This window comes from Streptomyces sp. ISL-66 (assembly GCF_018614135.1).
In the GTDB taxonomy this organism is placed as follows: domain Bacteria; phylum Actinomycetota; class Actinomycetes; order Streptomycetales; family Streptomycetaceae; genus Streptomyces.
In genome coordinates this window covers 1-112891 of the sequence record NZ_JAGGOW010000032.1, presented here as the reverse complement: position 1 = coordinate 112891, position 112891 = coordinate 1, and the positions used below count along the sequence as shown (strand labels likewise).

The window sequence follows — 112891 nt, the reverse complement described above, 5'->3', positions numbered from 1 at the left end:
GGGCATCACCATCGCGAAGTGGAAGCCGGGGTCGGTCACCTGCGCGAACCCGGGCGGGATCTCGCTCCCGGAACCGCCGGGCGTCGTGCCCTGCCCCTGGCTCGCGTTGGTGCCGGTACCCGCGCCGCCACCGGCACTCGGAGTCGGGCTCGGCGAGCTCGCGCCGCCGCTGCCCGCAGACTCACCGGTCTTCGGCGAAGGCGAGGGCGAGGGCGAGGGCGAGGCGGCGGGGGACGGCGAGGAACCGGCGGCGGGGCTCGAGGCGGTGGAGCCCTTGCCGTCGCGCGTCGCACCGCCCTCGTCGTCACCGTTGAAGGCATAGGCGACGAGCGAGCCGATGACCGCGAGCACGAGGACCACGCCGGCTATCGCGAGGGCGATGGTGCGGCGCGGCATGACGTCGGTGAGCGGCGCGGCGACGGGCGCGGGACGCGGGGCCGGGCGTTCGGCGGCCGTCACGGCCGTGGTCGCGCCGGCGGCGCCGGCCGTGGCCGCCGCCTTGCGGGCCGACTTCAGCGCGGCGCGGGTGCGCTCGCGCTGCTCGCGGTCCCTGCGCTCGCGTTCCTTCTTCTCCGCCTTCTCGGCAGCCTTCGCCGCCTTCTCGGCAGTGACCTTCTCCGCGGCCTCCTGGGCCTCGGCGAGCGATATCTGCCGGGTTTCCTCGGGGCTCGGACCCGCTACGGCGGCCGGCTGCTCGGGGGCATCGATCACGGCCGTGAGCATGGCCCGTGCGCGGTCGTCGTCGAGCCGGTGGGCCGGGTCCTTGACGAGGAGCCCGTAGATGACCTCGGTCAGCGGACCGGCGTTCTTGGGCGGGTCGACCGGCTCGGTCATCACGGCGGTGAGGGTGGCGAGCGCCGATCCCTTGTCGTACGGGGGGACGCCCTCGACCGCCGCGTACAGCAGGCCGCCGAGCGACCACATGTCCGCCGGCGGACCGGGGCGCTGGCCGCGGGCGCGCTCGGGGGAGATGTACGAGGGGGCGCCGACGAGCATGCCGGTGGAGGTGACGGACGGGTCACCCTCGACCTGGGCGATGCCGAAGTCGGTCAGGACCACACGGCCGTTGCCGTGGTCGGCGAGGAGCACGTTGGAGGGCTTCACGTCCCGGTGCAGGATGCCCTGGCGGTGCGCGGCGCGGAGCACGTCGAGCACGGCGAGGCCCACTTCGGCGGCGCGGCGCGGAGTGAGGGGGCCGTTCTCCCGTATGAACTCGGCGAGCGAGGGGCCCTCGATGAGCTCCATGACGATCCACGGCCGGCCGTCTTCGTCGACGACGTCGTAGACGGTCACCGCCCCGCCGCTGCGGATCCGCGCGATGGCCTTGGCCTCGCGCAGGGTGCGCGTGATGAGGCGGCGCTTCTCGTCGTCGTCGACCCCGGTGCCGAAGCGGAGTTCCTTGACGGCGACCGTCCGGCCGAGGGTCTCGTCCACGGCGCGCCAGACGGTGCCCATACCGCCCTTGCCGAGGACGTCGCCGAGCCGGTAGCGGCCCGCGAGCAACCGCCCCTCGTCGTGGGGGTCCTCCTCCGCCTTGGCCGCGGCCGCCTTGACGGCTGCCGCCACCTCATCGGCCTTGCTCACCGCGACGGGCTTCACCGCAGGAGCCTTCGCGTCCGCGGGCTCCGCACCCTCGGGCTCACCCGGCCCAGCGACCTCCACCGCGGCGGGCTTGCCCAGATCCGCCTTCGCGGCAGCGGGCTTCGCAGGCTCGGACTTCGCGGCCGCGGACTTCGCGGCCGCGGACTTCGCGGCCGCAGGCTTCGCGGCCGCAGGCTTCGCGGCCGACTTCGGCTTCGCGGCCGCGGGCTCAGCCGCCGCCGCAGGCTTCGCGTCCTCCGGCTCCGCCGCCACCGCGGGCTTCGCGGCCGCGGGCTTCGCGGCCGCGGGCTTCGCGGCCGACTTCGGCTTCACGTCCTCGGGCTCAGCCGCCGCCGCGGGCTTCGCGTCCTCCGGCTCCGCCGCCACCGCTGGCTTCGGGTCCTCAGACTCAACCGCGGTAGCCGGCTCCGGCTCTGCGGGCTTCGGCTTTTCGAGCTTCGGCTTCTCGGATTTCGGCTTCTCGGACTTCGCGTCCGCGTGATCGGCCGCCGGAGACACCGGCGTTCCCGTCCCGACAGACGGATCCGGCGACTCGGTGTGCTCCGGCTTCGACATGCGTCCCCTCTGCGATCGTGCCGCTCGCTCCGGTTCCCCCGGCAGCCGCCGGGGTGCCCGGTAACCCGCCCCGGCAGAACCCTCATTGTCCCTTACTCCGCAACGGACGGGAGCCCCGGGTCCGTGGTTCCCCCCTCCGCATTGCGGAGTTACAACGGGACGATGTCCGGCGCGCCCAGCCGCGCGGCGTCCGCCGTCTGGTCATCCGGCTGGCGCTGCGATTCCCGCTCGGCCTGCACCCGCTTCTCGTAGTGTTCCACTTCCTTCTCGATCTGCTGTTCGTCCCAGCCCAGAACCGGAGCCATCAGCTCCGCGCATTCCCGGGCCGATCTCGTCCCCCGGTCGAAGGTCTCGATCGAGATCCGCGTCCGCCGCGTCAGCACGTCGTCGAGGTGGCGCGCCCCCTCGTGCGAGGCCGCGTAGACCACTTCGGCACGGAGGTAGTCGTCGGCGCCCGTCAGCGGCTCCCCCAGCGACGGGTCCGCCGCGATCAGCGTCAGCAGCTCCTCCGTCATCGACCCGTACCGGTTCAACAGGTGTTCCACCCGCACCACGTGAAGCCCCGTCCGCCCCGCGATCCGCGCCCGCCCGTTCCACAGCGCCCGGTACCCCTCGGCCCCCATCAGCGGCACGTCCTCCGTGACGCATTCCGCGACCCTCTGGTCCAGGCCGTGCACCGCCTCGTCCACCGCGTCCTTGGCCATCACCCGGTACGTCGTGTACTTGCCGCCGGCGACCACCACCAGCCCCGGCACCGGGTGCGCCACCGTGTGCTCGCGCGAGAGCTTGCTCGTCGCGTCCGACTCCCCGGCCAGCAGCGGCCGCAGGCCGGCGTAGACCCCTTGGACGTCGTCCCTGGTGAGCGGCACCGCGAGCACCGAGTTCACGTGCTCCAGCAGGTAGTCGATGTCCGCGCTGGACGCCGCCGGGTGCGCCTTGTCCAGGTCCCAGTCGGTGTCCGTGGTGCCCACGATCCAGTGCCGGCCCCACGGGATGACGAACAGCACCGACTTCTCGGTCCGCAGGATCAGTCCCGTCGTCGAGTGGATCCGGTCCTTGGGGACCACCAGGTGGATGCCCTTGGACGCCCGTACGTGGAACTGCCCGCGCTCCCCGATCAGCGCCTGGGTGTCGTCCGTCCACACCCCCGTCGCGTTCACGATCTGCTTCGCGCGGATCTCGTACTCGCCTCCGCCCTCCACGTCCCGCACCCGCGCGCCGACCACCCGCTCGCCCTCCCGGAGGAAGCCGACGACCCTCGCCCGGTTGGCGCACTGCGCCCCGTACGCCGCGGCCGTTCGGACCAAGGTCGCCACGTACCGCGCGTCGTCCATCTGGGCGTCGTAGTACTGCAGGGCGCCCACCAGTGCGTCCTTGCGCAGCGCCGGTGCGATCCGCAGGGCGCGCCGGCGCGAGAGGTGGCGGTGCGTCGGCAGTCCGCGCCCGTGGCCGCTGGAGAGCGACATCGCGTCGTACAGCGCGACCCCGGAGCCCGCGTACCAGCGCTCCCATCCCTTGTGCTGCAACGGGTAGAGGAAGGGCACCGGCTTCACGAGGTGCGGGGCGAGGCGCCCCAGCAGCAGGCCGCGCTCCTTCAGCGCCTCCCGCACGAGGGCGAAGTCGAGCATCTCCAAGTATCTGAGCCCGCCGTGGATGAGCTTGCTGGAGCGACTTGACGTGCCGGAGGCCCAGTCCCGCGCCTCCACCAGCCCGGTCGCCAGGCCCCTGGTCACGGCGTCGAGGGCGGTGCCGGCCCCCACCACGCCCGCCCCGACCACCAGCACGTCCAGCTCCCGCTCGGCCATCGCGGCGAGCGCCTCGGCCCGCTGGACCGGACCCAGCGCCGCCGCCCCCGCTCCGGCTCCGGCTCCCGCTCCCATGCCTGTCCCTGTCGTCCTCACAGCCGCCTGCCTCCCGTTGGGGCGGGTCACCCCGCCCGATGGGGTCATCCCACTCGTTGTGGGTGATCCCGCTCACATCGCCCGTTCATGATTCTGACCGCCCGCACCCACCTCAGCCACCGCCTGTGGATAACACGACGGCGACCACAAACCCCGAATACGACATATCTGTCATATATACGCCTAGTCTGACATTGCGCCAGCTCTCCTCCTCCACAGGACTTGCGCGCTCCGCCCCCTCATGCATGTCAGGGAAGGGAAGGGACGGCACCCCCATGCCCGCAGATCTCGCCGTCATCGGACTCGGCCATCTCGGTCTCCCGCTCGCCCAGGCAGCAGTGGCCGCCGGGATCGAGACGGTCGGCTACGACAGCGGTCCGGCCACGGACTCCACCCTCACCGCCGCCGAGATCCGCCGCATGTCGGCGGCCGGCTTCCGGATCACCACCAACCCCGCCGAACTCGGCCGGGTCCGCACCGCCGTCATCTGCGCCCCCACCCAGCTCGGCGCGGACCGCGCACTCGACCTGTCCGCGGTCGGCGAGGCGGGCCGCACGCTCGCCGCCCGGCTGCGCCCCCACACCACCGTCATCCTCGAATCGGCCGCCCATCCCGGCGTCACCGAGGAGTACCTGCGCCCGATCCTCGAATCGGGCTCCGGGCTGCGCGCCGGCCGGGACTTCCATCTGGCCTACTCCCCGAGCCGCCTCGACCCGGGCAACCGCACGCACGGCATCCCCAACACGCCCCGGGTCATCGGCGGCCTCACCCCCGCCTGCACCGAGTCCGCGCACGCCTTCTACGCCCGCCTCACCGACAAGGTGGTGCGGGCCCGCGGCCTGCGCGAGGCCGAGACCGTGCAGCTCCTCGAAACCAACTACCGGCACGTCAACATCGCCCTCATGAACGAGATGGCCGTCCTCTGCCACGACCTGGGCGTGGACCTGTGGGACGTCATCCGCTGCGCCGAGACCAAGCCGTACGGCTTCCAGGCCTTCCGCCCCGGCCCCGGGGTCGGCGGTCACGGCGTCCCCCTCGACCCCAACTACCTCCCCCACACCACCCGCACCCCGGGCCACCCGCTGCGCATGGTCGGCCTGGCGCAGGAAATCAACAACCGGATGCCGCAGTACGTCATCCAGCGCAGCGCGGCCCTGCTGAACGAGCACGGCAAGTCCGCCCGCGGGGCCCGGGTCCTGCTGCTCGGGGTCACCTACAAGCAGGACCTCGCCGACCAGGAGGGCTCCCCCGCCCGCGAGATCGCCAGCCGGCTCCTCGACCTCGGGGCGCTGGTCAGCTACCACGACCCCTACATCAGCGGATGGCGCGTCCGGGACCAGCCCGTCCCCCGCGCCGAATCCCTGTACGAGGCCGCCGCCAACGCCGATCTGACGATCCTGCTCCAGCACCACCGCACCTACGACCTCCAAGGACTGGCGGTCAAAGCGCAGCTGCTGCTCGACACCCGCGGCGCGAGTCCGGCGGGCGCGGCGCACCGGCTGTAGCCCGCCCACGGGACCGCCCACGGTCCGCCGAAATCCCCTCAACGGATGTCACGGGCTGCTGCTAGCCTGCGTCGACTTATCTCGCGCATACGTCCCACGAACAGACGTGTGGTTCCCCGTGCGCTCCATCCCTTGGGGGGGATTTCTTCATGAGCCAGCAGTTCCAGCCGCCCGCGCCCCAGTCCGCCGCGCCCCAGTCCGCCGCGCCCGCGGCCGGCGCCGCGGCACCGGCCGGCTTCCCGGCCCAGTCCGGAGCGGACTTCCTGCTCCCGGCCCCGGTCCAGGCGCGCGCGGGCAACGTGGGCCTCGGCATCGCCGCCGCGCTCGTCGCCGCCCTGGCCGTGGCCGCGGCGTACGGCGGGATCATGAACGCCATCGACCGCGAGTTCGGCTACGCGGCGGTCGGCGTCGGCGCCCTCGTCGGCTTCGTCGCGGGCAAGCTCGGCGGCCGCAACCCGGTCCTTCCGATCGTCGCCGCGGTCCTCTCGGTCGCCGCCGTCTTCCTCGGCGAGCTGTTCATGTACGCGCTCGTGATGGCCGACATGGCCGAGATCAGCGTGGGCGACGTGCTGAGCAAGGTCGGCGTCTCCGGCCTGGTCGACATCTGGAAGGAAGAAGCGAACTTCAAGACCGTCATCTTCCTGGGCCTCGGCGCGTTCACCGGATACGGCTCCGCCAAGAAGATCGGCGACTGAGGCAGCCCCTCTCGCCTCCGCCCCGGGCAGCCGCACCCGGACCCTCCGGGGCCGGCCTGCCCCCGGGCCGGCCTGTCCGCGGCGGTCCGCACGGCGGTGACCAGCGCCCGCATGCGGTCGAGGCGCGCCGGGCTCCCGGCGACCGCGGCCTGCGCCGCAAGCAGAGTCACCCCACCGCGCCGCCGCGGCCGGGCCCGAGGAGCGAGATGATCACCGAAACCACCGTCGACGGCGTCCGGACGCTCCTCGCCCACCAGCCGGGTCCGGGCCCGGTCACCGCCGGGCTGCTCTTCCGCGTCGGCCGCGCCGACGAGACCCTCGCCACCAGCGGCATCACCCACCTCGTCGAACACCTCGCCCTGCACCGCCACGTGCCGCCCGGCGACCCGCACCACGACGGCGCCACCGCCCCCGCGCACACCGGTTTCCAGGTGACCGGGACCCCCGCCGAGGTGGTCGCGTACCTCAACGGCGTCTGCGCCTCCCTGCGCGACCTGCCCGTGGAACGGCTGGAGACCGAGAAGGAGATCCTCCGCACCGAGCCGCCGGCCGCAGCCGCGGTCCGGCCCGCCTCTCCACCCTGTGGCGCTACGGATCCCGCTCCTACGGCCTCGCCGAATACGCCGAAGCCGGACTCGCCCAGCTCACCGGGCAGCAGGTCCGCGACTGGGCCCGGACCCGGTTCACCACCGGCAACGCCGTCCTGTGCATCACCGGCGGCGCCGTCCCCGACGGCCTCGACCTCGCCCTTCCTCCGGGCACCCGGCATCCCGCGCCCGAGCCCACAGCCGCCCTGCCCGCCCTCCCCGCCTTCTTCCGGGGCGAGGACGGCAGCGTCGTCCTGACCTCCGTACTGCCCCGCTCCACCGGGGCGAGCCTGTTCGCCGAGGTGCTGGGCAAGGAGCTCTACCGCGAACTGCGCCACAAGAGCGGGTACTCGTACACGGCCACCGCCGAGTACGTCCCGCGCGACGCCGCCTCCGCGACCCTCGTCGCCCACGCCGACGCGCTGCCCGAGAAGCAGGAGGCGATGGCCGGCGCATTCGTCGGCGCCCTCGCGAAGCTGCGGGCCGGCCGGATCGACCCGTCCGACCTGGAATCCGTACGGGCCCGCGCGCTCGCCCGCCTCGACGCCCCCGGGCTCGCCGCCGACCGGCTCCCCGGGCACGCCGTGGACCTGCTGCTGGGTCACCGGAGCCCCACCGTCGCCGAGGAGCGGGCCGAGATCGAGGCGGTCAGCGTCGAATCCCTGCGCGAGGTCGCGCACGCCGTGTGGGCCGGCGCCCTGCTCCAGCTCCCCGGCCGGAGCGCGGACCGGGCGTCGGAGCTCACGGCGGAGCTCACGACGGACCTCGCGTCAGAGCTCGCGGCAGCGCCCACAGGATCCGCGGAGACCGCCACCGGGCGGCGCCACCCGGCCCTGGCCGACCCCGGCACGGTCCTGGTCGTGGGCGACGAAGCCGTCAGCCTGGTCACGGAGCACCGACGGATCACCGTCCGCTACGCCGCGTGCTCCCTGGTCCAGGCCTATCCGGACGGCGCCCGCCACCTGGTGGGCCACGACGGCTTCACGCTCACCATCGAGCCGGCCCTGTACGGGATCGGCCCGGCCGACTTGGCCCCGCTCGACGCGGCCGTCCCGCCCTCCGTGGTGATCACCGTGCCGTCGCGCGAACCGTCCCGGATCCCGCGGCCGCCCCGCCCCACCCCGGCCCGGGCCCCCCGGGCCCCGGCCACCGAACCCGACCTCTGGTTCACCGTCCTGCTGTGGGCGCTCGGCGCCCCCGGCCTGCTCATCGGCGCAGCGGCGCTCGCCCTCGGCTACGTCATGGGCGACGAGCACGGGCAGATCGCCCATGACAACGCGTGGTTCCTGTTCAGACTGCTGCTCGTCGCGGGCGTCTTCGTCATCCCGTGGGGCATCTGCTTGAACCGTCGGTCGAAGAGCAAGAACTGACCGGCGCGACCCGGCCACGGCCCCGACCCCGGCCGGACATGCCGGAGGGCCGGCGCCCCGTGCGGGGCGCCGGCCCTGCGGCATGCGTACGCGAGTGCGGTCAGCGGTGGTGCTGGGAGTCCGCGACCGTGACCTCGACCCGCTGGAACTCCTTGAGCTCGCTGTAGCCGGTGGTGGCCATCGAGCGGCGCAGCGCGCCGAAGAGGTTCATCGATCCGTCCGGGCTGTGCGACGGGCCGGTGAGGATCTCCTCGGTGGTGCCGACCGTGCCGAGGTCGACCTTCTTGCCGCGCGGCACGTCCTCGTGGACGGCCTCCATGCCCCAGTGGTTGCCCTTGCCGGGCGCGTCCTCGGCACGGGCCAGCGGGGAGCCGATCATCACGGCGTCGGCGCCGCAGGCGACGGCCTTCGGGATGTCACCGGACCAGCCCACGCCGCCGTCGGCGATGACGTGCACGTAGCGGCCGCCGGACTCGTCCATGTAGTCGCGGCGGGCCGCGGCCACGTCCGCGACGGCGGTGGCCATCGGGACCTGGATGCCGAGCACGTTGCGCGTGGTGTGCGCGGCGCCGCCGCCGAAGCCGACCAGGACACCGGCGGCGCCGGTGCGCATCAGGTGCAGGGCCGCGGTGTAGGTGGCGCAGCCGCCCACGATGACCGGGACGTCGAGCTCGTAGATGAACTGCTTGAGGTTCAGCGGCTCGGCGGCGCCGGAGACGTGCTCCGCCGAGACCGTGGTGCCGCGGATCACGAAGATGTCCACGCCCGCGTCGACGACGACCTTGGAGAACTCGGCCGTGCGCTGCGGGGAGAGCGCGGCGGCGGTGACGACACCGGAGTCGCGCACCTCCTTGATCCGCTGACGGATCAGGTCCGCCTGGATCGGGGCCGCGTAGATCTCCTGGAGCCGGCGGGTCGCGGAGGCCTCGTCGAGCTCGGCGATCTCGTCGAGCAGCGGCTGCGGGTCCTCGTACCGGGTCCACAGGCCTTCGAGGTTCAGCACGCCGAGGCCGCCGAGCTCGCCCATGCGGATGGCGGTCTGCGGGGAGACGACCGAGTCCATGGGAGCAGCCAGGAACGGGAGCTCGAAGCGGTAGGCGTCGATCTGCCAGGCGATCGAGACCTCCTTCGGGTCCCGGGTGCGGCGGCTGGGGACGATGGCGATGTCATCGAACGCGTACGCCCTACGGCCGCGCTTGCCGCGCCCGATCTCGATCTCAGTCACGTGTGGTGGCCTTTCCTCTGGGTCTGCCCGTCCAGTATCCCCGAACCGCGGGGACATGCGTTCCGGTGACCGCTGTACGGACGCGCGCGCCGGGCCGGGCCGGCCCGCGGCGGGCACGTCGAAGGGGCGGACCCGGCCGGGTCCGCCCCTTCGACGCTGCTCGTTCAGCCCTTGCGGGAGTAGTTCGGAGCCTCGACCGTCATCTGGATGTCGTGCGGGTGGCTCTCCTTGAGCCCCGCCGACGTGATGCGGACGAAGCGGCCGCGGTCCTGGAGCTCCGGCACCGTGCGGCCGCCGACGTAGAACATCGACTGCCGCAGGCCCCCGACGAGCTGGTGCACGACCGCGGAGAGCGGGCCGCGGTAGGGGACCTGGCCCTCGATGCCCTCGGGGATGAGCTTGTCGTCGCCGCCCACGCCCTCCTGGAAGTAGCGGTCCTTGGAGAAGGACTTGCGGTCGCCGCGGGACTGCATCGCGCCGAGCGAGCCCATGCCGCGGTACGACTTGAACTGCTTGCCGTTGATGAAGAGCAGCTCGCCCGGGGACTCCTCGCAGCCCGCGAGCAGCGAGCCGAGCATCACCGTGTCGGCGCCCGCGACCAGGGCCTTCGCGATGTCGCCGGAGTACTGCAGGCCGCCGTCGCCGATGACCGGGACGCCGGCCGCCTTGGCCGCGAGCGAGGCCTCGTAGATGGCTGTGACCTGCGGGACGCCGATGCCGGCGACGACTCGGGTGGTGCAGATGGAGCCGGGGCCGACGCCGACCTTGATGCCGTCGCAGCCGGCGTCGATGAGCGCCTGGGCGCCGTCGCGGGTGGCGACGTTGCCGCCGATGACGTCGACCGTCGAGTTCGACTTGATCTTGGAGACCATGTCGCCGACGAGGCGGGAGTGGCCGTGGGCGGTGTCGACGACGATGAAGTCGGCGCCCGCCTCGATCAGGGCCTGGGCGCGCTCGTACGCGTCGCCCGCGACGCCGACGGCCGCGCCGACGAGGAGCCGGCCGCCCTTGTCCTTGGCGGCGTTGGGGTACTGCTCGGCCTTGACGAAGTCCTTGACCGTGATGAGGCCCTTGAGGATGCCGGACTCGTCGACGAGCGGCAGCTTCTCGATCTTGTGGCGGCGCAGCAGCTCCATGGCGTCCACGCCGGTGATGCCGACCTTGCCCGTGACCAGCGGCATCGGGGTCATGACCTCGCGCACCTGGCGGCTGCGGTCCGACTCGAAGGCCATGTCGCGGTTGGTGACGATGCCGAGGAGCTTGCCGGCCGGGTCGGTGACGGGGACGCCGGAGATGCGGAACTTCGCGCAGAGTTCGTCGGCCTCGCGCAGGGTCGCGTCCGGGTGCACCGTGATCGGGTCGGTGACCATGCCGGACTCGGAGCGCTTGACCAGGTCGACCTGGTTGGCCTGGTCGACGATGGAGAGGTTGCGGTGCAGAACGCCGACGCCGCCCTGGCGGGCCATCGCGATGGCCATGCGGGCCTCGGTGACCTTGTCCATGGCGGCGGAGAGCAGCGGCACGTTCACGCGGACGTTGCGGGAGATGAGGGAGGAAGTGTCGATCGCGTCCGGGGACATGTCCGACACGCCGGGCAGCAGCAGCACGTCGTCGTAAGTGAGGCCGAGTGTGGCGAATTTGTCGGGCACTCCGTCGGCGTTCACAGTCATGACACCTTCCCAAATGGTCTTGCTCAGCGCGGATGTCCATGCTAACGGGATCCCGACGCGTCTCATTCCACGACCAAGGTCAAGCCCAAGTTTCGTCGGTTCCTACGAGGACAGACCCGGCGAACCGGGACGGAACATCCCCGGCCGATTCACCCACTCCGGCCTACTGCTCGGCGAGCGCGCGGAGCCGGCTGAGCGCCCGGTGCTGTGCCACGCGTACCGCTCCGGGGGACATTCCGAGCATCTGCCCGGTCTCCTCGGCGGTCAGCCCGACGGCGACGCGCAGTACGAGGAGCTCGCGCTGGTTCTCCGGAAGGTTGGCCAGCAGCTTCTTGGCCCAGGCCGCGTCACTGCTGAGGAGCGCGCGCTCCTCCGGACCCAGCGAGTCGTCGGGCCGCTCGGGCATCTCGTCGGAGGGCACGGCCGTGCTGCCCGGGTGCCGCATGGCGGCCCGCTGCAGGTCGGCGACCTTGTGCGCGGCGATGGCGAAGACGAAGGCCTCGAAGGGGCGCCCGGTGTCGCGGTAGCGCGGCAGGGCCATCAGGACGGCGACGCAGACTTCCTGCGCCAGGTCCTCGACGAAGTGACGGGCATCACCGGGCAGTCGCGAGAGCCGGGTGCGGCAGTAGCGGATGGCGAGGGGGTGCACGAAGGCCAGCAGGTCGTGCGTGGCCTGCTCGTCGCCCTCGACCGCGCGGCGCACGAGCGTGCTGGCGGTCCCGTCACCGCCGCCCCGGGCGGCGCCGGCGGGGCGGGTGGGTCCTGTGGCCGCGGGGGACCCCTGGGCCTCGTCGTCGCGCATCAATCCATGGTGCCTTGGCGCCGGAGTGTTCGCGGCACCGCGGTCCGTGTTGTGCGTCGAAGCGTTATGAGGGGTGGGTGCACCGGAACTCATGCTCTGGCCCTCCCCTCCCGCTCGGCCGAATCGTTGCCGCGGCGTCATCTCCAAGGATGCGCCACACCCTCAAGCATGCGGCATCGCGCACGAAGCGACACGTCCCCCGGATTGTGCCCCGCCAATCCCCCGGTTCGCACCGAGGTTCGACGAAGCGGCCGACGCGGTGTCGGCGGCCCGGCCGCGGCGCCGCCGGCCGGTGAGGGCCGGCGGTCGTGCGGTCGTGCGGTCAGCGGACCAGGCCCCAGCGGAAGCCGAGCGCAACGGCGTGCGCCCGGTCCGAGGCTCCCAGCTTCTTGAACAGACGGCGGGCGTGCGTCTTGACCGTGTCCTCGGAGAGGAAGAGCTCGCGCCCGATCTCCGCGTTGGACCGGCCGTGGCTCATGCCCTCCAGCACCTGGATCTCGCGCGCGGTGAGCGTGGGCGCGGCGCCCATCTCGGCCGAGCGGAGCCGGCGCGGGGCCAGCCTCCAGGTCGGGTCGGCCAGGGCCTGGGTCACCGTGGCCCGCAGTTCGGCGCGCGAGGCGTCCTTGTGCAGATAGCCCCGGGCACCGGCGGCGACCGCGAGGGCCACGCCGTCCAGATCCTCGGCGACCGTCAGCATGATGATGCGGGCGCCGGGGTCGGCCGAGAGCAGTCGGCGAACCGTCTCCACACCGCCGAGCCCGGGCATCCGCACGTCCATCAGAATCAGATCGGAACGGTCGGCACCCCAGCGGCGGAGGACTTCCTCGCCGTTGGCAGCCGTCGTCACACGCTCGACGCCGGGCACGGTGGCAACCGCGCGACGGAGCGCCTCTCGGGCAAGCGGGGAGTCGTCGCAGACGAGGACGGATGTCATGACCGCCCTCCGCAGCTGCTGATGCGCGTCACCTTGAGCCTCCAGGCTGGTACGTATCGTCACCTGTGCGGTCGATGCTCCCGGACACCTGTCCGAGAACTTATTGGTTCAACCGCCTTCGCACTCTCAACGATGGTCACTCGAAAGAGTTACGGGTCGGACGGACACCTTCGGCACTCTACGTGAGGAAGCGAACACAACGCGGGCACCACTCACGGCGTGTCCTCCATCTGGCGTTATGCCCTATTTGGCGGCTTTCCTTCCGTTTGGCGCATGTCTGAGGCTAGATTCCCAATGAGTCATATTTACATCTACTACGACAGTAGGTGTGGAGACATGGACCGTATCCGCCTCAGTACCGGCACCAAGAGGACTACCAATGGCAGATTTCTCCCGCCTCCCCGGACCGAACGCCGACCTCTGGGACTGGCAGCTGCTGGCTGCCTGCCGCGGGGTCGACAGCTCCCTCTTCTTCCACCCGGAAGGCGAGCGGGGCGCGGCCAGGAGCGCGCGCGAGGCCTCGGCTAAAGAGGTCTGCATGCGCTGCCCGGTGCGCGCGGAATGCGCCGCGCACGCCCTCGCCGTCCGCGAGCCCTACGGGGTGTGGGGCGGCCTCACCGAAGACGAACGCGAAGAACTGATGGGCCGCGCCCGCCATCGCCTGATCCCCGCCGCGACCGTGATCGGACCGGTCGCTCCGCACTGAGCAAGGGCGAGGGGAAACGTCCGAAGGAACGTTTCCCCTCGCCATCCCGGCGCCCACGGGGGCGCCGTCACCGGACGGGCCGCCACCCGAGTGGCCGTACCGCCGTACGGTTCTTTCGCGTGGCGGCCGATCCGGCCACCCGCCCGGCCCCGCGCGACGCCGCCGGCTTCGCGCGCCGCGGCCCGACGCGCCGTCGCCTACCTCCACGCGCCGCGGCCCAACGCGCCGCGGCTTATCTCCGCGCGACGCGGCCCAACGCGCCATGACTCAACGCTGCGCCGCGCGCTCCAGCTCGGTCAGGGTCGCCGCGACCGCCGGGACCCGGGCCAGGTCGGGCAGGGTCAGCGCCACGACCTCCCGCTCGACGGCCGGTTCCACGATGAGGGTGCTCACGCCCTTGGCCCGTACGGACTCCACCGCGAGCTCCGGCAGCACCGCGACCCCGAGCCCGGCCCCGACCAGGCCGACCACGGCCGGGTAGTCGTCGGTGGCGAAGTCGATGCGCGGGGTGAAGCCGACGCCCTCGCACACCTCGACCAGATGGCGGCGGCAGCGCGGGCAGCCCGCGATCCACGGCTCGTCCGCCAGCTCCGCCATGCCCACCCGCCCGGCGCCGGCCAGCCGGTGCCCGTCGGGGACCAGTCCGACGAGCCGGTCGGTCAGCAGCGGCCGGACCACGAGGTCCTCCCACTCGCCCGCCGATCCGGCGGCGCCGCCGTAGCGGAAGGCCAGCGCCAGATCGCAGTCACCCTCGCGCAGCATCTCCACCGACCGCGGCGGCTCGGCCTCGACCAGCGAGATCCGGGTGCCCGGGTGCGCGGCGCGCATCGCCGCCAGCGCGGTGGGGACCAGCGTGGAGCTCCCGCTCGGGAAGGAGACGAGCCGGACCCGGCCCGCGCGCAGCCCGGCGATGGCCGCGACCTCCTCCTCGGCGGCGGTCAGCCCGGCGAGGATCCCGGCGGCGTGCCGGACCAGCGCCCCACCCGCCTGCGTGAGCCGCATCTCGCGGCCGGTGCGGATCAGCAGCGGGGTGCCGGCGGACTGTTCCAGCGCCTTCATCTGCTGGGAGACGGCCGGCTGGGTGCACCCGAGCTCGCGGGCGGCGGCGGAGAAGGATCCGGTTCCGGCGACAGCGCGCAGAACTCGGAGATGACGTGCCTCGATCACCCCTCGAGCATAAGGCCTACTTTGACGACCTCGCGAATAATCCTGAGTCACTTTGAGGCCATTCGGTTAGCGTGACCGCATGCATCTGATCTCCGTGAACCTCGGCCGCGCGACGGCCGTCGATTACACCGACGGGGAGGGCGGGCTGACCGGCCACGGCAAGCTGCCCGCCCCCGGTCCCGTACGGGTCTTCGCGCCGGGCCCCAAGGGGCTCGCGGCGAGCGGGCTCGACGGCGACGACGTCTGCGACCGGCGCCATCACGGCGGCTACCACCAGGCCGTGTACGCGTACGCCCGCGAGGACCTCGACTGGTGGGCGCGCGAGCTGAATCGCGAGCTGCCCGGCGGGGCCTTCGCCGAGAACTTCACCACCTCCGGCCTGGACGTGAACGGCGCGCTGCTCGGCGAGCGCTGGCGGATCGGACCGGACCTGGTCGTGGAAGTGGCCTCGGCCCGCATCCCGTGCCGGACCTTCCAGGGCGCGCTCGGCGAGAAGGCCTGGGTCAAGCGGTTCACCCGGGAGGCCCGGCCGGGCGCGTACCTGCGGGTGATCGAGGAGGGGTCCGTCTCCCCCGGCGACACCATCGAGGTGGTGCACCGCCCGGACCACGAGGTGACGGTGCGGTTCTGGTTCCGCGCCGTCACCACCGAGCGGGAGCTGCTGCCGCGCACCCTGGCCGCGGGGGACGCCCTGGAGCCGAAGGCGCGGGACAAGGCGCTGGCCTACACGCAGCAGGAACAGGAGCGGGAGCGGGCACGGAAGCCGGAGCCGGAGCGGGAGCCCGTGCGGTAACTGGAGCAGCCCGCCAAGTGGCGGCGACCGCAAGGAAGCTGACGCGAAGGCCGGTCCGGGGCCCTATCCGGAACCTGGTACGGGCGGCGGCCGCCCGGGCGGCTAGGTTGCGCGTATGACGACTGCGTTGATTACGGGATCCACGGCGGGCATCGGCGCCGCCTTCGCCCGGCGGCTCGCCGCCCAGGGGCACAACCTCGTCCTGGTGGCCCGGGACACCAAGCGGCTGGGCGAGCAGGCCACCGAACTGCACGACCGGCACGGCATCGAAGCCGAGGTGCTGGCCGCGGACCTCTCCACCGAGGAGGGCATCACGTCGGTCGAAAAACGCCTTGGCGACCGCACGCACCCGGTGGACCTGCTGGTCAACAACGCCGGTTTCGGCAACAAGGGCCGCTACCTCGAGGTCTCCATGGCCGACGAGCTGACGATGCTGAAGGTCCACATCGAGGCCGTACTGCGGCTCACCTCGGCTGCGACCGAGTCGATGCGCTCGCGCGGGCGGGGCGGCGTGATCAACGTGGCCTCGGTGGCCGCCTTCCTGCCGCGCGGCACCTACGGGGCGAGCAAGGCCTGGGTCGTGCAGTTCACGCAGGGCGCGGCCAAGGACCTGACCGGCTCGGGCGTACGGCTGATGGCGCTGTGCCCGGGCTTCGTGCGCACCGAGTTCCACCAGCGCGCCGGCATGGGCACGGACAACATTCCCGGCTGGATGTGGCTGGACGCCGACAAGCTGGTGTCCGCGGCCCTGGCCGACCTGGCGCGGGGCAAGACGGTGTCGATCCCGGACCCCCGGTACAAGGCGCTGATGGGTGTCGTGAAGCTGACCCCGCGCGGGTTGCTGGGCGGGGTCTCCTCGCGCACGGGGCGCAAGTACGGACCGCAGTAGCCGGCAGGCAAACGCGGCATATGGGTGAAATCTCCCTAGACTGGATGTGTCCCATCCAGCGCGGGAGGCGACGCGATGACATTCGTACAAGTGATCGATTACGAGACCACGCGGTTCGACGAGATGAACGCGCTCATCGACCGCTGGGCGGAGCAGGCGAGCGGCCGGCGCACGGTCACCCACACGCTCATCGGCAGGGACCGCGACTCCAAGACCCACTACGTCGACCTCGTCGAGTTCCCGTCCTACGAAGAGGCCATGAAGAACTCTCAGCTCCCGGAAACGGACCGGATGTTCCAGGAGATGGTGGCCCTGTGCGAGGGCATGCCCACGTTCATGAACCTCGACGTGGTCCGCGACGAGTACCTCAACAAGCTCGTCGCGACCCGGTTGTTGGACGAGATCGCGGCCAGGGGCAACTTCGACGCCATCGACGAGTGCGTCGCGGCCGACTACGTCACCCACGACATCATGCAGAGCGGGGACAGGGGCAACGGCCGCGAGGGCCTGCGCATGACCATGGGCATGTGGCGGGCCGCCTTCGACTTCACCTTCGACATGACGCGCCAGATCGCCGAGGGGGACTGCGTCACCACGCTCTGGGACTGGAAGGGCACCCACAAGGGCGAGTTCATGGGGGTCGCGCCGACCGGCAGGGAAGTCTCCATGTCGGGCTGTACGACCTGCCGCATCGAGAACGGCCAGATCGCGGAAGACTGGTGGTACTACGACGCACCGGGCCTGATGCGACAGATGGGCATGACGCCCGGATAGCCGCAGTAGGGAAAGCAGCCGCAGAGGCAGCCGGGAAAACAGACGGGAAAGCCCCGGTCACCACCGCTTGGCAGCGGTGACCGGGGCTTTGCCGCGACTACTGACGAGGTCAGTGGCTGTGGCCGTGACCGTGGCCGTGACCGGCGTCGCCCTCGTCGTCGGCCGGCTTCTCGACGACCAGGGTCTCGGTCGTGAGCAGCAGGGAGGCGATGGAAGCGGCGTTCTCCAGCGCGGAGCGGGTGACCTTGACCGGGTCGATGACGCCGGCCTTGACCAGGTCGCCGTACTCGCCGGTGGCGGCGTTGAAGCCCTGGCCCTTGTCGAGCTCGGCGACCTTCGAGGTGATGACGTAGCCCTCGAGGCCGGCGTTCTCGGCGATCCAGCGCAGCGGCTCGACGGCGGCGCGGCGCACGACCGCGACACCGGTGGCCTCGTCGCCGGTCAGGCCGAGGTTGCCCTCGAGGACCTTGACGGCGTGGACGAGCGCGGAGCCACCGCCGGAGACGATGCCCTCCTCGACCGCGGCGCGGGTCGCCGAGATGGCGTCCTCGAGGCGGTGCTTCTTCTCCTTGAGCTCCACCTCGGTGGCGGCGCCGACCTTGATGACGCAGACGCCGCCGGCGAGCTTCGCCAGGCGCTCCTGCAGCTTCTCGCGGTCCCAGTCCGAGTCGGTCGACTCGATCTCGGCCTTGATCTGGTTGACGCGGCCGAGGACCTCTTCGGAGCTGCCGCCACCGTCGACGATGGTGGTGCTGTCCTTGGAGATCGTGACGCGGCGGGCGGAGCCCAGTACGTCCAGACCGGCCTGGTCGATCTTGAGGCCGACCTCCTCGGCGATGACGGTGGCACCGGTGAGGGTGGCCATGTCCTGCAGCATCGCCTTGCGGCGGTCACCGAAGCCGGGAGCCTTGACGGCGACGGCGTTGAAGGTGCCACGGATCTTGTTGACGACGAGGGTGGAGAGCGCCTCGCCCTCGACGTCCTCGGCGATGATCAGCAGCGGCTTCGAGGCGCCGGCCTGGATGACCTTCTCGAGCAGCGGCAGGAGGTCCTGGATGGAGGAGATCTTGCCCTGGTTGATCAGGATGTACGGGTCATCGAGGATGGCCTCCATACGCTCCTGGTCGGAGACCATGTACGGGGACAGGTAGCCCTTGTCGAAGGCCATGCCCTCGGTGAACTCGAGCTCCAGGCCGAAGGCGTTGGACTCCTCGACGGTGATGACACCGTCCTTGCCGACCTTGTCCATCGCCTCGGCGATGAGGTCACCGACCTGCTGGTCCTGCGCGGAGAGCGCGGCCACGGCGGCGATGTCGGACTTGTCCTCGATCGGGCGGGCGGTCGCGAGGAGCTCCTCGGACACGGCCTTGACCGCGGCGTCGATGCCCTTCTTCAGGGCGGCCGGGGAAGCACCCGCGGCGACGTTGCGCAGACCCTCGCGGACCAGCGCCTGGGCCAGCACGGTGGCGGTGGTGGTGCCGTCACCCGCAACATCGTTGGTCTTGGTCGCCACCTCCTTCACGAGCTGCGCGCCAAGGTTCTCGTACGGGTCGTCCAGCTCGACCTCGCGAGCGATGGTGACACCGTCGTTCGTGATGGTCGGAGCACCGAACTTCTTGTCGATGACGACGTTGCGGCCCTTGGGGCCGATCGTCACCTTGACCGTGTCGGCAAGCTTGTTGACGCCGCGCTCGAGGGCGCGACGAGCGTCCTCGTCAAACTTAAGAATCTTCGGCATGGGAGCGGTTCAGCCCTCTCGTTGCGATCCCCGGCCGCTCACCGCGACCGCCTAGAACGAACTACGCCCCTCGCCGCCCGGCATCAGCAGGGGTGACCAGGGGCGTAGCTCAAAGCAAAACTGAAGAAGTGACTACTTCTCGACGATCGCGAGCACGTCGCGGGCCGAGAGGACGAGGTATTCCTCGCCGTTGTACTTCACTTCGGTGCCGCCGTACTTGCTGTACAGCACGACGTCGCCAACGGTGACGTCCAGCGGAAGTCGCTGGCCGTCCTCGAAGCGGCCCGGGCCTACCGCGAGGACGACGCCCTCCTGGGGCTTCTCCTTCGCGGTGTCCGGGATGACCAGGCCAGAGGCCGTGGTCTGCTCGGCGTCGAGCGGCTGGACCACAATGCGGTCCTCAAGCGGCTTGATGGCAACCTTGGAGCTGGTGGTCGTCACGATCCGACCTCCCCCTTCGGAGATCCGGGGTCAACTGTCTGAGGTGGCGACCAGGTCGATCCGTCGTCGCGGGTGCCGGATCTGCCTGTCGCTGTGTTGGCACTCACCAGGGGCGAGTGCCAGACGCGAGACTATTCCGGGGATTAGCACTCGGTCAAGCGGAGTGCCAATACGCGCCGCGGTTTTTCCCCGTCCGGGCCGGTCCGGGGCGCCCGAAACCCCGCCCGGGGACCGTCCAGAACCACCCGGAACCGCAAGCCGAACCTGGCCGGGGTCTTCACCGGCCCTTCCGTTCGAGGGCTTCGACAGGAACCATGACCGGAACCACGGCGTGGAGATGAACGTCGTAGACGATATGAAGATAAAGCGGCTCATTGCCGAGCAGATCGGGCCCGAGGCCCCTGCGAGCCCGAGCTCAGCGGGCGCCATCGACGACGGCGGCGTCCCGTGCGCGGATTGAAGCCCCTGACGACCGCGGGCGCGCGCCGCCGCACGGAAGCGCTGCTGCTCGTCCTCGTCGTCGGCGTCACGGTGGCCGGACACATCAGCGCGAGCCTCGCGATGAGCGACGCGCTGCCGCCCGGCCTCACCGGCTTCGTGATCAGCATGTCGCTGCTCGCGCTGGTGGGGCATCTGGCCGTACGCCGGTTCGCGGCGTACGCGGATCCGCTGATCTTCCCGCTCGCCCTGCTGCTGACCGGGATGGGCCTGGTGCTCCTGCACCGCCTCGACCAGGGGTACATCGACCGGTTCAAGGGCGCGGTGGCGAACGCTCCCGGCCAGCTGATGTGGTCGGTGGTCGGCGTCGCGGCCTGCATCGCGGTGCTGGGGATCCTGCGCGACCACCGGCTGTTGCAGCGGTTCATCTACATCACGATGGTCCTCGCGCTGGTGGCGCTGATCGCCCCCGCCTTCTTCGGCGCGGACACCTACGGGGCGAAGCGCTGGATCATCATCGGCGGGCTCTCGGTACAGCCGGGCGAGTTCGTGAAGATCATGATCGCGGTCTTCTTCGCGGGCTACCTGGTCGTCCACCGGGACTCGCTGGCCCTGTCGGGCCGCAAGTTCATGGGCATGCGGCTGCCGCCGATGCGGCAGCTCGGACCGATCGTCACCGTGTGGATCGTCTCGCTGCTCGTCCTGGTCTTCGAGCGCGACCTCGGGACCTCGCTGATCTTCTTCGGTGTCTTCGTGGTGATGCTCTACGTGGCCACCGAGCGCACCAGCTGGATCGTCTGCGGCCTGGTCCTGGCCTCGGCGGGCGCCTTCGTCGTGGGTTCGACCGAACCGCACGTCAAGGGCCGCGTGGCCGCCTGGCTGGACCCGCTGTCGTACTACTGGAAGGAGCGGCCGCCGGGCGTCGTCTCGGACCAGTCCGCGCAGGCCCTGTTCAGCTTCGGCACGGGCGGCGTCTCGGGCACCGGGCTCGGGATGGGCCACCCGGAGCTCATCGGGTTCGCGGGCCGCAGCGACTTCATCCTGACGACGGTGGGCGAGGAGCTCGGCCTGGCCGGCGTCATGGCCGTCCTGGTCCTGTACGCGCTCCTCGTGCAGCGGGGGCTGCGGATGGCCCTGGGCGCCCGGGACCCGTTCGGCAAGCTGCTGGCGGTGGGCCTGTCCTCGGCGCTGGCCCTCCAGGTCTTCGTGGTGGCCGGCGGCGTCACGGGCCTCATCCCCCTGACGGGCAAGGCCCTGCCCTTCCTCGCGGCGGGCGGCTCTTCGCTGCTGGCCAACTGGATCATGATCGCCCTGCTCCTGCGCATCTCCGACAGCGCGGAACGCCAGCGCGAGGCGGACAGCCTGGGACCGGTGGAAACGACGATCACGCCCGCGGTGGTGCGCCAGTAGTGCGGTGGCGCGCCAGTAGTGCCGTGGCGGGGATGCTTCGCCGGGCCGTGCCGGGCGTCGCGACCCGGTGAACCCTCGCGGTCGCAGCCCTCAGAGGTAGTCCTCCAGCCGCCCGATGCGGTACCCCTGCTCCTGTATCCGCCGGAGCATCCGCGTGGTCATCTCGATCTCCGTCGAGCCCTTGAGCTCGGCGGGGCCGCGGAAGTGGGCCAGGACGATGTCACCCGGTTTGAGGGCGGAGCCCTCGGCGTACTGGAAGTTGTTGATCTGCATCGACACGCGCCACAGGAGGAGCTGGGTTATCCCGCACTCGTTCGCGGCCCTGAGGGTGTCGTCGTTGTAGTTGCCGAACGGGGGCCGAAAGCGCGTCGGCTTCGCGCCGAAGCGCTTCTCCAGGCGTTCCTGCTGGCCGCATATTTCCTTCTTCTGCGCCGCGAAGGGCAGGGTCCGCAGGTTCGGGTGCGTCAGCGTGTGGTTGTTTATCGTGCTGCGGGAACCGTTGTCGCGGAGCTTCTCGAAGTGCCCGTAGTCCGCCGAGGCGACGCTGTCCGTCAGGAACATGCTGATCGGCAGCTTCAGGTCGGCGGCCATCTTCAGGAACTCGGGGTCCTTCTCCGCGCCGTCGTCGAACGTCAGGAAGACGACCTTGTCGTCCGCCGGGACGGGTATTCGGTCGATGACCTGGACCCTGCCCGGCTTCGCCGACGGGATCTGGGGTTTGGCCCGGGGCTTGGGCGCGTACTGGAGGGGGGCGGTCAGCCCCCACTTCTTGTACGCCTCGTCCCCCGCCGCCCCCGGCCCGGCCCCGGACGGGCCGGATGGCGACGAGGAGGCGGAGGCCGAAGGCGACGGGGACGGCGTGGTCTGCGTCGCCTTGCGGCCGAGCCGCTCCGTGGGATCCGCGCCGTCCCCGCACCCCGTCAGGGACAGCGCGAGCGCGCCGGCCGCCAGCGTTCCGGCTACCAACCGGCGCGTGTGCTTCACAGATAGTCCTCCAGGCGTGCCACGGCGTACCCCTTGGCCGTGACGGTCTTCATGACATGACGGATCATGTCAGTCATGCTCCCCTTCCAGTCCTCCTTGCCCCGGAAGTGGGTGAGGATGATGTCGCCGGGGTGGAGGTCCTTGTCCCATTCCCTCCAGTCCATCCGGTTCGGGAAGGCCTCCTCGTTCCACAGCGGAACGGCCTTGATCCCGCAGGACTTGGCCGCGCGCAGCGTGTCCTCGTTGTAGTTCCCGTACGGCGGACGGAACAGCGTCGGCCGCTTGCCGAACTGCTTCTGGATCGTGTCCTGCTGACCGCAGATCTCCTGCCGCTGCTTCTCGTACGAGAGCGCTGGCATGTAGCGGTGGTTGAGCGTGTGGTTGTTCAGGGTGACGCCCGCGGCCTGCATCGCCTTGAAGTACGGGTAGTTGTCCCGCACCAGGTAGTCGCTCAGGAACGCGGTGTACGGGAGCTTGAGTTCCTGCATCATCTTCAGGAACTCGGGGTCCTTCTCGGCGCCGTCGTCGATCGTCAGGAAGACGACCTTCTCCTCCGTGGGGACGGTGGTGAAGACCGGCGGCAGGTTCTCCTGGTCCTCCACCTCGAAGCCGTCGCGGGTGGTGATCTCCGGCTTCTTCTTGGGGGCCGCCGGGGCCGTGAGCGGCGGTTTGGCCAGGCCCCACTTCTTCGCGGCGACCGCCCGCGCCTGTTGGGCGGCCTTCAGCTTCTCGGCGTGGTTGCCGAGTGCGCCGGCCGCTCCGGCCTCGGCTCCGGCGGCCGCCTTCGCCTTCGCGGCCTTGTCCGGCTTCCCGGGCTCCGCGGATCCGCACCCGGTCGCCAGTCCGGCGACCAGCAGTGCGGCCATGGCGGCCATCCCCAACCGGCCTCGCGTTGCTGCCGCGATCCGGTGACCCTGTTGCGTCTTATGTTCCTTTTGTCGGACTAGCTGCATAGTTGGGCATCTTTACACCCGCCCCACCCGCGCCGGGGCCGACACCGCGAGGGGAATTCGACCTTCCTCCGAGTGGCCCACCGTGGCCGACAATGGACCCGTGACCCCCGAAGACTTCGCCGCGCTCCTCACCCCCGAGGGCAGCGCCCTCCTCGACTCGCTCCGGGACTACGACCCCGCCCAGGAGATCGCCGTCGCCACCCGGCTGCGCCGCGAGCACCCCGCCGCGCTGGTGTCCGCCGCCCTCGGGCAGGCCCGGCTGCGGCAGCGCGCGGTGGCGAAGTTCGGGGCGCAGGACGCCCACCGGATGTACTTCACGCCCGGCGGGGGCGAGATGGCCACCCGCGCGTCGGTGGCCTCGTACCGCGCCGAGCGGCTCGCCGCCCTGGGCGTACGCAGCCTCGCGGACCTGTGCTGCGGCATCGGCGGCGACGCCCTGGCCCTGGCCCGGATCGGCATCCGCGTGCTGGCGGTGGACCACGACCCGCTGACCGTCGCCGTCGCGCGCGCCAACGCGCGGGCGCTGGGGCTCGCGGACCTGATCGAGGTCCGGGAGGCGGACGTCACGGAGGTCGACACCGCGGGCTACGACGCCGTCTTCATCGACCCGGCCCGCCGGGGCGGCAAGGGGGTGGGGGCCGCGCGGAGCGCGTCGGTGAGGGGTGGCGGCCGGGCGACGGGTGGGCGCGTCTTCGACCCGGAGTCCTACTCCCCGCCGCTGTCGTGGGCCGTGGCCACCGCCCGCTCCGCGAAGTTCGCCGCCATCAAGATCGCGCCGGGGATCCCGCACGAGGCGGTCCCCGCCGAGGCCGAGGCCGAGTGGATCTCCGACCACGGGGACGTGAAGGAGGCCGTCCTGTGGTTCGGGACCGCCCCGGGCGAGATCCGGGCGACCCTGCTGCCCGGCCCGCGCGCGCTGGCGACCGCCGACCCGCTGCCCGATCCGCAGGCCGGTCCCGTCGGCCGCTACCTCTACGAGCCCGACGGCGCCGTGATCCGGGCCCATCTCGTCGCCGAGGTCGCGGAGCGGCTGGGCGGCCGGCTGATCGACCCGACCATCGCGTACATCACCGCCGACGAGCTGCGCGAGACCCCGTACGCGACCTCGTACGAGATCACGGACGTGCTGCCCTTCGGACTGAAGAAGCTCAAGGCGCTGCTGCGCGAGCGCGGCGTCGGGATCCTGACGGTGAAGAAGCGCGGCTCCGCGATCGAGCCCGAGGAGCTGCGCCGGAAGGTGAAGCCGCAGGGCCCGAACTCCGCGACCGTGTTCCTGACCCGGGTCGCGGGAGCCCCCTCGATGCTGATCGGCTCGCCGACGACCGGGCCCTGACGCTCCGGGGAAGACGCCGGGGGCCGTCCCGGGCGGGCCGGTGGAATTGGCGGGCTCAGGACGACACGGGCCCGGAGGACGCGGTCTCGGCGGACGCGGGCCCGGCGGACCGCGACCCGCCACCGAAGGCGCGTAGCGCCCAGCGGTAGTGCGCGCCCGCCTTGCCGGCGCCCAGCAGGCCGGTGATCCAGAGGATCATGCCGAGGCCCATCGTGTACGCGACCTCGCCGTAGGTGTCGTCCCCGGGCACGGCCGACGCCGCCGATCCGAGTGTCACCCAGAGCCCCAGTCCGCACAGGACGAACGAGGCGAGCAGCCAGGTCAGGCTGAGCCCCGGAGCGCGCACCGCGGAGTCGGCGGCCGGGTCCCGCCCCAGCTCCGCCCACGCGCACAGCAGTCGGCGTACCTGCCGGTCCCGCTTGGCGCCCCAGGCGAGCCAGAATCCGGCCGGGATCAGCACGCCTACGCCGAGCGCCGCGAAGATGAGGCCGAAGAGGTACGAGAACGGGTCGTGCGCCTCGAAGGCCATCAGGGCCATGCCGACGAAGGACCAGCCGAGGGCGAAGACCGCCGCCACGGCCCAGAGCAGCAGCAGCCGCCCGATGCCCAGGCTGCGGCGCCCGAGCTCGCTCAGGAACCGGGCGCGGTCGGCCCGTACGGTGCTCTCGTCGAGCCAGGCGCGCAGGTGCGCGGGAGGGGGCGGCGGGGGCAGTTCACGGCGGGGCATGCGCATGACCATATCCGCCCCGCCGCGCGGACCCCGCGGATCCCGCCCGTCCCCCGGCGCGAAGGCTCAGCTTCCGCCGGCCTCGACCGTCTCCACCGATTCGAACCGCCAGCGGTGGACCGCCCGTGTGATCAAGTCGGCAGCGGGCTCGGGGAGTTCGGGCAACTCGGCCGCGATCCCCTCGGAGGTCTCCCACCAGGTGATCACGAGCACCCGGTCGTGCGGGGCCCGGAACACCTCGCGGCGCACCGGATCTTGGGCGAGCACCTGGGAACGGGCCCACTCCAGCAGCTCGTTGTCCCGCCCGGGGACGGACCGGGCCTCCCACATCAGCGCGACGGTGCTCACGAGTACAGGTTGTCCTTGCTCAGCTCGTGCACGTGGTCATGGTCGTGGCCGTGCCCGTGCCCGTGGTCATGCCCGTGGCCGTGGCCGTCGTCGTGCGTGTGCCCGTCGCCCCCGGACCGGCCCGGAACGTGCGGCTGCGTCACCGGCAGCGAGGAGTCCGCGGGCAGGTCCCAGTCCGAGGCCGCCCTGTTCCGCTTGACCATCTCCGCGCCCAGCGCCGCCACCATCGCGCCGTTGTCCGTGCACAGCCCCGGCCGCGGCACCCGCAGGACGATCCCCGCGGCGTCGCAGCGCTCCTGCGCGAGCGCGCGCAGCCGGGAGTTGGCCGCGACACCGCCGCCGATCATCAGGTGGTCGACGCCCTCGTCCTTGCACGCGCGGACGGCCTTGCGCGTCAGCACGTCCACCACGGCTTCCTGGAAGGACGCCGCCACATCGCGCACCGGCACCTCCTCGCCCGCCTTCCGCTTCGCCTCGATCCAGCGGGCGACGGCCGTTTTGAGCCCGGAGAAGGAGAAGTCGTACGCGGCGTCGCGCGGCCCGGTCAGCCCGCGCGGGAAGTTGATCGCCTTCGGGTCCCCCTCGCGCGCGAGCCGGTCGATGACCGGACCGCCGGGGAAGCCCAGTTGCAGCACGCGCGCGATCTTGTCGAAGGCCTCGCCCGCCGCGTCGTCGATGGTCGCCCCGAGCGGCCGCACGTCGGAGGTGATGTCGGGAGCCAGCAGCAGCGAGGAGTGCCCGCCGGAGACCAGCAGCGCCATCGTCGGCTCGGGCAGCGGCCCGTGCTCCAGCTGGTCGACGCAGATGTGCGAGGCCAGGTGGTTCACCCCGTACAGCGGCTTGCCCAGCGCGTACGCGTACGCCTTCGCGGCGGAGACGCCCACCAGCAGCGCCCCCGCGAGTCCGGGACCCGCGGTGACGGCGATGCCGTCGAGGTCGCGGGCGCTGACCCCGGCCTCCTTCAGCGCGCGCTCGATGGTGGGGACCATCGCCTCCAGGTGCGCCCGGGAGGCCACCTCGGGCACGACGCCGCCGAAGCGGGCGTGTTCGTCGACGCTGGAGGCGATGGCGTCGGCCAGGAGGGTGGTGCCCCGGACGACGCCGACGCCGGTCTCGTCGCAGGAGGTCTCGATGCCGAGGACGAGCGGTTCGTCAGCCATGGGTCGTCTCACCTTGTACGGGTCCGTCTACGGGTACGGAGTGTGCGGGGTCGGAAAGGCGCATCACGAGCGCGTCGACGTTGCCGGGCTGGTAGTAGCCGCGGCGGAAGCCGATCGGCTCGAAGCCGAAGCGTGCGTACAGCTTCTGGGCCCGGGTGTTGTCGACCCGGACCTCCAGCAGCACCTCGGCGCATTCGAAGTCGGTGGCGGCGCGCAGCAGGTCGGTCAGCAGCCGGGCACCGAGTCCGGTGCCCCACTGGTCGGGGGCGGCGGCGATGGTCTGTACGTCGCCCAGGTCGCCGGCGGCGGCCAGCCCGGCGTAGCCGACCAGGCGGCCCTGCGGGGTCTCGGCGACGACGTAGTGGCGGGTGGCGCCGGGGCCGCGCGCGTGGGCCAGCTCCGACCAGAACATCCCCGCGGACCAGGCGTCCTCGGGGAACAGCTCGTGCTCCAGTTCCAGCACGGGCTCGATGTCCCACCAGCGCATCTCGCGCAGGACCGCCGTCACTGCGGGGTGACCACCTTGTAGTTCTTGGGCACCTGCGCGTCGGGCCGGCGCAGGTAGAGCGGGGCCGGAGGCACGCCCGGGGCGTTCTCGAAGGCGGCCCCGGCCGCGAGCCGCTCCGCCGCCAGGGCGGCCAGCGCACCGGCGCTCTGGTGCTCGGGGTCCCGCGCGTCGGTGAAGACCTCCGGGTAGAGCCGGGCGCCCTGCCCGACGGCGGGCAGGCCGGCGACGCGATCGGCGATGTCGGCCGGCCGGTCCACGGCGGGCTCGCCGACCCGGGTGCGCGGGTCCTCGTACCGGGCCCAGTAGACCTCCTTGCGCCGCGCGTCGGTGGCGACGGTGAAGGGGCCCTCGATCCCGGCGGCGCCGGCCGCGTAGGCCAGGCCGTCCAGGGTGCACAGTCCGTACACGGGCACGCCGAGGACGGAGGCGAAGGTCGAGGCGGTGACGAGGCCGACCCGCAGCCCGGTGTAGGGGCCGGGGCCCACTCCGACGACGAGGCCGGTGACGGCTTCGAGCTTGACCCCCGCCTCTGCGAGGACCTTGTCCACGGAGGGCAGCAGGAGCTCCCCGTGTCGGCGGGCGTCGACCTGGTTCGACTCGGCGAGGACGGACTCGCCGTCGTGCAGGGCGACGGTGACGGCGGGCGTGGCGGTATCTACAGCGAGCAAGAGCACGCGAACAGCCTACGACTCCGGGGCCCCGGGCCCTTGCGGCCGGTCTGCGGGCACCCCGGCTGCTACCTTCGACCCAGGTGTCACCGATCACGGCACCCCCACGTCGGCGACACGGCGGCAACACGGCGCCAGGGCCCTCGAAGACCATGCGGAGAGGTGGAGCAAGGTGGCACGCAGCAGCTCGGGAATCGTGGCCGGGCTCACCGCCGCGGCCCTCGCGGTCATCGGCTTCCTCGGCTACCAGGCCTCCGCCAGCGCCCCCGCGCACCCGCCGAAGGCGGCCGCGCAGGCACCCGCCCCCGCCCCGGCCGACCCCGGCACCGCCAAGGCCGACCCGGGCAAGCCCGTGGCCGTACCGGCCGGTTCCGGCACCGGGGTGCGCGTCGTGTACTCGGTCGGCGCGAAGCGCGTGTGGCTGGTGGGCGCGGCCGACCAGGAGCCGAAGTCCTTCGCGGTGATGCCGAGCACGGTGCACCCGGCGCCCGGCAGCTACACGGTCGGCTCCCGCTCGGGCACGGTGACCGGCTCGGACGGGGTGCCGATCGAGCACGTGGTCCGCTTCGCCACCGCGGAGGGGATCGCGATCGGCTTCAGCGCCCGCGTGGACAACACGGTGCCGGCGCCCGACACGACCAAGAAGACCGGCGGCATCCGCATGACGCGCGCGGACGGCGACGCGATGTGGGCCTTCGCCACCATCAGCTCGAAGGTCGTCGTCGTTCCCTGACGTTCCCGGACCCGGACCCGGACCCGGACCTGGATCCTGACCGGATCCGATGCACGATCCGGTCCGGGATCCGACACGCTGATTTCACTCGTACGAGGGACACGCGAGGACCGGAGACGGCCCTCGCCGGGGACGGCCCCCGCCGGGGCTTTCCACGCGGGGCGGCTTCCGCTCGGGACGCTTCCCCTCGGGCCACTTCCTCAGGCCGCTTCGGACTCCGGAGCGGCCCCTTCGCCGTCCCGGCCTTCTTCGCCGGCTTCGGCGGCTTCGGCGGCCGCCTCGTCCGGAGCCCCTTCCCCTTCCACGGCATCCGCCCCGGGGTCCGGTCGCCGCGCGCGTTCGCGCGAGGGGGGCGTGGACACCGCGCTGGCCGCCGCTCCCGCGGCGAGCAGCGCCCCCATGGACACGGCGGACGGGCGGGGGGTGCGCGCTCCCGGTGCCACTGCTCCTGCTGCCGACATGGCTGCCTCCTGGCCGGGGCCGGCCCGTACTTAGGCACGCCTAACCAGCCCTCGGTACCATGTGACCACGCGCCCTGCCGCGCGCGCAATATCTTGCCGACGAGTTGTCGGCACGTTTACTCCGAGCGGACTCCCGCGAGGGCCCGCAGGCCGGCCCCGCCGCCGGCCCCGCCGGACCAGCGCGCGCCGACCCCGCGGAGCACGACCTCCCGTACGTCGTCCAGGACTTCCTCGTGCCCGACCGCCCGCCGGATCACCACGTGCAGCCGGTCGTCGGACAGCTCCTCGACCTTGCCGTCGCCCCACTCCACGACGACCACGGACTCGGGCAGCGAGACGTCGAGGTCCAGGTCCTCCATCTCGTCCAGCCCGCCGCCCAGGCGGTACGCGTCCACGTGCACCAGCGCCGGACCGCCGGTCAGCGACGGGTGGACCCGGGCGATCACAAAGGTCGGCGAGGTCACGGCCCCGCGGACGCCGAGCCCCTCGCCGAGACCGCGGGTCAGGGTGGTCTTGCCGGCGCCGAGCTCCCCGGTCAGCAGGACGAGGTCGCCGGGGCGCAGCAGTCCGGCGATCCTGCGGCCGAGGTCCTGCATGGCATCGGGCGAGCCGATGGTGACGTGCGCTTCGGTTCCCGCGTCAGGAGCCGGTGCCTGTGCCCGACCCGGTGCCTGCGCCTGTGCCTCTGCCTGTGCCTGTGCCTGGCTGCGCGATGCTTCCCGCGCTACTTCTTCCATGCTCGCCAACGTTAGCCGGTACGGACACCACGCCCGTGCGCGCCAGCAGCTCGGTCAGCAGCCGGGTCACGGTGTCCGGGTGCTCCAGCATCATCAGGTGCCCCGCGGACTCCAGGACGACGAGCTCGGCGGAGGGCAGCGCGTCCTTGATGGCCTGGCTGTGACCGGGCGGGGTGACCATGTCGCGGTCCCCGGCGATGACGGTGACGGGGATGTCCGCGAATCGCTGGAGCACGGCCGTCTTGTCGTGCGTCTGGAAGGCCGGGTAGAACTCGGCGACCACGTCGATGGGCGTGCCCTCGATGAGCCGCTCGGCGAAGCGGGCGACGCCCGGGTCCACGTCGGGCGAGGCGAAGGAGTACATCTTGACCATGCTCGCGAACAGGTCCGCGGTGGCCCGGCGACCCTTCTCCACCAGCTCCACCTGGGAGCCGAGCGCCCTGAGCACTCCGGGCAGCAGCCGGCGCACCGCCCCGAAGCCGACGGAGGGCAGCCCGTACGTCACCTCGTGCAGGCGGCCGCTGGAGGTGCCGACCAGGACCACCCCGGCGACCCGGTCCCGGACGAGCTCGGGGAACTGGTCCGCCAGTCCCATGACGGTCATGCCGCCCATCGAGTGACCGACCAGGATCAGCGGGCCCTCGGGCGCGGCCGCGTCGATGACGGCCCGCAGGTCGCGGCCGAGCTGCTCGAAGGTCACCGGCTCGCCCTGCGCCTGGGCGAGGCCGCGCCCGCTGCGGCCGTGGCTGCGCTGGTCCCAGTACACGGCCCGGACCAGGCCCCGCAGGGCGGCGCGCTGGAAGTGCCAGGAGTCCTGCGCGAGGCAGTAGCCGTGGCAGAACACCACGGTCGGCGGGGCGGGGGCCTTGCGGCGCAGCCGGCGCCGCTTGCCCTCCTCGGGCAGCTCGTCGACCTCGTAGTGGAGCGAGGTGCCGTCCTCGGCCCGCGCGGTGCCCGAAGTGCCGCGCAGGGAGCCGTAGTCCCCGGTCGCGTCGAGGGCGAGGCGGGCCCGCACGCGCATGCCGCGCCCGACGGTGATCCGTTCGACCGCGACGCCGGCCGCGGCGCCCGCGGCCATCACGCCGATGGCCGCTCCGGCCCAGCCGGCCTTGCGCCAGTTCTCGCTCACGCCGCCGCCCTCACTCAGCCGTCGCGGTACGGCCGTTGCGGTATACGCGGGGGACCCGCGTCCCGATACGGGTGACGATCTCATACGCGATGGTCTGTGCCGCTCGGGCCCAGTCCTCGGCGGAGGGCTCGCCGCGCTCGGGGTCGCCGAAGATGACGACCTCGTCGCCGGGGCGGACCGGGTCCTCGGGGCCGATGTCCACGACGAACTGGTCCATGGCGACGCGGCCGACGGCGTGGCGGATCCTGCCGCCGAGGAGCACCGGGCCGCGGCCGGAGGCGTGCCGCGGGATCCCGTCGGCGTAGCCCGCCGGGATCAGCGCGAGCCGGGTCTCCCGCTCGGTCACGTAGTGGTGCCCGTAGCTGACGCCGTGCCCGGCGGGGACCTCCTTGACCAGGGCCACGGAGGCCTTCAGGGCCATGGCGGGGCGCAGCCCGAGCTGGGCGGGGGTGCCGAGTTCGGGGGCGGGCGACACGCCGTAGACGGCGAGTCCGCAGCGGACGAGGTCGAAGTGGCTCTCCGGCAGCGTGAGGGTCGCGGGTGAGTTGGCGATGTGCCGGACCTCGGGCTCGAGGCCCTCCTTCTCGGCGTGCGCGAGCATGTCGCGGAAGGCGGCCAGCTGCGGCGCGATGGAGGGGTGGCCGGGTTCGTCGGCGCAGGCGAAGTGGGACCAGAGCCCGGTGACGCGGACGGTCCCCTCGGCCTGGGCGGCCACGGCCGCGCCGACGAGCTCGGCCCAGTCGGCGGGCTGGCAGCCGCCCCGGCCGAGCCCGGTGTCGGCCTTGAGCTGGACGCGGGCGGTCCGCCCGGCGGCGCGCGCCGCCTCCCGCACCTCGTCCAGGGCCCACATCGCGCTGACGGACACGTCCACGTCGGCCTCGACGGCCTGCTGCCAGGGCCCGCCGGGGGTCCACAGCCAGCACAGGATCCGGCCGCCGACGCCGGCGGCGCGCAGCGCGAGCGCCTCGTCCGGCGTGGCGGTCCCGAGCCAGGTCGCGCCGGCCTCCCGGGCGGCCTCGGCGCAGGCCACGGCTCCGTGCCCGTAGGCGTTCGCCTTGACGACGGCCATCAGCTCGGACCGGGGCGCCAGCTCGCGCAGTGCGCGCACGTTCTCCCGTACGGCGTCAAGATCGATCTCGGCGTACACGCGGGTGGCTGTCTCATTCATCCCCCCCAGTCTCGCAGAACCCCCACCCGCCGCTGGTGAGCCCACTCCCGGACCCGTGCGGCCGCTCCCCCGGGACTCCGCCCCGGGACCGCGCGTCCCGGTCCCCGTCAGCCCGACCTGACGTCCCGCCAGGCCGAGGGCAGGGCCCGCGCCACCCCGTGCGCCAGCGCGGGAGCACCGGCGGACGCCCGCCGCCCCGCCAGCCCGTGCAGGTACGCCGCCACCGATCCGGCGTCGACCGCCGACAGGCCCGCCGCCAGCAGCGATCCGCCCAGCCCCGACAGCACGTCCCCGCTCCCGGCGGTCGCCAGCCAGGCCGTGCCCGTCGGGTTGACCCGTACGGTCTCCCCCGAGGGGGAGGACACCACCGTCGTCGAGCCCTTCAGCAGCACCGTCGCCCCGTACCGCGCCGCCAGCCGCCGCGCCGCCGCCAGCCGCCCCGCCTCCACCTCTTCGCGCGGGACCCCGAGCAGCGCCGCCGCCTCCCCCGCGTGCGGGGTCAGCAGGGTCGGCGCCGTCCGTGCCCGCAGCGCCCCGGGGTCCAGGCCGCGCAGGCCGTCCGCGTCCACCAGTACCGGCACCGGCTGCGCGAGGGGCTTCGCCAGGACCTCCGCGCCGCCCTCGTCGCCGAGCCCCGGGCCGACCACCCACGCCTGGACCCGGCCGGGCCCGATCAGCGTCTCCGGGTAGCGCGCCAGCACGGCCTCCGCGACCGCCGCCGGTCCCACGTACCGCACCGCGCCCGCACCTCCGCGCAGGGCCCCCGCCACCGCGAGCACCGCCGCACCCGGATAGCGCGCCGACCCGGCGACGATCCCGACCACGCCCCGCCGGTACTTGTCGCTCGTCTCCGTCGGCTCCGGCAGCAGCCGCGCCACGTCCGCGTGCTGCAAGGCCTCCGCCTCCGGCGGCCCGGGGAACTCCAGCCCGATGTCCACCAGGTGCACCACGCCGGCCCGCGAGGCCCCCGGGGCGATGAGCAGTCCCGGCTTGTACGCCCCGAAGGTCACGGTGACGTCGGCCCGTACGGCCGTCCCCGCCGCCACCTCCCCGGTGTCCGCGTCCACCCCGCTCGGCAGGTCCACCGCGACCACCACCGCGCCCGCCGGGATCCGCTCCACGAGCGCCGCCGCGGCCGGCCGCAGCCCGCCCCGGCCGCCGATCCCGACGAGCCCGTCCACGACGAGATCCGCCCCCGGGGGCACCGCCGGGTCGAGGCGGCCGCCGGCGGCCAGCAGCGCGGCCAGCCCGCCCGGGTGCACCCGGGAGGGATCCACCGGCACCGCCGTCACCCCGGCACCGCGCCGGGCCAGGCGCGCGCCGGCGTACAGCGCGTCGCCGCCGTTGTCCCCGGAGCCGACCAGGAGCACGACCCGCGCCCCGTACACCCGGGGCAGCAGCCGGGCGCAGACGGCGGCCAGTCCGGCCGCCGCCCGTCGCATCAGGGCGCCTTCGGGCAGCCGCGCCATCAGCTCCCGCTCGGCGGCCCGTACGGTCTCCACGCTGTAAGCAGTTCGCATGGGACCACCCTGCCCGCTATCCCTCGGCGATCACCACCGCGGAGGCGACACCGGCGTCGTGGCTGAGCGAGAGGTGCCAGGACCGGACGCCCAGCTCCGCAGCCCGCGCCTGGACCGTCCCGGCCACCCGCAGCCGCGGCTGCCCGCTCTCCTCCACGTACACCTCGGCGTCGGTCCACAGCAGTCCGCCGGGCGCGCCGAGCGCCTTGGCGAGCGCCTCCTTGGCGGCGAACCGGGCGGCGAGCGAGGCCGTCCCGCGCCGCTCACCGCCCGGCAGGGTCAACTCGGCGTCGACGAACAGTCGTTGCGCCAGGGCCGGCGTCCGCTCCAGCGCGGCGCCGAACCGCTCGATCTCGGCAACGTCAATCCCCACACCGATAATCACAACTACAGACTCGCTTCGCTCACTTCACCGTCACCGACCGTGCCCCATTGTCGGCGACCCGCTCCGTTCGCCGCGCTCACTCCACGGTCACCGACTTGGCGAGGTTACGCGGCTGGTCCACCTCGTTGCCCCGGGCCGTCGCCAGCTCGCACGCGAAGACCTGCAGCGGCACGGTCGCCACCAGCGGCTGGAGCAGCGTCGGGGTGGCCGGGATGCGGATGAGGTGGTCGGCGTAGGGGACCACCGCCTCGTCGCCCTCCTCGGCGATCACGATGGTCCGCGCCCCGCGCGCCCGGATCTCCTGGATGTTCGACACGATCTTGTCGTGCAGCACCGAGCGCCCGCGCGGCGACGGTACGACGACCACCACCGGCAGATCCTTCTCGATCAGCGCGATCGGCCCGTGCTTGAGCTCGCCCGCCGCGAAGCCCTCAGCGTGCATGTACGCCAGCTCCTTGAGCTTCAGCGCGCCCTCCAGCGCCACCGGGTAGCCGACGTGCCGCCCCAGGAACAGCACCGTGTTCTTGTCGGCCAGGGAGCGCGCGAGCTCCCGTACCGGCTCCATCGTCTCCAGTACGGTGTCCACCGCCGCGGCGATGTCCGACAGCTCCCGGATGACCGCCCGGATCTCGTCGCCCCACTTCGTGCCCCGGACCTGCCCGAGGTACAGGGCGACCAGGTAGCAGGCCACCAGCTGGGTCAGGAACGCCTTGGTCGAGGCGACGGCCACCTCGGGTCCCGCGTGCGTGTAGAGCACGGCGTCCGACTCGCGCGGGATCGTCGATCCGTTCGTATTGCAGATGGCCAGCACCTTGGCGCCCTGCTCGCGCGCGTGGCGCAGCGCCATGAGGGTGTCCATGGTCTCGCCGGACTGCGAGATCGCGATCACCAGCGTCCGCTGGTCCAGGATCGGGTCCCGGTAGCGGAACTCGCTGGCCAGCTCCGTCTCGCACGGGATGCGGGTCCAGTGCTCGATGGCCAGCTTCGCGATCATGCCCGCGTGGTACGCCGTACCGCACGCCACGATCACGACCTTGTCGACCTCGCGCAGCACCGAGTCGGGGATGCGCACCTCGTCGAGGGTCAGCAGGCCGCTCGCGTCGATCCTGCCCAGGAGGGTGTCGGCGACGGCCTTCGGCTGCTCGGCGATCTCCTTGAGCATGAAGTAGTCGTAGCCCCCCTTCTCGGCGGCCGAGGCGTCCCAGTCCACGTGGTACGCCCGTACGGTCGCGGGCGAACCGTCGAAGTTGGTCACCGTGACACCGTCGCGGCGGAGCTCGACGACCTGGTCCTGCCCCAGCTCGATCGCGGACCGGGTGTGGGCGATGAAGGCGGCCACGTCCGAGGCGAGGAAGTTCTCGTCCTCCCCGACGCCCACCACCAGCGGCGAATTGCGGCGCGCGCCGACCACCACGTCCGGGTCGTCGGCGTGGACCGCCACCAGCGTGAAGGCGCCCTCCAGCAGCCGGCACACCTGCCGCATCGCCTCCGAGAGGTCACCGGTGGAGGAGAACCGCTCCGCCAGCAGGTGCGCCACGACCTCGGTGTCCGTCTCGGACTCCAGCCGGTGCCCGCGCTCGGCGAGCTCGGCGCGCAGCGCGGCGAAGTTCTCGATGATGCCGTTGTGCACGACGGCCACGCGCCCCGCGTTGTCGAGGTGCGGGTGGGCGTTGACGTCGGTGGGCCCGCCATGGGTGGCCCACCGGGTGTGTCCGATCCCCGTGGAACCGGCGGGGAGGGGGTGCCCGACCAGTTCCTTCTCCAGATTGACCAGCTTGCCGGCCTTCTTGACGGCGGTGAGTCCCCCGTCGGCGAGCACGGCGACACCCGCCGAGTCGTAGCCGCGGTACTCCAGCCGCTTGAGTCCGGCAATGACCACATCGAGCGCCGACTGCGCTCCCACGTAACCCACGATTCCGCACATAAGCCGCAGGGTACGCCGTAGTTGGCTTCCTGCCCGGTACCTGAACAAGACGAAAAACCCGCCCCGGCGCATGTGCCGGGGCGGGTTCGACGCGTGTTCGAGCGGAGCGTCAGGCGAGCTTCTTCACCTGCGCCGCGACGACGGCCGTCGGCTGCTCGGCGGTGCCGGCGAGGCTCAGGGCCGAGAAGGTGGCGAGGGTGTTGCCCTTGCGCACGACCACGAGCTGCGTCGAGATCGACTCGCCGTCCAGGTCGGCGTCGATGGTGTAGGCGAGCGCCTCGTCCCCCGCGGTGACCGGGGCCCCGGGGCTGACCTTCGTGATCTTGCCGGACTCGCCCGCCTGGCTGGCCGTGTAGCCACCAGCGCACGCCGTGCCGGCGCTCTTCAGCCCGGCGAAGGCCTCGGCGGCGCCCTTGCCGTCGTACGACTGCAGGGTGACGGCGGTGGCGGTCGCGCCGAGGGCGTCCATGCCGGCCTTCAGCTTCTCCTCCGCGCTCGCGCCCGCCGCCGGCTCCTTGCCCTTCGCGACGGCCTTGACCCGCGCGGTGCCGGTGGAGGTGCCCAGCGCGGACATGGACTGCGCCTTCACCAGCGGGAGGCACGCGGGCTTGTCGCTGGTGGACCCGTCGCCGGCCTTGGCCTCCTCCGGCGTGGCGGCCTTGAGGACGTGGTCGGGCAGGTCCGCCTGGACCAGGAGCAGGCCGCCGAGCTCGGCGTCCGTCTTGCCCTTGGCCGCCGGGGCCGCGGCGGAAGCCGGGGCGGACGCCTTGGTGTCATCCTTCGCGTCCGACGTGTCGGAGCCGCACGCGGTGGCGAGCAGCGCCAGCGACAGGGCCGAGGCGGACAGGACGGTACGGCGGACGAGAGCGGTGCGCATGATGCGGTTCCCCCACGGAATACGACTACGGGACATGGGCAGCGGGCCGCGGCGCCCCGAAGGGGACGCCGTCACGAGCTGCGGTGATCAACACCGTACGGGAACGCACGTCCGGCGTCCCCCTCAATTCGCGCGCCCCGCGCATCGTGACGGCGATGAGACCCCAGAGCCCTCCGATCGAGACCGCACCCGGTACGACCCGTACGACCCGTACGTCCCGGGCCATGGGGTCCGCCCCCACGTGACCGACCACACCACCCACAACGGCCCGCTAGCCCCGACAATGGCCCTGTGATCACTTCGCCGCCACGAAGCACGCCGGACAGCGCAATGGAGCGCCCCGACGGATCGGAGCACCCCGCGCACCCCGCGAACGCCCCGCACCCCACACGCCGCCGGGGCCACGAGGCCTCCCCCTACGTAGACCTCACCCGCGCCGAGTGGAGCGCCCTGCGCGAGCGGACCCCGCTCCCGCTGACGGCCGACGAGGTCGAGCGGCTGCGCGGGCTCGGCGACGTCATCGACCTCGACGAGGTCCGGGACGTCTACCTGCCGCTCTCCCGGCTGCTGAACCTGTACGTCGGCGCCACCAGCAACCTCCGCGGCACCCTGAACACCTTCCTCGGCGACGCCGGCAACGGCCACGGCGCCCAGCAGGGCACCCCCTTCGTCATAGGGGTCGCCGGCTCGGTCGCGGTCGGCAAGTCCACCGTGGCCCGCCTCCTCCAGGCCCTGCTGGCCCGCTGGCCGGAGCACCCGCGCGTGGAACTGGTCACCACCGACGGCTTCCTCTACCCGATGAAGGAGCTCCAGCGGCGCGGGCTGACCGCCCGCAAGGGCTTCCCCGAGTCGTACGACCGCCGCGCGCTGACCCGCTTCGTCGCCGATATCAAGGCCGGCAAGGACGAGGTCACGGCCCCCGTCTACTCCCACCTGATCTACGACATCGTGCCCGGCGAGCAGCTCGTCGTGCGCCGCCCGGACATCCTGATCGTCGAGGGGCTCAACGTCCTCCAGCCGGCCCTGCCCGGCAAGGACGGCCGCACCCGGGTGGGCCTCGCCGACTACTTCGACTTCAGCGTGTACGTGGACGCCCGCCCCGAGGACATCGAGCGCTGGTACCTCAACCGCTTCCGCAAGCTGCGCGAGACGGCGTTCCAGAACCCCTTCTCCTACTTCCGCAAGTACACCCAGGTCTCCGAGGAGGAGGCGCTGGAGTACGCGCAGACGATGTGGCGGACGATCAACAAGCCCAACCTCCTGGAGAACGTGGCCCCCACCCGCGGCCGCGCCACCCTCGTCGTCCGCAAGGGCCCCGACCACAAGGTGCAAAAGCTCAGCCTCCGCAAGCTCTAGTGCCGCAACCGGGAAGGCCACGGCACCAGCACCAGGACCACGAGTAGGACTACTGTGCGGCCATGCTGCACGTACGGATGATCATCCCGGCCGACCGGACGGACGCCGTGGTCCGCATCGTCGAGGAGACGGTCGGCACCACCCACCTGGTGGTGCTGCCCGGCGCGGCCCGCATCCCCCCGGGCGACATCGTCACGTGTGACGTGGCGCGCGAGGCGGGCGACGAGCTCCTCCACGCGCTCCGGGAGCTCGGCATCGACCGGGACGGCTCGATCGCGGTCGGCGCCATCGACCTCTCCCTGTCGGTGCGCGCCGAGCGGGCCGAGGAGGAGGCACCCGGAGAGGGCGCCGACGCCGTCCTGTGGGAGCAGCTGAGCGGGGCGACCCACGAGGAGTCCACGCTCACCATCACCTACAGCGCCTTCATGATCATCGCTACGATGATCGCGGCCTGCGGCGTGGTCCTCGACAACGCCGTCCTGATCGTGGGCGCGATGGCCGTGGGCCCGGAGTTCGGCCCGCTCGCGGGCGTGTGCACCGGCCTGGTGCAGCGGGCCCCCCGGCTGGCCGCGCGGTCCCTGCTCGCCCTGATCGTCGGCTTCGCGGCCGCGATGGCCGCCACCACCGTCTTCAGCCTGGTGATGGACGCCCTCGACCTGTTCGACCAGGGGATGCTGGACGATCCGCGCCCGAGCACCAGCTTCATCTGGCAGCCGGACCCGTTCTCCTTCGTCGTGGCGCTGCTCGCCGGCGCGGCCGGAGTGCTCTCCCTGACCTCGGCGAAGTCCGGTGCGCTGGTCGGCGTCGCGATCTCGGTGACCACGGTCCCGGCCGCCGCCAACGCCGCCGTGGCCCTGAGCTACGGGGACCTCGCGCAGATGTGGGGTTCGGCGGAGCAGCTGCTCCTGAACCTGTTCGGGATCGTGCTGGCCGGCGTACTGACCCTGCTCGCTCAAAAGCTCCTCTGGCGCACCCAGCGCGGCCGCTGGAACCGCAGGCCGGCGCCGCCCAAGGCCTGAAGCCCGGGAGGCTCCGGGTAAGCGGACGGCCCCGCCGTACGAAGCTTCGAGACTTCGTACGGCGGGGCCGTCCGCCAGGTCCGCGGGTTCTAGCCCAGCGCGGACTTCACCACGTCCGCCAGGCGCCCCGCGACCGCGCGGGCCTGCTCGATGTCGGCGGCTTCCACCATCACCCGAACGAGCGGCTCCGTGCCCGAGGAACGCAGCAGTACGCGCCCGGTCGTGCCCAGCTCCCGCTCCGCGTCGGCGACGGCGGCGGCCAGCTCGGCCGAGGTCGTGACGCGGGACTTGTCCACGTCGGGGACGTTGACCAGGACCTGCGGCAGCCGGTCCATGACGCCGGCCAGCTCCGCGAGCGACTTGCCGGTGGCCGCGAGGCGCGCGCCCAGCATCAGGCCGGTCAGGGTGCCGTCGCCGGTGGTGGCGTGGTCGAGGATGATCACGTGGCCGGACTGCTCGCCGCCCAGCGCGTACCCGTGCTCCTTCATCGACTCCAGGACGTACCGGTCGCCGACCCCGGTCTGCACGACGTGGATGCCCTCGGACTCCATGGCCAGCTTGAAGCCCAGGTTGGACATCACGGTGGCGACCACGGTGTCCTCGCGCAGGTGCCCGGACTCGCGCATGGCCAGGGCCAGCACCGCGAGGATCTGGTCGCCGTCGATCTCTTCCCCGTTCGCGTCCACCGCGAGGCAGCGGTCCGCGTCCCCGTCGTGCGCGATGCCGAGGTCGGCCCCGTGCTCGACGACGGCCTGCTTGAGCAGGCCGAGGTGGGTGGAGCCGCAGCCGTCGTTGATGTTCAGGCCGTCGGGCTCGGCGCCGATGGTGATGATCTCCGCGCCGGCCCGGGCGAAGGCCTCGGGCGAGACGAAGGCGGCCGCGCCGTGCGCCTCGTCCAGGACGACCTTGAGGCCGTCGAGGCGGTTGGGCAGGACACCCATGAGGTGGGCGACGTACTTGTCGAAGCCCTGGTCGTAGTCGGAGACGCGGCCGACGCCGGCACCCGTCGGCCGTGCCCAGGGCGCGCCCGTGCGGTGGTCCTCGTAGACCGACTCGATCCGGTCCTCCAGCTCGTCGGCGAGCTTGTGGCCGCCGCGCGCGAAGAACTTGATCCCGTTGTCCGGCATCGCGTTGTGGCTGGCCGAGAGCATGACACCGAGGTCGGCGCCCAGCGCACCGGTGAGATACGCCACCGCCGGGGTGGGCAGCACACCGACGCGCAGGACGTCCACGCCCGCGCTCGCGAGGCCCGCGACGACTGCGGCCTCCAGGAATTCGCCCGAGGCCCGGGGGTCCCGGCCGACGACGGCGGTGGCCCGATGGCCCGCAAAGGTCCCGGCCTCGGCCAGTACGTGTGCGGCCGCCACGGAGAGGCCGAGCGCGAGCTCGGCCGTCAGATCCGCGTTGGCGACGCCCCGTACGCCGTCCGTCCCGAAGAGTCGTCCCACTGTTGTCCTCCCGAGTTCGCACTTCGCTGTGAGCAGCTGTGCCGATTATTTGCCGCTTTTGGCGGGAAACGAACCGCCCCGGCAGCACACAGAGTGCTGCCGGGGCGGTGTCGTGCTGAACAGCTGGCGCAGATTAACGCTTGCTGTACTGCGGAGCCTTACGGGCCTTCTTGAGACCGGCCTTCTTGCGCTCGACCGCACGGTCGTCGCGGGAGAGGAAGCCGGCCTTCTTCAGCGCCGGGCGGTTGTTGTCCACGTCCGCCTCGTTCAGCGCACGGGCCACGCCGAGGCGCAGGGCGCCGGCCTGGCCGGACACGCCGCCACCCGAGATGCGGGCGATGACGTCGTAGCGGTTGTCGAGCTCGAGCAGCTTGAACGGCTCGTTGACTTCCTGCTGGTGCACCTTGTTGGGGAAGTAGTCCTCAAGGGTGCGACCGTTGATCTTCCACTTGCCGGTGCCCGGAACGATCCGGACGCGGGCGATGGCGTTCTTGCGACGGCCCAGGCCGGCGGCCGGCTGGGGGTCGCCGAAGCGACCGGCAAGGGACTCGGAGGTGTAGTCGCCCTCGACTACGGCCTCGGACTCGGTGGTGTACTCCTCGACGTTGCCCTCGAACTCTTCGACGGGGGTCGTCTCGGCGGTGGTCTCGGCCACGATGCTCCTCAGAATTTTCTACGTCTTAGGGGGTGGCCGGAACTACTGCGCGACCTGGGTGATCTCGAACGGCACCGGCTGCTGGGCAGCGTGGGGGTGCGTGTCGCCCGAGTAGACCTTCAGCTTCGAGAGCATCTGACGGCCCAGGGTGTTCTTGGGGAGCATGCCCTTGATGGCCTTCTCGACGGCCTTCTCCGGGTTGTTCGCGAGGAGGTCGTCGTAACGCACCGAGCGGAGACCACCCGGGTAACCAGAGTGGCGGTACGCCATCTTCTGGGTCGCCTTGTTGCCGGACAGGTGAACCTTGTCGGCGTTGACGATGATGACGTGGTCGCCCATGTCCATGTGGGGGGCGTAAGTCGGCTTGTGCTTGCCGCGCAGGAGGGCAGCGGCCTGGGTCGCCAGACGGCCGAGGACAACGTCCTGGGCGTCGATGACGAGCCACTGGCGCGAGATGTCGCCGGGCTTGGGGCTGAACGTACGCACGCGTATGCCTTCGCTTCTTCAGTGGTGGGTCATCCCCGGGGGGTGAGCCCGAAGGGACGGGTCCTGACATGGGTCACCACGGACGATCACGACAGCCCTGGTTCACATCGGGGACGCAACCCGTGTGTACCGCTGGTCATCGGCCCGGTGGACCGGCGTAAGGCCAATTCACGTGAGAATGAGCAAGCCAATACGCATAACGAACCAGCAGGATACCCGTGAAGACCTGGAAGGGTCAAAACGCGGTCCGCGAAGCCGTCTCTACCGGCTTCGCGGTGCACTCCGGATCGGTCCTGGGTGGGGACCCCGCAGTTCGTACGACTTCCAGCGTAACCCGGATCGGCCGCAGCGAACGCCGCGCGAGCAGTCCGGCGAGCGAGCACAGGGTCACCATGTCCCGGAACGCCCGCCTCTTGTGCTCGAACTCCGAGGGCCACGGGATGCCCGCCGCCTGGGGCACCAGGGCCAGCCAGAACCAGGGCGAGCGCGGCATCGAACCCGCCCGCACCCCCGAAGCCAGCAGCAGCGGGAGCACCACCAGCAGGTAGTGGTCGAAGGACGGCCGCGAGACCAGGAATGCGGCGAGCATCACCATGCAGGCCGTCTCCACCAGCCGCAGCTCGCCCCCGTCGCCGTCCAGGGCGACCGGACGGCGCCAGCGCCGCCACACCGCCCACAGCCCGCACCCGGCCCCCGCGAAGGACAGCAGCACCGCCAGCGGCTCCGGCACCCCCAGCCTCGGCAGCGCCGCGATCGGCGAGGCGTCCCACGGCAGCGCGTAGGAGTCCTGGCCCTGCAGCAGGAACGGCAGCGTCTTGGTGAAGAACAGCATCGGGTGCGGCATCATCAGCGCCCCCGCCAGCGACAGCCCGACCGGCACGCCCACCGCCACGGCCAGCCCCCGCCACTGGCGCGCCAGCACGAAGAGCAGCCCGATCGGCACCAGCATCGGCTTGCACGCGATGGCCAGGCCCACCACCAGCCCGGCGGCCCCCCAGGACCGCCGGTGCGCCAGCAGCAGCGCCACCGGCAGGGCGGCGACCGAGATCGCGGTCCAGTTCCCGATCAGCACGAGGTTGACGTACGGCTTGTAGGCCAGCGCGAACAGCCCGAAACCGCCGACCGCCAGCCGCGAGCGCACCGGCACCGAGAACAGCCGCAGCGCCGCCCACCAGCCCAGGCCCACCAGCCCGGTCATCCCCAGCGGCAGCACGCAGCGCAGCAGGGGCGTCGGCAGCAGCGCCTCGGGAATGGCCATGATCACGGCACTGGGCAGGTAGAGGAACCGCTTGTCCTCGTACGGGGACACCCCCGCGAGCAGGGCGTCCGCCGCCTTGACGACGAAGGCGTTGTCGGAGCCCCAGTTCACCCGCAGGCTCGCCGAAACCGCCACGGACAGCAGGATCACCAGTGCCACGGCCCGCCAGGACCGGGGTGCGGGCCGCAACAGCCACTCCACCCCGCGGTCCCAGGAGGACGGGCTGTCCCACTTCATGACCCAGACACTAGGCCGCAGCCCCACAACCAGTCCCCTCGACCAAGCCGGGGGGCGGTCTCCCCCTAGCGCTTGCGCTCGACCCTACGTTCGTCCCAGACGGGCTCCGTAGTCTCCCGCACGACACCGTCCGAACCGAAGACCAGATAACGGTCAAATGTGCGGGCGAACCACCGGTCGTGGGTGACGCACAACACAGTGCCGTCGTACGCCTCCAGCCCGTCCTGCAGGGCCTCCGCGGACTCCAGGTCCAGGTTGTCCGTCGGCTCGTCCAGGAGCAGCGCCGTCGTTCCCGCCAGCTCCAGCAGCAGGATCTGGAACCGCGCCTGCTGGCCTCCCGAGAGCTTCTCGAACGGCTGGTCCGCCTGCCGCTCCAGCTCGTAGCGGCGCAGGGCGCCCATCGCCGCGCCGAGCGGCTTCGCCGCCTCCGTCCACAGGATGTCGACGAGCGTGCGGCCGAACAGCTCGGGGTGGGCGTGGGTCTGCGCGAAGTGGCCGGGGACCACCCGGGCGCCGAGCTTCCACGTACCCGTGTGCTTGACGTCCTCGCCCGCCATCAGGCGCAGGAAGTGCGATTTGCCGGAACCGTTCGAGCCGAGGACCGCGACCCGCTCCCCGTAGAAGACCTCCAGCGAGAACGGCTTCATCAGCCCGGTCAGCTCGAGGTTCTCGACGGTGAGCGCGCGCACGCCCGTACGCCCGCCCTTGAGCCGCATCCGGATGTCCTGCTCGCGCGGCGGCTCCGGCGGCGGCCCGGCCTCCTCGAACTTCTGGAAGCGGGTCTGCATCGCCCGGTAGCGCGAGGCCATGTCGGGGCTGCTCGCCGCTTGGTTCCGCAGCCGCAGCACCAGGGCCCGCAGCCGGGCGTGCTCCTCGTCCCAGCGCCGCTTGAGCTCCTCGAAGCGCGCGAAGCGCTCCTTGCGGGCGTCGTGGTACGTGGCGAAGCCGGCTCCGTGCACCCACACGTCCGTGCCCATGGGGCCCGGCTCCAGGCTGATGATCTTCTGGGCGGCCTGGGTCAGCAGCTCCCGGTCGTGCGAGATGAACAGCACCGTCTTGCGGGTGGCCTTCAGCTGCTCCTCCAGCCACCGCTTGCCGGGGACGTCGAGGTAGTTGTCCGGCTCATCGAGCAGCAGCACCTCGTCCGGCCCGCGCAGCAGCGCCTCCAGGACCAGCCGCTTCTGCTCACCGCCCGACAGCGTGCGCACCTCGCGGAACTGCGCCGAGTCGTACGGGATCCCCAGCGCGGCCATGGTGCAGACGTCCCAGAGCGTCTCCGCCTCGTAGCCCTGTACGTCGGCCCAGTCGCTGAGCGCCTGCGCGTACGCCATCTGGGCGGCCTCGTCGTCCACCGTCAGGATCAGCTGCTCGGCCCGGTCCACCGCCTCGGCGGCCTCCCGGATCCGCGGCTGGGCCACCGAGACCAGCAGGTCCCGTACGGTCGTCTCGTCGCGGACCGAGCCCACGAACTGCGACATCACTCCGAGGCCCCCGGAGACGGTGACCCCGCCGCCGTGCGGCTGGAGGTCACCGGAGATCAGCTTCAGCAGGGTCGTCTTGCCGGCCCCGTTCGCCCCCACGAGGGCGACGACCGACCCCTCCCCCACCCGGAAGGAGACGTCGGGGAGCAGAACCCGCCCGTCGGGAAGGTAGTACTCCAGGTGGCTGGCTTCGAGATGTCCCATGCGGGCATTCAACAGCCCCGCACGGGACACACCCAAACGGATTGCCCGTGTCAGGCGACCCGGCGCTTTCGAGCCATGATCCACAGAGCACCGCCGAGCCCGACCGCCACAGCCCCGGCACCGCCGACGGCGAGTGCGCTCGTACCGGTGCGGGCGAGCCCGCCGCCGCTGCCGCCCCGGGCGACGACGCCCGGGGTCGCGGTCGCCGTCACGGTCACCGTCGCGCTCGCGGACGGCGTCGGCGGGGCCGGCGTACCGGCGGCGGAGGACGACGGGGTCGCCGGGGGCTCGCCCTTGCCCGAAGGGGTCACGGACGGCCCCGGGGTCACGGTCCCGCCGCTCCCGGAGCCGGTCACCTTGAGGACGAGCTTGGCGGAGTTGTTCGCCGGGGTGTCGTCGAACGTCCCGAGCCGCATGTGGTGCGGCAGCGGTCGCGTGCTCCACTTCACCTCACCGACGAGCTCGCCCTTGGCCACGCCCTCGTCGATCTTCACCTTCAGCTTGCCCCGGCCGCCCGTGTTCGCCGGGACCTGCCAGCCCGAGGGGCCGCCGCAGGCGTACCAGACCAGGCCCTTCCCGCCGCCCTCGGACGTCTCGTCGTGGGCGGTGCACCCGTCGGCCATCGTCACGCCCTTGGGCAGCAGGACCTCGACGGTCGCGACCGTGCTGAAGTCCCAGGGCTCCGTGATCGTCGCCGGGCCGTCGTTGCGCCAGCCGAATTCCAGCGGGACCGTACTGCCCGGGGCGCCCTCGCCCGTGGCGCCCGTGACGCTGAAGTCCGCGCGGTTGCCCACCGCGGAGACCGTGTCCTCGCCGTGCTCGCCCGCCGCGGCGCTGAAGGCGTCGGTCCGGGTGACGGTGAGCTCGGGGCCGCTTCCGGGCGTGTACTTCGCTTCCTTGTGCAGCTTCTCGCGGATCGCGGGGGTGTCGGGGAACGCGGACGCCGCGAAGAAGTCGACGAAGGCCGTCGGCAGCGTGGTCAGCGTCAGCTTCTTGTCGAACGCGTACGAGGCACCCGCCTCGAAGTTCCCCTTGAACGAGCAGATCGTGTACTTGGCGAAGTAGCCCGCCCCGCCGTCGACGTACTCGCAGTTGGAGAACTTCTCGTCGTACGCGAGACCCGGTCCCTGCTTGAGCACCACGAGCGCGCCGTCGGCCGCCCGCCCGCTCGCGTTGGTGAAACCGAACTGCAGGCTCTGCTTCTCCCCGGCCTTCGTCTGCTTCTTGATGTCCTTGTGGCCGTGGAACCCGAAGTCGTTCTCACGCGGGAGAGGGGCGTCGGCCTGGGCCGGCACCGCCATTCCAATGAGGACCAGGGCCCCCGCCCCCAGCACACCGGCGGTACGGCGCACAGCGGCACCGACATCGAACTTCTTCACAGACCATCCCTGCCGTCGATCCCCGAGGGAGGGCCTCAGGCCCTCCCTCACACAGACCGACGAACGGCGCCATGGTTGCGGCCCTCATGATCACGAAACGGCAACGCGGCCGGTCAGCAGCAGCCCGCTCCGGGGAGGGTGCGAAGGTTGCGCGCCTCCTTGCTGCGCGCGGCGAGGAGCTCGTCGGCCGGGTAGCCGACCTCCTCCAGCGTCAGCCCGTGCGGCTTGACCACGTGCACCGAGGAATCCCGTACGGCGGCCCCGAGCACCTTCCCGGGCCAGTCGGTCGGCCGGTGGCCGTCTCCGACGTGCAGCAGGGCGCCCACGAGCGAGCGGACCATGTTGTGGCAGAAGGCGTCGGCCCGGACGGTGGCGGTGACGATCCCGTCCTCGCCCCGCTCCCAGGAGAGCTGCTGGAGCGTACGGATCGTCGTGGCCCCTTCGCGCTTCTTGCAGTACGCGGCGAAGTCGTGCTCCCCGACCAGCGCGGCGGCGGCCTCGTTCATGGCGTCCACGTCGAGGGGCCACTGGTGCCACAGCACGTGGCCGCGGCGCAGCGGGTCCACCCCGGCCTGGTGGTCGCCGACGCGGTAGGCGTAGCGGCGCCAGATCGCCGAGAACCGCGCGTTGAAGCCGGCCGGGGCCTCGGCGGCCTTCCACACCCGTACGTCGTGCGGCAGCCGGCCGGCGAGCCGGCGCAGCAGCTTGTCCTGGTGCTCGGCCCACACCTCGTCGCGCACGTCGAACTGCGCGACCTGCCCGCGCGCGTGCACGCCCGCGTCGGTGCGCCCGGCCACGGTCAGCTCGACCGGGTCCGGAAGCCTCATGACGGTCCGCAGGGCCGACTCCAGCTCGCCCTGGACGGTCCGCAGCACCCGCTGCTTCGCCCAGCCGGAGAAGTCCTTGCCGTCGTAGCTCAGGTCCAGCCTGACCCGGACGTGTCCGGGCTCCACCTCGTCACTCACGTGACAGATCCTTTCAGACATGCCGAAATGCAGAACGGGCCCGCCCCCGGAAGGGGCGGGCCCGTTCAGAGCCGATCAAGCGGGCTCGATCCCGAAGCGGGACCGGGCCTCCGGTACGTCCCCGCCGCGGCGGGGAAGCCGGATCACGCTTCCTTGGTCTCCTCGGCGGCGGGAGCTTCAGCGGCCTCCGCTTCCTTGACCGCGCGCTTGGTGGCGGCCTCGGCCTCACCAGTGGCCTGCTGGGCGACCGTAAGGGCCTCGACCAGCTCGATCACGGCCATCGGGGCGTTGTCGCCACGACGGTTGCCGATCTTGGTGATGCGCGTGTAACCACCGGGGCGGTTCTCGTAGCGCGGGGCGATCTCGGTGAACAGCGTGTGCACGATGCTCTTGTCCGTGATCGTCTGCAGCACCAGGCGACGGTTGTGGATGTCGCCCTTCTTGGCCTTGGTCACCAGACGCTCGGCGTAGGGACGCAGGCGGCGGGCCTTGGCCTCGGTGGTGGTGATGCGGCCGTGCTCGAAGAGCGCCTTCGCGAGGTTCGCGAGGAGGTGCTTCTCGTGCGCGGCGCTGCCGCCCAGACGGGCACCCTTTGCGGGACGCGGCATGGTCATACTCCTTCACATCTGCACCGGCCGTGTCAGGTACCGGTGTCAGTTCCCCCGGAGCGGACGCCCCGGGAAAGTTCAGTCGCGCTGGTGGCGCTTAGTACTGCTCGGTCTCGACGAAACCGGCGTCCGCGTCGTCGTCGGCGCCGAAGGCGTCGGCGGCGGCGGTCGGGTCGAATCCGGGCGGGCTGTCCTTGAGGGCCAGGCCCATGCCGGCCAGCTTCGCCTTGACCTCGTCGATCGACTTCGCACCGAAGTTGCGGATGTCGAGCAGGTCGGCCTCGGAGCGGGCGACGAGCTCACCCACGGAGTGGATGCCCTCGCGCTTGAGGCAGTTGTACGAGCGGACCGTGAGCTCGAGCTCCTCGATCGGCAGCGCCAGATCGGCGGCCAGGGCCGCGTCGGTCGGGGACGGGCCCATGTCGATGCCCTCGGCGTCGATGTTGAGCTCGCGCGCCAGGCCGAACAGCTCGACCAGGGTCTTGCCGGCGGACGCCATGGCGTCGCGCGGGCGCATGGCCTGCTTGGTCTCGACGTCGACGATCAGCTTGTCGAAGTCGGTGCGCTGCTCGACTCGGGTCGCCTCGACCTTGTAGGTGACCTTGAGGACCGGGCTGTAGATGGAGTCGATCGGAATGCGACCGATCTCCTGGCCGACCTGCTTGTTCTGGACGGCGGAGACGTAGCCGCGACCGCGCTCGACGGTCAGCTCCATCTCCAGCTTGCCCTTGCCGTTGAGCGTGGCGAGGACCAGGTCCGGGTTGTGCACCTCGACACCGGCCGGGGGCGCGATGTCGGCAGCGGTGACCAGGCCGGGACCCTGCTTGCGCAGGTACATCACGACCGGCTCGTCGTGCTCCGAGGAGACGACCAGCTGCTTGATGTTGAGGATGATGTCGGTGACGTCTTCCTTGACACCCGGCACGGTGGTGAACTCGTGCAGGACGCCGTCCACGCGGATGCTGGTGACAGCGGCACCCGGGATCGAGGACAGCAGGGTGCGGCGCAGGGAGTTGCCGAGGGTGTAACCGAAGCCCGGCTCGAGGGGCTCGATCACGAACCGCGAGCGGTATTCGTCGACGACCTCTTCGGTCAGCGACGGACGCTGAGCGATAAGCATGTGTGTTCCTTCATTCGTGGACGCCCACTATTTGACGCCCGACGGGTGCGGCACGGGGCCGCGGACTACAAGGGTACGGGCGGTACGTCCCCCGCGAGGAGTTCGTACCGCCCGGACACTCAAAAACGCACAGGTGCGAAGCCTGAGCGCGACGCGTCAGACGCGGCGGCGCTTCGGCGGACGGCAGCCGTTGTGCGGGGTGGGGGTGACGTCCTGGATCGAGCCGACCTCGAGGCCGGTGGCCTGGAGGGAGCGGATCGCGGTCTCACGGCCGGAGCCGGGACCCTTGACGAAGACGTCGACCTTGCGCATGCCGTGCTCCTGCGCGCGACGGGCGGCCGACTCGGCGGCCATCTGCGCGGCGAAGGGGGTGGACTTGCGCGAGCCCTTGAAGCCGACGTGGCCGGCGGAGGCCCAGGAGATCACGTTGCCCGCGGGGTCCGTGATCGAAACGATGGTGTTGTTGAACGTGCTCTTGATGTGGGCGTGCCCATGAGCGACGTTCTTCTTTTCCTTGCGGCGCACCTTCTTGGCAGCGCCCTGACGACCCTTGGGGGGCATCTAAATCTCCTACGGGAGGTGGTCGGTCCTACAGCGCAAGACCGCTGAACAGGACTACTTCTTGCCCGGCTTCTTCTTACCGGCGATCGCGCGACGCGGACCCTTGCGGGTACGGGCGTTCGTGCTGGTGCGCTGACCGTGCACGGGCAGGCCGCGACGGTGACGGACACCCTGGTAGCACTGGATCTCGACCTTGCGACGGATGTCGGCCTGGATCTCGCGGCGGAGGTCACCCTCGGTGCGGAGGTTGGCGTCCACGTACTCGCGGATCTTGACGAGGTCCTCTTCGGCCAGGTCACGAACGCGGGTGTCGGGGTTCACACCGGTGGCCGCAAGGATTTCCTTGGACCGGGTGCGACCGACACCGAAGACGTAGGTAAGTGCGATCTCCACACGCTTTTCGCGCGGGATGTCAACACCGGAAACGCGTGCCATTCAATGGCTCCTGTGTGTTCGGGGGTCTTCCGCAGAACCGAACCCCGGCCGCCGACCACACCTGATGGGTGGTGGTACGTCCGGGTCCCCGGCCCCCGCCGGAGGTGCCGCCGGTCCTGGTCAGGACTGGGCGGGTTCTGCGTATGTACGTTTTCTTACGTCGCGCGAAGAACTGCGTGAGTGCAGGTCGGTCGGCGTGCGTCAGCCCTGGCGCTGCTTGTGGCGCAGGTTGTCGCAGATGACCATGACCCGACCGTGACGGCGGATCACCTTGCACTTGTCGCAGATCTTCTTGACGCTCGGCTTGACCTTCATGTTGGTGAGGTTCTCCGGGTCAGTGCCACCACCCGTGCCAGGACAGGACGTCCGGACCGGAGTGAAGACAAGATCTACTTGTATCGGTAGACGATCCGGCCACGCGTCAGGTCGTACGGAGACAACTCCACGACAACCCGGTCATCAGGGAGGATGCGGATGTAGTGCATGCGCATCTTGCCGCTGATGTGCGCGAGGACTTTGTGACCGTTCTGGAGTTCCACCTTGAACATCGCGTTCGGGAGGGACTCGATCACGGTGCCCTCGATTTCGATGGCACCTTGCTTCTTGGCCACGCTTCGCCTTTCGAATCGGCTACCTTGATCAGCTCCCCCGCCTTCGCATGAGGACATGCGGGTGCAAAGGAGCCGACGAGTCAGTCTACGTCAGGGCCCACCGAAAGACGAATCCGGAAAGTGTGCCCTACAGGGTAGATCATCAATCATTGCCCCGCCCGCGCCGCCGCGAGTGGCGCTGGGCGCCCCTGGGCGTGGCGCGGAGCGGGTCCGGCTCAGCCCAACGGGTCCGGCGCGGTCGTGATGCCGTACTCCGCCAGCTTGGCCTTACCGCAGTCCGGGGAGGTCAGCACGATCGGACCCTCCTCCGTCAGGGCGATGGAGTGCTCCCAGTGCGAGGACCAGGTGCCGTCCGTCGTGATGACCGTCCAGTCGTCCGCCAGGACCTCCGTCTGGGCCGTGCCCAGGGAGACCATCGGCTCGATCGCCAGGCAGACGCCCGGGGCCAGCTTGATCCCCTTGCCCCGCTTGCGGGAGACGTAGTTCAGCAGGTGGGGGTCCATGTGCATCTCGGAACCGATGCCGTGGCCGCCGTAGTCCTCGATGATCCCGAACTTGCCGAGGCTGTGCTCACCCGTGGTCGGACGCGGCTGGCGCTTGATGTACGTCTCGATCGCCTTGGAGATGTCCACGAGGCGGTTGCCGAGCTTCATGGCGGCGATACCCGCCCACATGGACTCCTCGGTCACCCGGGAGAGCTCCAGGAGCTCAGGCGCGTGCCCGGTGCCCACGAAGGCGGTGTACGCGGCGTCGCCGTGCCAGCCGTCCACGATCGCGCCGGCGTCGATCGAGATGATGTCGCCGTCCCGCAGGACCGTCTTGTCGTCGGGGATGCCGTGGACGACGACCTCGTTGACCGAGGTGCAGATGGTCGCGGGGAAGCCTCCGTAGCCGAGGAAGTTCGACTTGGCGCCGGCGTCGGCGATGACCTTGCGGGCCACCATGTCCAGGTCCCGCGTCGTGGCGCCCGGCACGGCCGCCTCACGGGTCGCCGCGTGGATCGCGGCGACGACCAGCCCCGCCTCGCGCATCTTCGCGATCTGCTCGGGGGTCTTGATCTGGACCATGGGGATTGCCTTCCGCCTTCGGTTCGGGGTCGCGTCAACAGTACGGCCGCGGCGTCCTGGGGACACCGCGGCCGTGGCTGCACTACTGGGGAACTACTTCTTGAGGGCGTCCATCGCGCGCTGCGTGACGTCCTTGACCTCACCCAGGGCCGGGATCGTCGACACGAGGCCCTGGGCCTTGTAGTAGTCGATGATCGGCTCGGTCTGGGTGTGGTAGACCTCCAGCCGGTTGCGGACCGCGTCCTCGGACTGGTCCTCGCGCACGTACAGCTCGCCGCCGCAGACGTCGCAGACGCCCTCGACCTTCGGCGGGGCGTACGCGACGTGGAAGACGTGCGCGCCGTCGTTGCGGCACGTACGGCGGCCGGCCAGACGCTTGACGACCTCGTCCTCCTCGACCTCCAGGTCGAGGACGGCGTCGAGGTTCATGCCCTCGGCCTTCAGCATCACGTCGAGGGCCTCGGCCTGGGAGACGTTGCGCGGGAAGCCGTCGAGCAGGAAGCCGCCGGCGGCGTCCGCCTGCTCCATGCGGTCCTTGGCCATGCCGATGGTGACCTCGTCCGGGACGAGGTCGCCGGCGTCCATGAACGCCTTCGCGCGGCGGCCGAGCTCGGTGCCCTGGCTGATGTTGGCCCGGAACAGGTCGCCCGTGGAGATGTGCGGGATGGACAGGGTCTTGGCGAGGACTGCGGCCTGCGTTCCCTTGCCCGCACCGGGCGGTCCGACGAGGACGATTCGCATCAGCGGAGGAACCCTTCGTAATTACGCTGCTGGAGCTGGCTCTCGATCTGCTTCACGGTTTCCAGACCCACACCCACGATGATCAGGATGCTCGTCCCGCCGAACGGGAAGTTCTGGTTCGCCCCGAAGCCCGCCAACGCCATCGTCGGCACAAGAGCGATGAGACCCAGGTACAGCGACCCCGGCCAGGTGATCCGGTTGAGTACGTAGCTGAGGTACTCGGCGGTGGGTCGACCGGCGCGGATGCCCGGGATGAACCCACCATACTTCTTCATGTTGTCTGCAACTTCCTCGGGGTTGAACGAGATCGCCACGTAGAAGAACGCGAAGAAAACGATCAGGAGGAAGTAGACGGCGATGTAGTAGGGGTGGTCGCCCTTGACGAAGTGCTTCTGGATCCACGTCGCCCAGCCGGCGGTGGAACCGCTGAACTGGACGATCAGCGCCGGGATGTACAGCAGCGACGAGGCGAAGATGACCGGGATGACACCGGCCTGGTTCACCTTGAGCGGGATGTACGTCGAGGTGCCGCCGTAGGCACGACGCCCGATCATGCGCTTCGCGTACTGGACGGGGATCCGTCGCTGCGCCTGTTCGACGAAGACCACCAGGGCCACCATCGCGAGGCCGACCAGGATCACCACGCCGAACTCGACCCAGCCGTCCGCGATCTTGCCCTGGAGCTTGATCTGCCAGAGGGAGCCGACGAAGCCCGCGGCGATCGAGATGAACATCAGGATCGACATACCGTTGCCGATGCCACGGTCGGTGATGAGCTCACCGAGCCACATGACGAGGCAGGTACCCGCGGTCATGGTGAGCACCATGACGACGGTGGTGAAGATCGACCGGTCCGGGACGATCTGGTCTTTGACCTGGCAGCCCTGGAAGAGGGCGCCGCTGCGGGCGGTGGCGACGAGGCCGGTACCCTGCAGGATCGCGAGCGCGACCGTCAGATAGCGCGTGTACTGAGTGATCTTCGACGTGCCGGACTGACCCTCTTTTTTGAGGTTCTCCAGCTTCGGGATGACCACGGTCAGCAGCTGCAGAATGATGCTCGCCGTGATGTAGGGCATGATGCCGAGCGCGAAGATCGTGATCTGCAGCAGCGCACCGCCGCTGAACATGTTGACGAGACCGAAGAGGCTGTTGCTGCTGCCCATCGAGTCAACACAGATCTGAACGTTCTTGTAGCTCACGCCGGGTACCGGAATGTGGGACCCGAGCCGATACAGCACGATGATGCCGAGCGTGAAGAGCAGCTTCTTGCGCAGGTCGGGCGTCTTGAACGCCCGGGCGAACGCGGTGAGCACGGTGCCTCCTGCGACCCCCGCGCTACTGCGTCAGAGGTGACGGTCTGAGGGATCGACGAATAAAGACAAGCAAAGGTGCAGGCCACCATACCGGCGACTTGGCCCCCCGTGGAACGACCAACCGGGGATGCCCCATATGTGAGGCACCCCCGGTCGGGTTTCTAGCTATTTGTCACTGAGTTCGTCTTAGACGAGCTCGGTCACGGTGCCACCAGCGGCGGCGATCTTCTCCTTGGCGGAGCCGGAAACGGCGTCAACCGAAACCTGCAGCGCCACGGAGATCTCGCCCTGGCCCAGGACCTTGACGAGGCTGTTCTTGCGAACCGCGCCCTTGGCGACCAGGTCGGCCACCGTGACTTCTCCACCCTCGGGGTAGAGAGCGCCGAGCTTGTCCAGGTTCACGACCTGGAACTCGGTGCGGAACGGGTTCTTGAAGCCCTTGAGCTTCGGCAGGCGCATGTGGAGGGGCATCTGCCCACCCTCGAAGCGCACGGGGATCTGGTAACGGGCCTTCTGACCCTTGGTACCACGACCTGCCGTCTTACCCTTCGATGCCTCACCACGACCGACACGGGTCTTCGCGGTCTTGGCACCGGGGGCCGGACGGAGGTTGTGGGCCTTCAGCGGGCTGTTTTCAGCCATGTTAGTCAACCTCCTCAACCGTCACGAGGTGGCGGACGGTGTGAACCATTCCGCGGAACTCGGGGCGGTCCTCCTTGACGACGACGTCGTTCAGGCGCTTGAGCCCGAGCGAACGCAGCGTGTCACGGTGGTTCTGCTTGCTGCCGATGTACGACTTGATCTGCGTGACCTTGAGGCGAGCCATTACGCACCCGCCCCGGCACGTGCACGCAGCAGAGCCGCGGGAGCGACGTCCTCGAGGGGCAGACCACGGCGAGCCGCGATCTCCTCGGGACGCTGCAGGCCCTTGAGGGCCGCCACGGTCGCGTGCACGATGTTGATCGCGTTGGAAGAGCCGAGCGACTTCGACAGGATGTCGTGAACGCCGGCGCACTCCAGAACGGCGCGCACCGGGCCACCGGCGATGACGCCGGTACCGGGGGAAGCCGGCTTCAGCAGCACGACGCCCGCAGCACGCTCGCCCGTGATCGGGTGAGGAATGGTGCCCTGGATACGCGGGACCTTGAAGAAGCTCTTCTTGGCTTCCTCGACGCCCTTGGCGATGGCCGCGGGAACTTCCTTGGCCTTGCCGTAACCGACACCTACGGTGCCGTCACCGTCGCCCACCACGACCAGCGCGGTGAAGCTGAAGCGGCGACCACCCTTGACTACCTTGGCGACGCGGTTGATCGCGACAACGCGCTCAACGTAAGCGGTCTTCTCGGCGGCAGGGCCACCGTCGCGACCCTTCCGGTCCCGCCGCTCGCCGCCACCGGCACCGCTTCCGCGGCGCTGGGGTCCAGCCATTGGATTACCTCTCTCTGTTACGTCCGTGAGTCCCGGAACCGGGGCTTAGAACTTCAGCCCGGCTTCGCGGGCGGCGTCAGCCAGAGCGGCAATGCGCCCGGCGTATCGGTTGCCACCGCGGTCGAACACGACGGTCTCGACACCCGCGGCCTTGGCACGCTCGGCGACGAGTGCGCCGACGGCCTGGGCGTGGGCGCTCTTGTCGCCTTCCACACCGCGGATCGAAACGTCCAGGGTCGACGCGGACGCCAGGGTGTGACCCTGGAGGTCGTCGATGACCTGAGCAACGATGTTGCGGTTGGAACGCGTCACGACGAGGCGCGGACGCTCCGCCGTACCCGACACGTTCTTGCGGATGCGGATGTGGCGGCGAGCCTTGGCGGCACGCTTGTACGCGTCGCCCTTGGCGATCTTCACACCGTATGCCATGGCTACTTACCAGCCTTTCCGACCTTGCGGCGGATGACTTCGCCGGCGTACTTGACACCCTTGGCCTTGTACGGGTCGGGCTTCCGCAGCTTGCGGATGTTGGCGGCGACCTCGCCGACCTTCTGCTTGTCGATGCCCTCGACCGAGAACTTGGTGGGCGACTCGACCTTGAAGGAGATGCCCTCGGGCGCCTCGATCAGGATCGGGTGGCTGTAACCAAGCTGGAACTCCAGGTTGGAGCCCTTCGCGGCGACGCGGTAACCGACACCGCTGATCTCGAGCGCCTTGACGTAACCCGTGGTCACGCCGGTGATCATGTTCGCCACCAGCGTGCGGGACAGGCCGTGCAGGGCCTTGTTCTGACGCTCGTCGTTGGGGCGAACGACGTTCAGAACGCCGTCCTCACCCTTGACGATCTCGATGGGCGCCTTGACGGTGAGCGCGAGGGAACCCTTGGGGCCCTTCACCGCGACCGCCTGGCCATCGATGGTGACGTCCACACCGGCGGGAACCTGGATGGGGAGCTTGCCGATTCGCGACATTGCTTTTCCTCCGTTCCCGACTACCAGACGTAGGCGAGGACTTCCCCACCTACGCCCTTCTTGCCTGCCTGCTGGCCGGTGAGCAGACCGTGGGACGTGGAGATGATCGCCACGCCCAGGCCGCCAAGCACCTTCGGCAGGTTGGTGGACTTCGCGTACACGCGCAGACCGGGCTTCGAGATCCGCTTGATGCCCGCAATGGAGCGCTCGCGGTTCGGCCCGAACTTCAGCTCGAGGACGAGGTTCTTGCCGACCTCGGCATCCTCGACCTTCCAGCCGGTGATGAAACCCTCCTGCTTGAGGATCTCTGCGATGTGCGACTTGATCTTGCTGTGCGGCATCACCACGGTGTCGTGGTACGCCGAGTTAGCGTTACGCAGACGCGTGAGCATGTCTGCGATCGGGTCAGTCATGGTCATGAAGTGGCCTTCGGCCTCTCTCGCCGGGGTTTCCTGTATGCGCCATCCCTCTCCCCACTCAGTGGCGGGACGGGTGCGGTGCGGGGACCTACGGCGTAGTAAGTCGTTATGGGCGGCGGACGCCCAACCACACAAGCCTAAGGCATGCGCGGCCGGGCATCCGCCGACCAGATGCTTACCGAGAGTGCCTGGTACCGCTCAAGTCCTTGCGGACGAGAGGGAATTACCAGGAGCTCTTGGTCACGCCCGGCAGCTCGCCACGGTGAGCCATCTCACGAAGGCAGACGCGGCACAGGCCGAACTTGCGGTACACGGAGTGGGGGCGACCGCAGCGCTGGCAGCGGGTGTACGCACGCACACCGAACTTGGGCTTGCGGGCAGCCTTCGCGATGAGAGCCTTCTTCGCCATCTCGCTTACGCCTCCTTGAAGGGGAAGCCGAGGTGACGAAGGAGGGCGCGGCCCTCATCGTCGTTGGTCGCCGTGGTGACCACGGTGATGTCCATACCCCGGGTACGGTCGATCTTGTCCTGGTCGATCTCGTGGAACATGACCTGCTCCGTGAGACCGAAGGTGTAGTTGCCACGGCCGTCGAACTGCTTCGGCGACAGACCGCGGAAGTCACGGATACGCGGCAGCGCGAGCGACAGCGTACGGTCCAGGAACTCCCACATGCGGTCACCACGGAGGGTGACGTGGCAGCCGATCGGCTGACCCTCGCGCAGCTTGAACTGCGCGATGGACTTGCGGGCCTTCGTGACGGCCGGCTTCTGACCGGTGATCGTCGTCAGGTCCTTGATGGCGCCGTCGATCAGCTTGGAGTCGCGGGCGGCGTCGCCCACACCCATGTTGACCACGATCTTCACGAGGCCGGGGATCTGCATGACGTTCTCGTAGGAGAACTCTTCACGCAGCTTGCCCGCGATGTCCTCGCGGTACTTCGTCTTGAGTCGCGGAGTGGTAGCCATCAGATGTCCTCACCCGTCCGCTTGGCAACGCGGATCTTGTTGCCCTCGTCATCGAAGCGGAAACCGACGCGGGTAACGACCTTCTGGCCGTCCTTCTCCACAACCAGCTGAACGTTGCTGACGTGGATCGGCGCCTCGGTGATCACGATGCCACCGGTCTGCGAACCACCAGCGGTCTGACCGGCCTTGGTGTGCTTCTTGACCCGGTTGACACCCTCGACGAGGACACGGTTCTCAGTAGGGATGGCCAGAATGACCTTGCCCTGCTTGCCCTTGTCCTTACCGGTGATGACCTGAACCAGGTCGCCCTTCTTGATCTTCATGCTTACAGCACCTCCGGCGCGAGCGAGATGATCTTCATGAACTTCTTCTCGCGCAGCTCACGGCCCACCGGGCCGAAGATACGGGTGCCGCGAGGGTCGCCGTCGTTCTTCAGAATGACGGCGGCGTTCTCGTCGAAGCGGATGTACGAGCCGTCCTGGCGGCGGCGTTCCTTCACGGTGCGAACGATGACCGCCTTGACGACGTCACCCTTCTTCACGTTGCCACCGGGGATCGCGTCCTTGACGGTGGCAACGATGACGTCACCGATGCCCGCGTAGCGGCGACCGGAGCCACCGAGAACACGGATGCAAAGGATCTCCTTGGCACCAGTGTTGTCGGCGACACGCAGTCGCGACTCCTGCTGGATCACGTCTATCTCCTGTTTGTCTGCCGGTTCCCGGCGGGGGCTTCACTCCGAAGAGCTACCGCCCCCACCGAGCCTGGCGGAACGAACCTGAGGGGCCCCTGGGCTGGTGCCCAGGGCCTCAGATACTTACTTGGCCTTCTCGAGGATCTCGACGATGCGCCAGCGCTTGCTCGCCGACAGCGGACGCGTCTCCATGATGATGACGCGGTCGCCGACGCCGGCAGCGTTCTGCTCGTCGTGAGCCTTGAGCTTGTTCGTACGGCGGATGACCTTGCCGTACAGGGCGTGCTTCACGCGGTCCTCGACAGCGACGACGACGGTCTTGTCCATCTTGTCGCTGACGACGAGGCCCTCACGGGTCTTGCGGAAGCCGCGGTCAGTCGTCTCAGTCACATTCTTCTCGCTCATCAGGCGCTCTCCACCGTCTCGATACCGAGCTCACGCTCGTGCATCAGGGTGTAGATGCGAGCGATGTCCTTACGGACGGACCTGAGCCGGCCGTTGTTCTCCAGCTGACCCGTGGCCGCCTGGAAGCGCAGCTTGAACAGCTCTTCCTTGGCCTCGCGCAGCTTGCCAACGAGCTCCTCGTTACCGAGCTCACGCAGCTCGGACGCCTTGGTTCCCGTCGCCATCACGACTCACCTGCCTCGCGCCGAACAATCCGGCACTTCATCGGAAGCTTGTGAGCAGCGCGGGTGAGCGCCTCACGAGCAATCTTCTCGTTCGGGTAGGACAGCTCGAACATGACCCGGCCCGGGTGCACGTTCGCGATCCACCACTCGGGAGAACCCTTACCGGAACCCATGCGGGTCTCGGCAGGCTTCTTCGTCAGGGGACGGTCCGGGTAGATGTTGATCCAGACCTTGCCGCCACGCTTGATGTGGCGGGTCATCGCGATACGAGCCGCCTCGATCTGGCGGTTCGTCACGTAGGCCGGGGTAAGCGCCTGGATGCCGTACTCGCCGAACGAGACCTCAGTACCGCCCTTGGCCATACCGCGGCGCTTCGGGTGGTGCTGCTTGCGGTGCTTGACCCTACGAGGGATCAGCATGTCGGTCAGGCCTCCGTTCCGGTGCTCTCGGCCGGAGCGGCGGCGGGAGCGTCGGCCTTGGGGGCCTCGACACCAGCAGCCTGCTGCGGCTTGCGGCCACCACGGCCGCCGCGCTCGCCACCACGGCCACCACGGCCGGCGGGACGGTCGCTAGCGCCTGCGGCACCACGGGCCGGGCGGTTACCCGCACGGGCCGCGGCGTTCTCGGCGCGAACCTCGGCGATGTTCTTGACGTCGCCCTTGTAGATCCAGACCTTCACACCGATACGGCCGAAGGTGGTCTTGGCCTCGAAGAAGCCGTAGTCCACGTTCGCGCGCAGCGTGTGCAGCGGCACACGACCCTCGCGGTAGAACTCGGAGCGGGACATCTCGGCGCCGCCGAGACGGCCGCCACACTGGATCTTGATGCCCTTGGCGCCGGCCTTCATCGTGCCCTGCATGCTCTTACGCATGGCGCGACGGAAGGAGACGCGGGAGGAGAGCTGCTCGGCAACGGCCTGGGCAACCAGCTGAGCGTCAAGCTCGGGGTTCTTGACCTCGAGGATGTTCAGCTGGACCTGCTTGCCCGTGAGCTTCTCGAGGTCGCCGCGGATGCGGTCGGCCTCGGCGCCACGGCGGCCGATGACGATGCCCGGACGAGCGGTGTGGATGTCCACACGCACGCGGTCACGGGTGCGCTCGATCTCAACCTTCGAGATGCCGGCGCGCTCCATGCCGGACGTCATCATCCGACGGATGGCGACGTCTTCCTTGACGTAGTCCTTGTACAGCTTGTCGGCGTACCAACGCGACTTGAAGTCGGTGGTGATGCCGAGCCGGAACCCGTGCGGGTTTACCTTCTGGCCCATTACCGGGAACCTTCCTTGCTGCTGACGACCACGGTGATGTGGCTGGTCCGCTTGCGGATCCGGTAGGCACGGCCCTGTGCACGCGGACGGAACCGCTTCAGGGTCGGGCCCTCGTCCACGAACGCCTCGCTGATGACCAGCGTGGAGGCGTCCGGGTGGTTGTAGTTGTGTGCGGCATTGGCAATGGCGCTGTCGAGCACCTTGCCAACCGGCACGCTCGCGGCCTGCGGGGCGAAACGCAGGACCGCCTGAGCCTCCGTGGCATCCATGCCACGGATAAGGTCCACCACTCGGCGGGCCTTCATGGGCGTGACGCGGATGTACCGCGCCTGGGCCCTGGCTTCCATGGTTGTCCCTTCGGTGTAAGTCATAGTCGTAACCACCCCGCCTTTAGCGGCGCTTCGACTTCCGGTCGTCCTTGACGTGGCCGCGGAAGGTGCGAGTCGGCGAGAACTCGCCGAGCTTGTGGCCGACCATCGACTCGGTGACGAACACCGGGACGTGGATCTTGCCGTTGTGCACCGCGATGGTGTGACCCAGCATGGCCGGGATGATCATCGAGCGACGGGACCAGGTCTTGATGACGTTCTTGGTACCGGCTTCGTTCTGTACGTCCACCTTCTTGATGAGGTGTCCGTCGACGAAGGGTCCCTTCTTGAGACTGCGCGGCATCTAAACCCGCTCCTAGCGCTTCTTGTTCGTCTTGCGGCGGCGGACGATGTACTTGCTCGAAGCCTTCTTCGGCGAGCGAGTACGACCCTCCTTCTGACCCCACGGGGAGACCGGGTGGCGACCACCACTGGTCTTACCCTCACCACCACCGTGCGGGTGGTCGACCGGGTTCATCGCGACACCGCGGACGGAGGGGCGAACGCCCTTCCAGCGCATGCGGCCGGCCTTGCCCCAGTTGATGTTCGACTGCTCGGCGTTGCCGACCTCACCGACGGTGGCGCGGCAGCGCGCGTCGACGAGACGGATCTCACCGGACGGCATACGAAGGTGGGCCATGGTGCCCTCCTTCGCCAGCAGCTGCACGGAGGCACCAGCGGAGCGGGCGAACTTCGCGCCACCACCGGGACGGAGCTCGATCGCGTGGATCGTGGTACCGACCGGGATGTTGCGGAGCGCCAGGTTGTTACCGGGCTTGATGTCGGCCGTGGGGCCGTTCTCAATCCGGTCGCCCTGCTTCAGGTTCTTCGGCGCGATGATGTAGCGCTTCTCGCCGTCGGCGTAGTGCAGGAGCGCGATGCGCGCAGTGCGGTTGGGGTCGTACTCGATGTGCGCGACCTTGGCCGGCACGCCGTCCTTGTCGTGACGACGGAAGTCGATCACGCGGTAGGCGCGCTTGTGTCCACCACCCTGGTGGCGAACAGTGATCCGACCGGTGTTGTTACGGCCGCCCTTGCTGTGCAGCGGGCGAACCAGCGACTTCTCCGGCGTGGACCGCGTGATCTCGACAAAGTCGGCGACGCTGGAGCCACGACGGCCCGGGGTCGTCGGCTTGTACTTGCGGATACCCATTTCTCAGTCCTCGTCCGATTCCGGACGACTAGACCTCCGTTAGGAGGCCTGGCCGCCGAAGATGTCGATTCGGTCGCCCTCAGCGAGGGTCACGATGGCGCGCTTGGTGTCAGCGCGCTTGCCGAAACCGGTCTTGGTGCGCTTGCGCTTACCCTGACGGTTGATCGTGTTGACCCCGGTGACCTTGACCGAGAAGACCGCTTCCACAGCCTGCTTGATCTGGGTCTTGTTCGAGCCGGGCGCGACGATGAACGTGTACTTGTTCTCGTCCAGCAGCGCGTAGCTCTTCTCCGAGACGACCGGCTTGATCAGCAGGTCGCGCGGGTCAGTGAAGGTCTTGCTGGTAACGGTCGCGTCAGACATCACGCGTCGCTCCCTTCGGTCTCATCGTTCCGGCCAGAAGGCGCGCCAGACACGAAGGACTCGAAAGCGGCCTGAGTGAAGACCACGTCGTCAGAGACGATCACGTCGTACGTGTTCAGCTGGCCCGGCTCCAGGATGTGCACCTGGGGCAGGTTGCGGGCGGACAGCCACGCGGCCTCGTCGGCGCGGTCGACGACCAGGAGCAGGTTCTTGCGCTCCGAGATCTTGCCGAACAGCGTCTTGGCGGCCTTCGTGGAGGCGGCACCCTCGACCACACCGGTGACGATGTGGATGCGGGAGTGACGCGCGCGGTCCGAGAGGGCACCGCGCAGAGCGGCGGCCTTCATCTTCTTCGGCGTCCGCTGGGAGTAGTCACGCGGCTGCGGGCCGTGGACGACGCCACCGCCGACGAACTGCGGAGCGCGGGTCGAACCCTGGCGCGCGCGGCCGGTGCCCTTCTGGCGGTACGGCTTGCGGCCACCACCACGGACTTCGCCACGACGCTTGGTCTTGTGCGTGCCCTGACGGGCAGCAGCCAGCTGTGCGACAACGACCTGGTGGATCAGCGGAATGCTGGTCTTCGCGTCGAAGATCTCCGAGGGGAGCTCGACGGTACCGGCCTTGTCGCCTGCCGGCGAAAGGATGTCAATGGTGCTCATTACCTCAAGCCCCCTTGGCCGCGGTACGGACCAGGACGAGGCCGCCGTTCGGACCGGGGACCGCGCCCTTGATGAGGAGCAGACCCTTCTCCGCGTCAACCGCGTGGATGGTCAGGTTCTGGGTGGTGACGCGCTCGTTACCCATACGACCGGCCATGCGCATGCCCTTGAAGACACGCCCAGGGGTGGCGCAGCCACCGATCGAACCGGGGGAGCGGTGCTTGCGCTGCACGCCGTGGCCGGCGCCGAGGCCCTTGAAGTTGTGACGCTTCATGACACCGGCGAAGCCCTTGCCCTTGCTGTTGCCCGTGACGTCAACCTTGACGCCGGACTCGAACACGGCAGCGGTGATCTCCTGGCCGAGCGTGTACTCGCTGGCGTCAGAGGTGCGGAGCTCCACCAGGTGGCGGCGCGGGGTTACATCGGCCTTGGCGAAGTGACCCTTGAGGGGCTTGTTCACCTTGCGCGGGTCAATCTCGCCGAAGGCGATCTGGACCGACTCGTAGCCATCGATGTCGTTCTTGCGGACCTGGGTTACGACGCAGGGCCCGGCCTTGACAACGGTCACCGGGACGACACGGTTGTTCTCGTCCCAGACCTGGGTCATGCCGAGCTTCTCGCCCAGGACGCCCTTGATCTGCTTTGCCATCTTCTCGACGCCTCTCAGAGCTTGATCTCGATGTCAACGCCGGCCGGAAGGTCCAGGCGCATCAGCGAGTCAACGGTCTTGGGCGTCGGGTCGAGGATGTCGATCAGGCGCTTGTGCGTGCGCATCTCGAAGTGCTCGCGCGAGTCCTTGTACTTGTGCGGCGACTTGATGACGCAGTACACGTTCTTCTCAGTGGGCAGCGGCACCGGGCCCGCGACCGACGCACCAGTGCGCGTCACCGTCTCGACGATCTTCTTCGCCGACGAATCGATGACCTCGTGGTCGTAGGCCTTGAGCCGGATGCGGATCTTCTGTCCCGCCATGGCTACTCCGTAGTCCTGTCTGTCGTGGAAACGCTCTGGCTCTCGGCCGGCTGCGGATCGCTCCGCCGCTTTCCTCCGACCCACGCGGTCGGGCGTGTCGCACTCCCTCTACAGAAAATTCCCATACGGAAATTCCCTCGTCCAAGGGGGTGCGGTCCCAAGACCGCTGATCGGGGGCAAACACCCACCGAGTGCCTGGAAGGCACCGTGCTGACGCTTCCCAGAAGATTCCCGTACGTCCGCCCCATTGCTGCCCCGAAAGGCAGATAAGGCGACGAGTACTGTGGGACTCGCTTCCGGTCCTCCCGGCGGGAGGCGCGCAGCATCGGCACTCAGCCGAGCAACTTGAGTAGTCTGCCATACGAGGCACGTACCTGGCCAATCGGGCCGAAGAGAATACCCCGCCACGCTGAGTGGTCAAACTGCGCCGCGCGACGACCCTCCGGGAGCCGTGCGCGGCGCTTCCTCAAGATCGCGAGAGCGTGCCGCACCCCTCCGGCCCGGCGGTTTCCAGGGTCTTGCTGCGGTCGTACGGGTCCACCGGCGTGCCGGAGGGTGTGGGCCCGGCGGGCGCGTCGTCGTCGAACTGCGGATGCAGGAAACCGTCGGCGGCGTCACAGGCGCTGTTGCCGATGTTGCTGTGGTTCTCCTCGATCCACAGCGTGCCGGCGGTCGCTTCCCACCTGCGCGGATCGGCGATCGAGAAGGTGATCTCGCGCCGCAGGACGGTCCGCTCGACCTGTTCGGCTCCCGCCTTCGCCTTCACGAACGGGTAGACGAAGGTGTAGTCGGTCTTCACGTTGGCCTTCCCCGCGCGGTCCCCGGCCTCCACCCACATCCGGCCCCGTACCTTGACCACCTCGCCCACCGGGGTCAGCTCCGCGGGGTCGTACCGGCTGAAGTGGTCGAGCGGGTCGTTCTCCGCGGAAGGCCGCTCGAGCGCCGCCTCCAGGTTCGTCTTGTACTCCCCGAGCTTCGGGTCGAGCAGGGCCAGCGCCGCCCCGGGCCGCTCCCCGCGCAGGGTGGCCGGGTCCAGGTTGGCCGCGACCAGGAAGTGCTTGGCCTTCTCCAGCGCGTCGGCGACCTTCTCCTTGCTCATGCCCCCGACGGCCTCGGCCGGCGGGATCTCGATCCCGGCCGCCCCGTCGGCCCACCGCAGGGCCGGAGAGCCCTTGAAGGGCTCCTTGAGCGTGGGCAGGTCCGGATCCACCGGGGAGGGCGCGGCGCTCGGCCGGGCCGACTCGGCGGGCAGCGGCTCCCCGGCCCTGTCGTCCCGCGCGGCCTTGCCGGTGACCCGGTCGATGACCAGCTCGGGCCGGATCGCGATGAGCGCGAGCCCGGCGACGAAGGCGATGGCCAGGGCCGCCTTCAGCCGCCGCTTGCCCCTCCCCCGCCCCTCCTGCCGGGCGGGACCGGTGCGCCAGCCCTCGGGCTCCCCCGGCCGCCGCCCCTTCCTGCCCGACCGGGCGCGCTGCTCCTCCTCGCGCCGGAGCCGTTCGGTCACCATCCGCGCCCGCGCGGACGGCTCCTTGGGCGCCTCCCCGGTGCCCGCCGCGGCCTGCTCGACGAAGCGCGCCCACTCCTCGTCGGATACGGACGGCCGGCCGTTGTCCCCGCTCTCCGCGTTCTCCGCGTGCTGTGCGTTCTCTGCCATGCCCCACCCCCTGGATGTGCCGGCGGGGGCCTCCCGGACCATGTCCAGGAGACCCCCGCCGGTGGAACTTCGGATCACTTGGCGAAGTAGCCGGTGATGTCCGCGATCAGGTCGACGCTGCCGTCGTTGTTGTAGAAGCTGACCTTCCCGTCCACGACCGGGACGACCACGAGGTTCGGGATCGTCTGGCCGGGGCTGAAGTTCAGGTTGGACGCGCTGGAGCGGGTGGTGCCGCTCGGGTACACGGCCACGTAGCTGTTGCCCGTCGGGTTGGTCGCCGTCACGTTCAGGATGACCGCGGTCACCCCGGTCGCCGGGATCCCGTTGGCGCCCGCCACCTGGAGGGTCACCACGCCCTGCGCACCGACCTTGGCCTGGCGCACGCCCAGGCCCGCACGGGTGTCCATCAGGCGCTTCGGACCGAAGCTGACGTGGGTGGCGCCCGTGTCGGCGGAGGTGAAGTAGCCGGTGATGTCGGCGATCAGATCGACCGTGCCGTCGTTGTTGTAGAAGCTGACCTTCCCGTCCACCACGGGCACGACCACCAGGTTCGGGATCGTCTTGCCCGGGGTGAAGTTGAGGTTCGAGGCGCTGGAGCGGGTCGTGCCGCTCGGGTAGACCGCCACGTAGCTGTTGCCCGTCGGGTTGGTCGCCGTCACGTTCAGGATGACCGCGGTCACCCCGCTCGCCGGGATCCCGTTGGCGCCCGCCACCTGGAGGGTCACCACGCCCTGCGGACCCACCTTGGCCTGGCGCACGCCCAGGCCCGCACGGGTGTCCATCAGGCGCTTCGGACCGAAGCTGACGTGCGTGGAGCCCGCGTCTGCCGAGGTGAAGTAGCCGGTGATGTCGGCGATCAGATCGACCGTGCCGTCGTTGTTGTAGAAGCTGACCTTCCCGTCCACCACGGGCACGACCACCAGGTTCGGGATGGTCAGACCGGGGGTGACGTTCAGGTTCGAGGCGCTGGAGCGGGCCGTGCCGCTCGGGTAGACCGAGACGAAGCTGTTGCCCGTCGGGTTGGTCGCCGTCACGTTCAGGATCACGGCGGTGACGCCCGCGCCGGGGATCCCGTTGGCGCCCGCCACCGGCAGGGTCACCACCTTCTGCGGACCCACCTTGGCCTGCGGCACGCCCAGGCCGATCCGGGTGTCCATCAGCCGCTTCGGGGCGACCGGGACGAACTTGGCGTCGTGCGAGACCGGGACCGTCGCCACCACGGTGACCGGGAGGCTCGTGGAAACCTTGCCGTTCGCGGTGGTCGCCTGGACCTGGACCTTGTGCGTGCCGTTGGAGAGTCCCGTGGACGCCGTACGGCCCGCGCCCGAGGTGCTCACGGCGGACACGCCGTCCACCAGGAGGTCGAACTTGGATATCCGGCCGCTGTCCGTGCTGGTGCTCCAGTCGACGGACAGGGCACCGGTCGACTTGTAGCTGCCGTTCGGCTCGGCCGCCGTGCCGTTCACCGTGGCGATCTTGAGCCGCGCAGCGGGGCCGGAGGTCCGGATCGAGTCCAGCTGCGGGTAGAACGAGTCGCCCGGGCACTCGGTGTTGTAGCCGTCGCGGTGGCCCGAGACCGTCTTGAACGTGTAGGCCGTGCCCGCCTTGAACGAGGTGTGGAAGTAGTTGGTCTGGTCGACGCCGGCCACCAACTGGGTCGTGCCGTTCATGTCGCCGTCGTACTGGCCGAGCTTGTACGCGGCGATCTGGGAGACCGCCTCGCGCGCGGCGTCCGAGACCCCGGAGGCCGTGTAGTCACCGAGTACGGCGACACTCGTCGACTCGGAGTTCCAGCCGTAGGTGTGCGCGCCCATGACCGGCTGGTCGATGCCGCCCTGGCGGCCTTCGAAGATCGTGCCGCACTTGTCGACCAGGAAGTTGTAGCCGAGGTCCCGCCACTTGTTGGTCTCCACGTGGAACTTGTGGATGGCCCGGACGATGGCCTCGGACTGCGAGCAGTCGTACGCGGCCGCGTCGGCGGTGTGGTGGACGAAGACGGCCTTGATCTTGGAGCCCGGGAGGTAGATCGGGCCCTCGCTGTTCATGGACTCGTCGGCGTTCCATTCGGCCCGGGTGACCACCTTGGGCTGCGGGGCCGTGGAGGCCGGGCCCGGAGTCGCCGTCGTGGTGGCGAAGGCGGCCGGGTCGGCGTTGAGCCGGCCCTTCTTCTTGGCGGAGCCGGCCGTGCCCGGGTCCACCAGCTTCAGCTCCAGTCCGGCGGGGAGCTCACCGCCCTTGACGCGCACCTCGGCGCCGTTCGACGGGCCGACCCAGACGGGCTCGGTGGCACCGTGCTCACCGGGGCGCTTGCCGTCGAGCCCGGGCCGCACCGGGTCCAGGGCGATCCAGCGGGACCACTTCCCGGTCTCCGCGCTGCGGGAGCGGGCCTCGATGGTGCCCGTCACCTTCGCCGCGGGATCCGTCCAGGAGACGCCCAGGAGACCGAAGAGATCGGTGCCCTGCTGGCTGACCACGGCCTCGCCCTTGCCCTTGGGCTTCACGGCGAGCGTGTACGTCTCGCCGTCGACGGGACCGGTCTGCTCGGCATCGGCACTGAACGCCTTCGCCTCCCCCGGCCCCTTGCCCCCTGCGGAACCTTCGGTTCCGTCCGCCATTCCCTGGAAGCCGAGCACCGCGGCGACCCCGAGCGCGGTAGCCAAAGCGGTACCCCGCACACGACCCAATCTCAAATTGATTCCCGCCCCAAAGCGTATTCAAGCCACAACATCTGATCGGCCGGATGGTACTCACAGCGGCTCGTCACAGGAACGGCGGGGTCCCCGGAATCGATCCGGGGACCCCGCCGTCGTCATGGTCGGTCAGGGCCTACGAGGGGCCCTTGCGCCCGCACACGGCCGGCCAGTCCTTGTACGGGATGCCGCCGCACCACAGCTTGCCGTCGTCGCGATTGGGCTTCCAAAACTGGATGTTGACCTCGGCGCACTTCTTGTACGGGGAGTAGCGCGGGCACTTCCCGTCGGGCTTGTTGACGGTGTGCGCCCGCCAGGCGTCGACGCCCATCTCGTTGCTGTCGGCGCTCGGCATGTAGCGGTTGACCGACCAGGACGCGCCCATCGTGGCGAACAGCGCGAGCGCGCACACCATGCCGGCGGCGAGCTGCTGGACCGCGCGCCGCGGCACGACGCGGGCCCGGGCGCCCTCACCGCTCGGCCGCAGGGACCGCTCGGCCCAGCCGGAACCCCGGTTGACGAGCGACATCAGACCCAGGACCGCCAGGATCATCAGGCAGTACATGACGATCCAGGTGGTCCGCGGGTAGAGCTGCACGGCCTTGTCGTGCGCCATGTGCGAGGCGAACCAGAAGCGGGCCAGCCAGGCACCGGCGAGCGTGGCCGCGGCGGTGCGGACCATGACGTCGCGCAGCCCGAGGCCGACGCCGAGGCCCACGCCGAACAGCAGCAGCAGCGCGAAGCCGGTCTGGCCGGCCATCTCGCCCGACACCGGCCAGTTCTCGTAAGTCAGCGCACCCGAACGGTCGGAGGCCCACCCCAGGACGTACGCCGGGTCCACGTAGACGGACAGGTAGGCGTAGCGGTCCGGGGTCTGGGAACCGAGGCGGACCATCTGGTAGAGCAGCGGAGCCCCGACGACGCCGGCCGTCACCAGGAGGGATCCGACGTACACGGCGGCCCGCTTGCGGGCCTCCTTGCCCTTGCGCCAGGGGAAGAGGAACAGCGCGAGCAGGCCCGCACCGGGCGCGGCCCAGACGTACCAGCCGGAGTACCAGAGGAACAGCACGCCGAAGACGAGGCCGAAGCCGGCGCCGCGCAGCAGCAGCGACTTCACCGAACGCGCGCCGGACCGGGCCATCTCGCGCAGGCAGTAGCCGAGCAGCGGGAGCAGCACGAGCATGACGACGTGGCTGTACGGGCGGATCGGATCGAGGAAGAGGATCGACGCCGGAACGGCGATCAGCAGCGCCCAGAAGGGCCGCAGCAGCAGCCGCCAGGCCGCGTAGGCCATCGGGCCGACCAGGGCGCTGAAGAAGATCTGCAGGTCGTGCAGGGCGTAGCCGGATCCGCCGAGTCCGCCGTAGCGGACCTTCGCCCAGAGGGCCATCAGCGCCGGGAAGCCGGGCGGGTAGATGCCCGACATGCCCTCGCCGTGCAGGAAGGAGTTGGCCATGTCCACCAGGACGCTCGGGTCGCCCTCCTGGCCGCCGAGCGGCGAGGGCGTGCCGCGCAGGGCGACGACGATGCCGCCCGCGACCACGCCGGTGGCCAGGCCGGCCAGCGCCGCGCAGACCAGGCGCTTGACGTTCCGGTGGCGGTGGAGCGTGCCCCGGTACGCGGTGTGGAGGAGCAGCCCGAGCACCGGCAGGCCGATGAGGGCCGCGTACTGCTGCATCTTGGCCAGTCCGCTGACCTGGCCGATGCGGTTGAGGGGGTTCACGCTGATGTGCTTGCACAGCAGCGTGTAGCCGAGGGCCGCCACGACGCTGACCAGGACCTCGGCGAGCGGGAGCACCCAGCGCCTGGACGTCCACGGACGCCGGCCCGGTGCCGCGGACAAGACGGGCGCGCCGTCCGCGGTCCCGGTCCCGGGACGGCCGGGAGCCGTGCCGGAATCTCCGACCGCCTCGGGGGCCAGATTCGTCATCTCAGTCCACTTTCCTCCGCGTGGTCACACCGCGGGTAAGGCCCGGCACCAGGTCGGACCAACGTTTCCGGGCCGGGAGAGGCAGGCGCACGAGCCGGGGCGCACGAGCCGGGAACGGCCTAGGCGCGTCTGCGTACAACCTTCACATCCCCCGCCGCGGCCCCTGTTCGCGGGGGCCCCGGCCCTGCCGTCGCGGCCGTCCCGGGCGGAGTCACACCCTGCGGGCACGGGCCGGTAGGGTCCCGGACATGATAGACATCGCCACTTCGCCCGCACCAGGCGCCGATCACCGGGTCCCGCGGCGCGGGGGCGCCGGGCCCTGGCGCAAGGTGGCCGTCACCGTGGCCGAAGTGGGCGCGTCCGTCCTGGCAGCCGTCCTGCTCACCGGTCTGGGCTGGCTCCTGCGGGTCAATCCCGTGGAGCGGATCGGCCAGGTCAGCGGCCTGGCCGCGATCCAGCTGCGGCTGCTGCTCCTGCTCGCCGCCACCGTACTGCTGTACGTCCTCCTCGCGCGGAAGTGGCCGGGGGCGGCCGTACGGATCTCCGCGGCGGCCGTGGCGGGCCTCGCCACCGGTGTGACCGCCGCCGGCAGCGTGGTGGCCCTGCGCGGCACGGACTGGCCGATGTACGCGAACTGGGCCGACTCCGGAAACCTGCAGAAGTGGGCGTTCGACATCATCGACGGCGCGGCGCTCCCCAAGGAGTACCCGCCCGGCTTCCCGCACCTGCTGGCGAACACCGCGCAGCTCTTCTTCGACGGTGACGTGCCCAAGGCCATGAAGTGGCTGATGATCGCCTTCGTCGCGGTCTCGGGGCCGCTCGCCTACCTGGCCTGGCGGTTGCTGCTGCCCCCGCTGTGGGCGCTGGGCGTCGGCGTCGCCTCGACGCTGCCGCTGATCGATCCGTACAAGTCGTACCCCGCCGTCGTGCTCGTCGTCGTGATCCCGGTCTTCGCCAAGCTGGTCGACGTGGTGCAGCGCTCCGCCGAGCTGGGGCGCAAGCGGGCCCTGGCCGCGGGCGCGGGGCTCGGGGCGCTGCTCGCCGCGATGTTCCTGCTGTACGCGGGCTGGTTCGTCTGGTCCTCGGTCGGCGTGGTCGTCCTGTTCGCGTTCGTGCTGGTCCGGCTCGCCCGGTCGGGCGGGAAGCGGGCCCTGGTGGAGGGCCTGCTGGCACTGGGGGCCGCCACCGGGGTCTTCCTGGCCCTGGCCGGCGCCTACCTGGTGAACCTGCTCGCCGCGAGCGGCGCGACCAAGGACGGGTACTTCTACTTCGACACCTACAGCGACCCGGCCTACTTCGCCATGTGGGGCGGCACCTTCCCGGGCCACCAGCGCATGGCCGGCTGGCCGCCGCTCGGCGAGCTCGGCGGGGTCGGGCTCTTCGGCATCGTCCTGGTGGCCGGGCTGGGCGTGGCCCTCGCCCTCGGCCTGCGGCGGCCGGCCGTGCTGACCCTGGCCGCGTGCACGGGCAGCGCCTTCCTGCTGCGCTACTGGTACGCGTCGCACATGGCGCGCGACCACGCCGTGCAGCTGTACCCGCGCACCAGCCTGCAGATCACGTACTGCCTGATCGCACTCACCGGGCTGGCGGTGTACCTCGCCGTCCAGCGGGTCCGGAGCTGGTCGCGCGCCCACGAGGGCCCGGTGCCCGCCGCGGTCCGGCGCAAGACCGCGGGCACGCCCCGGGCCGTCGTGATCGGCGCGCTGTGCGCGATGGGGCTGCTCTTCGGCATGGCCGGCTCGGCGACCGCCAACGCCTACATGCCGCAGAGCCCCAGCGAGGATTCGAACGGGCAGCTCTCCTGGACCTCGCACAACGTTCGGCTGCCGAACGGCAAGTGCCCCAAGTACGCGGAGAAGGGCAAGTGCGCCCCGTACAACCCGCCGCAGCGCGCGGGGAAGCACTGACGGGACGCCTGCGGAGCGTCAGTCCCGCCCGGAGACGCCCGAGGTGAAGGCGTGCTTGGCCAGGTTGCGGACGCCGTCGCGCTGACCGCGGCGCAGGGCGCCGGGCATCATCGTGATCGCGTGGAAGCGGGACCCGCTGTGGAAGCGGGCGGCGCGGGCGGCCTTGGGCCAGCCGCGCGCGTCCATCCGGGCGGCGACCGCGTCGAAGTAGCGCGCGGCCTCGGTGAAGCGGGTGCCGGTGAAGGCCTGGACCGAGGACTCGCTGACGGCGTGCCGGCGGTACTGGAAGACGGTGGCCGAGTTGTCGACCACCATCTCCTCGCCGAGTTCGAGCAGGTCGACCACGAGCGCGAGGTCCTGGATGACCGAGTACTCGGACTGGAAGCTCACCTTGCGCAGGGCCTCCCCGCGCCAGGCGATGGACGGGAAGTACAGCCAGTTCCCGCGCAGCACGCTGACGGCGAGTTCCTCGCCGCCCATCGTGCGGCGGCCCTTGACCTGCGGGGCGTAGAGCCTGCGCTTGACGTTGTCGGCGAGACCGGCGGTGACCCGGCCCTCGCCGTCGATGACTTCGACGCCGGGCTGGATCATGCCGATGCCCGGCTGGGCCTCGGCGAGGCCCCGTACCGTCTTCAAGTAGTGCGGGTGAAGAAGGTCGTCACAGCCCATGATGACCACGTAGTCGGCCTCGGAGAGGCGTACGCACTTCTTGAAGTTCTCGTTGATGCCGAGGTTCCGCTCGTTGCGGGTGTAGTGGACCCGCTCGTCGCCGAGCTCCGCGAACCAGGCGGGGACGTCCGGCTCCTTGCCGTCGTCGATCACGACGAGCCGGAAGTCCGGATCCGTCTGGGCCAGGACGCTGCGGACGGCGTCCTGCATCAGCTGGACGTCCCCGTAGTAGGGGAGCATGAAGTCGAAGGTCGCCACGGGGATTCCTCAGGCCTTGACGGAGTCGGAAGGAGCCTTCTCCGCGGCCGCGACGGGCGGGACCGCGGCCGGGCCGAGGCGCGCGTCGTTGTGCCGCGCGCCCTCGCTGAGGGCCACCGTCCGGGCCAGGTCCGTGATCTTCTTCTCCAGCGAGCGGAAGCGCAGGAAGGTGTTGAGCGTGAGGAAGCCCATGGCGAGGACCATCACGTACAGCACCAGGTCGGTCCCTCGGCCGACGCCGAGCTGGTGGGCCACCCACGTGACGTCCGTCGGGCGCAGCACGGCGTACACGTTGACGAGGACGAAGACCGAGAAGGCGATGCGCTTCCACGCCCGGGTCTTCGCCTGGTCCCAGTTGCGTATGAACATCAGGGCCAACGAGACGGAGCCCAGGATGAGCACCAGCTGGATCCAGAAGTACTTCATCGGCGGCCACGCTCCCGCAGGGTGATGTCGAAGAGGATGTTGACGCCGTTGATCAGGGACTGACCCTTGGCGCGCGAGTAGTCGGTGTAGAGGATGTCCACCGGGACCTCCACGACGCGCAGTCCGGAGCCGGCCAGGTAGCCGACGATCTCGGAGGCGTGGGCCATGCCGTTGTGCGTGATCTGCAGCTGCTCCGCCGCCTCGCGGCCGAGGACGCGCAGACCGTTGTGCGAGTCGGTGAGGTTCAGTTTGCGGGCGGTCGGGCTGAGCGCCGCGGCCGTGCGCAGCACGACCCGCTTGATCCACGGCACTTGGCCGTTCTGCTCGATGAAGCGGGATCCGAGCACCACGTCGGCCTCGCCGCCGCGCAGCACCGCGACCATCTTCTCGACGTCGTCGGTCTGGTGCTGGCCGTCCGCGTCGAAGGTCGCGAAGTAGCGGGCGCCCGGCTGGGAGAGCGCGTACTTCAGGCCGGTCTGGAGGGCGGCGCCCTGGCCGAGGTTGACCGGGTGCTGCACCAGGTGGGCCCCGGTGGTGGTGACGTGCTTGGCGGAATCGTCCGAGCTGCCGTCGTCGACGACGACTATGTTCGGAAAGGTCTTGCGCGCTCCCTCGACGACATCGGCGATCACCTGGCCCTCGTTGTAGGCCGGTATGACCAGCCAGACATCGTCGTATTGCGTCACGCTAACTCCAGCGGGGTGTGGCACGGACGAGTGCTCGGGGTTCGGCGGTACTTCGGAGGCGGACACGGTCACTTCCCACCCGCGCCGGCGCCCAGGGGGCTCGCGACGCCCGTCTGTCCGGATCCGTCGAAGGCTCCCGGAACGGCTCTCGGGAACTTCAGCCGCAGCACTGCCAGCATAGCCAGCACCGTGGTGAGGGAACCGAGAGCGTAGGCCAGGATCACCCGGAGGGACACCTCGCCCGGGGCGAAGGTGACGCCGGTCAGTACGAGGGTTCCGACGGCCCAGCAGAGCAGTTGCAGGTTGTGTCGCTTGAATACCATCAGCGCCTGACCGAGAACCATCGCGAACATGTACGCCACGGTGCCCGCGGACAACAGGAAGAAGTCGAAGCAGCCCAGGGCCGGCTCGGCGTCGAAGAGGACCTCGATCAGCCAGGGGCCGAGCGCGGTGGCGGGGATCCCGCCGACCAGCCCGAGCGCTCCGACGACCAGGCCGATCCGGCGCAGCATCGCCGAGAAGCCCGCCCGGTCGCCCGCCTGGTAGGCGGCGCTGAGGCCGCCCAGCAGCGAGGCCTGCAGCGAGCCGAAGACGAACAGCGGCACCCGGGCCAGCACCAGCGCGTTCAACAGGGCCGCGATCAGCACACTGTCGGTGGGCGCGAGGAGCTTGGTGCTCATCACGGCGGCGTTGACGACGACCTGGGAGAGCAGGGTCGAGCAGACCAGCAGCCCCAGTCCGGCGGTCAGCTCGCGCCAGGAGATCTCCTCCCCGGGCCGCACCACGCGCAGCAGCGTCGGCAGCGTGACCAGAGCGGCCACGACGGGCGCGACGCCCAGGACGAGGCTGAAGGCGAGCGCGGAGTGCAGTCCGAAGACCGCGCAGCCGAAGGCGAGGAGGATGCGCAGACCGCCGTCGACGGCGAGCTGGGTGCCGTACGCGCCGAACCGGCCGAGGCCGGCCAGCACGCCACGGGTGAGGTAGCAGACGGCCATGCCGGCGAAGGCACCGCCGAGCGCCGCCACCAGCGCGCGGTCTCCGCGGAACAGCAGGTCCGCGAGGGGACCCGCGGCGACGGCCAGGACGAGCAGGGTCGCGCCGAGCATGGCCCCGGTGAGCAGGGTGGCCCGCCGCAGGACGGGGGCCGCGCCGTGGCCCTGGACCGCGCGGGCGGCGACGATCCGGGTGAGCTCCTGCTCGACGGGGAAGAAGATGCCGAGCCCGATCGCCATGACGATCGTCCAGAGCACCGAGACGTTCGCCATGGCCTCGGTGGACAGGCTGTGGCCGGCCACGCCCAGGTGGATGTACGAGGCCGCGCCGAGCACGACGGTGCCGCCGGCCACCGCGACGGTGCCCGGCGGCAGGGCCGAGGCGGCCTTGCTCAGCAGGGCCTTCATGCTGTGCTGCCGTCTCCCGGACTGCCGTTCCTCTCCGCGCCGGCCGGCGCGGCGAAGGCGGGCAGCGCCAGGGCCTCGGCCAGCTGCTCGCGCCAGTCCGCGAGCGGGGCGAGGCCCGCGTCGGCCCAGCGGTCGTGGCCGAGCACGCTGAAGGCCGGGCGGACGGCGGGGCGTACGAAGGCGGCGGAGTCGGTGGGCCGGATCCGCTCGGGATCCAGGCCGCTCAGCCGGTAGGTCTCGCGGGCCAGTCCGAACCAAGTGGTCCGGCCGCTCGCGGTGCCGTGGTAGACGCCGCCGGGGGCGCGGCCGTCCAGCGCGGCCAGGCCGAGCTCGACGAGGCGGCGGGCCAGCGCGTAGGACCAGGTGGGCTGGCCGTGCTGGTCGTCGACGACGTCCAGGGTGTCCCGCTGGGCGGCCAGCTTCAGCATGGTGGCGACGAAGTTCGGGCCGTGCTCGCCGTACAGCCAGGCGGTGCGGACCACGTAGCCGTCCCGCGGCAGCAGTTCGGCCACGGCCTCTTCGCCGGCCAGCTTGGAGCGGCCGTAGGCGTTGACCGGGCCGGTCGCGGCGTCCTCGGGGTACGGCCGGTCGGCGTCGCCGGGCAGTACGTAGTCGGTGGAGACGTGCAGCAGGCGCGCTCCCGCCTCGGCGCAGGCCGCGGCGAGGACCCGTACACCGGCGCCGTTGACGGCGGTGGCGGCCTCTTCGGCGCTCTCCGCGCCGTCCACGTCGGTCCACGCGGCACAGTTCACGACCACGGCCGCACCCTCGACGGCGGACCGGACGGCGGCCGGGTCGGTGATGTCGAGGTCGGCGCGGCGAAGTCCCGCGGCCTCGATCCCGGCGTCCCCCAGGACGGCCAGGACGTCCTGGCCGAGCATGCCGGCGGCGCCGGTGACGAGCCAGCGCGCGCCGGCGGGGTTCACGGTCACTGCTGGAGCGCCGCCTTCGCCTTCAGCGGCTCCCACCAAGCGCGGTTCTCGCGGTACCAGTCGATGGTCGACGCGATGCCTTCCTCGAAGGTGACCTGCGGGGCGTAGCCGAGCTCGGAGCCGATCTTGCTGATGTCGATGGAGTAGCGCAGGTCGTGGCCCTTGCGGTCCTCGACGGGCTCGACCATGTCCCAGCCGAGGCCGGCGGCCTCGAGCAGGACGCCGGTGAGGTCCTTGTTGGTGAGCTCCACGCCGCCGCCGATGTTGTAGACCTCGCCGCCGCGGCCCTTGCGCATCGCCAGGTCAATGCCGCGGCAGTGGTCGGAGACGTGCAGCCAGTCGCGCACGTTGCCGCCGTTGCCGTACAGGGGGACCTTCTTGCCGTCCATCAGGTTCGAGACGAACAGCGGGATGACCTTCTCCGGGAACTGGTAGTGCCCGTAGTTGTTGGAGCAGCGCGTGACGACGACGTCCATCCCGTGCGTGCGGGCGTAGGCCAGCGCGAGCAGGTCGGAGGAGGCCTTCGAGGCGGAGTACGGGGAGTTGGGCACCAGCGGCCACTCCTCGGTCCAGGAGCCCTCGGCGATCGAGCCGTACACCTCGTCGGTGGAGATGTGGACGAAGCGGCCGACGCCGTGCTTGCGGGCGGAGTCCAGGAGGACCTGGGTGCCCACGACGTTGGTCATCACGAAGGGTCCGGCGCCGGCGATCGAACGGTCCACGTGGGACTCGGCGGCGAAGTGCACGACGACGTCGTGGCCGGGCATCACCTGGTCGACGGCGTCGGCATCACAGATGTCGCCCTTGACGAAGGCGTAGCCGGGGAGGTGCGCGACCGGGGCGAGGTTGGCTTCGACGCCCGAATACGTCAGCTTGTCGAAGACGGTGATCTGGGCGGAGGGGTCTGAACCGAGCTGCTGGCGGACGAATTCTGAACCGATGAAGCCGGCGCCGCCGGTCACAAGGATGCGCATAATACAAACAGTCTAGCCGCTCGCCTACTCCGCCCCCGGGCCCAGCCTCACGCCCCCCGGGCTCTCGCATACTGTGGGCGCATGCGTGGAATTCTCTTGGCCGGCGGCACCGGATCCCGACTCTGGCCGCTGACGCGGGCAGTCTCGAAGCAACTGCTGCCCGTCTTCGACAAGCCGATGATCTACTACCCGCTTTCGACGCTGGTCATGGCCGGGATCAGCGAGATCCTCGTCATCACCACCCCGGAGGACCGCGACCAGTTCGAGCGTCTGCTCGGCGACGGCTCGCAGTTCGGCATCCGGCTGGAGTACGCCGTCCAGGAGCGCCCCGAGGGCATCGCCCAGGCCTTCGTCCTCGGCGCCGACTTCATCGGAGAGGACTCCGTCGCCCTGATCCTCGGCGACAACATCTTCCACGGCAGTGGCCTCGGCACCCGCCTGGCCGAGCACACCGACTCCAAGGGCGGCCGGGTCTTCGCGTACCCGGTGGCGGACCCGACGGCGTACGGCGTCGTGGAGTTCGACGCGAACGGCCAGGCCATCTCCATCGAGGAGAAGCCGGCCCGGCCCAAGTCGCGCTACGCCGTGCCGGGCCTCTACTTCTACGACAACCGCGTCGTGGAGATCGCCCGCGGCCTGAAGCCCAGCGCCCGCGGCGAACTGGAGATCACCGCCGTCAACGACGCGTACCTCCAGGCCGGTGAGCTCAATGTCACCATCCTCGACCGCGGTACCGCCTGGCTGGACACGGGCACCTTCGTCTCGATGGTGCAGGCCTCGGAGTTCGTGCGCGTGATCGAGGAGCGCCAGGGCTTCAAGATCGGCTGCATCGAGGAGGCCGCCTGGCGGGCCGGGCTCATCGACTCCGCGCAGCTGCGCGCGCTCGCCGAGCCGCTCACCAAGAGCGGCTACGGGGACTACCTGATCGGCCTGCTCGAAGAGGAGGCCTCCCGGTGAAGTTCCGCGAACTCCCCCTCGAGGGCGTATTCGAGATCACCCCTCAGCAGCACGGTGACCCGCGCGGCATGTTCATGGAGTGGTACCGCTTCGACCGCCTCGCCGAGGTCGTCGGGCACCCGCTGAACCTGGCGCAGGCGAACCTCTCCGTCTCCCAGCGCGGCGTGGTGCGCGGCATCCACTTCGCCGACGTCCCGCGCGGCCAGGCCAAGTACGTCACTTGCGTGCGCGGCGCCGTGCTCGACGTCATCGTGGACCTGCGGGTCGGCTCCCCGACCTTCGGCCGCTGGGAGGGCGTCCGGCTGGACGACGTGGACCGCCGTGCGGTCTACATCCCCGAGGGGATGGGCCACGGCTTCTGCGCGCTGAGCGACGACGCCACGCTGTCCTACCTCTGCTCCGAGACGTACAACCCGACGGGCGAGCACTCGGTGCACCCGCTCGATCCGGACCTGGGCATCGACTGGCCGGCGGACGTCCGGCTGCTGTCCGCCCGCGACGAGGCGGCGCCCTCGCTGGCCGACGCCCTCGCGTCGGGCCTGCTGCCCGACCACGCGGCCTGCCTGGAGTTCACGCGGTCCCTGCGCGTGAACTGACCGCCGCCGTACGCGAAAAGGGCCGCACCCCCCGGGGGTGCGGCCCTTTTTCGTACGCCCGGGCAGGCGGGCGCGTACGAGAAGGGCCCCTCCCCCGTCGCGCGAACGACGGGGAAGGGGCCCTCCTGTCAAACATGGTGCCCGCTCGCGCGAGCTACCAGGTCAGAACACGAATTACTTCGTGATCTTGGTGACCTGGCCGGCGCCCACGGTACGACCACCCTCACGGATGGCGAACTTGAGGCCTTCCTCCATGGCGACCGGCTGGATCAGCGCGACCGTCATCTCGGTGTTGTCGCCCGGCATGACCATCTCCGTGCCGGCCGGCAGGGTGACGACACCCGTGACGTCCGTGGTACGGAAGTAGAACTGCGGACGGTAGTTGTTGAAGAAGGGGGTGTGACGGCCACCCTCGTCCTTCGACAGGATGTAGGCCTGGGCCTCGAACTCGGTGTGCGGGGTGACCGAACCGGGCTTGATGATGACCTGGCCGCGCTCGACATCCTCGCGCTTGATGCCACGGAGGAGCAGACCGACGTTCTCGCCCGCCTGGCCCTCGTCGAGCAGCTTGCGGAACATCTCGATACCGGTGACCGTGGTGGTGGTCTTGGTCTCCTTGATACCGATGATGTCGACGGTCTCGTTGACCTTCAGGACACCACGCTCGATACGACCGGTGACGACGGTACCGCGACCGGTGATCGTGAAGACGTCCTCGACGGGCATGAGGAACGGCATCTCGACGTCACGCGGGGGGGTCGGGATGAAGTCGTCGACGGCAGTCATGAGGCCGAGAAGCTTCTCGCCCCACTCCTTGTCGCCCTCGAGCGCCTTCAGCGCGGAGACGCGGACGACCGGAAGGTCGTCGCCCGGGAAGTCGTAGTCGGAGAGGAGCTCGCGAACCTCGAGCTCGACGAGCTCCAGGATCTCCTCGTCGTCCACCATGTCGGCCTTGTTCAGGGCGACGACGATGGAGGGGACGCCGACCTGGCGGGCCAGGAGCACGTGCTCCTTGGTCTGCGGCATCGGGCCGTCGGTGGCGGCGACCACGAGGATCGCGCCGTCCATCTGCGCGGCACCGGTGATCATGTTCTTGATGTAGTCCGCGTGACCCGGGCAGTCGACGTGGGCGTAGTGACGCGCCTCGGTCTGGTACTCGACGTGCGCGATGGAGATGGTGATACCGCGCTGGCGCTCCTCAGGAGCCTTGTCGATCTGGTCGAAGGCCGAGGCCTCGTTCAGGTCCGGGTACGCGTCGTGCAGCACCTTGGTAATGGCGGCCGTGAGGGTCGTCTTACCGTGGTCAATGTGACCGATGGTGCCGATGTTGACGTGCGGCTTAGTCCGCTCGAACTTCGCCTTCGCCACGGGGTCCTCCTGGAGAGTGGTTCTGTACGCCTTGCTCATCGGCGCCAGGTGATCTTTGCTGGATAGCCGGTTCCTCCGGGGCAAAGGAGGGTTGCTCCTGTTGCCCCAGAGGCTCCGGTGACAAGCCTAAAGCGTGTACTCGGAAGAGTTACTCGCCCTTGGCCTTCGCGATGATCTCCTCAGCGACGTTCCGGGGAACCTCGGCGTAGGAGTCGAACTGCATCGAGTAGCTGGCGCGACCCGAGGTCTTGCTGCGGAGGTCTCCGACGTAGCCGAACATCTCCGAGAGGGGCACGAGGCCCTTCACGAGGCGAGCACCGTGACGCTCCTCCATGGCCTGGATCTGGCCACGGCGGGAGTTGATGTCACCGATGACGTCACCCATGGACTCCTCCGGCGTGGTGACCTCGACGGCCATCATCGGCTCGAGGAGCACGGGAGAAGCCTTGCGCGCGGCCTCCTTGAAGGCCTGCGAACCGGCGATCTTGAAGGCGAGCTCGGAGGAGTCGACCTCGTGGTAGCCACCGTCGAGAAGGATGACGCGGACGCCGGTCATCTCGTAGCCGGCGAGGATGCCGAACTTCATGGCTTCCTGCGCACCCGCGTCGACCGAGGGGATGTACTCCCTCGGGATGCGGCCACCGGTGACCTTGTTCACGAACTCGTACGCCGGACCGTCGGCCTCGAGGATCGGCTCGATCGCGATCTGCACCTTGGCGAACTGACCGGTACCACCGGTCTGCTTCTTGTGGGTGTAGTCGTGACGCTCCACCGTCTGGCGGATCGTCTCGCGGTAAGCGACCTGCGGCTTGCCGACGTTGGCCTCGACCTTGAACTCGCGCTTCATACGGTCGACCAGCACCTCGAGGTGCAGCTCGCCCATACCGCCGAGGATGGTCTGGCCGGTCTCTTCGTCCGAGTGAACGTGGAAGGAGGGGTCCTCCTCCGCGAGAGACTGGATGGCGACACCCAGCTTCTCCTGGTCACCCTTGGACTTGGGCTCGATGGCGACCTGGATGACCGGAGCCGGGAAGTCCATGGACTCCAGGATCACGGGTGCCTTGTCGTCACACAGCGTCTCACCGGTGGTGGTCTGCTTCAGGCCCATGACGGCGACGATGTCACCGGCGCCCACCGCTTCGATCTCTTCACGCTTGTTGGCGTGCATGCGGTAGATCTTGCCGATGCGCTCCTTCTTGCCCTTGACGGAGTTCAGCACCGCAGTGCCGGCCTCCAGGCGGCCCGAGTAAACCCGGACGAAGGTGAGCTTGCCGAGGTGCGGGTCGCGCATGATCTTGAACGCGAGCGCCGCGAGGGGCTCGTCGTCCGAAGGCTTGCGCTTCACGACGACCTCGGCGTCCTTGACGTCGTGGCCTTCGATGGCCTCGATGTCCAGGGGCGACGGGAGGTAGCGGACGACGGCGTCGAGCAGGGGCTGAACGCCCTTGTTCTTGAACGCCGTGCCACAGAACACCGCGGTGATCGTGGCGCCGTGGCCCTTGCCGGAACCGATGATGATGCGGCGCACGGCCTCGTGCAGCTGCTCGACGGTGGGCTCGACGCCCTCGAGGAACAGCTCCATGATCTGGTCGTCGTTCTCGGCGACCGTCTCGACCAGCTTGGCGTGCCACTCTTCAGCGGCTTCCTTGTGGGTGTCCGGGATGTCGACGATGTCGTACATCTCGCCCTTGGTCGCCTCGGCGGACCAAACGAACGCCTTCATGGTGACCAGGTCGACAACGCCCTGGAAGTCCATCTCGGAGCCGATGGGGAGCTGCATGACGATCGGAACCGCACCGAGGCGGTCCTTGATCATGTCGACACAGCGGTGGAACTCGGCGCCGGTGCGGTCCAGCTTGTTGACGAAGCAGATGCGCGGCACGCCGTAGCGGTCGGCCTGACGCCAGACGGTCTCGGACTGCGGCTCCACACCGGCGACACCGTCGAACACGGTGACGGCACCGTCGAGGACGCGGAGCGAACGCTCCACCTCGACCGTGAAGTCAACGTGACCCGGGGTGTCGATGATGTTGATGGTGTGGTCGACGTCTTCGAGCGGCCAGTGGCAGGTCGTCGCGGCAGACGTGATCGTGATGCCGCGCTCCTGCTCCTGCTCCATCCAGTCCATCGTGGCAGCGCCGTCGTGGACTTCACCGATCTTGTAAGACACACCGGTGTAGAACAGGATGCGCTCGGTGGTGGTCGTCTTGCCCGCGTCGATGTGAGCCATGATGCCGATGTTGCGCACCTTGGCCAGGTCAAGCGAAGTGGTAGCCATATCGGCTCAGTCTTCTCTCGGTCTCGATGTGGGTTGGGACTACCAGCGGTAGTGCGCGAAGGCCTTGTTGGACTCGGCCATCTTGTGGGTGTCCTCGCGCTTCTTGACGGCAGCGCCAAGACCGTTGGAGGCGTCGAGCAGCTCGTTCATGAGGCGCTCGGTCATCGTCTTCTCGCGGCGGGCGCGGGAGTAACCCACGAGCCAGCGCAGCGCGAGGGTCGACTGACGGCCCGGCTTGACCTCGATCGGCACCTGGTAGGTGGCGCCACCGACACGACGGGACTTGACCTCGAGGGACGGCTTGACGTTCTCGAGCGCGCGCTTCAGCGTGATGACCGGGTCGTTGCCGGTCTTCTCGCGGAGGCCTTCCATGGCGCCGTAAACGATGCGCTCGGCGGTGGAGCGCTTGCCGTTCAGGAGGATCTTGTTGATGAGCGACGTCACCAGAGGAGATGCATAGACCGGGTCGATGATGACCGGGCGCTTCGGGGCGGGGCCCTTACGAGGCATTTCTACTTCTCCTTCTTGGCGCCGTAGCGGCTGCGGGCCTGCTTGCGGTTCTTGACAGCCTGAGTGTCAAGCGCACCGCGGATGATCTTGTAACGAACACCCGGCAGGTCCTTCACACGGCCACCACGCACGAGCACGATCGAGTGCTCCTGCAGGTTGTGTCCCTCACCCGGAATGTAGGCCGTGACCTCGATGCCGGAGGTCAGACGCACGCGCGCGACCTTACGGAGCGCCGAGTTCGGCTTCTTCGGGGTGGTCGTGAACACACGCGTGCAGACGCCGCGGCGCTGGGGCGAAGCCTCGAGCGCGGGGGTCTTGGTCTTCTCGACCTTGTCCTGCCGGCCCTTACGGACCAGCTGCTGGATCGTAGGCACTACTTCTCCGGTTTCTGTGTGCCGTGTAGTGAAACTAACCTGGAACATTTGCCGACCCACGCGGTCGGGTGTGTCGGATCCGGCGGACTCCCGCGCAAGCGCGGAAACGCATGAATCGCAGTGGCCCGATTCGACTCGAGTGCGGTTGATGGACACGCACAGGAGCCCAGGCACACCCCAGGCACAAGGTCTGAGCGTACCTACCGCATCCACTCCGGTCAAAACAAAAGCCCCCGACCCGGCTGCCCGGAGTACCCGCAGGCCAGTAGCCGCACGGCCGAGAGCCGGGTGCGGTCCCTCCGATGTGCGGACATGGTGCGCGTGTGCTACGTCCCGAGCCGCCGGGGCCGCTCGAACAGGGGCCCCGAACGCCCCTTTTCGGGCGGGCGCCGAGCGCCCGGCGAACTAAACTGCCCAGCGATTCGGCCAAACGGCGATTCGGCCCAAACGGAACCACCAGGCACCATCACACCAGGGAGCGGGACATTGGGGACGGCCACGACCGAGCCGGCGATGACCGACGGCCCGCCCGACCCGCCGGACCGGGAGCGGGTCCGCGCCGGCCGCGGCAGCCGGCTCCTGCGGCGGCTCCGGGCCCCGCTGCTCGCCTTCCTCGTCACCGCGGGCGCCTTCTGCGCCTCCTGGGCGACGCGCGGCACCTTCCCCTTCGGGAACACCGGCCGCGCCGTCAACGACCAGGCCAACCAGTACGTGCCCTTCCACCGGGCCCTGTGGGACCTGGTCCACGGCCAGGCCGCCGGGGACCTGCTCTTCACCTGGCGCGGCGGCTTCGGCCAGCAGTTCCTGTCCGACTACTACACGTACCTCGGCAACCCCTTCTCCTGGCTGGCCGTCCTCGTCCCCCGCGCCCACGTGGACCTCGCCGTCTTCGCGCTCACCCCCCTCACCATGGGCACCGCCGCCGCCCTGATGGCCGTCTACCTCGGCAAGCTGCACCCCGGCCCGTGGTGGCAGCGCGGCGTGCTCGGAGCCGTGTACGGCCTGTGCGGCTGGGCGCTGAGCGACGCCTCGTACATCCCCATGTGGCTCTGGGGCCTGGTGGCCCTCCCCCTCCTCGGCATCGCCGTCGAGTGGTGCCTGGAGCAGCGCCGCTGGCCCGGCGTGGCCCTGCTGGTCGCACTCGCCTGGTACGGGAACTTCTACACCGCGATGATGGCCACGATGGCCGCCTGCGTGCTGCTGGCCGTCCGCCTCGTCGTCCTCGACCTGACCGGCGCGCAGCGGCTGCGCACCCTGTGGCGGGCGGCGACCGCCACCGCGACGGGCATCCTGCTCACGCTCCCCCTGCTCCTGCCGTCGTTCCTCTCCAGCGGGGCCGCGCAACCGACCAGGGCCGCCGCGTTCGATCCGGTGCGGATCGAGATCTTCCTGACGGGCATGCTCCCCGGCACCTACCTGTGGGGCGGCCGGCCCCGGCTGTACGTGGCCTCGCTCGGCCTGATCCTGGCCGGGTCGTTCCTCCTGAACTCCTCCATCGCGAAGAAGACCCGCCTGGTGTGGGCGGCGGCGACGCTGCTGGTCCTGCTCTCCTTCCAGTTCCCGCCCACCCAGTACGTGTGGCACGGGCTGGCGGTGCCGAACGGCAACCCCTACCGCGAGGCCTTCGTCTTCAGCGGGATGGTGGTGATCGTCGCCTGGCTGTCCCTGGCCAACCGCCCGCGCCCCCTGCACCTGGCCCTGGCCGCCGCCCTGCTGGTCGCCGCCACCTTCGCGCTGCGCCACACCAACGACTTCGGCGGCGCCACCTGGCCCGCCGTCCTCGGCGGCGGAGCGGTGTCCCTGCTGGCCCTGGTCCTGCTGGCGCTGGGCGAGAAGCGGCGGATGCTGATCCCCCTGGCCGCGGTGCTGATGACCGGCGTCGTCTTCGTCGAGTCCACGGCCGCCGCCGACAACGCGGACGTCCGCCGCTCGCGCGAACGCTGGGCGAAGCCCGTCGCCACCTCGAACGCGTCGATCACCCGCCACTTCGAAGCCGTCCGGTCCGTGGACGGCTGGCCCGCCCACCGGACCGACTCGGGCGCGCCGCAGACCTCGTACAACGACGCGCTCGCCCTGCGGGCGGAGGGTCCGCAGTACTACAGCAGCTACCTGCCCGAGGTCACCTACCAGGCGCTGGAGCCGCTCGGCTACGGCTACAAGAACGACGGCCGGACCTTCTTCGGCGCCGACAACCCCGTGCTGGACGCGATCTTCTCGATCGGCGCCCGCGTCCGCCCCGGCGCCGCCCCGAACACCTGGACGGGCGCGAAGTTCCCCGCCCCGCCCCTGGTCACGATCCGCAGCGGTCCGTACGCCTCCCCGCACCCGGCGGACAGCGTCTACGCCCGCCAGGAGAACGTGCTGGGCGCCACCGTCTACGAGGTCCCGTCCGTCCGCGCCGGCGGCACCGCCACGGAGCAGACCTACGCCGCCCGGTGCGCGCCCGGCTCCGAGGCCTTCTGGTACTCCCCGGCGCTCTACGGCACCCTCACCTCCGGCGGCACGCACACGCCCCTGGAAGACCGCATGACGGGCGTCCTGCCGCTCGGCGAGGTACCCGCGGAGGGCACGGTCGCGGTCACGGTGACGACCCGGACCAAGGACGCGACCGCCGGCCGCCACCCCATCGGCTGCCTGGACCGCGCCGCGCTCACCCGGGCCGTCGGCCGGCTGACCTCCACGGGCGCCACGAAGGTCACCGCCGGCGGCCACACCATCGAAGCCACCCTCCCGAAGGGCGCCACGGGCACCGCCGTCTTCGCGATGACCGACGTCCCCGGCTGGAGTTGCAGCGCCCCGGTGAAGAGCTTCCACGGCCTGGTCTCCATGACCATCCCCACCGGCACCGACAAACTCTCCTGCACCTTCACCCCGAAGGGCCTCACCCCGGGCCTCGCAGGCGCCGCCCTGTCCCTCCTGGCCCTGGCCTCAGCCACGGCGGCGGCCCTGCGCCGGCGCGACCGGCGCTGATCCGGCCCGCTCCCGGCGGCTCCCCGGACACGAAGAAGCCCCCCGCCGCTCCTCTCGGAGCCGCGGGGGGCTTCTTCGTACTACCTACTGCTCAAGACCTCAGCCGTTGTACGGGCCGTAGTCGTAGTCCTCCAGCGGGACGGCCTGGCCGGAGCCGGTGCCGAAGGGCGAGTAGTCGATGTCGTCGTAGCCGACGGCCGAGTACATCGCGGCCTTGGCTTCCTCGGTCGGCTCGACCCGGATGTTGCGGTAACGGGCGAGGCCCGTACCGGCCGGGATGAGCTTACCGATGATGACGTTCTCCTTGAGGCCGATCAGGGAGTCGGACTTGGCGTTGATCGCCGCGTCCGTCAGAACCCTGGTCGTCTCCTGGAAGGACGCCGCCGACAGCCACGACTCGGTGGCGAGCGAGGCCTTGGTGATACCCATCAGCTGCGGACGGCCGGAGGCGGGGTGACCGCCCTCGGTGACCACACGACGGTTCTCGGTCTCGAACTTCGACCGCTCGACGAGCTCGCCCGGCAGGAGCTCCGCGTCGCCGGACTCGATGATCGTCACGCGGCGGAGCATCTGCCGGATGATGATCTCGATGTGCTTGTCGTGGATCGACACGCCCTGCGAGTTGTAGACCTTCTGGACTTCGCCGACCAGGTGGACCTGGACCGCACGCTGGCCGAGGATGCGCAGCACGTCGTGCGGGTTGGTCGCACCCATGGTGAGCTTCTGGCCGACCTCGACGTGGTCGCCCTCGCCGACGATGACCTTGGCGCGCTTGGAGATCGGGAAGGCCGTCTCCTCGCTGCCGTCGTCCGGCATGATGACGATCTTCTTGGTCTTCTCGGTCTCCTCGATCCGCACGCGGCCGGCGGCTTCGGAGATCGGGGCGACACCCTTCGGGGTACGGGCCTCGAAGAGCTCGACGACACGCGGCAGACCCTGCGTGATGTCGTCACCGGCCACACCACCGGTGTGGAAGGTACGCATCGTCAGCTGGGTACCGGGCTCACCGATGGACTGGGCGGCGATGATGCCGACCGCCTCACCGATGTCGACCAGCTTGCCGGTGGCGAGCGAGCGTCCGTAGCAGAAGGCACAGGTGCCGACTGCGGACTCACAGGTCAGGACCGAGCGGGTCTTGACCTCCTCGACGCCGTTCGCGATGAGGGCGTCGATGAGCACGTCACCGAGGTCCACGTTCGCCGGCGCGATGACCTTGCCGTCGATGACGACGTCTTCGGCCAGCATGCGGGCGTAGATGGAGGTCTCGACGTCGTCGGCCTTGCGCAGCACGCCCGACTCGTCCTTGACACCGATCTTCAGCTTGAGGCCGCGCTCGGTACCGCAGTCCTCCTCGCGGATGATCACGTCCTGCGAGACGTCCACCAGACGACGGGTCAGGTAACCCGAGTCGGCGGTACGCAGGGCGGTGTCCGCCAGACCCTTACGGGCACCGTGCGTGGAGATGAAGTACTCCAGAACGGTGAGGCCCTCACGGAAGGACGCCTTGATCGGACGCGGGATGGTCTCGTTCTTCGCGTTCGACACCAGACCACGCATACCGGCGATCTGTCGCATCTGCATCATGTTTCCTCGGGCACCCGAGTCAACCATCATGAAGATGGGGTTCGTCTTGGGGAAGTTCGCGTTCATCGCCTCGGCAACCTCGTTGGTCGCCTTGGTCCAGATCGCGATGAGCTCCTGCGTGCGCTCGTCCTTGGTGATCAGACCGCGCTCGTACTGCTTCTGGACCTTCTCGTCCAGCTCCTCGTAGCCCTTGACGATGGCCTTCTTGGCCTCGGGCACGACGACGTCGGAGATGGCCACGGTGACGCCCGAACGGGTCGCCCAGTGGAAGCCGGCCGCCTTCAGGTTGTCGAGCGTCGCCGCCACGATGACCTTGGGGTAGCGCTCCGCCAGGTCGTTGACGATCTCGGAGAGCTGCTTCTTGCCCACCGAGTAGTCGACGAACGGGTAGTCCTCGGGCAGCAGCTCGTTGAAGAGCGCGCGGCCCAGGGTGGTGCGCAGACGGAAGCTGTCGCCCTGCTGGAACTCTCGCTCCGCGACGCCGTCGTCCCCGCTCTCGGTGACCGGGGGCACCCAGCCACGCGGCGGGATGGTGCCCACCGGGAAGCGGATGTCGACGGCCGACTGGAGCGCCAGCTCACCGTTGTCGAACGCCATGATCGCCTCGGCCGAGGAGCCGAACGCGCGGCCCTCGCCCTTGACGTCACGGAGCTCGCCGTCGGTGGTGAGGAAGAACAGACCCAGCACCATGTCCTGGGTCGGCATGGTGACGGGACGACCGTCGGCCGGCTTCAGGATGTTGTTCGAGGACAGCATCAGGATGCGGGCCTCGGCCTGCGCCTCTGCCGAAAGCGGCAGGTGCACGGCCATCTGGTCACCGTCGAAGTCCGCGTTGAACGCGGTGCAGACGAGCGGGTGGATCTGGATGGCCTTGCCTTCGACCAGCTGGGGCTCGAAGGCCTGGATGCCGAGGCGGTGCAGCGTGGGCGCACGGTTCAGCAGGACCGGGTGCTCGGCGATGACCTCTTCGAGCACGTCGTAGACGACCGTGCGGCCGCGCTCGACCATGCGCTTCGCCGACTTGATGTTCTGCGCGTGGTTCAGGTCCACCAGGCGCTTCATCACGAACGGCTTGAAGAGCTCCAGCGCCATGGCCTTGGGCAGACCACACTGGTGCAGCTTCAGCTGCGGGCCGACGACGATCACGGAACGCGCGGAGTAGTCCACGCGCTTGCCGAGGAGGTTCTGACGGAATCGACCCTGCTTGCCCTTGAGCATGTCGCTCAGGGACTTCAGCGGACGGTTACCGGGACCGGTCACCGGACGACCACGACGACCGTTGTCGAAGAGGGCGTCCACGGCCTCCTGAAGCATGCGCTTCTCGTTGTTCACGATGATCTCGGGGGCACCGAGGTCGAGGAGACGCTTCAGACGGTTGTTGCGGTTGATCACGCGGCGGTACAGGTCGTTCAGGTCGGAGGTCGCGAAGCGGCCACCGTCCAGCTGCACCATCGGACGCAGGTCCGGCGGGATGACCGGGACGCAGTCCAGAACCATGCCCTTGGGCTTGTTGCTGGTCTGCAGGAACGCCGAGACGACCTTGAGGCGCTTGAGCGCACGGGTCTTCTTCTGGCCCTTGCCGGTACGGATGATCTCGCGGAGGCGCTCGGCCTCCTCGTCGAGGTCGAAGGACTCCAGACGCTTCTGCAGCGCCGCGGCGCCCATGCAACCGTCGAAGTACGTACCGAAGCGGTCGCGCAGCTCGCGGTAGAGCAGCTCGTCGCCCTCGAGGTCCTGGACCTTGAGGTTCTTGAAGCGGGCCCAGACCTCGTCGAGGCGGTCGATCTCGCGCTGGGCGCGGTCACGGAGCTGCTTCATCTCGCGCTCGGCACCTTCGCGCACCTTGCGGCGTACGTCGGCCTTCGCGCCCTCGGCCTCGAGCTCGGCTAGGTCGGTCTCGAGCTTCTTGGCACGGCCTTCGAGGTCCGAGTCGCGTCGGTTCTCGATCTGCTGGCGCTCGATGGAGACGTGCGCCTCCAGGGACGGGAGGTCGCGGGTGCGGCGCTCGTCGTCCACGAACGTGATCATGTACGCGGCGAAGTAGATGACCTTTTCGAGGTCCTTCGGCGCGAGGTCCAGCAGGTATCCGAGGCGTGACGGGACGCCCTTGAAGTACCAGATGTGGGTGACGGGAGCGGCAAGCTCGATGTGGCCCATCCGCTCGCGGCGCACCTTGGCGCGCGTGACTTCGACGCCACAACGCTCACAGATGATGCCCTTGAAGCGGACACGCTTGTACTTGCCGCAGTAGCACTCCCAGTCCCGGGTCGGGCCGAAGATCTTCTCGCAGAAGAGTCCGTCCTTCTCGGGCTTGAGGGTGCGGTAGTTGATGGTCTCCGGCTTCTTGACCTCGCCGTGGGACCAGGTTCGGATGTCGTCCGCGGTGGCAAGGCCGATCCGCAGCTCGTCGAAGAAGTTGACGTCGAGCACTGTGCGTCAATCCCTCTTTCGGGGTCGAGTCTCAATCATGGTCTGAACGGTCCCGGGGATGACGGGGGGCTCTTGAGCGAGCCCCCCGTCAGGCCCGTCAGACCTCTTCGACGCTGCTCGGCTCACGCCGGGACAGGTCGATACCGAGCTCCTCCGCCGCGCGGAAGACGTCCTCGTCGGTGTCGCGCATCTCGATGGACATGCCGTCCGAGGACAGCACCTCCACGTTGAGGCAGAGCGACTGCATTTCCTTGATGAGCACCTTGAAGGACTCGGGAATGCCCGGCTCGGGGATGTTCTCGCCCTTGACGATGGCCTCGTAGACCTTCACGCGACCGGTGACGTCATCGGACTTGATGGTCAGCAGCTCCTGGAGGGCGTAAGCGGCGCCATAAGCCTCGAGCGCCCACACCTCCATCTCACCGAAGCGCTGGCCACCGAACTGCGCCTTACCACCCAGCGGCTGCTGCGTGATCATCGAGTACGGCCCGGTCGACCGAGCGTGGAGCTTGTCGTCGACCAGGTGGTGGAGCTTGAGGATGTACATGTAGCCGATCGAGACCGGCTCCGGGAACGGCTCGCCGGAGCGGCCGTCGTACAGGTGCGCCTTACCGGTCGGGAGGACCAGACGGTCCCCGTCACGGTTCGGGATGGTGTGCTCGAACAGGCCGGCGAGTTCGTCCTCGCGGGCACCGTCGAACACCGGGGTGGCGACGTTGGTGCCGGGCTCGACGCGGTCGGCGCCGATGACCTTCAGCCGCTCGGCCCACTCCTCGGCCACGCCGGAGACGTCCCAGCCGCGGCTGGCGAGCCAGCCGAGGTGGATCTCCAGGACCTGTCCCGGGTTCATTCGGGACGGGACACCCAGCGGGTTGAGGATGATGTCGACCGGCGTGCCGTCCTCAAGGAAGGGCATGTCCTCGATCGGAAGAATCTTGGAGATGACACCCTTGTTGCCGTGGCGGCCGGCGAGCTTGTCACCGTCGGTGATCTTGCGCTTCTGGGCGACGTAGACGCGGACCAGCTGATTCACGCCCGGAGGAAGCTCGTCGCCCTCCTCGCGGTCGAAGACGCGGACACCGATGACCTTGCCGATCTCACCGTGAGGGACCTTGAGCGAGGTGTCACGCACCTCGCGGGCCTTCTCACCGAAGATCGCGCGGAGCAGGCGCTCCTCCGGGGTCAGCTCGGTCTCGCCCTTGGGCGTGACCTTGCCGACCAGGATGTCGCCGGCGACGACGTCCGCACCGATGCGGATGATGCCGCGCTCGTCGAGGTCCGCGAGGACCTCCTCGGAGACGTTCGGGATGTCCCGGGTGATCTCCTCGGGGCCCAGCTTGGTGTCACGGGCGTCGACCTCGTGTTCCTCGATGTGGATCGAGGAGAGGACGTCGTCCTGCACGAGGCGCTGCGACAGGATGATCGCGTCCTCGTAGTTGTGACCTTCCCAGGGCATGAACGCGACGAGCAGGTTCTTGCCGAGGGCCATTTCGCCCTCTTCGGTCGCAGGACCGTCGGCGAGGACCTGCGCCTCGATGATGCGGTCACCCTCGTTGACGATGACCTTCTGGTTGACCGAGGTGCCCTGGTTCGAGCGGGAGAACTTGGCGACGCGGTACGTGGTGTACGTGCCGTCGTCGTTGGCGACGGTGATGTAGTCGGCCGAGACCTCCTGGACGACACCGTCCTTCTCCGCCTTGATCGAGTCACCGGCGTCGACCGCACAGCGGTACTCCATGCCGGTGCCGACGAGCGGCGCCTCCGCCTTGATGAGCGGAACGGCCTGGCGCATCATGTTCGCGCCCATGAGGGCGCGGTTGGCGTCGTCGTGCTCGAGGAAGGGGATCATCGCGGTCGCGACGGACACCATCTGGCGCGGGGAGACGTCCATGTAGTCGACGTCGTCGCCGGCGATGTAGTCGATCTCGCCACCACGACGGCGAACCAGCACGCGGTTCTCGGTGAAGCGCATCTCGTCGCTCAGGCCTGCGTTGGCCTGGGCGATGACGAAGCGGTCTTCCTCGTCGGCCGTCAGGTAGTCGACCTCGTCGGTGACGACACCCTCGATGACCTTGCGGTACGGGGTCTCGACGAAACCGAACGCGTTGACGCGGCCGTAGGACGCGAGCGAGCCGATCAGACCGATGTTCGGGCCTTCAGGGGTCTCGATCGGGCACATGCGGCCGTAGTGCGACGGGTGGACGTCTCGGACCTCGAAGCCGGCCCGCTCACGGGACAGACCACCCGGGCCGAGCGCCGACAGGCGTCGCTTGTGGGTGAGACCCGACAGCGGGTTGTTCTGGTCCATGAACTGCGACAGCTGGCTGGTGCCGAAGAACTCCTTGATGGAGGCGACGACCGGCCGGATGTTGATCAGGGTCTGCGGCGTGATCGCCTCGACGTCCTGGGTCGTCATCCGCTCGCGGACGACGCGCTCCATACGAGCCAGACCCGTACGGACCTGGTTCTGGATGAGCTCGCCGACGTTGCGCAGACGACGGTTGCCGAAGTGGTCGATGTCGTCGGTCTCGACGACGATCGAACGGCCCGACTCACCGGTGGTCTCGGTCTCGCCCGCGTGGAGCTTGACGAGGTACTTGATGGTCGCGGTGATGTCGTCGGTGGTGAGCACACCGGCGTCCAGCGGCTCATCCGCGCCGAGCTTCTTGTTCACCTTGTAGCGGCCGACCTTCGCGAGGTCGTAGCGCTTCGGGTTGAAGTAGAGGTTCTCGAGCAGCGTCTGAGCAGCCTCGCGGGTCGGCGGTTCGCCGGGACGCAGCTTGCGGTAGATGTCGAGCAGCGCGTCGTCCTGGCCCTGGGTGTGGTCCTTCTCCAGGGTGGCGCGCATGGACTCGTACTCGCCGAACTCCTCGAGGATCTGCTCGGTGGTCCAGCCGAGAGCCTTCAGGAGAACGGTGACGGACTGCTTGCGCTTGCGGTCGATGCGGACACCGACCATGTCGCGCTTGTCGATCTCCATCTCGAGCCAGGCACCCCGGGAAGGGATGATCTTGGCCGCGAAGATGTCCTTGTCGGACGTCTTGTCGATGGAGGAGTCGAAGTAGACACCGGGGGAACGGACAAGCTGCGACACGACGACACGCTCGGTGCCGTTGATGACGAAGGTGCCCTTGTTGGTCATGAGCGGGAAATCGCCCATGAAGACCGTCTGAGACTTGATCTCTCCGGTCTCGTTGTTCGTGAACTCGGCGGTGACGAAAAGCGGTGCCGCGAACGTGAAGTCGCGGTCCTTGCACTCGTCGACCGAGTTCTTCGCCGGCTCGAAACGGTGGTCGCGGAACGTCAGCGACATCGACCCGGAGAAGTCCTCGATCGGCGAGATCTCCTCGAAGATCTCTTCCAGACCGGACTTGGTGGGAACGTCCTGTCCGCTCTCAAGCGCCGACTCGACGCGAGACTTCCAGGCGGCGTTGCCGAGCAGCCAGTCAAAGCTCTCGGTCTGCAGCGCCAGGAGGTTCGGAACCTCGAGGGGCTCCTTGATCTTTGCAAAGGAGATGCGCAGCGGGGCGGTGCTGGCACCGTTGTTCGTATTGGTCGAGGCGTTGCGCGAGGCGGCCAAGAGGGGGTCCTTCCGAGGGCTCGGACTCACTACGCGCGTACCGGTCCCAGCTGACACAGAAGACAAGCGCCCCCCATCTGGTCAAAAAGGACCAGCTCAGGGCCGTTCAATCAAGTGTGCTCATGCGTGGGCATGCCCCTGGCGACGGGCAGGGGGCAGCTAACAGGCAGCGCAAAGGGTCAGTGTAGCCACTTGGCTCACTGATGTCCAGACCAGGTTTCCGGAAACCGGCAACAGGCCTTCCCCATGTCGTTTCAACTGCGTCCAACGGTTCGGCTCTCGCACACAGAGCGCGTAACAGTACTGCCCTCTTCGTAGTCGATCCATGCCCGATGTGGGCCCGATCCATGCCTCGGATCTCGGATCGAACCGGCCCATCTCGCGACGGCTCTGAGAATTGCGCGCCGCGTGCCGTTCGTCAAGGCCCCCTGCTCCGTGCGGATCACCCAAGGACCCTGCCGCGGAGCAACGAAGATCACCCTACTCCCCAACGAGACAGGGGCAAATCAGGCACTCCGGGTACGCCAAAGGGCGACCACCCTTACGGGTGATCGCCCTTGGTTGGGGCCCTGGAGGACCCCAGAGGTGTTACTTGACCTCGACAGCCGCGCCGGCAGCCTTGAGGGACTCGGCAGCCTTGTCAGCGGCCTCCTTGGCGACCTTCTCGAGGACCGGCTTCGGAGCGCCGTCCACGAGGTCCTTGGCCTCCTTGAGGCCCAGGGAGGTGAGCTCGCGCACGACCTTGATGACCTGGATCTTCTTGTCGCCGGCACCGGTGAGGATGACGTCGAACTCGTCCTGCTCCTCGACGGCCTCGGGGGCGGCGCCGCCACCGGCGGGACCGGCAACAGCGACGGCCGCGGCGGCGGTGACGTCGAACTTGTCCTCGAACGCCTTCACGAACTCGGAGAGCTCGATGAGGGTCATCTCCTCGAACTGGGCGAGGAGGTCGTCCTGAGAGAGCTTCGCCATGATGGGCGATCCTTCCACTAAATCGGCAGGTGCCGGATGTATATAGAGGCGGGCGTAACGGCCCGCTTTGACCCGCGCACTAGGCGGCGCGGATCAGTGCGCGAGCCGAATTACTCGGCACCGCCCTGCTCGGCGAGCTTGACGCGAAGCGCTTCCGCAGTGCGGACGAACTTCGACGGCAGCGCCTGGAAGAGCGAGGCAGCCTGAGACTGCTTGCCCTTGAACGCGCCGGCCAGCTTGCTGAGCAGAACCTCGCGGGACTCGAGGTCCGCAAGCTTCTTGATCTCATCCGCGGTGAGCGCCTTACCATCAAGGACACCCGCCTTGATGATGAGGTTCGGGTTTTCCTTGGCGAAGTCACGCAGGCTCTTCGCCGACTCCACCGGGTCACCGGTGATGAAGGCGACCGCGGTGGGACCAGCGAAGTGCTCGTCCAGTGCGGTGATCCCGGCCTGGTTGGCCGCAATCTTGGTCAGCGTGTTCTTCACCACGGCGTACTGGGCGTTCTCACCGAGAGAACGACGCAGCGTCTTGAGCTGCGCGACGGTGAGACCCCGGTACTCGGTCAGCACGGCGGCGTTCGAGTCGCGGAACTGGTCCGTGAGCTCGGCTACCGCGGCAGCCTTGTTGGGCGTCGGCATAGTGCGTCGGCCTCCTTCCGGGTGATGAGGACCGCTCAGAAGGGGCAAAATACGAAACGCCCCGGCGCAGGCGCCAGGGCGTAGCTCAACCAGAACGGGTTCCGGGAACTTTCCTTGATCACCTGCGCAGGACGTCCGCAGTCTGCGGATCCTTCGGCCACCGAACCCTTGCGGGCACGGCAACGACCAGCGGTCTTTGGCTTCTCCGGAAGAGTACGCGAACGGTGCCGTGCAGAGCAAATCGGTCACCCGGCGGCCTCTGGAGCCCCGCGGAGCGGCCCCGGCCCCCTTCCCGGCACCGGGCGGCCGCGAGGCCCTCGTACGCTCCCGAGAACGCCCGCGGGCGTACGCGAACGGGCCCCCCGCCGCCCGGTGAAGGGAGGCGAGGGGCCCGTTCGGTCAATCGGTGAGCCAGGGGCTCAGAGCCGTGGGCTCAAGCCCGATCAGACAGCAGCCGGGTCTTCCTCGACGAGGAGGTTCCGGGTGCGGTTCTGGTCCAGGATGATGCCGGGGCCCATCGTGGTGCTGAGGGCGGCCTTCCTGATGTAGCGGCCCTTCGCGGCGGACGGCTTCAGACGAAGGATCTCGTCCAGGGCCGCGCCGTAGTTCTCGACCAGCTGCTCATCGGTGAAGGAGACCTTGCCGATGATGAAGTGCAGGTTCGAGTGCTTGTCGACGCGGAACTCGATCTTGCCACCCTTGATCTCGGTGACAGCCTTCGCGACGTCCATCGTGACGGTGCCGGTCTTCGGGTTCGGCATGAGGCCACGGGGACCGAGCACGCGGCCGAGGCGGCCGACCTTGCCCATGAGGTCCGGGGTGGCCACAACGGCGTCGAACTCGTTCAGGCGATTGCCCTTGGCGATCTCGTTGATGAGCTCGTCGTCGCCGACGATGTCGGCGCCGGCGGCTACCGCGGCCGCAGCACGGTCACCGGTCGCGAAGACCAGGACCCGGGCGGTCTTGCCGGTGCCGTGCGGGAGGTTCACGGTGCCGCGGACCATCTGGTCGGCCTTGCGCGGGTCTACACCCAGGCGGAAGGCGACCTCGACGGTGCTGTCGAACTTGGTGGCGGAGGTCTCCTTGGCGAGACGGACGGCCTCGAGCGGGGCGTAGAGCTTGTCCCGGTCGATCTTGGCGTCCGCAGCGCGGAGAGTCTTGCTGCGCTTCACTTCTGCTCCTGTGTAGTGACTTCAGGCGTGGAGTCGTGGTGCGGACCAGCGCTTGGTCCTACCACTGTGGTGCTGGGGGTGGCTGAATCAGCCTTCGACCGTGATGCCCATCGAACGCGCGGTGCCGGCGATGATCTTCTCGGCCGCGTCGATGTCGTTGGCGTTCAGGTCAGGCATCTTGAGCGTGGCGATCTCGCGGACCTGGTCACGCGTGAGCTTCGCGACCTTGGTCTTGTGCGGCTCGCCGGAGCCCTTCTCCACGCCCGCGCTCTTCAGGATGAGACGCGCGGCCGGCGGAGTCTTGGTGATGAAGGTGAAGGAACGGTCGTCGTAGACCGTGATCTCCACCGGCACGACCATGCCACGCTGCGACTCGGTCGCGGCGTTGTAGGCCTTGCAGAACTCCATGATGTTGACGCCGTGCTGACCGAGCGCGGGGCCGACCGGCGGAGCCGGGTTGGCCGCACCGGCCTTGATCTGGAGCTTGATAAGCCCCGTGATCTTCTTCTTCTTGGGAGGCATTGCTCTCTCCGGGTCCTAGTGAGAGTTTTTCGCCGCCAATCCGGTCATCCGGATGGAGGCATACCGCACCACGATAACGGGTATCGGCACGGGGCTGAAAACCGAGCAGGTCAGACCACCCGCGAGCGGGCAATCCGACCTGTCCGGAAGCGTGAGTCAGAAGACCGTGGATCAGTTCTTCTGGATCTGGTCGAAGCTGAGCTCGACCGGGGTCTCGCGGCCGAAGATCTCGACGAGACCCTTGACCTTCTTCGAGTCCGGGTTGATCTCGTTGATGGTCGCCTGCAGCGTCGCGAACGGGCCGTCGGTGACGGTGACCGAGTCGCCGACCTCGAAGTCCAGGACCTCGATGGTGCGCCGGACGGAGGGCGCGGGCAGGCCGGCCTCTTCCGCCGCGAGCTTGGCGGCCTTCTCCTGCGCCTCGGGAGCGAGCATCTTGACGATCTCGTCCAGGGTCAGCGGGTACGGGTCGTACGCGTTGCCCACGAAGCCGGTGACGCCAGGCGTGTTGCGGACGACGCCCCAGGACTCGTTCGTCAGATCCATGCGGACGAGAACGTAACCGGGCAGCTTGTTCTGCCGGACGTTCTTGCGCTCGCCGTTCTTGATCTGGACGATCTCTTCCTCGGGCACCTCGGCCTGGTAGATGAAGTCCTCGACGTTGAGCGAGACGGCGCGCTGCTCGAGGTTCGCCTTCACGCGCTTCTCGTAGCCGGCGTACGTGTGGATGACGTACCACTCGCCGGGCAGGAGGCGCAGCTCGTCGCGCAGGGCCTGGACGGGGTCGACGGGCTCGGCCTCGGCGGCCTCCTCGGCCTCCACATCGGCCTCGGCCTCGACCGCGTCGTCCTCGTCGGAGGCCTCTTCGGCCTCGTCCTCAGCGGCCTCTTCGGGCGCGGCGTCGCCAGCGGCCTCTTCGGCCTCGGCGTCGTCAGCGACCTCGGCGTCGTCTGCATCCTCGCCCGCGGCGGACTCGACGTGCAGCGCGGCCTCTTCGGCGGCGACACCCGCCTCGGCGTCGGCGAGCTCGGCCTCGTCGGGGTCCACAGCGTCCGCCGCCTCGACGATGTCGAGCGCGTCCTCGACGGACTCGACGGAGTCGGGGCTCGCGTTCAGGTTCGGGTCAGACACGGTGGCTGCTTCTTCCTGGATACAAAAGGTGGTCGAACATGCGAAAACGGGCGGCACCCATCAAGGCGCCGCCCTCCGCGGGGATCAGCCGAAGACGAACTTGATGGCTTCCTGGAACCCATAGTCAATCACGGTCACCAGACCGATCATGATGACGACGAAGACGATCACTACGGAGGTGTACGTCGTCAGCTGGTTGCGAGTGGGCCAAACAACCTTGCGGAGCTCCGCGACGATCTGGCGGTAGAACAGCGCGAGCCGGCCCAGGGGGCCCTTCTTGCCGCGCTTGCCGCCCTTGCGGGCCTTCTTCTCGCGAGTGTCATCTTCGGCGTCAGGCATGTCGATGGAGCCCAGGGCGTCCGTCACGTCTCTCACCTGAATCCGGGTCGTGGCCGTTGCCGCGCCCGGTTGCGCCGCACGGCGTTGCATCGAAGTACGTACCTGCGCACACATCCGGAAGGAGTGTGGAGCAGGGCCGGAGGGACTCGAACCCCCAACCGCTGGTTTTGGAGACCAGTGCTCTACCAATTGAGCTACGACCCTTTGCGTTCCCCAACCTACCGCATCCAGACGAGTGCACGGAGTGCTCACGCTCTGCAGCGGTCGGCGAGGGCCAACGACGGTTGAGTGTACGTGGTCCGGGCCCTGACGTCGAACAGCACCGTTCCGAGCCTCACGGAGCCCTCCGCGTCCGGTAACTGAAACGGCGTGCGGCAGTTCTCGGCCGTCTGGGACGATTGGCCGCATGACCTCTGAAACGCCTTCCGCCGAGCGCCGCGTCTCCGCCCGTATCGGCGCCATCTCCGAGTCCGCGACCCTCGCCGTCGACGCCAAGGCCAAGGCCCTCAAGGCCGCCGGCCGTCCGGTGATCGGTTTCGGAGCGGGCGAGCCCGACTTCCCGACCCCGGATTACATCGTCGACGCCGCCGTCGAGGCATGCCGCAACCCGAAGTACCACCGCTACACGCCGGCCGGCGGCCTGCCCGAGCTGAAGGCCGCCATCGCCGCGAAGACGCTGCGCGACTCCGGCTACGAGGTCGACGCTTCGCAGGTCCTGGTGACCAACGGCGGCAAGCAGGCGATCTACGAGGCGTTCGCGGCCATCCTGGACCCGGGTGACGAGGTCATCGTCCCCGCCCCCTACTGGACCACGTACCCCGAGTCGATCCGTCTCGCCGGCGGTGTCCCGGTCGAGGTCGTCGCCGACGAGACCACCGGTTACCGGGTCTCCGTCGAGCAGCTCGAAGCGGCCCGCACCGAGCGCACGAAGGTCGTCCTCTTCGTCTCCCCGTCCAACCCGACGGGCGCCGTCTACTCCGAGGCCGACGCCGAGGCGATCGGCCGCTGGGCCGTCGAGCACGGCCTGTGGGTCCTGACCGACGAGATCTACGAGCACCTGGTCTACGGCGACGCGAAGTTCGTCTCGCTCCCGGCGATCGTCCCCGAGCTCGCCGACAAGTGCATCATCGTCAACGGCGTCGCCAAGACGTACGCGATGACCGGCTGGCGCGTGGGCTGGATCGTCGGCCCGAAGGACGTGGTCAAGGCGGCGACCAACCTCCAGTCGCACGCCACCTCCAACGTCTCCAACGTGGCCCAGGTCGCGGCGCTGGCCGCCGTCTCCGGCAACCTGGACGCCGTCCACGAGATGCGCACGGCCTTCGACCGCCGCCGCCAGACCATCGTGCGGATGCTGAACGAGATCGACGGCGTCTTCTGCCCGACCCCCGAGGGCGCGTTCTACGTCTACCCCGCGGTCAAGGACGTGCTCGGCAAGGAGATCCGCGGCAAGCGCCCGCAGACCTCCGTCGAGCTCGCGGCCCTGATCCTGGACGAGGCCGAGGTCGCGGTCGTCCCCGGCGAGGCCTTCGGCACCCCCGGATACCTGCGCCTCTCCTACGCCCTGGGCGACGAGGACCTGGTCGAGGGCGTCTCCCGCATCCAGAAGCTCCTGGCGGAGGCCAAGGCCTGAGCGGCCCGCGGTCCGGTCCGAGCGGCGGTCCCCCTTCGGGGAGCCGCCGCTCGGGCGTTTGCGGGACGGGGGCCCGCCGCGCCCGGCCCGCTCACGCGTTCGCGCAAGCCCCCGATCGGTAAATTCCCCTCCCGCCGAGCACAGCGGTACGGCAAGATCGGGTGATGGAGCACGTACGCGATCTTTCGCTTCTGCCGAAAGCCCATCTCCACCTGCACTTCACCGGTTCGATGCGCCCATCGACCCTCCTGGAGCTCGCCGACAAGTACGGCGTGCGCCTTCCCGACGCCCTCACCGCCGGTGAGCCGCCCAAGCTCCGCGCCACCGACGAGCGCGGCTGGTTCCGCTTCCAGCGGCTCTACGACGCCGCCCGCGCCTGCCTCCGCGAGCCCGACGACATCCGCCGGCTGGTCCGCGAGGCCGCCGAGGAAGACGTGCGGGACGGCAGCGGCTGGCTGGAGATCCAGGTGGATCCCACCTCGTACGCCCCCCTCCTCGGCGGGATGATCCCGGCCGTCGAGATCATCCTCGACGCCGTCGACGCCGCCTCCCGCGAGACGGGCCTCGGCATGCGCGTCGTCATCGCCGCGAACCGCATGAAGCACCCCCTCGACGCACGCACCCTCGCCCGGCTCGCCGTCCGGTACGCGGAGCGCGGCATCGTCGGCTTCGGCCTCTCCAACGACGAGCGCCGCGGCATGGCCCGCGACTTCGACCGGGCCTTCGCCATCGCCCGCGAGGGCGGCCTCCTCGCCGCCCCGCACGGCGGCGAGCTCGCCGGCCCGTCCTCCATCCGCGACTGCCTCGACGACCTGCACGCCTCCCGCATCGGGCACGGCGTACGGGCCGCCGAGGATCCGCACCTGCTCAAGCGGCTCGCCGACCGGCAGATCACCTGCGAGGTCTGCCCGGCGTCCAACGTCGCCCTCGGGGTCTACGAACGCCCCGAGGACGTCCCGCTGCGCACCCTCTTCGAGGCCGGGGTCCCGATGGCCCTCGGCGCGGACGACCCGCTGCTGTTCGGCTCCCGGCTCGCGGCCCAGTACGAGATCGCCCGTGAGCACCACGCCTTCACGGACGAGGAGCTCGCCGAGCTGGCGCGCCAGTCGGTGCGCGGCAGCGCCGCGCCCGCCGACGTACAGGAGAAGCTGCTGGCCGGGATCGATCACTGGCTCACTTCGTGAGGCGCAGATCGCCCTCGTAGCAGTCGGCCCGCACCCGCGCGCCGTCCGGGAAGCCGATCTCCAGATGGGTACGGCCCTGCGCGGGCAGCGCGTATTCGGCCACGGATTCGACGGTCTCGCCGAGGTGGCGCAGGAAGGGGTGGTCGCCGAGGTCCTCGCCGACCTCGATGCGGCCCCACTCCCCCATGTCGTACGGCTCGTGCGGTGCGGCGGTTTCCACGATGAGGCAGGCGTCGGACCCGGTGGTGATCCGGGTGGATTCGCCGGCGCTGTCGAAGAGCCAGACGTCGAGGGGTGCCTCGGAGCGTTCGCCGTCGCTGATGTGCCAGGACGCGACGACTCTTCTGAGCGTGCGTCCCACCAGCCGGGTGGGGTCCGTACCGGCCCCGTGCAGGGGACAGAGCATGGGCGGGCCGGGACTCCTCAGATGCTGACGCCGACCGTCACCGGCTCGTTGACGAGGGTGACGCCGAAGGCCGCGTGGACGCCCGCGACGACCTCGCGGGCCAGGGCGAGGAGGTCTTCGGTGGTGGCCCCGCCCCGGTTGGTGAGGGCGAGGGTGTGCTTGGTGGAGATGCGGGCGGGGCCCTCGCCGTAGCCCTTGGCGAAGCCGGCCTTGTCGATCAGCCAGGCCGCGCTGGTCTTCGTACGGCCTTCGCCCGCCGGGTACGCGGGCGGGGCGGCGTCGGGGCCGAGCCGGTCCTGCGCGCGGGCGAGGAAGGCGGCGTAGGCCTCGTCGCCGAGGACCGGGTTGTGGAAGAACGAGCCCGCGGACCACGTGTCGTGGTCGGCGGGGTCCAGGACCATGCCCTTGCCGGCGCGCAGCCGCAGGACGGTCTCGCGCACCTGCGCCGCCGGCACCCGGTCGCCGGCCTCGACGCCGAGGGCGCGGGCGGTCTCGGGGTACTTGACCGGCGCGGACAGTCCGCCCGCGTCCTCCAGGTCGAAGCGGACGCGCAGGACGACGTACCGCTCCGGCTGGTGCTTGAACAGGCTGTCGCGGTAGGAGAACGCGCATTCGGCGGCCGACAGCGTGACGGTCTCGCCGCGCGTCCGGTCGTAGGCGACGACCTCGGTGATCGTGTCGCAGACCTCCTGGCCGTACGCCCCGACGTTCTGGATCGGGGTCGCGCCCGCGGACCCGGGGATCCCGGCCAGGCATTCGACGCCCGCCAGTCCCGCTTCGACGGTCCGGGCGACGGCCTCGCTCCAGTTCTCGCCGGCGGCCAGCTCCAGGCGCGTCCCGTCGAGCGTGAACCCGGTGGTCGCGATGCGCAGGGCGGTGCCGTCGAAGCCCCGGTCGCCGATGACCAGGTTGCTGCCGCCGCCGATGACCAGGAGCGGAGTGCGGGTCCCGTCCGCGGCGCGCACGGCGGCGACGACCTCGGCGTCGGTGGTCGCGGTGACCAGCCGGGCGGCGGGGCCGCCGAGCCGGAAGGTGGTCAGCGGGGCGAGGGGGGCGTCGTCGATTTCCTGCACGTGGACAAGAGTACGGTCCGCGTCCCCCCAACCCTGCGGGGCCACGGACCGCGGTCCCGCAGCAGTCGCTCCCGGTGAGCGGTCAGCGGCCCGGTTCCTCCTTCTGCCGCTCTTCGCCGAGGCGCCGCTCCGCCTCCGCCCAGCCGATGGGCAGCCCGGCCGCCGGCACGGTCCAGAAGGTGAAGGTGGACTCCTTCATGTACCGGGCGGCGGCCCGCGCACCGGACCGGTGCGGCTCGCTGCGGGCGAACCGGTACAGCGCGTCGCGGTCCTCCCAGGCGGACAGCGTCAGGAAGGTCCGGCTGAAGACCCGGGCCCGCAGGGCGACCCCGTGCGCTCCGGGGGCCTTGCGCGTCTGGCGGATGATGCCGGGCGACTTCAGGAAGAACCGGAGGGCTCCGGTCAGGGTCGCGGTCTCGAACCGGGAGGCCATGACGTAGACCTCGGCGTCGGGGGCGGCCTGGGTGGGCGTGAACCAGGGGATGTCGGGCACGGCGGGCTCTCCTTCACGATGCTTCGATTCGTACGGACCTTCGCGCGGTGCGGCTGCTGCGGTTCTCCCTGCTCAGCGCCCCGCGGGCACCTTCTCGACAGCGGGAGCACCGCTCCCGGCCACGGCCTGGCCCTGCTTCTCCCGCGAGCGGGAGGGCAGCAGCAGGGCCATCGCGGCGGCCACGGCGACGACCGCGGCGCCGATCCACAGGGCGGGGACGGTGCCGTCGGCGAAGGACTGGCCGCTCTCGTAGCCGCCCCGGGCGGAGAAGACCGAGGCCAGGACGGCGACGCCGAGGGCTCCGCCGACCTCGCGCAGCGCGCTGTTGGCTCCGGCGGCCTTGCCCTGGTCGGCGGGGGCGACGGTGGACATGAGCGCGTTGGAGGCGGGAGCGAAGAACAGACCCATGCCGAGCCCGCTGATGATCAGTGGCGGGAGCTGGGCGGCGTAGGACAGGTCGGTGCTCACGATGGCGGCGAACCAGCCGAGGCCGACGGCCTGGAGCGCCAGCCCGGCGGCGACGACGGGGCGGCTGCCGATGCGGTCGGAGAGGATGCCGGAGATCGGCGCGGCGATCATGGGCATGCCGGTCCAGGGGAGCATGCGCAACCCGGCTTCGGTGGGCGAGTAGCCGAGGACGCCCTGGAGGAACTGGCTCAGCAGGAAGATCGAGCCGAACATCCCGACGAACATCAGCAGGCTGGCCATGTTGATGCCGAAGAAGCCCCGGTCACGGAAGAGCCGCATGGGCAGCACGGGGTCGGCGCTGCGGAACCCGTGGAAGACGAAGGCGACGACCATTGCGGCCCCGACCAGCAGGGCGGTGAGTACGGGGGCGCTGGTCCAGCCGTCCGCGTTGGCATTGACCAGGCCGTAGACGATTCCGAAGAGCCCGCCGCTGATCAGGAGCGTTCCCGGGACGTCGAGCTTGGCCTTGGGTGCGGTGGACTCGGCGAGGCGCAGCCGGGCGAGCGGGACGAGCGCGAGCCCGATCGGGACGTTCAGCCAGAAGATCCACTGCCAGGAGATGTGCTCGGTCAGGCTGCCGCCGATGAGCGGTCCGCTGGCGACTGCGAGCCCGCTGAGGGCTCCGTAGATGCCGAGGGCCATGCCGCGGCGGGCGGCCGGGACGGCGACGGTCAGCAGGGTGAGCGAGAGCGGCATCATGATCGCCGCGCCGACGCCCTGGACGGCCCGGGCGGCGATGAGCTCGTTGATGCCGGGCGAGAGGGCGGCTGCGGCGGACGCGCCGGTGAAGACGACGAGGCCGGCGATGAAGAGGCGCCGGCGCCCGAACCGGTCACCGAGGGCCGCGCCGAACATGAGGAGGACGGCGAAGGTGAGCGTGTACGCGTTCACCGTCCACTCCAGGTCCTCCAGCTTCCCGCCCAGGTCCTCGCGGATGGAGGGGAGCGCGGTGGTGACGACGAGGTTGTCCAGTGCTGCCATGAAACCGGCGGCCCCGGTGATGACGAGGGCCCATATCGCGGGCCCCCGGAGCTTGGTGTCTTGCATGAATCCCCCAAAACTAGTTATTGCTCACTAACTTCACTGGGCAGAACTCCGCACCACCGGGCCGTACGCACGGACGGCGGACCATGGAACTGATGGAACTGATGGAACTGGCGGAACCGAGGGAACTGGTGGGACTGATGGAGCCGAGGGGAGGGGCTACTGGGGCCGGACCCCGGGGTAGCAGCCGTCCCAGACCCGATGTCCGGGCGGGAAGCCCATGGCGGACAGGGTGTTGATCAGCATCCCGTAGGCCAGGAACGTGGTCGTCTCATTGATGTCCGCCCCCAGGGGCAGGTGGACGGTGTCCCACAGCTTCATCCAGGCCGCCCGCACCATCTCCCCGAAGGCCGGCTCCCCGGCGGCTTCCGCCGCGGCGACCGTCACGTACGTCTGGAGCTGCATCTGCAGCTTGTCCGGCTGCTCGGCGATCAGCTTCATGTACGCGGCGCCCATGACCTCGACGGCCTCATGACCCTCGTAGCCCTTGCCGGCCTCCTCGAAGACCAGCCGGATGTCCTCCATGCAGCGGGCGGCGGCGGCGAGGAAGATGGCCTGCTTGTTCGGGAAGAGCCGGAAGAGGTAGGGCTGCGAGACCCCGACCCGCTTCGCGATCGCCTCGGTGGACGTCCCGTAGTACCCGCCCTTGGCGAACTCGCTCATCGCCGCCCGGATGACGCTCTCGCGCCGCTCGTCCGCACTCATCCTCGCCATGCTTTGAAGTTAGTGGCCAATCACTAACTTCGCAACCCCGGTGGGCGAGTCGGTGAAAAACGGTTGCCGAGGCCCTTTCCGGAGGGCCGGGAAGGGGGCCCCGGACCGCCCGAGGGGCGGGACGGGGCAGCCCGCCCCTCCCCGCCCCCGTGGCGGACCGGCGCACCGACAGAACCGACAGAACAGCCGGAACTACGCGAGGGCGACCACCGCGCGCGACATCCCCAGCACCTTCTGTCCGGCGCTCTTCGCCGTCAGGTCGACCCGTACGCGGTTGTCGTCCAGCTTGGCCGCGACCTTCGCCGTGACCTCGATCAGCGCGCCCTGTCCGTCGTTCGGGACGACGACCGGCTTCGTGAACCGCACCCCGTACTCGACGACGGCGCCCGGGTCGCCCACCCAGTCGGTGACCACGCGGATCGCCTCGGCCATGGTGAACATGCCGTGCGCGATCACGTCCGGCAGCCCGACCTCGACGGCGAACTTCTCGTTCCAGTGGATCGGGTTGAAGTCACCCGACGCGCCCGCGTACCGGACGAGCGCCGCCCGGGTCACGGGGAAGGACGCCGCCGGCAGCTCGGTGCCGACCTCGACGTCGTCGTACTGGACCTTCGCGGCCATCTCAGACCTCCTCGGTGACGGAAGCGGGTGCGGCATCGGAAGCCTTACCGGCGGCGGACGGCTCGGCCGCCGCCGTGGCGGACCCGGCGGGCTCGGCCGGGTCGGGGGCCCGGGAGACGAGCTTCGTCCAGGCCGTCACCACGTGCTCGCCGCTCTCTTCGTGCACCTCGCCGCGGATGTCGATGACGTCGTTGCCCGCGAGGGACTTCACCGACTCGATGGTCGAGGTCACCGTCAGCCGGTCACCGGCCCGCACGGGCCGCGTGTACGCGAACTTCTGGTCGCCGTGCACGACGCGGCTGTAGTCCAGGCCCAGCGCGGGGTCCTCGATGACGAGGCCGGCCGCCGCGAAAGTGATGGCGAACACGAAGGTGGGCGGGGCGATCACGTCCGGGTGCCCGAACGCCTTGGCCGCATCGGGGTCGGTGTAGACGGGATTCTCGTCACCCACCGCCACCGCGAATTCGCGGATCTTCTCCCGGCCGACCTCGTACGGATCGGTGGGCGGGTAGCTCCGCCCGACGAAGGACTGGTCGAGCGCCATGACCCACTACCTCCTAGTGAAACGACACGAGGCCGCCCCCCAAATGAAGGGGACGACCTCGTGACTGTGCCTGTTATTCGAGACTTCGCTGGGGTCAGCGGGTCTCGCGGTGCGCGGTGTGCGAGTTGCAACGCGGGCAGTGCTTCTTCATCTCAAGACGGTCCGGGTCGTTACGCCGGTTCTTCTTGGTGATGTAGTTCCGCTCCTTGCACTCCACGCAGGCCAGCGTGATCTTCGGGCGGACGTCGGTGGCAGCCACGTGAGTGCTCCTAGACGGAAATTAGGGACGGATGAACGCATAAAAGAGTAGCCGATCGGGAGACCGACCCCGCAATCGGCTACTGTGTGTAGCGGCGACCGGACTTGAACCGGTGACACAGCGATTATGAGCCGCTTGCTCTACCGACTGAGCTACGCCGCTTTGATGAGATCCGCCCCCCACCCGAAGGTGGGGAACCTCTCTCACCAGAGCCCCAATGCGGAATCGAACCGCAGACCTTCTCCTTACCATGGAGACGCTCTACCGACTGAGCTATTGGGGCGAGCGAGGAAGACATTACACGGTCGTCCACCGATCGCCCAAATCCTTTGCGGGGCCTGGCCTCGGAGCACCGTCTCTCGAGTTTTTCGATCATTCCGAAACGCGCCTCCGGAGCCTCTCCGGAGGCTTTTTGCCCCAAAAGGTGCCCGAGGTCACACATCGATCCGTGGACTTGCGACGCTGCGTGACCACGATCGCTGCCGCTCGGCCGACCGCCCAGGCGACCGCCCAGCCGACCGACCGCCGGGCGGCGGTCCGGGCACCGCTCCACCCAGACGCACCGGTACGACTATTTCTCTCTTCCCTGAAGCGGGCGCCCCCGCCCCCTAGGCTCTGAGCACGCTGCGTGATCTTGGGCCGCGGGCCGCGGCCACGGCCCAGGAGAACCGCCCGAGCCACCGCAGGAGTGCGATGTCCGACAGCCAGCCACAGCAGCCGTCCCACTCCCCGCGCAACCGCCCGGCCGGCGACGGGAGCACCCCCGGCGGCGCCGGCGGGGACGGCAACGGCGCCACCGGCAGGGACGGCGCCACCGGCCCCCGAAACGCCCGCGAGGTCCCGGAGGTCCCCGGCGCCCCCCGGTCCACCGCTGCCACGGCGGCCGCGTCGGCCGAGTCCCCGTCCACCGCCCTCCTCCTCGCCGGTGCCCGCCTCACCGACGGCCGCACCGTCGACGTCCACCTCGGCGGCGGCCGGATCCAGGCCGTCGGCACGGCCGGCAGCCTCCCCGCCCAGGCGGTCTCCCGCGTCGACCTCACCGGCTACCTCCTGCTCCCCGCCCCCGCCGAGCCCCACGCCCACGGGGACACCGCGCTGACCGCCGACAGCGAGGGACCCGTCTCCTACGCCCCCGACGAGGTCCAGCGCCGCGCCACCGAGGCCGCCCTGCTCCAGCTCGGTCACGGCGCCACGGCCGTGCGGTCCCACGTGCGCATCGGGGACGTGCACGGCCTCGGCCCCCTGGAGGCCGTACTCCAGGCCCGCCGCTCCCTGCGCGGGCTCACCGACCTCACCGCCGTGGCCGTGCCCCGGCTGCTGACCGGCGTGGCCGGGGCCGACGGGCTCGCCATGCTCCGGGACGCCGTGAAGATGGGCGCCTCCGTCATCGGCGGCTGCCCCGACCTCGACCCCGACCCGACGGGCTTCCTCGAAGCCGTACTGGAGCTCGCCGCCGAGCACGGCTGCCCCGTGGACCTGCACACCGACGGGGACGACCCCGGCCGCCTGTCACGGCTCGCGGCCATGGCCGGCGGGCTGCGGCCCGGCGTCTCCATCGGCCCCTGCGGGGGCCTGGCCCGGCTCCCGCTGGACGTGGCGAGCCGGGCCGCCGACCAGCTGGCGGCCGCCGGCGTGCGGGTCACCTGTCTCCCCCAGGGCGACTGCGCGGCCCTCGAACGCCGCGGCCTGCGCACCGCCCCCGTACGGCTGCTGCGCGGCGCCGGGGTCCGCGTCTCGGCCGGCAGCGGGGCCCTGCGCGACGCCGGCAACCCTGTCGGCCGCGGCGACCCGCTCGAAGCCGCGTACCTCCTCGCCTCCCAGGGCGGACTGCGCGCCACCGAGGCCTACCACTCGGTCAGTACCGCCGCCCGCGAGGCGATGGCGCTGCCGGAGGTCCGGGTGGAGGCCGGTTTCCCGGCCGAGCTGCTCGCCGTGCGGGGGGACCGGATCGCGAGCGTGCTGTCCCTCGCGTACAGCCGGATCGTGATCCACCGCGGGCGGGTGGTAGCCCGGACGAGTGCCGTGCGGGAGTACTGCGACTCCGCCGTCGCCGTGGCCCTGGACCTGCCCCGGCAGGGCCGTATGGAGCCCGGTCCCTGAACGTTCGCCGTGCGTTCGCGGGCGCGGTCGCCCGGCTCGTCGTACGGTCGGGACATGCGCATCGTCATCGCGGGTGGACACGGTCAAATCGCGCTGCGGCTGGAGCGCCTGCTCGCCGCGCGCGGGTACGAGGTCGCGGGCATCATCCGCGACCCGGCACAGGGCGACGACCTCAGGGAGGCGGGCGCCGAACCGGTGCTGTGCGACCTGGAATCAGCCTCGGTCGAACACGTGGCGGGCATCCTGCAGGGCGCGGACGCCGCGGTGTTCGCGGCAGGCGCCGGTCCCGGCAGCGGCGTCGGGCGCAAGGACACGGTGGACCGGGGCGCGGCGGTGCTGTTCGCGGACGCGGCCGAACGGGCTCGTGTGCGCCGCTTCCTGATGGTCTCTTCGATGGGCGCGGACACGCACCACGAGGGTGACGAGGTCTTCGACGCCTACCTCCGCGCCAAGGGCGCGGCGGACGACCACGTCCGCACCCGCCTGGGCCTGGAGTGGACGATCCTGCGTCCCGGCTCGCTGATCGACGACGCGGGGACGGGCCTGGTCCGGCTGGAGGCGCGGACGGGCCGCGGACCGGTCCCGCGCGACGACGTGGCGGCGGTGCTCGCCGAACTGCTCGAGACCCCCGCGACCGCGGGCCTCACCTTGGAGCTGATCTCCGGCTCGACCCCGGTCGCGGTGGCGGTCAAGGACGTGGCGGGCAACTGACCGGCGCCCCGCCCCGCCCGGCGGGTCCGGGCAGGGGGCCGGGCAGGGCGCCGGGCGGGGGACCGGGCGGGGGGCCGGGCGGGGGACTGGACCTCCGGTGGCGGACGGTCAGAACTCGGCGGTCACCTGGTCGTCGGAGCGCCCGACCGAGTCCTGCTGGAACCGCTCCTCGTACGCCCGACGGATCCGCTCGACGCGCATTCCGCGCTCGTCGGCCTCCTTCTCGGGGTAGAGCAGCACCACCTCGTACGAGACTTCTCGGACGATCGCGCCGTTGCGCCCCCGCCACTGGCCGTGCCCGTCCTGGACGGTGAGCCCCTCGGGGAAGGCGGGGGTGATCTCCCGGTCGAGGAAGCCCATGAACTCCCGCTCCCCGACCGCCGGCCGCCCGTCCGGCCGCTCGGTGCCGAAGTAGAGCCGGGTCTCCTGGTAGGGCTCGCCCACGTCGGTGTGCAGTGCCGCCCCGACCAAGGCCGGGATCCCGGCGCCGAGCAGGGCGAGGAGCACGCCGCCGCCGACTTTTCCGCGCGTGTCAAAAGTCAATTTCACCCCCGATGAACGACAAGACCCGCGCATCGGCACGCCCCACCCGCCGATAGGGTCACGCCGCCGCCCTCCTGGTCGCCTCGGCGCGGCCGATGGCGACACCAGTCGCGGCTGCTCCTCTACCTCGTCGCAGTGGTCACCGGGCACACCCGGGACGAGGCAGGGTGCGCTCAGGCCCGGTGGGAGTGGTTCGGGGTGCGTGACGGCATACGAGAAAACCCCCGTTCATCGCGTTTCCGCAAAGAACGGGGGTCTCACTCGCGTGGCGGCGCCAGGGTTCGAACCTGGGTAGGCTGAGCCGGCAGATTTACAGTCTGCTCCCTTTGGCCACTCGGGCACACCGCCATGATCGCTGCCGTCTTTCCGCCTTTCGGCGGCGCTCCGTGGCAACGACGTAAACAATACCCGATGGCCGGGGGTGCTTCGCCACTGGATTGATCAGCGCCGCACGTGGGCGCGGTGGCTAGGCTTTGCAGCGCGGGCCGGGGATGTCCGGCCGCGCCCCTAGGGGCCATCACAGCCGACTTCAAGGAGCCACAGCACATGGCCGACTCCAGTTTCGACATCGTCTCGAAGGTCGAGCGGCAGGAGGTCGACAACGCCCTCAACCAGGCCGCCAAGGAGCTCTCGCAGCGATACGACTTCAAGGGAACCGGCGCCACCATCGCCTGGTCCGGCGAGAAGATCCTGATGGAGGCGAACTCCGAGGAGCGCGTCAAGGCCGTCCTCGACGTCTTCGAGACCAAGCTGGTCAAGCGCGGGATCTCCCTCAAGGCGCTCGACGCCGGTGAGCCGCAGCTGTCCGGCAAGGAGTACAAGATCTTCGCCACGATCGAGGAAGGCATCTCCCAGGAGAACGCCAAGAAGGTCGCCAAGATCATCCGGGACGAGGGCCCCAAGGCCGTCAAGGCCCAGGTCCAGGGCGAAGAGCTGCGCGTCAGCTCGAAGAGCCGCGACGACCTCCAGACCGTCCAGACCCTCCTCAAGGGCAAGGACCTGGACTTCGCGATCCAGTTCGTCAACTACCGCTGATCAGCGCCTCCGGCCCCCGCACGCGCGGGGACGACGGGGGTCGACGGGGGCGCGTCGCCGAGAGCACCTCGGCGCCGTGCCCCCGTCGCGTTCCGGGAGCGGGATCCGTCAGTTGCCCGGGTGCCGCTGTCCGTCGCGGAGCCGGTCGACGACGCTGACGAACAGGAAGAAGTTGGGGATCTTCGCGACCGGGGTGTTCGACCACGCCAGCAGCTTGCCCGCCTTCGCCACGAAGACGGTCCCGTCCTTGACCTCGATCTTCTCGATCTCGTCCCAGTGCGCGCCCCCGCGCCTCGGCGTGGCGATCCCGCCCATGGTCATCGAGATGTCGCCGAAGGTGAGGGTGGCGCCCTGTTCGAGCGCGATGATCACGCCCGGCAGCTGGGCCCGGGTGATCCCGTGCTGGATGGCCGCGCCCCAGCGTTCCGGGTCGGCGTAGAAGTTGGTCAGCTTGACCGCGGAACCGTCCTGCCCGAGCAGCGTGTACAGGTAGGTGGTCCCGACGTGGATGCCGTTGGCGTAGCGCTCGGTGATCTGCTGGAGCACCGTCATCGAGTCCCACCGGAACGCGCTGAGCGGACCGGTCCCGTCGGCGACGATCAGGCCTTCCTCGAAGAGGTGGATGCGCTTCGCCGCCTGCTTGCGGGAGAGGTTGGGGCTCCGCGCGAGGAACCAGACGAACATCAGCCCGGGCAGGACGAAGCACGCCAGACCGAGGATCGCGAACAGGAACAGCCCGGCCATCCGCCAGGCACCCAGGCGGTTGGGCAGGAAGGTCTCGCGGTGGAGCCCGAGTCCCTGGGCCGTCGCGAGGGAAGCGACGTCGTCCGGTATCTGTTCCTGGACGGAGGGGGCGGCGGCTGTCGCCATGGTGCCTCTTTCATGACACCCGCGGTGTCCTCCGCGGGCGAGTGCGATGCGAGCAGGCGGAGCCTAACCGGCCATACGAATCCAGCCACCGCCGGGCTGTCTCCACCTCCCGGGCCGCGTTTTCGCCAGGCGGGCGCGGGTGGCACGTGCCGGGCGTGAACGGCGTACGCGCCTGCGGCGCTCCCGATGCGGACTTGGGTGGCCGGGAGCGCGCCCACCACCCTGAGGCCTGTGTACCGCCGCCGTGACGGAAGGGTTCGCGCATGCCTGGGAGCGGCACGTTCCGCGAGGACTTCGGCGCGTCCGTCGTCGTCGCGCTGGTCGCGCCACCGCTCTGCGTCGCAGCGGCCGTCGCCTCCGGCGTACCGGCCGAACTCGCCGGGACCGGACTGGTGCTGATCGCTGGTCAGGTCTACGCCCTGGCCGACGCGCAGGCCCCCGCGGGAACCCTGGGGAAGCTGGCCGGGGCGGCGGGGCTCGGCGGCCGGGCCGACTGGACCGCCGTGGCGCTCGGGGCCGGGACCATCGCCGTCCTGGCGGCCTGGCGCCGGATGCCGGACCGGCTGCGGCTGGCGCCGGGGGCGCTCGTCGGG

Annotated in this window: 115 protein-coding genes, 4 tRNA genes and 1 pseudogene (1 of these 120 cut by a window edge); 24 read left to right on the top strand and 96 right to left on the bottom strand. The window is 69.9% G+C overall.

Annotated features, from left to right (window positions below):
- Window positions 1-1599, bottom strand: the 5' portion of a protein-coding gene (locus tag J7E97_RS07195; RefSeq protein ID WP_308346419.1) for a serine/threonine-protein kinase. 399 nt of this gene lie to the left of the window's left edge; the window shows 1599 of its 1998 coding nt (coding positions 1-1599); it begins with the start codon at window positions 1597-1599; the stop codon falls past the left edge of the window.
- Window positions 1600-1672: 73 nt separating this feature from the next.
- Between J7E97_RS07195 and J7E97_RS36765 the strand changes: the two genes are divergently transcribed.
- Window positions 1673-2083 carry a hypothetical protein gene (locus J7E97_RS36765; RefSeq protein WP_308346418.1) on the top strand — a complete coding sequence of 137 codons (411 nt, stop codon included), beginning with the start codon at window positions 1673-1675 and terminating at the stop codon, window positions 2081-2083.
- 223 nt (window positions 2084-2306) lie between these two features.
- Here the strand turns inward: J7E97_RS36765 and J7E97_RS07190 are convergent, their stop codons facing one another.
- Window positions 2307-4037 carry a glycerol-3-phosphate dehydrogenase/oxidase gene (locus J7E97_RS07190; RefSeq protein WP_215023531.1) on the bottom strand — a complete coding sequence of 577 codons (1731 nt, stop codon included), beginning with the start codon at window positions 4035-4037 and terminating at the stop codon, window positions 2307-2309.
- A 296-nt stretch (window positions 4038-4333) separates the two neighbouring features.
- On the opposite strand from J7E97_RS07190, the gene J7E97_RS07185 reads away from it, so the two are divergent.
- From J7E97_RS07185 to J7E97_RS07170, 4 genes are all read left to right on the top strand, one after another.
- Entirely contained in the window at window positions 4334-5563 is a 1230-nt protein-coding gene (locus J7E97_RS07185) for a nucleotide sugar dehydrogenase (RefSeq protein WP_215023529.1), read from the top strand.
- A gap of 149 nt (window positions 5564-5712) precedes the next feature.
- Window positions 5713-6258 (top strand): hypothetical protein, encoded by a 546-nt coding sequence (locus J7E97_RS07180; RefSeq protein WP_251054000.1) that lies wholly within the window; start codon window positions 5713-5715, stop codon window positions 6256-6258.
- Window positions 6259-6464: 206 nt separating this feature from the next.
- Window positions 6465-7103, top strand: a complete 639-nt coding sequence (locus J7E97_RS07175) for a hypothetical protein (RefSeq protein WP_215023527.1) — start codon at window positions 6465-6467, stop codon at window positions 7101-7103.
- A gap of 44 nt (window positions 7104-7147) precedes the next feature.
- Window positions 7148-8215: a hypothetical protein gene (locus tag J7E97_RS07170; protein ID WP_215023525.1), complete on the top strand. Its 1068-nt coding sequence runs from the start codon at window positions 7148-7150 to the stop codon at window positions 8213-8215.
- Window positions 8216-8315: 100 nt separating this feature from the next.
- Here the strand turns inward: J7E97_RS07170 and J7E97_RS07165 are convergent, their stop codons facing one another.
- The 4 genes from J7E97_RS07165 to J7E97_RS07150 form a co-directional block, all read right to left on the bottom strand.
- Window positions 8316-9440: a GuaB3 family IMP dehydrogenase-related protein gene (locus J7E97_RS07165; protein WP_215023523.1), complete on the bottom strand. Its 1125-nt coding sequence runs from the start codon at window positions 9438-9440 to the stop codon at window positions 8316-8318.
- Window positions 9441-9604: 164 nt separating this feature from the next.
- Window positions 9605-11110 (bottom strand): IMP dehydrogenase, encoded by a 1506-nt coding sequence (guaB, locus tag J7E97_RS07160; RefSeq protein ID WP_215023521.1) that lies wholly within the window; start codon window positions 11108-11110, stop codon window positions 9605-9607.
- 163 nt (window positions 11111-11273) lie between these two features.
- Window positions 11274-11912: a sigma-70 family RNA polymerase sigma factor gene (locus tag J7E97_RS07155; RefSeq protein WP_251053997.1), complete on the bottom strand. Its 639-nt coding sequence runs from the start codon at window positions 11910-11912 to the stop codon at window positions 11274-11276.
- A gap of 322 nt (window positions 11913-12234) precedes the next feature.
- Complete coding sequence (locus tag J7E97_RS07150) at window positions 12235-12846, bottom strand: response regulator transcription factor (protein ID WP_003948568.1); 612 nt, start codon at window positions 12844-12846, stop codon at window positions 12235-12237.
- A 379-nt stretch (window positions 12847-13225) separates the two neighbouring features.
- Here J7E97_RS07150 and J7E97_RS07145 point away from each other — a divergent pair, with 379 nt between their 5' ends.
- Window positions 13226-13552 (top strand): WhiB family transcriptional regulator, encoded by a 327-nt coding sequence (locus tag J7E97_RS07145; RefSeq protein WP_215023519.1) that lies wholly within the window; start codon window positions 13226-13228, stop codon window positions 13550-13552.
- 267 nt (window positions 13553-13819) lie between these two features.
- On the opposite strand, the gene J7E97_RS07140 is transcribed toward J7E97_RS07145, so the two are convergent.
- A complete protein-coding gene (locus tag J7E97_RS07140) occupies window positions 13820-14719 on the bottom strand; it encodes a LysR family transcriptional regulator (protein ID WP_215023517.1) in 900 nt (299 codons plus the stop codon).
- A 79-nt stretch (window positions 14720-14798) separates the two neighbouring features.
- Between J7E97_RS07140 and J7E97_RS07135 the strand changes: the two genes are divergently transcribed.
- The 3 genes from J7E97_RS07135 (at window position 14799) to J7E97_RS07125 (ending at window position 17175) form a co-directional block, all read left to right on the top strand.
- Window positions 14799-15512 carry an MOSC domain-containing protein gene (locus J7E97_RS07135; RefSeq protein WP_215023515.1) on the top strand — a complete coding sequence of 238 codons (714 nt, stop codon included), beginning with the start codon at window positions 14799-14801 and terminating at the stop codon, window positions 15510-15512.
- Between the two features lie 115 nt (window positions 15513-15627).
- The gene (locus J7E97_RS07130) at window positions 15628-16401 is read left to right on the top strand and encodes an SDR family oxidoreductase (RefSeq protein ID WP_215023513.1); all 774 of its coding nucleotides are present in this window, start codon (window positions 15628-15630) and stop codon (window positions 16399-16401) included.
- 75 nt (window positions 16402-16476) lie between these two features.
- A complete protein-coding gene (locus J7E97_RS07125) occupies window positions 16477-17175 on the top strand; it encodes an ester cyclase (protein ID WP_215023511.1) in 699 nt (232 codons plus the stop codon).
- Window positions 17176-17284: 109 nt separating this feature from the next.
- On the opposite strand, the gene groL is transcribed toward J7E97_RS07125, so the two are convergent.
- Window positions 17285-18913 (bottom strand): chaperonin GroEL, encoded by a 1629-nt coding sequence (groL, locus tag J7E97_RS07120; RefSeq protein ID WP_215023509.1) that lies wholly within the window; start codon window positions 18911-18913, stop codon window positions 17285-17287.
- Between the two features lie 132 nt (window positions 18914-19045).
- Window positions 19046-19354, bottom strand: a complete 309-nt coding sequence (gene groES, locus J7E97_RS07115) for a co-chaperone GroES (protein ID WP_008739621.1) — start codon at window positions 19352-19354, stop codon at window positions 19046-19048.
- A 447-nt stretch (window positions 19355-19801) separates the two neighbouring features.
- On the opposite strand from groES, the gene J7E97_RS07110 reads away from it, so the two are divergent.
- Window positions 19802-21202, top strand: a complete 1401-nt coding sequence (locus tag J7E97_RS07110; protein ID WP_215023507.1) for an FtsW/RodA/SpoVE family cell cycle protein — start codon at window positions 19802-19804, stop codon at window positions 21200-21202.
- Between the two features lie 90 nt (window positions 21203-21292).
- Here the strand turns inward: J7E97_RS07110 and J7E97_RS07105 are convergent, their stop codons facing one another.
- Window positions 21293-22186, bottom strand: coding sequence for a polysaccharide deacetylase family protein (locus J7E97_RS07105; protein WP_308346417.1), 894 nt, complete (start codon window positions 22184-22186; stop codon window positions 21293-21295).
- Window positions 22183-23139, bottom strand: a complete 957-nt coding sequence (locus J7E97_RS07100) for a polysaccharide deacetylase family protein (RefSeq protein WP_215023505.1) — start codon at window positions 23137-23139, stop codon at window positions 22183-22185. The genes J7E97_RS07105 and J7E97_RS07100 overlap by 4 nt, the downstream gene beginning before the upstream one ends.
- A 100-nt stretch (window positions 23140-23239) precedes the next feature.
- Between J7E97_RS07100 and J7E97_RS07095 the strand changes: the two genes are divergently transcribed.
- A complete protein-coding gene (locus J7E97_RS07095; protein WP_308346415.1) occupies window positions 23240-24472 on the top strand; it encodes a methyltransferase domain-containing protein in 1233 nt (410 codons plus the stop codon).
- 55 nt (window positions 24473-24527) lie between these two features.
- Here J7E97_RS07095 and J7E97_RS07090 read toward each other — a convergent pair whose 3' ends face one another.
- From J7E97_RS07090 to tsaB, 5 genes are all read right to left on the bottom strand, one after another.
- Complete coding sequence (locus tag J7E97_RS07090; protein ID WP_251053993.1) at window positions 24528-25199, bottom strand: hypothetical protein; 672 nt, start codon at window positions 25197-25199, stop codon at window positions 24528-24530.
- A gap of 66 nt (window positions 25200-25265) precedes the next feature.
- On the bottom strand, window positions 25266-25547 hold the full coding sequence (locus J7E97_RS07085) for a hypothetical protein (protein ID WP_308346414.1): 282 nt from the start codon (window positions 25545-25547) through the stop codon (window positions 25266-25268).
- Window positions 25544-26707 (bottom strand): tRNA (adenosine(37)-N6)-threonylcarbamoyltransferase complex transferase subunit TsaD, encoded by a 1164-nt coding sequence (gene tsaD, locus J7E97_RS07080; RefSeq protein ID WP_215023499.1) that lies wholly within the window; start codon window positions 26705-26707, stop codon window positions 25544-25546. Before tsaD ends, J7E97_RS07085 begins: the two co-directional genes overlap by 4 nt.
- On the bottom strand, window positions 26700-27194 hold the full coding sequence (gene rimI, locus J7E97_RS07075; RefSeq protein WP_215023581.1) for a ribosomal protein S18-alanine N-acetyltransferase: 495 nt from the start codon (window positions 27192-27194) through the stop codon (window positions 26700-26702). Before rimI ends, tsaD begins: the two co-directional genes overlap by 8 nt.
- A gap of 17 nt (window positions 27195-27211) precedes the next feature.
- Window positions 27212-27889 (bottom strand): tRNA (adenosine(37)-N6)-threonylcarbamoyltransferase complex dimerization subunit type 1 TsaB, encoded by a 678-nt coding sequence (gene tsaB, locus J7E97_RS07070; protein WP_215023497.1) that lies wholly within the window; start codon window positions 27887-27889, stop codon window positions 27212-27214.
- Between the two features lie 166 nt (window positions 27890-28055).
- Between tsaB and J7E97_RS07065 the strand changes: the two genes are divergently transcribed.
- Window positions 28056-28616: a hypothetical protein gene (locus tag J7E97_RS07065; protein WP_215023495.1), complete on the top strand. Its 561-nt coding sequence runs from the start codon at window positions 28056-28058 to the stop codon at window positions 28614-28616.
- A gap of 200 nt (window positions 28617-28816) precedes the next feature.
- On the opposite strand, the gene J7E97_RS07060 is transcribed toward J7E97_RS07065, so the two are convergent.
- The 8 genes from J7E97_RS07060 to J7E97_RS07025 all read right to left on the bottom strand — a co-directional run bounded on the left by J7E97_RS07060 (window position 28817) and on the right by J7E97_RS07025 (window position 36817).
- Window positions 28817-29077: a hypothetical protein gene (locus tag J7E97_RS07060; RefSeq protein ID WP_215023593.1), complete on the bottom strand. Its 261-nt coding sequence runs from the start codon at window positions 29075-29077 to the stop codon at window positions 28817-28819.
- Between the two features lie 116 nt (window positions 29078-29193).
- The gene (gene tsaE / locus J7E97_RS07055) at window positions 29194-29673 is read right to left on the bottom strand and encodes a tRNA (adenosine(37)-N6)-threonylcarbamoyltransferase complex ATPase subunit type 1 TsaE (RefSeq protein WP_251053991.1); all 480 of its coding nucleotides are present in this window, start codon (window positions 29671-29673) and stop codon (window positions 29194-29196) included.
- Window positions 29674-29716: 43 nt separating this feature from the next.
- Entirely contained in the window at window positions 29717-30892 is a 1176-nt protein-coding gene (locus tag J7E97_RS07050) for an alpha/beta fold hydrolase (protein ID WP_251054018.1), read from the bottom strand.
- A gap of 61 nt (window positions 30893-30953) precedes the next feature.
- Window positions 30954-32111 carry an alanine racemase gene (gene alr, locus J7E97_RS07045; protein ID WP_215023489.1) on the bottom strand — a complete coding sequence of 386 codons (1158 nt, stop codon included), beginning with the start codon at window positions 32109-32111 and terminating at the stop codon, window positions 30954-30956.
- Window positions 32112-32218: 107 nt separating this feature from the next.
- A complete protein-coding gene (locus J7E97_RS07040; RefSeq protein ID WP_215023484.1) occupies window positions 32219-33631 on the bottom strand; it encodes an NAD(P)H-hydrate dehydratase in 1413 nt (470 codons plus the stop codon).
- 16 nt (window positions 33632-33647) lie between these two features.
- Window positions 33648-34016, bottom strand: coding sequence for a holo-ACP synthase (locus tag J7E97_RS07035; RefSeq protein ID WP_215023482.1), 369 nt, complete (start codon window positions 34014-34016; stop codon window positions 33648-33650).
- A 76-nt stretch (window positions 34017-34092) separates the two neighbouring features.
- Complete coding sequence (gene glmS / locus J7E97_RS07030; protein WP_215023480.1) at window positions 34093-35940, bottom strand: glutamine--fructose-6-phosphate transaminase (isomerizing); 1848 nt, start codon at window positions 35938-35940, stop codon at window positions 34093-34095.
- A 109-nt stretch (window positions 35941-36049) separates the two neighbouring features.
- Entirely contained in the window at window positions 36050-36817 is a 768-nt protein-coding gene (locus tag J7E97_RS07025) for a hypothetical protein (protein ID WP_215023478.1), read from the bottom strand.
- A 330-nt stretch (window positions 36818-37147) separates the two neighbouring features.
- On the opposite strand from J7E97_RS07025, the gene coaA reads away from it, so the two are divergent.
- Together coaA and J7E97_RS07015 are read left to right on the top strand one after the other, a co-directional pair.
- Entirely contained in the window at window positions 37148-38173 is a 1026-nt protein-coding gene (gene coaA, locus J7E97_RS07020; RefSeq protein ID WP_251053989.1) for a type I pantothenate kinase, read from the top strand.
- A 62-nt stretch (window positions 38174-38235) separates the two neighbouring features.
- A complete protein-coding gene (locus tag J7E97_RS07015) occupies window positions 38236-39192 on the top strand; it encodes a DUF389 domain-containing protein (protein ID WP_215023474.1) in 957 nt (318 codons plus the stop codon).
- An 89-nt stretch (window positions 39193-39281) separates the two neighbouring features.
- Here the strand turns inward: J7E97_RS07015 and glmM are convergent, their stop codons facing one another.
- The 40 genes from glmM to J7E97_RS06815 all read right to left on the bottom strand — a co-directional run bounded on the left by glmM (window position 39282) and on the right by J7E97_RS06815 (window position 69924).
- A complete protein-coding gene (glmM, locus tag J7E97_RS07010; protein ID WP_215023472.1) occupies window positions 39282-40640 on the bottom strand; it encodes a phosphoglucosamine mutase in 1359 nt (452 codons plus the stop codon).
- A gap of 133 nt (window positions 40641-40773) precedes the next feature.
- Window positions 40774-41295: a 30S ribosomal protein S9 gene (gene rpsI / locus J7E97_RS07005; RefSeq protein ID WP_215023470.1), complete on the bottom strand. Its 522-nt coding sequence runs from the start codon at window positions 41293-41295 to the stop codon at window positions 40774-40776.
- A gap of 42 nt (window positions 41296-41337) precedes the next feature.
- The gene (rplM, locus tag J7E97_RS07000; protein WP_215023468.1) at window positions 41338-41781 is read right to left on the bottom strand and encodes a 50S ribosomal protein L13; all 444 of its coding nucleotides are present in this window, start codon (window positions 41779-41781) and stop codon (window positions 41338-41340) included.
- 235 nt (window positions 41782-42016) lie between these two features.
- The gene (locus J7E97_RS06995) at window positions 42017-43276 is read right to left on the bottom strand and encodes a glycosyltransferase family 87 protein (protein ID WP_215023466.1); all 1260 of its coding nucleotides are present in this window, start codon (window positions 43274-43276) and stop codon (window positions 42017-42019) included.
- Between the two features lie 65 nt (window positions 43277-43341).
- Complete coding sequence (locus tag J7E97_RS06990) at window positions 43342-44961, bottom strand: ABC-F family ATP-binding cassette domain-containing protein (protein ID WP_215023464.1); 1620 nt, start codon at window positions 44959-44961, stop codon at window positions 43342-43344.
- Between the two features lie 50 nt (window positions 44962-45011).
- On the bottom strand, window positions 45012-46340 hold the full coding sequence (locus J7E97_RS06985; protein ID WP_215023462.1) for a hypothetical protein: 1329 nt from the start codon (window positions 46338-46340) through the stop codon (window positions 45012-45014).
- Window positions 46341-46453: 113 nt separating this feature from the next.
- Window positions 46454-47305 carry a tRNA pseudouridine(38-40) synthase TruA gene (gene truA / locus J7E97_RS06980; RefSeq protein WP_215023460.1) on the bottom strand — a complete coding sequence of 284 codons (852 nt, stop codon included), beginning with the start codon at window positions 47303-47305 and terminating at the stop codon, window positions 46454-46456.
- 143 nt (window positions 47306-47448) lie between these two features.
- Complete coding sequence (rplQ, locus tag J7E97_RS06975) at window positions 47449-47913, bottom strand: 50S ribosomal protein L17 (RefSeq protein ID WP_215023458.1); 465 nt, start codon at window positions 47911-47913, stop codon at window positions 47449-47451.
- Between the two features lie 97 nt (window positions 47914-48010).
- Window positions 48011-49033: a DNA-directed RNA polymerase subunit alpha gene (locus tag J7E97_RS06970; protein ID WP_215023456.1), complete on the bottom strand. Its 1023-nt coding sequence runs from the start codon at window positions 49031-49033 to the stop codon at window positions 48011-48013.
- Between the two features lie 156 nt (window positions 49034-49189).
- On the bottom strand, window positions 49190-49594 hold the full coding sequence (gene rpsK / locus J7E97_RS06965; RefSeq protein ID WP_006376016.1) for a 30S ribosomal protein S11: 405 nt from the start codon (window positions 49592-49594) through the stop codon (window positions 49190-49192).
- Window positions 49595-49648: 54 nt separating this feature from the next.
- Entirely contained in the window at window positions 49649-50029 is a 381-nt protein-coding gene (rpsM, locus tag J7E97_RS06960) for a 30S ribosomal protein S13 (RefSeq protein WP_053682609.1), read from the bottom strand.
- 201 nt (window positions 50030-50230) lie between these two features.
- Entirely contained in the window at window positions 50231-50344 is a 114-nt protein-coding gene (gene rpmJ / locus J7E97_RS06955) for a 50S ribosomal protein L36 (RefSeq protein WP_003956441.1), read from the bottom strand.
- A 74-nt stretch (window positions 50345-50418) separates the two neighbouring features.
- The gene (gene infA / locus J7E97_RS06950) at window positions 50419-50640 is read right to left on the bottom strand and encodes a translation initiation factor IF-1 (RefSeq protein ID WP_003956442.1); all 222 of its coding nucleotides are present in this window, start codon (window positions 50638-50640) and stop codon (window positions 50419-50421) included.
- Window positions 50641-50855: 215 nt separating this feature from the next.
- Window positions 50856-51707, bottom strand: coding sequence for a type I methionyl aminopeptidase (gene map, locus J7E97_RS06945; protein WP_215023454.1), 852 nt, complete (start codon window positions 51705-51707; stop codon window positions 50856-50858).
- 93 nt (window positions 51708-51800) lie between these two features.
- Window positions 51801-52448 carry an adenylate kinase gene (locus tag J7E97_RS06940; protein WP_215023452.1) on the bottom strand — a complete coding sequence of 216 codons (648 nt, stop codon included), beginning with the start codon at window positions 52446-52448 and terminating at the stop codon, window positions 51801-51803.
- Complete coding sequence (secY, locus tag J7E97_RS06935) at window positions 52448-53761, bottom strand: preprotein translocase subunit SecY (RefSeq protein ID WP_215023450.1); 1314 nt, start codon at window positions 53759-53761, stop codon at window positions 52448-52450. The genes J7E97_RS06940 and secY overlap by 1 nt, the downstream gene beginning before the upstream one ends.
- Before the next feature lie 186 nt (window positions 53762-53947).
- Window positions 53948-54403: a 50S ribosomal protein L15 gene (gene rplO / locus J7E97_RS06930; RefSeq protein ID WP_214946842.1), complete on the bottom strand. Its 456-nt coding sequence runs from the start codon at window positions 54401-54403 to the stop codon at window positions 53948-53950.
- A gap of 1 nt (window position 54404) precedes the next feature.
- Window positions 54405-54587, bottom strand: a complete 183-nt coding sequence (gene rpmD, locus J7E97_RS06925; protein WP_112447741.1) for a 50S ribosomal protein L30 — start codon at window positions 54585-54587, stop codon at window positions 54405-54407.
- Window positions 54587-55189: a 30S ribosomal protein S5 gene (gene rpsE, locus J7E97_RS06920; RefSeq protein ID WP_073912880.1), complete on the bottom strand. Its 603-nt coding sequence runs from the start codon at window positions 55187-55189 to the stop codon at window positions 54587-54589. The genes rpmD and rpsE overlap by 1 nt, the downstream gene beginning before the upstream one ends.
- A 45-nt stretch (window positions 55190-55234) precedes the next feature.
- The gene (gene rplR, locus J7E97_RS06915; protein WP_215023448.1) at window positions 55235-55618 is read right to left on the bottom strand and encodes a 50S ribosomal protein L18; all 384 of its coding nucleotides are present in this window, start codon (window positions 55616-55618) and stop codon (window positions 55235-55237) included.
- 2 nt (window positions 55619-55620) lie between these two features.
- Entirely contained in the window at window positions 55621-56160 is a 540-nt protein-coding gene (gene rplF / locus J7E97_RS06910; protein ID WP_215023446.1) for a 50S ribosomal protein L6, read from the bottom strand.
- Between the two features lie 20 nt (window positions 56161-56180).
- Window positions 56181-56579: a 30S ribosomal protein S8 gene (gene rpsH, locus J7E97_RS06905; protein WP_007265911.1), complete on the bottom strand. Its 399-nt coding sequence runs from the start codon at window positions 56577-56579 to the stop codon at window positions 56181-56183.
- A gap of 223 nt (window positions 56580-56802) precedes the next feature.
- Window positions 56803-56988 carry a type Z 30S ribosomal protein S14 gene (locus J7E97_RS06900; RefSeq protein WP_003956452.1) on the bottom strand — a complete coding sequence of 62 codons (186 nt, stop codon included), beginning with the start codon at window positions 56986-56988 and terminating at the stop codon, window positions 56803-56805.
- 5 nt (window positions 56989-56993) lie between these two features.
- Entirely contained in the window at window positions 56994-57545 is a 552-nt protein-coding gene (gene rplE, locus J7E97_RS06895; protein WP_030388859.1) for a 50S ribosomal protein L5, read from the bottom strand.
- Entirely contained in the window at window positions 57545-57868 is a 324-nt protein-coding gene (gene rplX, locus J7E97_RS06890; RefSeq protein WP_215023444.1) for a 50S ribosomal protein L24, read from the bottom strand. Before rplX ends, rplE begins: the two co-directional genes overlap by 1 nt.
- 2 nt (window positions 57869-57870) lie before the next feature.
- Window positions 57871-58239, bottom strand: coding sequence for a 50S ribosomal protein L14 (gene rplN / locus J7E97_RS06885; protein WP_003956455.1), 369 nt, complete (start codon window positions 58237-58239; stop codon window positions 57871-57873).
- A 123-nt stretch (window positions 58240-58362) separates the two neighbouring features.
- Window positions 58363-58644 (bottom strand): 30S ribosomal protein S17, encoded by a 282-nt coding sequence (rpsQ, locus tag J7E97_RS06880; protein WP_112447744.1) that lies wholly within the window; start codon window positions 58642-58644, stop codon window positions 58363-58365.
- Entirely contained in the window at window positions 58644-58868 is a 225-nt protein-coding gene (rpmC, locus tag J7E97_RS06875) for a 50S ribosomal protein L29 (RefSeq protein WP_073912892.1), read from the bottom strand. The genes rpsQ and rpmC overlap by 1 nt, the downstream gene beginning before the upstream one ends.
- Window positions 58868-59287 carry a 50S ribosomal protein L16 gene (gene rplP, locus J7E97_RS06870; RefSeq protein WP_030026326.1) on the bottom strand — a complete coding sequence of 140 codons (420 nt, stop codon included), beginning with the start codon at window positions 59285-59287 and terminating at the stop codon, window positions 58868-58870. The genes rpmC and rplP overlap by 1 nt, the downstream gene beginning before the upstream one ends.
- Window positions 59288-59292: 5 nt before the next feature.
- Window positions 59293-60135: a 30S ribosomal protein S3 gene (rpsC, locus tag J7E97_RS06865; protein ID WP_215023442.1), complete on the bottom strand. Its 843-nt coding sequence runs from the start codon at window positions 60133-60135 to the stop codon at window positions 59293-59295.
- The gene (rplV, locus tag J7E97_RS06860) at window positions 60135-60482 is read right to left on the bottom strand and encodes a 50S ribosomal protein L22 (protein WP_037792011.1); all 348 of its coding nucleotides are present in this window, start codon (window positions 60480-60482) and stop codon (window positions 60135-60137) included. The genes rpsC and rplV overlap by 1 nt, the downstream gene beginning before the upstream one ends.
- Before the next feature lie 43 nt (window positions 60483-60525).
- Entirely contained in the window at window positions 60526-60807 is a 282-nt protein-coding gene (gene rpsS / locus J7E97_RS06855) for a 30S ribosomal protein S19 (RefSeq protein ID WP_023539342.1), read from the bottom strand.
- Window positions 60808-60819: 12 nt separating this feature from the next.
- Window positions 60820-61656, bottom strand: a complete 837-nt coding sequence (rplB, locus tag J7E97_RS06850) for a 50S ribosomal protein L2 (RefSeq protein WP_112447748.1) — start codon at window positions 61654-61656, stop codon at window positions 60820-60822.
- A 39-nt stretch (window positions 61657-61695) separates the two neighbouring features.
- Window positions 61696-62019 (bottom strand): 50S ribosomal protein L23, encoded by a 324-nt coding sequence (gene rplW, locus J7E97_RS06845; RefSeq protein ID WP_215023440.1) that lies wholly within the window; start codon window positions 62017-62019, stop codon window positions 61696-61698.
- On the bottom strand, window positions 62019-62678 hold the full coding sequence (rplD, locus tag J7E97_RS06840) for a 50S ribosomal protein L4 (protein ID WP_215023439.1): 660 nt from the start codon (window positions 62676-62678) through the stop codon (window positions 62019-62021). The genes rplW and rplD overlap by 1 nt, the downstream gene beginning before the upstream one ends.
- Window positions 62679-62682: 4 nt before the next feature.
- Complete coding sequence (gene rplC, locus J7E97_RS06835; RefSeq protein WP_215015311.1) at window positions 62683-63327, bottom strand: 50S ribosomal protein L3; 645 nt, start codon at window positions 63325-63327, stop codon at window positions 62683-62685.
- A 14-nt stretch (window positions 63328-63341) separates the two neighbouring features.
- Window positions 63342-63650, bottom strand: coding sequence for a 30S ribosomal protein S10 (gene rpsJ / locus J7E97_RS06830; protein WP_003948644.1), 309 nt, complete (start codon window positions 63648-63650; stop codon window positions 63342-63344).
- Window positions 63651-64116: 466 nt separating this feature from the next.
- Window positions 64117-65304 carry a hypothetical protein gene (locus J7E97_RS06825; protein ID WP_215023437.1) on the bottom strand — a complete coding sequence of 396 codons (1188 nt, stop codon included), beginning with the start codon at window positions 65302-65304 and terminating at the stop codon, window positions 64117-64119.
- A 74-nt stretch (window positions 65305-65378) separates the two neighbouring features.
- Complete coding sequence (locus J7E97_RS06820) at window positions 65379-67964, bottom strand: peptidoglycan recognition protein (protein WP_215023435.1); 2586 nt, start codon at window positions 67962-67964, stop codon at window positions 65379-65381.
- Between the two features lie 166 nt (window positions 67965-68130).
- Complete coding sequence (locus J7E97_RS06815) at window positions 68131-69924, bottom strand: hypothetical protein (RefSeq protein WP_215023432.1); 1794 nt, start codon at window positions 69922-69924, stop codon at window positions 68131-68133.
- A gap of 248 nt (window positions 69925-70172) precedes the next feature.
- Here J7E97_RS06815 and J7E97_RS06810 point away from each other — a divergent pair, with 248 nt between their 5' ends.
- Window positions 70173-71831 carry a hypothetical protein gene (locus tag J7E97_RS06810; RefSeq protein ID WP_215023430.1) on the top strand — a complete coding sequence of 553 codons (1659 nt, stop codon included), beginning with the start codon at window positions 70173-70175 and terminating at the stop codon, window positions 71829-71831.
- Window positions 71832-71849: 18 nt separating this feature from the next.
- Here J7E97_RS06810 and J7E97_RS06805 read toward each other — a convergent pair whose 3' ends face one another.
- The 6 genes from J7E97_RS06805 to rfbB form a co-directional block, all read right to left on the bottom strand.
- A complete protein-coding gene (locus J7E97_RS06805; protein WP_215023428.1) occupies window positions 71850-72758 on the bottom strand; it encodes a glycosyltransferase family 2 protein in 909 nt (302 codons plus the stop codon).
- A 9-nt stretch (window positions 72759-72767) separates the two neighbouring features.
- The gene (locus J7E97_RS06800; RefSeq protein ID WP_215023426.1) at window positions 72768-73184 is read right to left on the bottom strand and encodes a DUF2304 domain-containing protein; all 417 of its coding nucleotides are present in this window, start codon (window positions 73182-73184) and stop codon (window positions 72768-72770) included.
- Window positions 73181-73870, bottom strand: coding sequence for a glycosyltransferase family 2 protein (locus tag J7E97_RS06795; protein WP_215023424.1), 690 nt, complete (start codon window positions 73868-73870; stop codon window positions 73181-73183). Before J7E97_RS06795 ends, J7E97_RS06800 begins: the two co-directional genes overlap by 4 nt.
- Window positions 73871-73938: 68 nt before the next feature.
- The gene (locus J7E97_RS06790) at window positions 73939-75270 is read right to left on the bottom strand and encodes a lipopolysaccharide biosynthesis protein (protein ID WP_215023422.1); all 1332 of its coding nucleotides are present in this window, start codon (window positions 75268-75270) and stop codon (window positions 73939-73941) included.
- Window positions 75267-76202: a dTDP-4-dehydrorhamnose reductase gene (rfbD, locus tag J7E97_RS06785; RefSeq protein WP_308346413.1), complete on the bottom strand. Its 936-nt coding sequence runs from the start codon at window positions 76200-76202 to the stop codon at window positions 75267-75269. Before rfbD ends, J7E97_RS06790 begins: the two co-directional genes overlap by 4 nt.
- Window positions 76199-77176 carry a dTDP-glucose 4,6-dehydratase gene (gene rfbB, locus J7E97_RS06780; protein ID WP_215023420.1) on the bottom strand — a complete coding sequence of 326 codons (978 nt, stop codon included), beginning with the start codon at window positions 77174-77176 and terminating at the stop codon, window positions 76199-76201. The genes rfbD and rfbB overlap by 4 nt, the downstream gene beginning before the upstream one ends.
- Window positions 77177-77257: 81 nt before the next feature.
- On the opposite strand from rfbB, the gene rfbA reads away from it, so the two are divergent.
- Both rfbA and rfbC read left to right on the top strand, forming a co-directional pair.
- Window positions 77258-78133 carry a glucose-1-phosphate thymidylyltransferase RfbA gene (gene rfbA / locus J7E97_RS06775; protein WP_215023418.1) on the top strand — a complete coding sequence of 292 codons (876 nt, stop codon included), beginning with the start codon at window positions 77258-77260 and terminating at the stop codon, window positions 78131-78133.
- Window positions 78130-78729 (top strand): dTDP-4-dehydrorhamnose 3,5-epimerase, encoded by a 600-nt coding sequence (rfbC, locus tag J7E97_RS06770; RefSeq protein ID WP_215023416.1) that lies wholly within the window; start codon window positions 78130-78132, stop codon window positions 78727-78729. The genes rfbA and rfbC overlap by 4 nt, the downstream gene beginning before the upstream one ends.
- 174 nt (window positions 78730-78903) lie before the next feature.
- Here the strand turns inward: rfbC and tuf are convergent, their stop codons facing one another.
- The 4 genes from tuf to rpsL form a co-directional block, all read right to left on the bottom strand.
- The gene (gene tuf, locus J7E97_RS06765) at window positions 78904-80097 is read right to left on the bottom strand and encodes an elongation factor Tu (RefSeq protein ID WP_215023414.1); all 1194 of its coding nucleotides are present in this window, start codon (window positions 80095-80097) and stop codon (window positions 78904-78906) included.
- A 148-nt stretch (window positions 80098-80245) separates the two neighbouring features.
- A complete protein-coding gene (fusA, locus tag J7E97_RS06760) occupies window positions 80246-82375 on the bottom strand; it encodes an elongation factor G (protein WP_215023412.1) in 2130 nt (709 codons plus the stop codon).
- A gap of 39 nt (window positions 82376-82414) precedes the next feature.
- Window positions 82415-82885 carry a 30S ribosomal protein S7 gene (gene rpsG, locus J7E97_RS06755; RefSeq protein ID WP_215023410.1) on the bottom strand — a complete coding sequence of 157 codons (471 nt, stop codon included), beginning with the start codon at window positions 82883-82885 and terminating at the stop codon, window positions 82415-82417.
- A 2-nt stretch (window positions 82886-82887) separates the two neighbouring features.
- Entirely contained in the window at window positions 82888-83259 is a 372-nt protein-coding gene (gene rpsL / locus J7E97_RS06750; protein ID WP_007265893.1) for a 30S ribosomal protein S12, read from the bottom strand.
- A 486-nt stretch (window positions 83260-83745) separates the two neighbouring features.
- Between rpsL and J7E97_RS06745 the strand changes: the two genes are divergently transcribed.
- Window positions 83746-86229, top strand: a complete 2484-nt coding sequence (locus J7E97_RS06745; RefSeq protein WP_251053983.1) for a YfhO family protein — start codon at window positions 83746-83748, stop codon at window positions 86227-86229.
- A gap of 99 nt (window positions 86230-86328) precedes the next feature.
- Here the strand turns inward: J7E97_RS06745 and J7E97_RS06740 are convergent, their stop codons facing one another.
- The 9 genes from J7E97_RS06740 to J7E97_RS06700 all read right to left on the bottom strand — a co-directional run bounded on the left by J7E97_RS06740 (window position 86329) and on the right by J7E97_RS06700 (window position 98804).
- The gene (locus J7E97_RS06740; RefSeq protein ID WP_215023407.1) at window positions 86329-90243 is read right to left on the bottom strand and encodes a DNA-directed RNA polymerase subunit beta'; all 3915 of its coding nucleotides are present in this window, start codon (window positions 90241-90243) and stop codon (window positions 86329-86331) included.
- A 97-nt stretch (window positions 90244-90340) separates the two neighbouring features.
- Complete coding sequence (gene rpoB / locus J7E97_RS06735) at window positions 90341-93823, bottom strand: DNA-directed RNA polymerase subunit beta (protein ID WP_215023405.1); 3483 nt, start codon at window positions 93821-93823, stop codon at window positions 90341-90343.
- A gap of 588 nt (window positions 93824-94411) precedes the next feature.
- Window positions 94412-94795, bottom strand: coding sequence for a 50S ribosomal protein L7/L12 (gene rplL, locus J7E97_RS06730; protein ID WP_215023403.1), 384 nt, complete (start codon window positions 94793-94795; stop codon window positions 94412-94414).
- Between the two features lie 110 nt (window positions 94796-94905).
- On the bottom strand, window positions 94906-95436 hold the full coding sequence (rplJ, locus tag J7E97_RS06725; protein WP_215023401.1) for a 50S ribosomal protein L10: 531 nt from the start codon (window positions 95434-95436) through the stop codon (window positions 94906-94908).
- A gap of 443 nt (window positions 95437-95879) precedes the next feature.
- Window positions 95880-96608 carry a 50S ribosomal protein L1 gene (rplA, locus tag J7E97_RS06720; RefSeq protein ID WP_215023399.1) on the bottom strand — a complete coding sequence of 243 codons (729 nt, stop codon included), beginning with the start codon at window positions 96606-96608 and terminating at the stop codon, window positions 95880-95882.
- Window positions 96609-96695: 87 nt separating this feature from the next.
- Window positions 96696-97130 (bottom strand): 50S ribosomal protein L11, encoded by a 435-nt coding sequence (rplK, locus tag J7E97_RS06715; RefSeq protein ID WP_053682632.1) that lies wholly within the window; start codon window positions 97128-97130, stop codon window positions 96696-96698.
- Window positions 97131-97301: 171 nt separating this feature from the next.
- Window positions 97302-98261, bottom strand: coding sequence for a transcription termination/antitermination protein NusG (nusG, locus tag J7E97_RS06710; RefSeq protein WP_215023397.1), 960 nt, complete (start codon window positions 98259-98261; stop codon window positions 97302-97304).
- Between the two features lie 84 nt (window positions 98262-98345).
- Window positions 98346-98636, bottom strand: a complete 291-nt coding sequence (gene secE, locus J7E97_RS06705) for a preprotein translocase subunit SecE (RefSeq protein WP_215023396.1) — start codon at window positions 98634-98636, stop codon at window positions 98346-98348.
- A gap of 95 nt (window positions 98637-98731) precedes the next feature.
- Window positions 98732-98804, bottom strand: a tRNA-Trp gene (locus tag J7E97_RS06700).
- 202 nt (window positions 98805-99006) lie between these two features.
- On the opposite strand from J7E97_RS06700, the gene J7E97_RS06695 reads away from it, so the two are divergent.
- Both J7E97_RS06695 and J7E97_RS06690 read left to right on the top strand, forming a co-directional pair.
- The gene (locus tag J7E97_RS06695; protein ID WP_215023395.1) at window positions 99007-100233 is read left to right on the top strand and encodes a pyridoxal phosphate-dependent aminotransferase; all 1227 of its coding nucleotides are present in this window, start codon (window positions 99007-99009) and stop codon (window positions 100231-100233) included.
- Window positions 100234-100397: 164 nt separating this feature from the next.
- Window positions 100398-101417 carry an adenosine deaminase gene (locus J7E97_RS06690; protein WP_215023394.1) on the top strand — a complete coding sequence of 340 codons (1020 nt, stop codon included), beginning with the start codon at window positions 100398-100400 and terminating at the stop codon, window positions 101415-101417.
- On the opposite strand, the gene J7E97_RS06685 is transcribed toward J7E97_RS06690, so the two are convergent.
- From J7E97_RS06685 to J7E97_RS06640, 10 genes are all read right to left on the bottom strand, one after another.
- Entirely contained in the window at window positions 101407-101823 is a 417-nt protein-coding gene (locus tag J7E97_RS06685) for a hypothetical protein (protein ID WP_215023392.1), read from the bottom strand. The genes J7E97_RS06690 and J7E97_RS06685 overlap by 11 nt on opposite strands.
- A gap of 17 nt (window positions 101824-101840) precedes the next feature.
- Window positions 101841-102896, bottom strand: a complete 1056-nt coding sequence (locus J7E97_RS06680) for a UDP-N-acetylmuramate dehydrogenase (protein ID WP_215023390.1) — start codon at window positions 102894-102896, stop codon at window positions 101841-101843.
- 82 nt (window positions 102897-102978) lie between these two features.
- A complete protein-coding gene (locus J7E97_RS06675) occupies window positions 102979-103389 on the bottom strand; it encodes a DUF3291 domain-containing protein (RefSeq protein ID WP_215023388.1) in 411 nt (136 codons plus the stop codon).
- A 72-nt stretch (window positions 103390-103461) separates the two neighbouring features.
- Window positions 103462-104904, bottom strand: coding sequence for a DHA2 family efflux MFS transporter permease subunit (locus tag J7E97_RS06670; RefSeq protein ID WP_215023387.1), 1443 nt, complete (start codon window positions 104902-104904; stop codon window positions 103462-103464).
- 156 nt (window positions 104905-105060) lie between these two features.
- A complete protein-coding gene (locus J7E97_RS06665; protein WP_215023386.1) occupies window positions 105061-105615 on the bottom strand; it encodes a TetR/AcrR family transcriptional regulator in 555 nt (184 codons plus the stop codon).
- A 192-nt stretch (window positions 105616-105807) separates the two neighbouring features.
- Window positions 105808-106236: a MaoC family dehydratase gene (locus J7E97_RS06660; protein WP_215023385.1), complete on the bottom strand. Its 429-nt coding sequence runs from the start codon at window positions 106234-106236 to the stop codon at window positions 105808-105810.
- A 1-nt stretch (window position 106237) separates the two neighbouring features.
- Window positions 106238-106780 carry a MaoC family dehydratase N-terminal domain-containing protein gene (locus J7E97_RS06655; protein WP_251053981.1) on the bottom strand — a complete coding sequence of 181 codons (543 nt, stop codon included), beginning with the start codon at window positions 106778-106780 and terminating at the stop codon, window positions 106238-106240.
- A gap of 94 nt (window positions 106781-106874) precedes the next feature.
- Window positions 106875-107039: a 50S ribosomal protein L33 gene (gene rpmG / locus J7E97_RS06650; protein ID WP_006604855.1), complete on the bottom strand. Its 165-nt coding sequence runs from the start codon at window positions 107037-107039 to the stop codon at window positions 106875-106877.
- 89 nt (window positions 107040-107128) lie between these two features.
- Window positions 107129-107201, bottom strand: a tRNA-Met gene (locus tag J7E97_RS06645).
- A gap of 48 nt (window positions 107202-107249) precedes the next feature.
- Window positions 107250-107322: transfer RNA gene (locus tag J7E97_RS06640), tRNA-Thr, on the bottom strand.
- Window positions 107323-107732: 410 nt separating this feature from the next.
- Between J7E97_RS06640 and J7E97_RS06635 the strand changes: the two genes are divergently transcribed.
- Together J7E97_RS06635 and J7E97_RS06630 are read left to right on the top strand one after the other, a co-directional pair.
- Entirely contained in the window at window positions 107733-109139 is a 1407-nt protein-coding gene (locus J7E97_RS06635; RefSeq protein ID WP_251053979.1) for an amidohydrolase family protein, read from the top strand.
- Between the two features lie 54 nt (window positions 109140-109193).
- Window positions 109194-109850, top strand: coding sequence for an SDR family oxidoreductase (locus J7E97_RS06630; RefSeq protein WP_215023384.1), 657 nt, complete (start codon window positions 109194-109196; stop codon window positions 109848-109850).
- A 108-nt stretch (window positions 109851-109958) separates the two neighbouring features.
- Here the strand turns inward: J7E97_RS06630 and J7E97_RS06625 are convergent, their stop codons facing one another.
- A complete protein-coding gene (locus J7E97_RS06625; RefSeq protein WP_251053977.1) occupies window positions 109959-110393 on the bottom strand; it encodes a DUF3574 domain-containing protein in 435 nt (144 codons plus the stop codon).
- A gap of 266 nt (window positions 110394-110659) precedes the next feature.
- Window positions 110660-110741 (bottom strand) — tRNA-Tyr (locus J7E97_RS06620).
- 198 nt (window positions 110742-110939) lie between these two features.
- Between J7E97_RS06620 and J7E97_RS06615 the strand changes: the two genes are divergently transcribed.
- Entirely contained in the window at window positions 110940-111428 is a 489-nt protein-coding gene (locus J7E97_RS06615; RefSeq protein WP_214946900.1) for a YajQ family cyclic di-GMP-binding protein, read from the top strand.
- Window positions 111429-111536: 108 nt separating this feature from the next.
- On the opposite strand, the gene J7E97_RS06610 is transcribed toward J7E97_RS06615, so the two are convergent.
- Window positions 111537-112298 carry a DUF6585 family protein gene (locus J7E97_RS06610; RefSeq protein ID WP_215023382.1) on the bottom strand — a complete coding sequence of 254 codons (762 nt, stop codon included), beginning with the start codon at window positions 112296-112298 and terminating at the stop codon, window positions 111537-111539.
- 263 nt (window positions 112299-112561) lie between these two features.
- On the opposite strand from J7E97_RS06610, the pseudogene J7E97_RS06605 reads away from it, so the two are divergent.
- Window positions 112562-112891, top strand: a pseudogene (locus tag J7E97_RS06605) (hypothetical protein); the annotation flags it as partial.

Bases quoted from the DNA above. Each gene is read 5' to 3' on its own strand.
- rplR (WP_215023448.1), bottom strand. From the start codon at position 55,618: ATGGCATACGGTGTGAAGATCGCCAAGGGCGACGCGTACAAGCGTGCC.
- J7E97_RS06815 (WP_215023432.1), bottom strand. From the start codon at position 69,924: ATGACGAATCTGGCCCCCGAGGCGGTCGGAGATTCCGGCACGGCTCCC.
- J7E97_RS06940 (WP_215023452.1), bottom strand. From the start codon at position 52,448: ATGCGAATCGTCCTCGTCGGACCGCCCGGTGCGGGCAAGGGAACGCAG.
- J7E97_RS07175 (WP_215023527.1), top strand. From the start codon at position 6,465: ATGATCACCGAAACCACCGTCGACGGCGTCCGGACGCTCCTCGCCCAC.
- J7E97_RS06655 (WP_251053981.1), bottom strand. From the start codon at position 106,780: ATGGCGCTCGACCAGTCCTTCGTCGGGCGGAGCTACCCGCCCACCGAT.
- rpsH (WP_007265911.1), bottom strand. From the start codon at position 56,579: ATGACCATGACTGACCCGATCGCAGACATGCTCACGCGTCTGCGTAAC.
- rpmC (WP_073912892.1), bottom strand. From the start codon at position 58,868: ATGGCGACGGGAACCAAGGCGTCCGAGCTGCGTGAGCTCGGTAACGAG.
- J7E97_RS06790 (WP_215023422.1), bottom strand. From the start codon at position 75,270: ATGAAGGCCCTGCTGAGCAAGGCCGCCTCGGCCCTGCCGCCGGGCACC.
- J7E97_RS06900 (WP_003956452.1), bottom strand. From the start codon at position 56,988: ATGGCGAAGAAGGCTCTCATCGCGAAGGCTGCCCGCAAGCCCAAGTTC.
- J7E97_RS07090 (WP_251053993.1), bottom strand. From the start codon at position 25,199: ATGCCCCGCCGTGAACTGCCCCCGCCGCCCCCTCCCGCGCACCTGCGC.
- J7E97_RS06635 (WP_251053979.1), top strand. From the start codon at position 107,733: ATGTCCGACAGCCAGCCACAGCAGCCGTCCCACTCCCCGCGCAACCGC.
- rpsE (WP_073912880.1), bottom strand. From the start codon at position 55,189: ATGGCTGGACCCCAGCGCCGCGGAAGCGGTGCCGGTGGCGGCGAGCGG.
- J7E97_RS06970 (WP_215023456.1), bottom strand. From the start codon at position 49,033: ATGCTTATCGCTCAGCGTCCGTCGCTGACCGAAGAGGTCGTCGACGAA.
- J7E97_RS06670 (WP_215023387.1), bottom strand. From the start codon at position 104,904: ATGCAAGACACCAAGCTCCGGGGGCCCGCGATATGGGCCCTCGTCATC.
- J7E97_RS07180 (WP_251054000.1), top strand. From the start codon at position 5,713: ATGAGCCAGCAGTTCCAGCCGCCCGCGCCCCAGTCCGCCGCGCCCCAG.
- J7E97_RS07150 (WP_003948568.1), bottom strand. From the start codon at position 12,846: ATGACATCCGTCCTCGTCTGCGACGACTCCCCGCTTGCCCGAGAGGCG.
- rplL (WP_215023403.1), bottom strand. From the start codon at position 94,795: ATGGCGAAGCTCTCTCAGGACGACCTCCTCGCCCAGTTCGAGGAGATG.
- rplJ (WP_215023401.1), bottom strand. From the start codon at position 95,436: ATGCCGACGCCCAACAAGGCTGCCGCGGTAGCCGAGCTCACGGACCAG.
- glmS (WP_215023480.1), bottom strand. From the start codon at position 35,940: ATGTGCGGAATCGTGGGTTACGTGGGAGCGCAGTCGGCGCTCGATGTG.
- fusA (WP_215023412.1), bottom strand. From the start codon at position 82,375: ATGGCTACCACTTCGCTTGACCTGGCCAAGGTGCGCAACATCGGCATC.
- J7E97_RS07135 (WP_215023515.1), top strand. From the start codon at position 14,799: ATGCATCTGATCTCCGTGAACCTCGGCCGCGCGACGGCCGTCGATTAC.
- tsaE (WP_251053991.1), bottom strand. From the start codon at position 29,673: ATGCAGGACCTCGGCCGCAGGATCGCCGGACTGCTGCGCCCCGGCGAC.
- rpmJ (WP_003956441.1), bottom strand. From the start codon at position 50,344: ATGAAGGTCAAGCCGAGCGTCAAGAAGATCTGCGACAAGTGCAAGGTG.
- rpsK (WP_006376016.1), bottom strand. From the start codon at position 49,594: ATGCCCCCCAAGGGTCGTCAGGGCGCTGCCAAGAAGGTGCGCCGCAAG.
- rplP (WP_030026326.1), bottom strand. From the start codon at position 59,287: ATGCTGATCCCTCGTAGGGTCAAGCACCGCAAGCAGCACCACCCGAAG.
- J7E97_RS06630 (WP_215023384.1), top strand. From the start codon at position 109,194: ATGCGCATCGTCATCGCGGGTGGACACGGTCAAATCGCGCTGCGGCTG.
- J7E97_RS07130 (WP_215023513.1), top strand. From the start codon at position 15,628: ATGACGACTGCGTTGATTACGGGATCCACGGCGGGCATCGGCGCCGCC.
- J7E97_RS07060 (WP_215023593.1), bottom strand. From the start codon at position 29,077: ATGTCGGCAGCAGGAGCAGTGGCACCGGGAGCGCGCACCCCCCGCCCG.
- map (WP_215023454.1), bottom strand. From the start codon at position 51,707: ATGGTCCAGATCAAGACCCCCGAGCAGATCGCGAAGATGCGCGAGGCG.
- J7E97_RS06665 (WP_215023386.1), bottom strand. From the start codon at position 105,615: ATGGCGAGGATGAGTGCGGACGAGCGGCGCGAGAGCGTCATCCGGGCG.
- coaA (WP_251053989.1), top strand. From the start codon at position 37,148: ATGGAGCGCCCCGACGGATCGGAGCACCCCGCGCACCCCGCGAACGCC.
- rfbB (WP_215023420.1), bottom strand. From the start codon at position 77,176: ATGCGCATCCTTGTGACCGGCGGCGCCGGCTTCATCGGTTCAGAATTC.
- rimI (WP_215023581.1), bottom strand. From the start codon at position 27,194: ATGCGCTGGTGGGACATCGAGCCCGTGCTGGAACTGGAGCACGAGCTG.
- J7E97_RS06690 (WP_215023394.1), top strand. From the start codon at position 100,398: ATGGAGCACGTACGCGATCTTTCGCTTCTGCCGAAAGCCCATCTCCAC.
- rplV (WP_037792011.1), bottom strand. From the start codon at position 60,482: ATGGAAGCCAGGGCCCAGGCGCGGTACATCCGCGTCACGCCCATGAAG.
- J7E97_RS07185 (WP_215023529.1), top strand. From the start codon at position 4,334: ATGCCCGCAGATCTCGCCGTCATCGGACTCGGCCATCTCGGTCTCCCG.
- alr (WP_215023489.1), bottom strand. From the start codon at position 32,111: ATGAATGAGACAGCCACCCGCGTGTACGCCGAGATCGATCTTGACGCC.
- rplD (WP_215023439.1), bottom strand. From the start codon at position 62,678: ATGAGCACCATTGACATCCTTTCGCCGGCAGGCGACAAGGCCGGTACC.
- rplO (WP_214946842.1), bottom strand. From the start codon at position 54,403: ATGGCTGAAAACAGCCCGCTGAAGGCCCACAACCTCCGTCCGGCCCCC.
- guaB (WP_215023521.1), bottom strand. From the start codon at position 11,110: ATGACTGTGAACGCCGACGGAGTGCCCGACAAATTCGCCACACTCGGC.
- J7E97_RS07155 (WP_251053997.1), bottom strand. From the start codon at position 11,912: ATGCGCGACGACGAGGCCCAGGGGTCCCCCGCGGCCACAGGACCCACC.
- J7E97_RS07190 (WP_215023531.1), bottom strand. From the start codon at position 4,037: ATGGGAGCGGGAGCCGGAGCCGGAGCGGGGGCGGCGGCGCTGGGTCCG.
- J7E97_RS06995 (WP_215023466.1), bottom strand. From the start codon at position 43,276: ATGAAGTGGGACAGCCCGTCCTCCTGGGACCGCGGGGTGGAGTGGCTG.
- J7E97_RS07145 (WP_215023519.1), top strand. From the start codon at position 13,226: ATGGCAGATTTCTCCCGCCTCCCCGGACCGAACGCCGACCTCTGGGAC.
- J7E97_RS06810 (WP_215023430.1), top strand. From the start codon at position 70,173: ATGATAGACATCGCCACTTCGCCCGCACCAGGCGCCGATCACCGGGTC.
- rpsS (WP_023539342.1), bottom strand. From the start codon at position 60,807: ATGCCGCGCAGTCTCAAGAAGGGACCCTTCGTCGACGGACACCTCATC.
- J7E97_RS07025 (WP_215023478.1), bottom strand. From the start codon at position 36,817: ATGCGCACCGCTCTCGTCCGCCGTACCGTCCTGTCCGCCTCGGCCCTG.
- J7E97_RS06990 (WP_215023464.1), bottom strand. From the start codon at position 44,961: ATGGGACATCTCGAAGCCAGCCACCTGGAGTACTACCTTCCCGACGGG.
- J7E97_RS07125 (WP_215023511.1), top strand. From the start codon at position 16,477: ATGACATTCGTACAAGTGATCGATTACGAGACCACGCGGTTCGACGAG.
- rplB (WP_112447748.1), bottom strand. From the start codon at position 61,656: ATGGGTATCCGCAAGTACAAGCCGACGACCCCGGGCCGTCGTGGCTCC.
- J7E97_RS06660 (WP_215023385.1), bottom strand. From the start codon at position 106,236: ATGGCCGCGAAGGTCCAGTACGACGACGTCGAGGTCGGCACCGAGCTG.
- rplE (WP_030388859.1), bottom strand. From the start codon at position 57,545: ATGGCTACCACTCCGCGACTCAAGACGAAGTACCGCGAGGACATCGCG.
- rplQ (WP_215023458.1), bottom strand. From the start codon at position 47,913: ATGCCGCGTCCCGCAAAGGGTGCCCGTCTGGGCGGCAGCGCCGCGCAC.
- rpsC (WP_215023442.1), bottom strand. From the start codon at position 60,135: ATGGGCCAGAAGGTAAACCCGCACGGGTTCCGGCTCGGCATCACCACC.
- J7E97_RS06685 (WP_215023392.1), bottom strand. From the start codon at position 101,823: ATGCTCTGTCCCCTGCACGGGGCCGGTACGGACCCCACCCGGCTGGTG.
- rpsG (WP_215023410.1), bottom strand. From the start codon at position 82,885: ATGCCTCGTAAGGGCCCCGCCCCGAAGCGCCCGGTCATCATCGACCCG.
- J7E97_RS07040 (WP_215023484.1), bottom strand. From the start codon at position 33,631: ATGCGAACTGCTTACAGCGTGGAGACCGTACGGGCCGCCGAGCGGGAG.
- rpsQ (WP_112447744.1), bottom strand. From the start codon at position 58,644: ATGAGCGAGAAGAATGTGACTGAGACGACTGACCGCGGCTTCCGCAAG.
- rplC (WP_215015311.1), bottom strand. From the start codon at position 63,327: ATGGCAAAGCAGATCAAGGGCGTCCTGGGCGAGAAGCTCGGCATGACC.
- rpmD (WP_112447741.1), bottom strand. From the start codon at position 54,587: ATGGCTCGCCTCAAGGTCACGCAGATCAAGTCGTACATCGGCAGCAAG.
- rpsJ (WP_003948644.1), bottom strand. From the start codon at position 63,650: ATGGCGGGACAGAAGATCCGCATCCGGCTCAAGGCCTACGACCACGAG.
- J7E97_RS06800 (WP_215023426.1), bottom strand. From the start codon at position 73,184: ATGAAGTACTTCTGGATCCAGCTGGTGCTCATCCTGGGCTCCGTCTCG.
- rplW (WP_215023440.1), bottom strand. From the start codon at position 62,019: ATGTCTGACGCGACCGTTACCAGCAAGACCTTCACTGACCCGCGCGAC.
- J7E97_RS07015 (WP_215023474.1), top strand. From the start codon at position 38,236: ATGCTGCACGTACGGATGATCATCCCGGCCGACCGGACGGACGCCGTG.
- rplF (WP_215023446.1), bottom strand. From the start codon at position 56,160: ATGTCGCGAATCGGCAAGCTCCCCATCCAGGTTCCCGCCGGTGTGGAC.
- J7E97_RS06615 (WP_214946900.1), top strand. From the start codon at position 110,940: ATGGCCGACTCCAGTTTCGACATCGTCTCGAAGGTCGAGCGGCAGGAG.
- J7E97_RS07050 (WP_251054018.1), bottom strand. From the start codon at position 30,892: ATGGCCGCGGGCGCCGCGGCCGGCGTCGCGGTCGAACGGATCACCGTC.
- J7E97_RS06695 (WP_215023395.1), top strand. From the start codon at position 99,007: ATGACCTCTGAAACGCCTTCCGCCGAGCGCCGCGTCTCCGCCCGTATC.
- rplX (WP_215023444.1), bottom strand. From the start codon at position 57,868: ATGAAGATCAAGAAGGGCGACCTGGTTCAGGTCATCACCGGTAAGGAC.
- J7E97_RS06610 (WP_215023382.1), bottom strand. From the start codon at position 112,298: ATGGCGACAGCCGCCGCCCCCTCCGTCCAGGAACAGATACCGGACGAC.
- J7E97_RS07100 (WP_215023505.1), bottom strand. From the start codon at position 23,139: ATGCAGCTAGTCCGACAAAAGGAACATAAGACGCAACAGGGTCACCGG.
- rpsM (WP_053682609.1), bottom strand. From the start codon at position 50,029: ATGGCACGCGTTTCCGGTGTTGACATCCCGCGCGAAAAGCGTGTGGAG.
- rplK (WP_053682632.1), bottom strand. From the start codon at position 97,130: ATGCCTCCCAAGAAGAAGAAGATCACGGGGCTTATCAAGCTCCAGATC.
- rfbA (WP_215023418.1), top strand. From the start codon at position 77,258: ATGCGTGGAATTCTCTTGGCCGGCGGCACCGGATCCCGACTCTGGCCG.
- groL (WP_215023509.1), bottom strand. From the start codon at position 18,913: ATGCCGAAGATTCTTAAGTTTGACGAGGACGCTCGTCGCGCCCTCGAG.
- J7E97_RS06825 (WP_215023437.1), bottom strand. From the start codon at position 65,304: ATGGCAGAGAACGCACAGCACGCGGAGAACGCGGAGAGCGGGGACAAC.
- tsaD (WP_215023499.1), bottom strand. From the start codon at position 26,707: ATGGCTGACGAACCGCTCGTCCTCGGCATCGAGACCTCCTGCGACGAG.